The 106,773-nt window shown below is 71.8% G+C and carries 109 protein-coding genes and 1 rRNA gene (1 of these 110 running past the window's edge); 62 read left to right on the top strand and 48 right to left on the bottom strand.

Features of this window, described 5'->3' with window-relative positions:
• Positions 1-95, top strand: a 5S ribosomal RNA gene (gene rrf / locus ACIQWX_RS37305); the annotation flags it as partial.
• A gap of 382 nt (positions 96-477) precedes the next feature.
• Here rrf and ACIQWX_RS37300 read toward each other — a convergent pair.
• Together ACIQWX_RS37300 and ACIQWX_RS37295 are read right to left on the bottom strand one after the other, a co-directional pair.
• Positions 478-1,689, bottom strand: a complete 1,212-nt coding sequence (locus tag ACIQWX_RS37300) for an Ig-like domain-containing protein (RefSeq protein ID WP_400881411.1) — start codon at positions 1,687-1,689, stop codon at positions 478-480.
• Between the two features lie 104 nt (positions 1,690-1,793).
• On the bottom strand, positions 1,794-2,663 hold the full coding sequence (locus ACIQWX_RS37295) for a patatin-like phospholipase family protein (protein WP_400881409.1): 870 nt from the start codon (positions 2,661-2,663) through the stop codon (positions 1,794-1,796).
• Between the two features lie 70 nt (positions 2,664-2,733).
• Here ACIQWX_RS37295 and ACIQWX_RS37290 point away from each other — a divergent pair, with 70 nt between their 5' ends.
• From ACIQWX_RS37290 to ACIQWX_RS37280, 3 genes are all read left to right on the top strand, one after another.
• Positions 2,734-3,669, top strand: a complete 936-nt coding sequence (locus ACIQWX_RS37290; RefSeq protein ID WP_400881407.1) for a LysR substrate-binding domain-containing protein — start codon at positions 2,734-2,736, stop codon at positions 3,667-3,669.
• Positions 3,670-3,768: 99 nt separating this feature from the next.
• A complete protein-coding gene (locus tag ACIQWX_RS37285) occupies positions 3,769-4,332 on the top strand; it encodes a papain-like cysteine protease family protein (protein ID WP_400881406.1) in 564 nt (187 codons plus the stop codon).
• A gap of 1 nt (position 4,333) precedes the next feature.
• Positions 4,334-5,041 (top strand): hypothetical protein, encoded by a 708-nt coding sequence (locus tag ACIQWX_RS37280; protein WP_400881405.1) that lies wholly within the window; start codon positions 4,334-4,336, stop codon positions 5,039-5,041.
• A 225-nt stretch (positions 5,042-5,266) separates the two neighbouring features.
• Here ACIQWX_RS37280 and ACIQWX_RS37275 read toward each other — a convergent pair whose 3' ends face one another.
• The 4 genes from ACIQWX_RS37275 to ACIQWX_RS37260 are packed head-to-tail and all read right to left on the bottom strand — an operon-like array spanning position 5,267 to position 8,471.
• A complete protein-coding gene (locus ACIQWX_RS37275; protein WP_400881404.1) occupies positions 5,267-5,920 on the bottom strand; it encodes a DedA family protein in 654 nt (217 codons plus the stop codon).
• A gap of 45 nt (positions 5,921-5,965) precedes the next feature.
• The gene (gene lipA, locus ACIQWX_RS37270; protein ID WP_400881402.1) at positions 5,966-6,967 is read right to left on the bottom strand and encodes a lipoyl synthase; all 1,002 of its coding nucleotides are present in this window, start codon (positions 6,965-6,967) and stop codon (positions 5,966-5,968) included.
• A 25-nt stretch (positions 6,968-6,992) separates the two neighbouring features.
• Positions 6,993-7,931 (bottom strand): oxidoreductase, encoded by a 939-nt coding sequence (locus tag ACIQWX_RS37265; RefSeq protein WP_400881401.1) that lies wholly within the window; start codon positions 7,929-7,931, stop codon positions 6,993-6,995.
• 18 nt (positions 7,932-7,949) lie between these two features.
• Positions 7,950-8,471: a hypothetical protein gene (locus tag ACIQWX_RS37260; RefSeq protein WP_400881399.1), complete on the bottom strand. Its 522-nt coding sequence runs from the start codon at positions 8,469-8,471 to the stop codon at positions 7,950-7,952.
• A 131-nt stretch (positions 8,472-8,602) separates the two neighbouring features.
• On the opposite strand from ACIQWX_RS37260, the gene ACIQWX_RS37255 reads away from it, so the two are divergent.
• Entirely contained in the window at positions 8,603-9,214 is a 612-nt protein-coding gene (locus ACIQWX_RS37255) for a TetR/AcrR family transcriptional regulator (RefSeq protein WP_400881398.1), read from the top strand.
• Between the two features lie 5 nt (positions 9,215-9,219).
• Complete coding sequence (locus ACIQWX_RS37250) at positions 9,220-10,155, top strand: LLM class F420-dependent oxidoreductase (RefSeq protein ID WP_400881396.1); 936 nt, start codon at positions 9,220-9,222, stop codon at positions 10,153-10,155.
• Positions 10,156-10,251: 96 nt separating this feature from the next.
• Here ACIQWX_RS37250 and lipB read toward each other — a convergent pair whose 3' ends face one another.
• From lipB to lpdA, 5 genes are all read right to left on the bottom strand, one after another.
• The gene (gene lipB, locus ACIQWX_RS37245; RefSeq protein WP_400881394.1) at positions 10,252-10,995 is read right to left on the bottom strand and encodes a lipoyl(octanoyl) transferase LipB; all 744 of its coding nucleotides are present in this window, start codon (positions 10,993-10,995) and stop codon (positions 10,252-10,254) included.
• A complete protein-coding gene (locus ACIQWX_RS37240; RefSeq protein ID WP_400881392.1) occupies positions 10,992-11,615 on the bottom strand; it encodes a phosphatase PAP2 family protein in 624 nt (207 codons plus the stop codon). The genes lipB and ACIQWX_RS37240 overlap by 4 nt, the downstream gene beginning before the upstream one ends.
• A complete protein-coding gene (locus tag ACIQWX_RS37235) occupies positions 11,612-12,484 on the bottom strand; it encodes a TIGR01777 family oxidoreductase (protein ID WP_400881391.1) in 873 nt (290 codons plus the stop codon). The genes ACIQWX_RS37240 and ACIQWX_RS37235 overlap by 4 nt, the downstream gene beginning before the upstream one ends.
• A gap of 94 nt (positions 12,485-12,578) precedes the next feature.
• A complete protein-coding gene (gene sucB, locus ACIQWX_RS37230) occupies positions 12,579-14,357 on the bottom strand; it encodes a 2-oxoglutarate dehydrogenase, E2 component, dihydrolipoamide succinyltransferase (RefSeq protein WP_400881390.1) in 1,779 nt (592 codons plus the stop codon).
• Positions 14,358-14,412: 55 nt separating this feature from the next.
• On the bottom strand, positions 14,413-15,786 hold the full coding sequence (lpdA, locus tag ACIQWX_RS37225) for a dihydrolipoyl dehydrogenase (protein WP_400881389.1): 1,374 nt from the start codon (positions 15,784-15,786) through the stop codon (positions 14,413-14,415).
• 182 nt (positions 15,787-15,968) lie between these two features.
• Here lpdA and ACIQWX_RS37220 point away from each other — a divergent pair, with 182 nt between their 5' ends.
• Positions 15,969-16,313: an oxidoreductase gene (locus ACIQWX_RS37220; protein ID WP_400881387.1), complete on the top strand. Its 345-nt coding sequence runs from the start codon at positions 15,969-15,971 to the stop codon at positions 16,311-16,313.
• Here ACIQWX_RS37220 and ACIQWX_RS37215 read toward each other — a convergent pair.
• The 5 genes from ACIQWX_RS37215 to ACIQWX_RS37195 all read right to left on the bottom strand — a co-directional run bounded on the left by ACIQWX_RS37215 (position 16,310) and on the right by ACIQWX_RS37195 (position 22,385).
• Complete coding sequence (locus tag ACIQWX_RS37215) at positions 16,310-16,762, bottom strand: GNAT family N-acetyltransferase (RefSeq protein WP_400881385.1); 453 nt, start codon at positions 16,760-16,762, stop codon at positions 16,310-16,312. The genes ACIQWX_RS37220 and ACIQWX_RS37215 overlap by 4 nt on opposite strands.
• A 10-nt stretch (positions 16,763-16,772) precedes the next feature.
• Positions 16,773-17,819 carry an SMI1/KNR4 family protein gene (locus ACIQWX_RS37210; protein WP_400881383.1) on the bottom strand — a complete coding sequence of 349 codons (1,047 nt, stop codon included), beginning with the start codon at positions 17,817-17,819 and terminating at the stop codon, positions 16,773-16,775.
• 9 nt (positions 17,820-17,828) lie between these two features.
• The gene (locus ACIQWX_RS37205) at positions 17,829-18,800 is read right to left on the bottom strand and encodes a TAXI family TRAP transporter solute-binding subunit (protein WP_400881382.1); all 972 of its coding nucleotides are present in this window, start codon (positions 18,798-18,800) and stop codon (positions 17,829-17,831) included.
• On the bottom strand, positions 18,797-20,761 hold the full coding sequence (locus ACIQWX_RS37200) for a TRAP transporter permease (RefSeq protein WP_400881380.1): 1,965 nt from the start codon (positions 20,759-20,761) through the stop codon (positions 18,797-18,799). Before ACIQWX_RS37200 ends, ACIQWX_RS37205 begins: the two co-directional genes overlap by 4 nt.
• Positions 20,762-20,885: 124 nt before the next feature.
• Positions 20,886-22,385, bottom strand: coding sequence for a leucyl aminopeptidase (locus tag ACIQWX_RS37195; RefSeq protein WP_400881378.1), 1,500 nt, complete (start codon positions 22,383-22,385; stop codon positions 20,886-20,888).
• Between the two features lie 110 nt (positions 22,386-22,495).
• Here ACIQWX_RS37195 and ACIQWX_RS37190 point away from each other — a divergent pair, with 110 nt between their 5' ends.
• Positions 22,496-23,344: a hypothetical protein gene (locus tag ACIQWX_RS37190; RefSeq protein WP_400881376.1), complete on the top strand. Its 849-nt coding sequence runs from the start codon at positions 22,496-22,498 to the stop codon at positions 23,342-23,344.
• Positions 23,337-24,002 (top strand): DUF402 domain-containing protein, encoded by a 666-nt coding sequence (locus tag ACIQWX_RS37185; protein ID WP_400881374.1) that lies wholly within the window; start codon positions 23,337-23,339, stop codon positions 24,000-24,002. Before ACIQWX_RS37190 ends, ACIQWX_RS37185 begins: the two co-directional genes overlap by 8 nt.
• Here ACIQWX_RS37185 and ACIQWX_RS37180 read toward each other — a convergent pair.
• Positions 23,959-24,258: a hypothetical protein gene (locus ACIQWX_RS37180; protein ID WP_400881372.1), complete on the bottom strand. Its 300-nt coding sequence runs from the start codon at positions 24,256-24,258 to the stop codon at positions 23,959-23,961. The genes ACIQWX_RS37185 and ACIQWX_RS37180 overlap by 44 nt on opposite strands.
• Before the next feature lie 96 nt (positions 24,259-24,354).
• On the opposite strand from ACIQWX_RS37180, the gene ACIQWX_RS37175 reads away from it, so the two are divergent.
• Complete coding sequence (locus ACIQWX_RS37175; protein ID WP_400881370.1) at positions 24,355-25,458, top strand: branched-chain amino acid aminotransferase; 1,104 nt, start codon at positions 24,355-24,357, stop codon at positions 25,456-25,458.
• A 54-nt stretch (positions 25,459-25,512) separates the two neighbouring features.
• On the opposite strand, the gene cobT is transcribed toward ACIQWX_RS37175, so the two are convergent.
• Positions 25,513-26,589 (bottom strand): nicotinate-nucleotide--dimethylbenzimidazole phosphoribosyltransferase, encoded by a 1,077-nt coding sequence (gene cobT, locus ACIQWX_RS37170; RefSeq protein ID WP_400881474.1) that lies wholly within the window; start codon positions 26,587-26,589, stop codon positions 25,513-25,515.
• A 648-nt stretch (positions 26,590-27,237) separates the two neighbouring features.
• On the opposite strand from cobT, the gene ACIQWX_RS37165 reads away from it, so the two are divergent.
• Positions 27,238-27,915, top strand: coding sequence for a 2-C-methyl-D-erythritol 4-phosphate cytidylyltransferase (locus tag ACIQWX_RS37165; protein WP_400881368.1), 678 nt, complete (start codon positions 27,238-27,240; stop codon positions 27,913-27,915).
• On the opposite strand, the gene ACIQWX_RS37160 is transcribed toward ACIQWX_RS37165, so the two are convergent.
• The gene (locus ACIQWX_RS37160) at positions 27,912-28,367 is read right to left on the bottom strand and encodes a hypothetical protein (RefSeq protein WP_400881366.1); all 456 of its coding nucleotides are present in this window, start codon (positions 28,365-28,367) and stop codon (positions 27,912-27,914) included. The genes ACIQWX_RS37165 and ACIQWX_RS37160 overlap by 4 nt on opposite strands.
• 136 nt (positions 28,368-28,503) lie before the next feature.
• Between ACIQWX_RS37160 and ACIQWX_RS37155 the strand changes: the two genes are divergently transcribed.
• The 3 genes from ACIQWX_RS37155 to ACIQWX_RS37145 are packed head-to-tail and all read left to right on the top strand — an operon-like array spanning position 28,504 to position 30,297.
• Entirely contained in the window at positions 28,504-29,253 is a 750-nt protein-coding gene (locus ACIQWX_RS37155) for a GntR family transcriptional regulator (RefSeq protein ID WP_400881364.1), read from the top strand.
• On the top strand, positions 29,250-30,092 hold the full coding sequence (locus ACIQWX_RS37150; protein ID WP_400881362.1) for a phosphoribosylaminoimidazolesuccinocarboxamide synthase: 843 nt from the start codon (positions 29,250-29,252) through the stop codon (positions 30,090-30,092). The genes ACIQWX_RS37155 and ACIQWX_RS37150 overlap by 4 nt, the downstream gene beginning before the upstream one ends.
• Positions 30,085-30,297, top strand: coding sequence for a hypothetical protein (locus tag ACIQWX_RS37145; RefSeq protein ID WP_400881360.1), 213 nt, complete (start codon positions 30,085-30,087; stop codon positions 30,295-30,297). The genes ACIQWX_RS37150 and ACIQWX_RS37145 overlap by 8 nt, the downstream gene beginning before the upstream one ends.
• Here ACIQWX_RS37145 and ACIQWX_RS37140 read toward each other — a convergent pair.
• Positions 30,294-31,283, bottom strand: coding sequence for an aldo/keto reductase family protein (locus ACIQWX_RS37140; protein WP_400881358.1), 990 nt, complete (start codon positions 31,281-31,283; stop codon positions 30,294-30,296). The genes ACIQWX_RS37145 and ACIQWX_RS37140 overlap by 4 nt on opposite strands.
• Positions 31,284-31,492: 209 nt before the next feature.
• Entirely contained in the window at positions 31,493-32,140 is a 648-nt protein-coding gene (locus ACIQWX_RS37135) for a DUF3043 domain-containing protein (RefSeq protein ID WP_400881356.1), read from the bottom strand.
• 146 nt (positions 32,141-32,286) lie between these two features.
• Between ACIQWX_RS37135 and ACIQWX_RS37130 the strand changes: the two genes are divergently transcribed.
• Positions 32,287-32,664 carry an iron-sulfur cluster assembly accessory protein gene (locus tag ACIQWX_RS37130; RefSeq protein WP_086681079.1) on the top strand — a complete coding sequence of 126 codons (378 nt, stop codon included), beginning with the start codon at positions 32,287-32,289 and terminating at the stop codon, positions 32,662-32,664.
• 64 nt (positions 32,665-32,728) lie between these two features.
• Here the strand turns inward: ACIQWX_RS37130 and ACIQWX_RS37125 are convergent, their stop codons facing one another.
• Positions 32,729-32,899: a hypothetical protein gene (locus ACIQWX_RS37125; protein WP_167379980.1), complete on the bottom strand. Its 171-nt coding sequence runs from the start codon at positions 32,897-32,899 to the stop codon at positions 32,729-32,731.
• Positions 32,900-33,047: 148 nt separating this feature from the next.
• Between ACIQWX_RS37125 and ACIQWX_RS37120 the strand changes: the two genes are divergently transcribed.
• On the top strand, positions 33,048-34,040 hold the full coding sequence (locus ACIQWX_RS37120) for a carbohydrate kinase family protein (RefSeq protein WP_400881354.1): 993 nt from the start codon (positions 33,048-33,050) through the stop codon (positions 34,038-34,040).
• A 140-nt stretch (positions 34,041-34,180) separates the two neighbouring features.
• On the top strand, positions 34,181-34,750 hold the full coding sequence (locus tag ACIQWX_RS37115; protein ID WP_400881352.1) for an RICIN domain-containing protein: 570 nt from the start codon (positions 34,181-34,183) through the stop codon (positions 34,748-34,750).
• Between the two features lie 50 nt (positions 34,751-34,800).
• Here ACIQWX_RS37115 and asnB read toward each other — a convergent pair whose 3' ends face one another.
• Positions 34,801-36,735 carry an asparagine synthase (glutamine-hydrolyzing) gene (gene asnB / locus ACIQWX_RS37110; protein WP_400881350.1) on the bottom strand — a complete coding sequence of 645 codons (1,935 nt, stop codon included), beginning with the start codon at positions 36,733-36,735 and terminating at the stop codon, positions 34,801-34,803.
• A 186-nt stretch (positions 36,736-36,921) separates the two neighbouring features.
• On the opposite strand from asnB, the gene ACIQWX_RS37105 reads away from it, so the two are divergent.
• Positions 36,922-37,866 (top strand): cytochrome c oxidase subunit II, encoded by a 945-nt coding sequence (locus tag ACIQWX_RS37105; RefSeq protein WP_400881348.1) that lies wholly within the window; start codon positions 36,922-36,924, stop codon positions 37,864-37,866.
• Between the two features lie 32 nt (positions 37,867-37,898).
• Positions 37,899-38,318, top strand: a complete 420-nt coding sequence (locus ACIQWX_RS37100; RefSeq protein ID WP_400881346.1) for a cytochrome c oxidase subunit 4 — start codon at positions 37,899-37,901, stop codon at positions 38,316-38,318.
• Here the strand turns inward: ACIQWX_RS37100 and ACIQWX_RS37095 are convergent.
• Positions 38,266-39,195 carry a DMT family transporter gene (locus ACIQWX_RS37095; protein ID WP_400881344.1) on the bottom strand — a complete coding sequence of 310 codons (930 nt, stop codon included), beginning with the start codon at positions 39,193-39,195 and terminating at the stop codon, positions 38,266-38,268. The genes ACIQWX_RS37100 and ACIQWX_RS37095 overlap by 53 nt on opposite strands.
• Positions 39,196-39,278: 83 nt before the next feature.
• Here ACIQWX_RS37095 and ACIQWX_RS37090 point away from each other — a divergent pair, with 83 nt between their 5' ends.
• Complete coding sequence (locus ACIQWX_RS37090) at positions 39,279-40,232, top strand: GlxA family transcriptional regulator (protein WP_400881472.1); 954 nt, start codon at positions 39,279-39,281, stop codon at positions 40,230-40,232.
• A 277-nt stretch (positions 40,233-40,509) separates the two neighbouring features.
• On the opposite strand, the gene trpD is transcribed toward ACIQWX_RS37090, so the two are convergent.
• The 3 genes from trpD to ACIQWX_RS37075 form a co-directional block, all read right to left on the bottom strand.
• Positions 40,510-41,544 carry an anthranilate phosphoribosyltransferase gene (gene trpD, locus ACIQWX_RS37085; RefSeq protein ID WP_400881342.1) on the bottom strand — a complete coding sequence of 345 codons (1,035 nt, stop codon included), beginning with the start codon at positions 41,542-41,544 and terminating at the stop codon, positions 40,510-40,512.
• Between the two features lie 5 nt (positions 41,545-41,549).
• Complete coding sequence (locus ACIQWX_RS37080; protein WP_400881470.1) at positions 41,550-41,951, bottom strand: hypothetical protein; 402 nt, start codon at positions 41,949-41,951, stop codon at positions 41,550-41,552.
• Positions 41,952-42,012: 61 nt separating this feature from the next.
• Entirely contained in the window at positions 42,013-42,426 is a 414-nt protein-coding gene (locus tag ACIQWX_RS37075; RefSeq protein WP_400881340.1) for a hypothetical protein, read from the bottom strand.
• Between the two features lie 95 nt (positions 42,427-42,521).
• Here ACIQWX_RS37075 and ACIQWX_RS37070 point away from each other — a divergent pair, with 95 nt between their 5' ends.
• From ACIQWX_RS37070 to ACIQWX_RS37055, 4 genes are all read left to right on the top strand, one after another.
• Positions 42,522-43,145: a heme-copper oxidase subunit III gene (locus ACIQWX_RS37070; protein ID WP_086681061.1), complete on the top strand. Its 624-nt coding sequence runs from the start codon at positions 42,522-42,524 to the stop codon at positions 43,143-43,145.
• A 61-nt stretch (positions 43,146-43,206) separates the two neighbouring features.
• Entirely contained in the window at positions 43,207-44,025 is an 819-nt protein-coding gene (locus tag ACIQWX_RS37065) for a c-type cytochrome (protein ID WP_286003157.1), read from the top strand.
• The gene (locus ACIQWX_RS37060; RefSeq protein WP_400881338.1) at positions 44,022-45,176 is read left to right on the top strand and encodes a ubiquinol-cytochrome c reductase iron-sulfur subunit; all 1,155 of its coding nucleotides are present in this window, start codon (positions 44,022-44,024) and stop codon (positions 45,174-45,176) included. The genes ACIQWX_RS37065 and ACIQWX_RS37060 overlap by 4 nt, the downstream gene beginning before the upstream one ends.
• Positions 45,173-46,846, top strand: a complete 1,674-nt coding sequence (locus ACIQWX_RS37055; RefSeq protein WP_400881337.1) for a cytochrome bc complex cytochrome b subunit — start codon at positions 45,173-45,175, stop codon at positions 46,844-46,846. The genes ACIQWX_RS37060 and ACIQWX_RS37055 overlap by 4 nt, the downstream gene beginning before the upstream one ends.
• 130 nt (positions 46,847-46,976) lie before the next feature.
• Here ACIQWX_RS37055 and ACIQWX_RS37050 read toward each other — a convergent pair whose 3' ends face one another.
• Both ACIQWX_RS37050 and ACIQWX_RS37045 read right to left on the bottom strand, forming a co-directional pair.
• On the bottom strand, positions 46,977-47,258 hold the full coding sequence (locus ACIQWX_RS37050) for an Lrp/AsnC family transcriptional regulator (RefSeq protein WP_284750247.1): 282 nt from the start codon (positions 47,256-47,258) through the stop codon (positions 46,977-46,979).
• A 40-nt stretch (positions 47,259-47,298) separates the two neighbouring features.
• Positions 47,299-48,039, bottom strand: a complete 741-nt coding sequence (locus ACIQWX_RS37045; RefSeq protein ID WP_400881335.1) for a maleylpyruvate isomerase family mycothiol-dependent enzyme — start codon at positions 48,037-48,039, stop codon at positions 47,299-47,301.
• Positions 48,040-48,084: 45 nt separating this feature from the next.
• Between ACIQWX_RS37045 and ACIQWX_RS37040 the strand changes: the two genes are divergently transcribed.
• Positions 48,085-48,978, top strand: a complete 894-nt coding sequence (locus tag ACIQWX_RS37040) for a MerR family transcriptional regulator (protein ID WP_400881333.1) — start codon at positions 48,085-48,087, stop codon at positions 48,976-48,978.
• A 791-nt stretch (positions 48,979-49,769) separates the two neighbouring features.
• Here the strand turns inward: ACIQWX_RS37040 and ACIQWX_RS37035 are convergent.
• Complete coding sequence (locus ACIQWX_RS37035; protein WP_400881331.1) at positions 49,770-51,473, bottom strand: DEDD exonuclease domain-containing protein; 1,704 nt, start codon at positions 51,471-51,473, stop codon at positions 49,770-49,772.
• Between the two features lie 117 nt (positions 51,474-51,590).
• On the opposite strand from ACIQWX_RS37035, the gene ACIQWX_RS37030 reads away from it, so the two are divergent.
• The 4 genes from ACIQWX_RS37030 (at position 51,591) to ACIQWX_RS37015 (ending at position 56,037) form a co-directional block, all read left to right on the top strand.
• Positions 51,591-53,003 (top strand): NYN domain-containing protein, encoded by a 1,413-nt coding sequence (locus ACIQWX_RS37030; protein WP_400881329.1) that lies wholly within the window; start codon positions 51,591-51,593, stop codon positions 53,001-53,003.
• Between the two features lie 68 nt (positions 53,004-53,071).
• On the top strand, positions 53,072-53,323 hold the full coding sequence (locus ACIQWX_RS37025; protein ID WP_400881327.1) for a hypothetical protein: 252 nt from the start codon (positions 53,072-53,074) through the stop codon (positions 53,321-53,323).
• A 424-nt stretch (positions 53,324-53,747) separates the two neighbouring features.
• Positions 53,748-54,800 (top strand): C40 family peptidase, encoded by a 1,053-nt coding sequence (locus ACIQWX_RS37020; RefSeq protein WP_400881325.1) that lies wholly within the window; start codon positions 53,748-53,750, stop codon positions 54,798-54,800.
• Between the two features lie 79 nt (positions 54,801-54,879).
• Positions 54,880-56,037 (top strand): glycosyltransferase family 4 protein, encoded by a 1,158-nt coding sequence (locus ACIQWX_RS37015; protein WP_400881323.1) that lies wholly within the window; start codon positions 54,880-54,882, stop codon positions 56,035-56,037.
• On the opposite strand, the gene ACIQWX_RS37010 is transcribed toward ACIQWX_RS37015, so the two are convergent.
• A complete protein-coding gene (locus ACIQWX_RS37010; protein WP_400881321.1) occupies positions 56,034-56,657 on the bottom strand; it encodes a uridine kinase in 624 nt (207 codons plus the stop codon). The genes ACIQWX_RS37015 and ACIQWX_RS37010 overlap by 4 nt on opposite strands.
• Positions 56,658-56,721: 64 nt before the next feature.
• On the opposite strand from ACIQWX_RS37010, the gene ACIQWX_RS37005 reads away from it, so the two are divergent.
• The 11 genes from ACIQWX_RS37005 to ACIQWX_RS36955 all read left to right on the top strand — a co-directional run bounded on the left by ACIQWX_RS37005 (position 56,722) and on the right by ACIQWX_RS36955 (position 70,014).
• The gene (locus ACIQWX_RS37005) at positions 56,722-57,138 is read left to right on the top strand and encodes an SRPBCC domain-containing protein (protein WP_400881319.1); all 417 of its coding nucleotides are present in this window, start codon (positions 56,722-56,724) and stop codon (positions 57,136-57,138) included.
• 20 nt (positions 57,139-57,158) lie between these two features.
• Complete coding sequence (locus tag ACIQWX_RS37000; RefSeq protein WP_400881317.1) at positions 57,159-58,358, top strand: cytochrome P450; 1,200 nt, start codon at positions 57,159-57,161, stop codon at positions 58,356-58,358.
• 96 nt (positions 58,359-58,454) lie between these two features.
• The gene (locus ACIQWX_RS36995; protein ID WP_400881315.1) at positions 58,455-59,804 is read left to right on the top strand and encodes a carboxypeptidase regulatory-like domain-containing protein; all 1,350 of its coding nucleotides are present in this window, start codon (positions 58,455-58,457) and stop codon (positions 59,802-59,804) included.
• Between the two features lie 73 nt (positions 59,805-59,877).
• Positions 59,878-61,158 carry an adenosylmethionine--8-amino-7-oxononanoate transaminase gene (locus ACIQWX_RS36990; protein WP_400881313.1) on the top strand — a complete coding sequence of 427 codons (1,281 nt, stop codon included), beginning with the start codon at positions 59,878-59,880 and terminating at the stop codon, positions 61,156-61,158.
• A gap of 218 nt (positions 61,159-61,376) precedes the next feature.
• A complete protein-coding gene (locus ACIQWX_RS36985; RefSeq protein WP_400881311.1) occupies positions 61,377-63,608 on the top strand; it encodes a bifunctional SulP family inorganic anion transporter/carbonic anhydrase in 2,232 nt (743 codons plus the stop codon).
• A 268-nt stretch (positions 63,609-63,876) separates the two neighbouring features.
• Positions 63,877-66,054, top strand: a complete 2,178-nt coding sequence (locus tag ACIQWX_RS36980; RefSeq protein WP_400881309.1) for a SulP family inorganic anion transporter — start codon at positions 63,877-63,879, stop codon at positions 66,052-66,054.
• A gap of 184 nt (positions 66,055-66,238) precedes the next feature.
• Positions 66,239-66,964: a dethiobiotin synthase gene (gene bioD, locus ACIQWX_RS36975; RefSeq protein ID WP_400881307.1), complete on the top strand. Its 726-nt coding sequence runs from the start codon at positions 66,239-66,241 to the stop codon at positions 66,962-66,964.
• Between the two features lie 72 nt (positions 66,965-67,036).
• A complete protein-coding gene (bioB, locus tag ACIQWX_RS36970) occupies positions 67,037-68,050 on the top strand; it encodes a biotin synthase BioB (protein ID WP_400881305.1) in 1,014 nt (337 codons plus the stop codon).
• Entirely contained in the window at positions 68,037-68,240 is a 204-nt protein-coding gene (locus tag ACIQWX_RS36965; protein WP_400881303.1) for a hypothetical protein, read from the top strand. Before bioB ends, ACIQWX_RS36965 begins: the two co-directional genes overlap by 14 nt.
• 86 nt (positions 68,241-68,326) lie before the next feature.
• Positions 68,327-68,923 carry a DUF2567 domain-containing protein gene (locus ACIQWX_RS36960; RefSeq protein ID WP_400881302.1) on the top strand — a complete coding sequence of 199 codons (597 nt, stop codon included), beginning with the start codon at positions 68,327-68,329 and terminating at the stop codon, positions 68,921-68,923.
• A gap of 65 nt (positions 68,924-68,988) precedes the next feature.
• Entirely contained in the window at positions 68,989-70,014 is a 1,026-nt protein-coding gene (locus ACIQWX_RS36955; RefSeq protein WP_400881300.1) for a M48 family metallopeptidase, read from the top strand.
• A gap of 1 nt (position 70,015) precedes the next feature.
• On the opposite strand, the gene ACIQWX_RS36950 is transcribed toward ACIQWX_RS36955, so the two are convergent.
• Both ACIQWX_RS36950 and ACIQWX_RS36945 read right to left on the bottom strand, forming a co-directional pair.
• Positions 70,016-70,732: an LON peptidase substrate-binding domain-containing protein gene (locus ACIQWX_RS36950; RefSeq protein ID WP_400881298.1), complete on the bottom strand. Its 717-nt coding sequence runs from the start codon at positions 70,730-70,732 to the stop codon at positions 70,016-70,018.
• Between the two features lie 40 nt (positions 70,733-70,772).
• Positions 70,773-71,405, bottom strand: a complete 633-nt coding sequence (locus ACIQWX_RS36945) for an NUDIX domain-containing protein (protein WP_400881296.1) — start codon at positions 71,403-71,405, stop codon at positions 70,773-70,775.
• A gap of 112 nt (positions 71,406-71,517) precedes the next feature.
• Between ACIQWX_RS36945 and nadA the strand changes: the two genes are divergently transcribed.
• From nadA to ACIQWX_RS36925, 4 genes are all read left to right on the top strand, one after another.
• On the top strand, positions 71,518-72,528 hold the full coding sequence (gene nadA / locus ACIQWX_RS36940; protein ID WP_400881294.1) for a quinolinate synthase NadA: 1,011 nt from the start codon (positions 71,518-71,520) through the stop codon (positions 72,526-72,528).
• Complete coding sequence (locus ACIQWX_RS36935) at positions 72,525-74,168, top strand: L-aspartate oxidase (protein ID WP_400881292.1); 1,644 nt, start codon at positions 72,525-72,527, stop codon at positions 74,166-74,168. The genes nadA and ACIQWX_RS36935 overlap by 4 nt, the downstream gene beginning before the upstream one ends.
• Positions 74,165-75,058, top strand: coding sequence for a carboxylating nicotinate-nucleotide diphosphorylase (nadC, locus tag ACIQWX_RS36930; RefSeq protein ID WP_400881290.1), 894 nt, complete (start codon positions 74,165-74,167; stop codon positions 75,056-75,058). Before ACIQWX_RS36935 ends, nadC begins: the two co-directional genes overlap by 4 nt.
• Before the next feature lie 73 nt (positions 75,059-75,131).
• A complete protein-coding gene (locus ACIQWX_RS36925) occupies positions 75,132-76,292 on the top strand; it encodes a S8 family serine peptidase (protein ID WP_400881288.1) in 1,161 nt (386 codons plus the stop codon).
• 78 nt (positions 76,293-76,370) lie between these two features.
• On the opposite strand, the gene ACIQWX_RS36920 is transcribed toward ACIQWX_RS36925, so the two are convergent.
• From ACIQWX_RS36920 to ACIQWX_RS36895, 6 genes are all read right to left on the bottom strand, one after another.
• The gene (locus tag ACIQWX_RS36920) at positions 76,371-76,751 is read right to left on the bottom strand and encodes a hypothetical protein (protein ID WP_400881286.1); all 381 of its coding nucleotides are present in this window, start codon (positions 76,749-76,751) and stop codon (positions 76,371-76,373) included.
• Positions 76,748-78,088, bottom strand: coding sequence for an alpha/beta hydrolase (locus tag ACIQWX_RS36915; RefSeq protein WP_400881284.1), 1,341 nt, complete (start codon positions 78,086-78,088; stop codon positions 76,748-76,750). Before ACIQWX_RS36915 ends, ACIQWX_RS36920 begins: the two co-directional genes overlap by 4 nt.
• A gap of 26 nt (positions 78,089-78,114) precedes the next feature.
• Complete coding sequence (locus tag ACIQWX_RS36910) at positions 78,115-79,422, bottom strand: WXG100 family type VII secretion target (protein WP_400881282.1); 1,308 nt, start codon at positions 79,420-79,422, stop codon at positions 78,115-78,117.
• A complete protein-coding gene (locus ACIQWX_RS36905) occupies positions 79,419-79,805 on the bottom strand; it encodes a hypothetical protein (RefSeq protein ID WP_086678248.1) in 387 nt (128 codons plus the stop codon). Before ACIQWX_RS36905 ends, ACIQWX_RS36910 begins: the two co-directional genes overlap by 4 nt.
• Before the next feature lie 100 nt (positions 79,806-79,905).
• A complete protein-coding gene (locus ACIQWX_RS36900) occupies positions 79,906-80,208 on the bottom strand; it encodes a hypothetical protein (RefSeq protein WP_020644701.1) in 303 nt (100 codons plus the stop codon).
• 18 nt (positions 80,209-80,226) lie between these two features.
• The gene (locus tag ACIQWX_RS36895) at positions 80,227-80,571 is read right to left on the bottom strand and encodes a WXG100 family type VII secretion target (protein ID WP_086856673.1); all 345 of its coding nucleotides are present in this window, start codon (positions 80,569-80,571) and stop codon (positions 80,227-80,229) included.
• A 254-nt stretch (positions 80,572-80,825) separates the two neighbouring features.
• On the opposite strand from ACIQWX_RS36895, the gene ACIQWX_RS36890 reads away from it, so the two are divergent.
• Entirely contained in the window at positions 80,826-82,256 is a 1,431-nt protein-coding gene (locus ACIQWX_RS36890; protein WP_400881279.1) for an AMP-binding protein, read from the top strand.
• A gap of 18 nt (positions 82,257-82,274) precedes the next feature.
• Here ACIQWX_RS36890 and ACIQWX_RS36885 read toward each other — a convergent pair whose 3' ends face one another.
• The 4 genes from ACIQWX_RS36885 to ACIQWX_RS36870 form a co-directional block, all read right to left on the bottom strand.
• Positions 82,275-82,691 carry a hypothetical protein gene (locus ACIQWX_RS36885; RefSeq protein ID WP_400881277.1) on the bottom strand — a complete coding sequence of 139 codons (417 nt, stop codon included), beginning with the start codon at positions 82,689-82,691 and terminating at the stop codon, positions 82,275-82,277.
• A gap of 81 nt (positions 82,692-82,772) precedes the next feature.
• On the bottom strand, positions 82,773-83,258 hold the full coding sequence (locus tag ACIQWX_RS36880; RefSeq protein WP_400881275.1) for a nucleotidyltransferase domain-containing protein: 486 nt from the start codon (positions 83,256-83,258) through the stop codon (positions 82,773-82,775).
• Entirely contained in the window at positions 83,255-83,698 is a 444-nt protein-coding gene (locus ACIQWX_RS36875; RefSeq protein ID WP_400881273.1) for a YdeI/OmpD-associated family protein, read from the bottom strand. Before ACIQWX_RS36875 ends, ACIQWX_RS36880 begins: the two co-directional genes overlap by 4 nt.
• A gap of 56 nt (positions 83,699-83,754) precedes the next feature.
• Positions 83,755-84,459: a S1 family peptidase gene (locus ACIQWX_RS36870; RefSeq protein WP_400881271.1), complete on the bottom strand. Its 705-nt coding sequence runs from the start codon at positions 84,457-84,459 to the stop codon at positions 83,755-83,757.
• Between the two features lie 173 nt (positions 84,460-84,632).
• Between ACIQWX_RS36870 and ACIQWX_RS36865 the strand changes: the two genes are divergently transcribed.
• Together ACIQWX_RS36865 and ACIQWX_RS36860 are read left to right on the top strand one after the other, a co-directional pair.
• Positions 84,633-85,265 carry a hypothetical protein gene (locus tag ACIQWX_RS36865; protein ID WP_400881269.1) on the top strand — a complete coding sequence of 211 codons (633 nt, stop codon included), beginning with the start codon at positions 84,633-84,635 and terminating at the stop codon, positions 85,263-85,265.
• A 2-nt stretch (positions 85,266-85,267) separates the two neighbouring features.
• A complete protein-coding gene (locus ACIQWX_RS36860; protein ID WP_400881267.1) occupies positions 85,268-85,573 on the top strand; it encodes a hypothetical protein in 306 nt (101 codons plus the stop codon).
• Here the strand turns inward: ACIQWX_RS36860 and eccCa are convergent.
• Positions 85,570-89,496, bottom strand: a complete 3,927-nt coding sequence (eccCa, locus tag ACIQWX_RS36855) for a type VII secretion protein EccCa (RefSeq protein WP_400881265.1) — start codon at positions 89,494-89,496, stop codon at positions 85,570-85,572. The genes ACIQWX_RS36860 and eccCa overlap by 4 nt on opposite strands.
• A 143-nt stretch (positions 89,497-89,639) precedes the next feature.
• On the opposite strand from eccCa, the gene ACIQWX_RS36850 reads away from it, so the two are divergent.
• The 7 genes from ACIQWX_RS36850 to ACIQWX_RS36820 are packed head-to-tail and all read left to right on the top strand — an operon-like array spanning position 89,640 to position 95,646.
• A complete protein-coding gene (locus ACIQWX_RS36850) occupies positions 89,640-90,416 on the top strand; it encodes a WXG100 family type VII secretion target (RefSeq protein ID WP_400881263.1) in 777 nt (258 codons plus the stop codon).
• Between the two features lie 30 nt (positions 90,417-90,446).
• Positions 90,447-91,517, top strand: coding sequence for a hypothetical protein (locus ACIQWX_RS36845; protein WP_400881261.1), 1,071 nt, complete (start codon positions 90,447-90,449; stop codon positions 91,515-91,517).
• A gap of 2 nt (positions 91,518-91,519) precedes the next feature.
• Positions 91,520-92,881 (top strand): WXG100 family type VII secretion target, encoded by a 1,362-nt coding sequence (locus ACIQWX_RS36840; RefSeq protein WP_400881259.1) that lies wholly within the window; start codon positions 91,520-91,522, stop codon positions 92,879-92,881.
• Positions 92,881-93,351, top strand: a complete 471-nt coding sequence (locus ACIQWX_RS36835; RefSeq protein WP_400881257.1) for a hypothetical protein — start codon at positions 92,881-92,883, stop codon at positions 93,349-93,351. Before ACIQWX_RS36840 ends, ACIQWX_RS36835 begins: the two co-directional genes overlap by 1 nt.
• Complete coding sequence (locus tag ACIQWX_RS36830; RefSeq protein ID WP_257924777.1) at positions 93,348-93,668, top strand: YbaB/EbfC family nucleoid-associated protein; 321 nt, start codon at positions 93,348-93,350, stop codon at positions 93,666-93,668. Before ACIQWX_RS36835 ends, ACIQWX_RS36830 begins: the two co-directional genes overlap by 4 nt.
• Positions 93,668-95,041: a type VII secretion integral membrane protein EccD gene (gene eccD, locus ACIQWX_RS36825; protein WP_400881255.1), complete on the top strand. Its 1,374-nt coding sequence runs from the start codon at positions 93,668-93,670 to the stop codon at positions 95,039-95,041. Before ACIQWX_RS36830 ends, eccD begins: the two co-directional genes overlap by 1 nt.
• A gap of 14 nt (positions 95,042-95,055) precedes the next feature.
• The gene (locus ACIQWX_RS36820; protein WP_400881253.1) at positions 95,056-95,646 is read left to right on the top strand and encodes a DinB family protein; all 591 of its coding nucleotides are present in this window, start codon (positions 95,056-95,058) and stop codon (positions 95,644-95,646) included.
• 50 nt (positions 95,647-95,696) lie between these two features.
• Here ACIQWX_RS36820 and ACIQWX_RS36815 read toward each other — a convergent pair whose 3' ends face one another.
• Positions 95,697-96,224 (bottom strand): DUF1062 domain-containing protein, encoded by a 528-nt coding sequence (locus ACIQWX_RS36815; protein ID WP_400881251.1) that lies wholly within the window; start codon positions 96,222-96,224, stop codon positions 95,697-95,699.
• 192 nt (positions 96,225-96,416) lie between these two features.
• A complete protein-coding gene (locus ACIQWX_RS36810; RefSeq protein WP_400881249.1) occupies positions 96,417-97,466 on the bottom strand; it encodes a type VII secretion protein EccE in 1,050 nt (349 codons plus the stop codon).
• A gap of 141 nt (positions 97,467-97,607) precedes the next feature.
• On the opposite strand from ACIQWX_RS36810, the gene eccB reads away from it, so the two are divergent.
• From eccB to ACIQWX_RS36795, 3 genes are read left to right on the top strand one after another with little or no spacing between them, the layout of a single operon-like run.
• Positions 97,608-99,029: a type VII secretion protein EccB gene (gene eccB / locus ACIQWX_RS36805; protein WP_400881247.1), complete on the top strand. Its 1,422-nt coding sequence runs from the start codon at positions 97,608-97,610 to the stop codon at positions 99,027-99,029.
• Positions 99,030-99,040: 11 nt separating this feature from the next.
• Entirely contained in the window at positions 99,041-99,733 is a 693-nt protein-coding gene (locus ACIQWX_RS36800; RefSeq protein ID WP_400881245.1) for a response regulator, read from the top strand.
• Entirely contained in the window at positions 99,730-100,386 is a 657-nt protein-coding gene (locus tag ACIQWX_RS36795; RefSeq protein ID WP_086674675.1) for a response regulator transcription factor, read from the top strand. Before ACIQWX_RS36800 ends, ACIQWX_RS36795 begins: the two co-directional genes overlap by 4 nt.
• Positions 100,387-100,502: 116 nt before the next feature.
• Here the strand turns inward: ACIQWX_RS36795 and ACIQWX_RS36790 are convergent, their stop codons facing one another.
• Positions 100,503-101,297 (bottom strand): carbon-nitrogen hydrolase family protein, encoded by a 795-nt coding sequence (locus ACIQWX_RS36790; protein WP_400881242.1) that lies wholly within the window; start codon positions 101,295-101,297, stop codon positions 100,503-100,505.
• Between the two features lie 83 nt (positions 101,298-101,380).
• Between ACIQWX_RS36790 and hisD the strand changes: the two genes are divergently transcribed.
• From hisD to ACIQWX_RS36765, 5 genes are read left to right on the top strand one after another with little or no spacing between them, the layout of a single operon-like run.
• Positions 101,381-102,706, top strand: coding sequence for a histidinol dehydrogenase (gene hisD, locus ACIQWX_RS36785; protein WP_400881240.1), 1,326 nt, complete (start codon positions 101,381-101,383; stop codon positions 102,704-102,706).
• A complete protein-coding gene (locus tag ACIQWX_RS36780) occupies positions 102,703-103,803 on the top strand; it encodes a histidinol-phosphate transaminase (RefSeq protein WP_400881238.1) in 1,101 nt (366 codons plus the stop codon). Before hisD ends, ACIQWX_RS36780 begins: the two co-directional genes overlap by 4 nt.
• Complete coding sequence (hisB, locus tag ACIQWX_RS36775) at positions 103,800-104,399, top strand: imidazoleglycerol-phosphate dehydratase HisB (protein WP_372668841.1); 600 nt, start codon at positions 103,800-103,802, stop codon at positions 104,397-104,399. Before ACIQWX_RS36780 ends, hisB begins: the two co-directional genes overlap by 4 nt.
• Positions 104,396-104,554, top strand: coding sequence for a hypothetical protein (locus ACIQWX_RS36770; protein ID WP_372668839.1), 159 nt, complete (start codon positions 104,396-104,398; stop codon positions 104,552-104,554). Before hisB ends, ACIQWX_RS36770 begins: the two co-directional genes overlap by 4 nt.
• A gap of 55 nt (positions 104,555-104,609) precedes the next feature.
• Positions 104,610-105,032, top strand: coding sequence for a nitroreductase/quinone reductase family protein (locus tag ACIQWX_RS36765; RefSeq protein WP_400881235.1), 423 nt, complete (start codon positions 104,610-104,612; stop codon positions 105,030-105,032).
• Positions 105,033-105,484: 452 nt separating this feature from the next.
• On the opposite strand, the gene ACIQWX_RS36760 is transcribed toward ACIQWX_RS36765, so the two are convergent.
• Positions 105,485-106,773, bottom strand: partial view of an MMPL family transporter gene (locus ACIQWX_RS36760; RefSeq protein ID WP_400881233.1) — the 3' portion only. It continues 904 nt past the right edge of the window; only the last 1,289 of its 2,193 coding nucleotides appear in the window; its start codon lies beyond the right edge, outside the window; its stop codon occupies positions 105,485-105,487.

Below are 106,773 nucleotides of genomic sequence, written 5' to 3'. Positions count from 1 at the left end.
AAACGCCCGGTCCCATTCCGAACCCGGAAGCTAAGCCTGACAGCGCCGATGGTACTGCAACCGAAGGGTTGTGGGAGAGTAGGACACCGCCGAACTTAATTTGGAGAAGGGCCTGGGCCCGGTTGAGACGCGAGTCTCCCGGCCCGGGCCCTTTTTCATGCCCGCGAACGCCGCATGTCCGCATCCACTTGAGCCGGCCCGAACGGGTCCGCGCGCCCACGCGAGCAAGTGGGGCGAGGCCGCAGACCGCGAAGGCGACCACCGGTTGGCGCTCCCGGCTCAGCGAGGGGACCGTTCAGGCTCTGGCCGGCTCACGTGAGCGGACCGTGAGCCACCCTGCTCACCCCGCGCGAGCGGCCCACTCGCCCCCACACCCACGTGCCCAGGCACGAAAAAGGGCCGGAGCTCCACGGAGCCCCGGCCCTTCCCGCCGTCCAACGACCAATCAACCAACCAAAGAATCACCCAACCAGGCGGCTACTTCAGGGCCGATCCGGCCTGCCAGTCGGCCCAGGACTTCGACCAGTCGCCGTACAGGTCCCAAACCGGCAGCTGCGGCCCGCCCGAGTTGGTCACCTCGACGACGTCGCCCAGCCCCATGTTCTGGAAGAACCACTGGGCGTTGGCCCCGTTGAGGTTGATGCAGCCGTGCGACACGTTCGAGCTTCCCTGCTGTCCCACGCTGTTCGGGTTCTCGTGGACGAACTCGCCGTCGTTGGAAATGCGCTCCGACCACTTCTCGTTGGACCGGTACGCCTTCGGGTCCGGCGGGCAGACGCCGTACGTGCACGAGTCCATCGTGTAGTTGGCCTGCTTGTCCGAAATGACGTGCGCGCCCAGATGGGTGGGGGTGGCGTCCTTGCCCATCGAGATCGGCATCGACTTCACCATCGCGCCGTTGTGGAAGATCTGCATCTGCTCGGTGTTCCCGTCCGCCTTAGCGATCCAGGAATCGTGGACCTTGTACGTCTCCGTGCGGTCCTCCGCGCCGAACACCCCGCCGCCGAAGTCGACGCCGTAGATCTTCGCCGTCACCTTCAGCGTCGTGCCGGCCTTCCAGTACTCCTTCGGCCGGTAGTGGACGTTCGAGTCGTCGATCCAGTACCAGCTGCCCTCCTGCTTCGGCGTCGACTCCACCGTCAGGGCCTTCTCCACCGCCGCCTTGTTCTTGACGGCGATCTTGCCGAAGCTGAACACGATCGGCTGCCCGACGCCGACCCCCGTGCTCGCCACCGCGGACGGAGCCGGGATCAAGTTGGCGTTCGCCTGCTTCTTCGGCGAGAGCGTGGTGATCTGGTTGTCCTGCTCGACCGCCTTGCCGTCGGCGCCCTGGGCGTGCGCGACGATCTTGTACGTCGCCCCGTAGCCGAGCGGCTCGGTCGACGTCCAGCTGGCCCCGTCGTCGGCGAGCTTGCCGGCGACCTTGGTCCCCTTCGCGGTGTTGGTCACCGTGACGTCGAGGAGCTTCCCGTTGGCCGCCTTGACGACGACGGGCGTCGCCGGGCTCACCCCCGTCCCGCCCGCGGGCTCGAACGACACCGCGACCGGCGTCGCGGACGCCGACGCGGAACCGGACGCGGACGTCCCACCGGCGGTCGAACCGCCGTCGTCACCGGACGAACAGGCGGAAAGCAGCAGTGCTCCGGCGAGGATTCCGGCCACCGAAAGTAAAATCTTCTTGGGGAGCATATTGTCTCTTTTTGGGAATTGGGATCGGCGGGCATTCGTCATTCAAAACTACGCGATAGCGATGACGTTCTTCCCGGCGGATCGGTGCATCGGCGTGACGCGGATCACGTGACGACGAGACCCGGCGCCCCGTAGAGTCCCGGCCCGCTCACCGAGATCCCGTCGAGGAACTCCCGCGCGGCCGAATACGCCTCATCCGCCAGTGCTTCGGTGTGCCCGAAGTCGAGCGGGTTCACACGTACCGGCGCCGGCCCCGGCAGGTACACCACCGGCACGGAAGCCGCCGCCACCGGCGCTTCCAGCACCGCCTGGTTCCGCATGGAGATCATCGCGGTGAACATCATCACCTCGGCGAACGTCCGCGGCGCCTCCGGCAGCTTCCCCGGGAACGCGCAGTCCAGCACCACCAGCGACTTCGCGCCCATCGCCAATGCCTGGCGCATCGGCACGTTCGCGACGAGCCCGCCGTCGTACAGCAGCCGCCCGTCGTGCTCCACCGGCGGGAAGATGCCCGGGATCGCGCAGCTGGCCAGCAGCGGCTCGAGCAGCCGCCCGGACCGGATCAGCAGCGGCTCGGCCGTGTCGACCTGCGTCGTGACGACGCCGAGCGGCAGCGCCAGGTCCTCGAAGCGGGTTTCGGCGCCCAGGTGGTCGGCGATGATCCCGGTCAGGCCGCTGTTGGGGAACAGGTGCGTCTTGCTCTGCGTCAGCGTCCGCACGCGGCTCAGCACGCCGCCGGGGAACGCTTCGGCGCGCGTCATGTGCGCCCAGATGCCGTGCAGGCGCGGCAGCGGGTCGTCGCCGGGCAGGGCGAGCACCGCCGCGTTGAGCGAGCCGACCGACGTGCCCGTCACCAGATCGGGCGTCAGCCCGGCTTCGCCGAGCGCGCGCAGCATGCCGACCTGCATGGCGCCGAGGCTGCCGCCCCCGCCGAGGACGTACCCGACCGGCCGGGGGAGATCCGCGAGACTCATACCGCCGAATGTAGTAAGCCCGACTTTCGCAGGTCGTGCGGCCCGTGAAGACGGCGTTAGCCTGCTGGACGTGGCCGAGCTGGAGCTGCGCCATCTCAGGGCCGTCCGCGCCGTCGCGGACGGCGGCAGCGTGAGCCGCGCCGCGACCGTCCTCGGCGTCAGCCAGCCCGCGCTCACCGCGCAGCTCAAGCGGATCGAGCGCATCCTCGGCGGCGACCTGTTCGTCCGCGGGCCCAGCGGCGTCCGCCCGACCGAGCTCGGCCGGTTCGTGCTCGCCCGCGCCGACGCGCTGCTCTCCGATATGCAGAACCTCGTCGCGTCCGCGCGGCGCCACGGCGAAAGCGGGCCGGAGACGCTGCGGATCGGGTACGTGCCGCTGCTCATCATCGGCCGGTTCATCGAGGAGCTGCGGGAGCTCGACGTCCAGACCTACGCCGAACCGGCGTCGCTGACCCTGCTGAAGCTGCTCGCGACCGGCCGCGTCGACGTCGCGCTGCTCGAACGGTTCGACGGCACCGAAGCGCACCACTTCGCCGGCCTGACCGTCCGGACGCTCGCCACCGAGCCGATCTTCGTCGGGATCGCCGACGGCCACCCGGCGATCCGCGACGGCGTCGTCGACCTCGCCGACCTGGCCGGCTGCGACTGGATCCTCCCGCCACCGCACGAAAACTGCGTGCGCGTGCGGTTCCTGCAGGCGTGCGCGGCGGCCGGGTTCAGCCCGCGCGTGCGGCACTTCACGTCGGAGGCGGGCACCGCGGGGACGCTCATCGCCCAGGGCGCGGTCTGCCTCGCGCAGGCGGCTTCGGCGCCGCCGCCCGGCCTGGTCGCGCTGCCCCTGCGCGGCGACCCGCTGTGGACGACGCTGCTGTTCGCGACGCGCGAGGACGACGCCCGCACGCCGACCACCGACGAGGTGTTCCGGTGCGCGGAAACGGCGTACACCGCGTCACGGCGGCGGAATCCGCACTTCGCGCGCTGGTGCGGGCTCGCGCCCGCCCGATAGGCGGCATAACGCCGGTGTTATCCCGCTTGGGATTACTGCCCGGCGCGGCAACGGGAGAAGCTCACGAAGTCCCCACCTGTTGCCGACAAGGAGCAACGAATGCACTTCAGACGAGCAATGGCGCTCGGCGCGCTGTGCGCGGCCCTCACCGGCCTGCTCTCCCCGCCCGCGAGCGCGACGACCGAGGCGACGACGTTGTCGATCAGCCAGCTGGTCCAGGAACAGAACCAGTGGTGCTGGGCCGCGAGCGGCCTGACGATCGCGCGGTTCCTGGGCTACGGGACGAACGTCAGCCAGAACACCTTCTGCGACTACTCGCGCGGCTACCCGGCCGGCTCGCAGTGCCCCAACCAGCCGGGCGAACTGACGTACGTCCAGCGCGGCTACCAGGCGCTGGGCCTGCGGCCCGGCACGGTGACCGGTGCGCTGAGCCTGTCGTCGGTGCAGACCGAAATCGGTGCGCGGCGCCCGATCGAGACGGGCATCTACTGGACCGCCGGCGGCGGGCACGCCCAGGTGATCTACGGATACGACGCGAGCGGGCTCGTCTACTACGGCGACCCGTGGCCGAGCAGCCGGCGCTACAGCGCGATGGCGCACTCGAGCTACGTCCGCAACGGGCAGTTCCAGTGGGCGCAGTCCCTCTACCGGATCGGGGCGTGACATGAACCTCTTGCGTGGATTCGGTGTCCTGCTCGCGGGTGCTTCCTTGGTGCTCGGGTTCGGTGGTACGGCTTCGGCTTCGTCGTCGCCTGATGACGACGTCGTCGCGGCGGTCCGGGCGGCGCAGCCCCAGCTTTCGGCGTTCTACGGCCGGCTCGACCGGGCGGGCGTGACGCCCGAGGTGACGGGCGAGCCGGTGCGCGTGAACTCGCTCGACCCGGCGTTCGTCGCGGGGACACCGGGTGCGGCGCCGGCGACGTTCGCGTACTACGCGGTGCGGACCTCGGCGGCGACGGTGTGGGTGGAGCGCGCAGCGGACGGCTGGGTCGCGACGAACTTCACGACGGGGACGGAGGAGCTGACGTACCCGGCCCAGGCCGGCGGCGATCTGGTGTTCACGGAGCCCCAGGTGAACGCGTGGTACCGGCTCCGCGACGGCCGGGTGCTGGCGCTGAACGACCCGGCCCGGCAGCGGGTCGGGGACGGCGTGACGGTGGCGGAGTACCAGCGGCTGGTGCACCGGCTGTACGGCGACAAGCTGCCTGGGTCGGCTTACCGGGCGCAGGGGAAGCTGGGCGGGTACGACTTGGCCGCTGCTCCGGCGCCGGTTCCGGGCACGGGTTCTTGGCCGTTCGTCGCCGGTGGGGCGCTGCTGGCGCTCGGCTTGGTCGGCTGGGCGACCGCCAGGGTGGCGCGCGCCCGCCGCTGACGCTGGGAGGGTGCGGCTCGGGTTGGCTCGGGTCGCACCCTCGCGGCTGGTCGGGTTCCAAGCGCCCCAATGTGGCCTTCGGTGCGTGTGACGCAACCAAGGCCGCCTTCGGTGCGTGAGACGCACCCAAGGCCGCCTTGGGACAGCTCCCGCCAGGGGTCGCGAATGTCGCATTCGCGGCGTCGGAGGTCCCGAATGCGACTTTCGCGGCACTCGGGGCCCGGGTCAGGGGACTCGCTCGACCTCGGGTTCGGATTCAGGCGCGGCCAGGGCCTTCCGCTTCTTCATGCGCAGCAAGAAGAACACCGCCACCGCCGCGAGGGCGGCCACCACGATCAGCCCGCCCGTGTTCAGGGCTCCCTCGATCCGCTTCGCCGCTTCGCCCAACGCCGCGCCGATGCTGATGTGGACCAGTGACCAGCAGAACGCTCCCGCCGCGGCCGCCGGCAAGAACCGGCGGAACGGCAGCCCCGATGTTCCCGCCGCCGCGGGGGTCAGGGTGCGGATCACCGGCAGGAACCTTGCGAAGAACACCGCCCACGCGCCACGGCGTTCCAGCACCGATGTCGCCTTGTCCCAGCCCTCGAGGCCGTACTTGCGGATCAGTTTCGTCTCACGCAGCCGCGGTCCGAAGCGGCGGCCGATCAGGTAACCGAGCGCGTCGCCCGCTGTTGCGCACAGCGTGACCACCAGCCACAGCACTGCGAACCGGGACGGGGTGTTGGCCGTTGTCGCGGCGATGAGCAGGCCGGATTCGCCCGGGGCCAGGAAACCCAGCCCGATCGTGCACTCGGCGAACACCAGGCCGCCGGTGGCCGCGACGAGGCCCGGTTCCGGGAGTCCTTGCAACCAGCTGAGGAGGTCCGAAACCAGGGCCATGCCACCCACTTTACCGATCCTTTAAGGACCGTGGGGTGACGTGCGTCACCGCGCCAGCAGCGACGCCGCTTCCTGGGCGGCCGGCCCTTCGGCGGCCAGGTGGGCCAGGTTCTCCGGCAGGACCTCACCGCGGTGCGCCTTCGTCTGCGCGTAGAGCCGTCCCGCGCGGTACGACGACCGCACCAGCGGACCCGCCATCACACCCGCGAAACCCATCGCCTCCGCAGCTTGAGAGTGCTCGACGAACTCCTCGGGCTTCACCCAGCGGTCCACCGGGTGGTGCCGAGCAGAGGGGCGCAGGTATTGCGTGATCGTCAGGATCTCGCAGCCCGCGTCGACCAAATCCTGCATCGCCGGAGCCACCTCTTCAGGGGTCTCGCCCATACCGAGGATCAGGTTCGACTTCGTCACCAAACCGGCCTCACGCGCCGCCGTGATCACCTCAAGCGACCGCGCATACCGGAACCCGGGACGGATCCGCTTGAAGATCCGCGGCACCGTCTCCACGTTGTGGGCAAGGACCTCCGGACGCGACCCGAACACCTCGGCCAGTTGCGAGGGGGCGGCGTTGAAGTCCGGAATCAACAGCTCAACACCGGTACCCGGGTTCAACGCGTGGATCTGCCGCACGGTCTCGGCGTAAAGCCACGCACCGCCGTCCGGAAGGTCGTCACGAGCGACACCGGTGACCGTCGAGTACCGCAGACCCATCGCCTGCACGGACTCCGCGACCTTCCGCGGCTCAGTGCGATCGAGGGCCGCAGGCTTACCGGTGTCGATCTGGCAGAAGTCACAGCGACGGGTGCATTGATCCCCACCGATCAGGAACGTGGCCTCACGGTCTTCCCAGCATTCGTAGATGTTGGGACAGCCGGCCTCTTCACAGACAGTGTGCAGACCTTCGCGGCGCACGAGGCCCTTGAGTTCGGTGAACTCCGGCCCCATCCGCACCCGCGTCTTGATCCACGACGGCTTCTTCTCGATCGGCGTCTCACTGTTGCGAACCTCGAGACGCAGCAGCTTCCGGCCTTCAGGCGCAGCACTCACGCCCTCAACCGTACGCCCGTCCGGGCTACGCGGGGTCGGGGGTGACGCCGGTCAACCCGGCCGTCAGCTCCCACAGCGCCGACCCCAGCGACTCGCTGCGCGCGGCGGCCACCGGCGGGATGCGAGCCGGGTATCCGCGCAGGTTGCCGAGGCCTCGGGGGCCGAAGTACGTGCCGCCTTCGACGCCGTCCGCCGTCGCCGCGTACAGCTGGGGGAGGGCGCCGATGCGGGTGTTCTGGGCGAACAGCACCTCGCCGACGCGGTGGCCGCCCGCGATCAGCGAACGCACGACCGGGTTCGAGTACGAGCGCGCCATGCCGCTGCCGAGTCCCGTCGCGGTGTACCCCGGGTGCGCGGCGACGCTGAGCACTGCCGCGCCGGCCGCGCGCAGGCGCCGGTCCAGTTCGAGCGCGAACACCTGGTCGGCGAGCTTGGACTGCCCGTACGCGGCGGCCGCGTTGTAGCGGCGGTGGTCGCCGTTCGGGTCGTCGAGGTGGATGCGGGCGCCGACGGCCGCCAGGCTCGACAGCGTGACGACCCGGCCGCGCAACGCGGGCATCAGCAGCCACGTCAGCGCCGCGTGGCCGAGGTAGTTGGTGCCGAACTGCAGCTCGAAGCCGTCGGCGGTGCGGCCGCGGGCGGTCGCCATCACGCCGGCGTTGTTGACCAGGACGTCGAGTGCGTCATCGGTCAGCTTCCGGGCCGACGCGGCGGCCGCGCGCACCGAGGCGAGCTCGCTCAGGTCCAGTGGGATGAGCTCGGGCCCGGCGCCCGCGGCGGCCTTCCTGACGATGTCCAGTGCCTTCGCCCCGCGTTCGGCGGAGCGGCAGGCGAGGAGCACGCGAGCCCCCTTGCTCGCGAGCACCTCCGCGGTGCGCAGCCCGAGCCCCGAGTTCGCCCCGGTGACCAGCACGGTCCGGCCGGTCTGGTCGGGGATGTCGGCTTCGGTCCAGCGCTCCGTCATGCGCTTACTAAACCCTGTTCACGCACTGGGCGCGAGCAGGCGCCGCAGGTGTCCCATGACGGGACGACGGCGAGGTGTCTCCGAGCGGCCCGTGCGCAGCAGCGCCTCGAGCGCGTAACCCACCTTGACGATCTCTTCGGCCGGCTCGCGCGGGTCGGCCAGCCCGGCCGTGACGGCGAGCATCCGCAGCTCGCCCTCGTGCATCCGGCGCAGCGACGCGTGCCGCTCGTACGCCCCGTCGAGCACCGCGCGCAGCGTCTCGTGCTCGTCGACGGCGGCGCGCCACGCGCGGGTGACGGCGTCGACGTGGTCGCCCAGTCCGTCGGCGTCGTCCGGGTCGGTGACCTCGGCGCGCAGGCGGCCGCTCAGCGTCCGCGTCCACTGGTACTGCAGCGCCAGCAGGACGTTCTCCTCGGAACCGAAGTGCTCTTCGGCGCCGGGGACCTCCTCCAGCGGCAGCGGCGCGGCCGGGTTGCGGCCCGCCAGGCGGACGGTGGCTTCGAGGATTTCCTGACGTCGGTAGAAGTCGGTCCAGCTCATCGTGCGGCTCCCCTTCCGTGGTCCGGGTCATACCGCGGGTCTGCGGCATACTCCCGGTACGGACCTGACGACGCGAACATACCATGAGTACGGAGAGATCCTCCGGGCGTAAGGTTGTGAAGGTGGCGACAATGAGGTCCAGACGACTCGACTACTCCGAGTCGACGCGGTCGGCGCTGGTCGACAGCGCGGTCGAACTGTTCACCAAGCGCGGCTACGCGGGTACCTCGCTGGACGAGATCGCCAAACGCGCCCGGGTCACCAAAGGCGCGCTGTACCACCACTTCAGCGGCAAGCAGGCGCTCTTCGAAGCCGTGTTCGACCAGGTCGAAAGCCTCGTCTACGACCGGCTCGACAAGATCATGACCGGCGAGGGCTCCCCGTGGGAACGCGCGCTCGGCGGCCTCAACGCGTTCATCCGCGCCTGCCTCGACCCCGCCTACCAGCGGATCGCCATCCACGAGGCACCGGTCGTCATGGGCTGGGAGCGCTGGCGCGAGGCCGAGGAGCGGTGCAGCTTCGGGCTGGTCCGGTCCGGGCTGCAGTCGCTGATCGACGCGGGTGAGGTCGAGCCCGTGCCGGTCGAGGTGACCGCGCGGCTGCTGTTCGGCGCGCTCTCGAGCGCGGCGACCGAAATCGCCAGTTCGCCCGACCCGAAGAAGGTCGGCGCCGAGATCGAGGACGTCATCGTCCGCATGCTGGTACGGCTGCGGCGCACGGAGCCCGACGTCTCTATAGGCTGACTTTCGTGGACTTGAGGATCTTCACCGAGCCCCAGCAGGGGGCCAGCTACGACGACCTGCTGCGTGTCGCGAAGGCGACCGAAGCCGCCGGCTACGACGCCTTCTTCCGCAGCGACCACTACCTGAAGATGGGCTCGGCCGACGGCCTGCCCGGCCCGACCGACGCGTGGATCACCCTCGCCGGCCTGGCGCGGGAGACCAGCCGGATCCGGCTCGGCACGCTCGTCACCGCGGCGACGTTCCGGCACCCGGGCCCGCTGGCCATCTCCGTCGCGCAGGTCGACCGGATGTCCGGCGGCCGCGTCGAGTTCGGCCTCGGCTCCGGCTGGTACGACGCCGAGCACGAGGCGTACGGCCTGACGCTGCCGCCGCTCAAGGAGCGCTTCGACCGCTACGCCGAGCAGCTCGAGATCGTCACCGGCCTGTGGAAGACGCCGGCGGGGTCGACGTTCTCGTTCAAGGGCGAGTACTACACGCTCACCGACTCGCCGGGCCTGCCGAAGCCCGCGCAGTCGCCGGCGCCGCCGGTGATCGTCGGCGGCCAGGGCAAGAAGCGCACCCCGCAGCTGGCGGCCAAGTTCGCGGACGAGTTCAACCTGCCGTTCACCGGCGTCGAGGCGGCGGCCGCGCAGTTCGCCCGCGTCGACGCGGCAGCGGCCGAGATCGGCCGCGACCCCAAGGAGATCCTGCGCTCGGTGGCGCTGACCATCGCCGTCGGCCGCTCCGACGAGGAGGTTTCGCGGCGGGCGTCCGCCATCGGGCGGGACCTCGACGAACTGCGCGCGAACGGCCTGGCCGGGACGCCCGCCGAGGTCGTCGACCGGATCGGGCAGTGGCGCGAGAAGACCGGGATCACGCGGGTCTACCTGCAGCTGCTGGACCTGGCCGACCTGGACCAGCTCGAGCTGGTCGCGGCCGAGGTCGCACCGCAGCTGGACTGAGCAGCCCCCGTTTTCCACGCTAGCGGAACGGTCCGACAGTTCCGCCGGCGTCGAGCCGGGCCTGCCTCCTGTTGTCCACAGGAGGCAGGCCCGGTTTCAGTTCTGGAGGGCGAAGGTGACGCCGGGGGCCTCGGGAGCCGCCGGGCGGGGGAGCCAGCGGTCTTCGCTCACCGGGAGTTCGCCTTCCAGCGCCGCCAAGACCGCGTCGCGGGCCAGGGGCAGCACCGCTTCCACGCTCACGTCCCGCTGCAGCTCGTACGACAGCGACGTCACGCCCGCGTCGCGGATGCCGCACGGGACGATGGAGTCGAACGCCTTCAGGTCCGCGTTGCAGTTCAGCTCGAAGCCGTGCATCGTCACGCCGCGCTGGACGCGGATGCCGATCGCCGCGATCTTGCGCTCGATGCCGCGGTCGTCCGCCGGGATCCAGACGCCGCTGCGGCCCTCCACCCGGCCGCTGTGCACGCCGAGGGCGTCGCACACGTGGATCAGCGCCTCCTCCAGCCGCCGCACGTAGTGGACGACGTCGATCGGGTCGCCGAGCTTCACGATCGGGTAGCCGACCAGCTGGCCCGGGCCGTGCCAGGTGATCTTGCCGCCGCGGTCGACGTCGATCACCGGGGTGCCGTCGGCCGGGCGGTCGGCCGGCTCGGTGCGCTTGCCCGCGGTGTACACCGACGGGTGCTGCAGCAGGAACATCGTGTCCGGCGCGGTGCCGTCGGCACGCTCGGTGAGCCGGGTCCGCTGGAGCTCCCAGGCTTCGGTGTAGTCGATCGTGCCGAGCTCCCGGACGTCGACGGGCTCGGTGCTGGCGCGGCAGGAAGTGCGGGAAGAACTCACCCGTCGAGGCTACGCCCGTCACCCGGGGGAAGCAGCCGCAAGGCGCACGCTGAGAGCAGGCCGACACCGGTCACCGCGAGCACTGCTCCGATCGTGTCCGACACCCAGTGCACCCCCAGCAGGACGCGGCAGGTCGCGCAGAGCACCACCGCCACCGCCGAGGCCGCCGCGACCCGGCGGACCAGCCGCGGCCACAGCCACGCGCACAGCAGCACCAGCACGAACCCGGTGCTCGCCACCGACGTCACGTGCCCGCTCGGGTAGCTCAGGTCCGGGTAGTCGCGCGGGCGTTCCCGCAGGAAGAGCGGCTTGGCCACGACGCTGGTCAGCCGGCACAGCAGCAGCACGACGGCGAGCCGCACGCACAACCCGGTGTGCTGCCGGTGCCGCAGCGCCAGCGCGAGCAGCGCCACGCCGAGCACCCAGGGCAGCACCGGGCCGAGGACGTCGCTGCCGATCTCCGCCACCGTGCCGAGCGGCTGGGTGTAGACGCTGTGGAGGGCGCTCGCCACCTGGGAGTCGAGCGTCAGCGGGTGCCGCGCGACGCCGAGCCCGAGCGCGACGAACGCCGCCGCCAGCGCGAGGCCGACGACGAGCCAGCGCTTGAGCGGGACCGTCATGCCGCCGCGAGCGCGCGGTCCAGCGTCGGGTGCCGGAACGCGTAACCGGAGCGTTCCAGCACGACCGGGACGGCCCGCTGCCCGAACAACGCCATCTCCTCGCCGGCCTGGCCGAGGACGCCCTTGAGCGCGAAGCCGGGCACCCACCACGGCGCCGGGCGGTGCAGGGCGCGGCCGACCGCGCGGGTGAACTCGGCGTTGGTCACCGGCGCCGGGCCGGTCAGGTTCACCGGGCCCGAGACGTCGTTCGCGAGGACGTGGGCGATCGCGCCGACCTCGTCGTCGAGGGAGATCCACGGCATGTACTGGCGGCCGTCGCCGAGCCGCCCGCCCAGGCAGAGCTGGAAGAGCGGCCGCAGCGTGCCGTACAGGCCGCCCTTCGCCGACAGGACGAGGCCGGTCCGGATGTGCACTACCCGTACGTCGCCCGCCGGGGCCGTCGCGGCTTCCCAGGCTTCGCATAGTTCGGCGAGGAAGCCCTGCCCGCGCGGGGCCGATTCGTCCACAGTGGACTCGTGGGTGTGGCCGTAGTAGCCGACGGCGGAAGCGTTGACGAGCACGCCGACCCCGTGTTCGGCGACGGCTTCGGCGAGCACCTCGGTCGGCTCGACCCGGCTGTCGGTGAGCTGCTGCTTGCGCATCGCGCTCCAGCGGCCGGGGAACAACGGCTTGCCGCCCAGGTTCACGACTGCGTCCACACCCTCGAAGGCGCCCTCGGCGATGGTCCCGGACGGCGGGTCCCAGCGGAATTCCCCGCCGCCGCGCGCCTCCCGCCGCACCAGCCGGCGGACTTCGTGCCCTTCGCCCAGCAGGCGCTCGCCCAGCGCCGACCCGATCAAGCCGCTCGCTCCGGCGATCAGTACTCGCATGCCCCGATCGTTGCGCATCCGCTGCGCGACCGCACTCCCGGACACGGCGAAGGCCGCCACGGGAAGTCCGTGGCGGCCTTCGTCAGCGGTGACTTCAGAGGCCGAGTTCGCCCTCGAAGTTGCCCTCTTCCAGGCGCTGCTTGATCGTCGTCAGGAAGCGGCCCGCGTCGGCCCCGTCCACCAGGCGGTGGTCGTAGGTCAGCGGCAGGTACGCCATCGACCGGACGGCGATCGTGTCGTTGCCGTCGGCGTCCGCGACCACGATCGGGCGCTTGACGACCGCGCCGGTGCCGAGGATGCCCGACTGCGGCTGCACGATGATCGGCGTGTCGAACAGCGCGCCGACGCTGCCGATGTTCGTGATCGAGAACGTGCCGCCCGACAGCTCGTCCGGCTTGATCTGGCCCGACCGCGCGCGGCCCGCCAGGTCGGCGATCCGGTGCGCGAGCCCGGCCAGGCTCAGCTCGCCCGCGTCGTGGATCACGACCGAGAGCAGCCCGCGCTCGGTGTCCACCGCGATGCCCAGGTGCACGGCGCCGTGGTAGGTGATCTCCTTCGTGTCCTCGTTGTAGGACGCGTTGACGTTCGGGTGCTGCTTGAGCGCCTCGACCGTGGCCTTCGCGAAGAACGGCAGGAACGTCAGGTTGACGCCCTCGCGCTCCTTGAAGGCCGCCTTCGCGCGCGAGCGCAGCTTGGCGATCTTCGTGACGTCGACCTCCTGGACCTGCGTGAGCTGCGCGGCGATCTGCAGCGACTCGCGGGTCTTGGTGGCCGTGATCTGGCGGATCCGGCTGGCCTTCTGGACCGTGCCGCGCAGCGCGGCGAGCTCCGCCGACACCGGGGCCGCGGGACGCGCGGCGGGCGCCGACGGGGCGGCAGCGGCGGCCGGAGCGGCAGCGGCGGGAGCCGGAGCGGCCGCCTTCTGCTTCTCCTCGGCCGCGGCCAGGACGTCCTGCTTGCGGATCCGGCCGCCGACGCCGCTGCCGGTCAGCGACGCGAGGTCGATGCCGTGCTCCGACGCGAGCTTGCGGACCAGCGGCGTGACGTACGGGCCGTCCGCCGAACCGTCCTTCGCCGCGGCGGCCGGGGCCGCCTCGGTGGCCTTCGCCGCGGGCGCGGCCTGCGGTTCCGGCTTCGGTTCCGGCTTGGGCTCGGGCTTCGACTCCTGAACCGGCTCGGGCTTCGGCTCCGGCTTGGGTTCCGGCTTCGGCTCGGGCTCGGGCTCGGGCTCCGGCTTGGCCTCGGCCTTCGGTGCCGCGTTCGCGTCACCGATCACCGCCAGGACGCCGCCGACCTCGACGGTCTCGTCCTCGCCCGCACGGATCTCCAGCACCGTGCCGGCGACCGGCGACGGCACCTCGGTGTCGACCTTGTCGGTGGAGATCTCGAGCAGCGGCTCGTCGACCTCGACCGAGTCGCCGACCGCCTTCAGCCAGCGCGTGACGGTGCCCTCGGTGACGCTCTCGCCCAGCTCGGGCAGCTTCACCTCGGTGCCTTCACCGCCGGCGGCCGGCGCGGTGTCCGGCTTGCTCGGCGCGCTGTCCTGGGCCTGCGGCTCGGGCTGCGAGGGCTCCGGCTCCGGCTCGGACTTCTGCTCTTCCTGCGCGGGGGCGGAGGACTCGGGGACGCCGCCGGACCCGTCGTCGATGACGGCGAGCTCGCCGCCGACCTCGACGGTCTCGTCCTCCTGGGCGCTGATCTTCACGACCGTGCCCGCCACCGGGGAAGGGACCTCGGTGTCGACCTTGTCGGTCGAGATCTCGAGCAACGGCTCGTCGACCTCGACGGTGTCGCCCTCCTGCTTAAGCCACCGGGTGACGGTGCCTTCGGTGACGCTCTCCCCGAGCTCCGGCAATGTGACGGAGTAGGCCATCGTTCGCTGACTCCTCTTCCAAGTTCTGCGTGGTCTGGGTTCTGCTGGTGGGACGTCAGCTGTGCACGTGCAGCGGCTTCCCCGCGAGGGCGAGGAACGCTTCACCGAGGGCCTCGGTCTGGGTGGGGTGCGCGTGGATGAGCGGCGCGACGTCTTCGGGGAAGGCCTCCCAGCTGTAGATCAGCTGCGCTTCGCCGATCAGCTCGCCGACGCGGTCGCCGACCATGTGGACGCCCACGACCGGGCCGTCCGGGGCCTTGACCAGCTTCACCCCGCCGGAGGTCTTGAGGATCTGGCTCTTGCCGTTGCCGCCGAGGTCGTAGGTGAACGTCGTGACGTCGGCGCCGTACTTGTCCTTCGCCTGCGACTCGGTCAGCCCGACCGACGCGACCTCCGGGTGGGAGTAGGTGACCCGCGGGATGCCGCTCTCGTCGATCACGCGCGGGTTCTGCCCGGCGATCTCCTCGGCGACGAAGATGCCCTGCTGGAAGCCGCGGTGCGCGAGCTGCAGGCCCGGGACGATGTCGCCGACGGCGTAGACGTTCGGCAGGTTGGTGCGCAGCCGCTCGTCGGTGATGACGAAGCCGCGCTCGATCTTGACGCCGGCCTCCTCGTAGCCGTGGCCCGCCGAGTTCGGCCCGCGGCCGACGGCGACCAGCAGCAGGTCGGCCTCGATGGTCTCGCCGGACTCCAGCGAGACGCTCACGCCGTTGTCGTCCTGCTTCGCGCCGGTGAACTTCACGCCGGTCTTGAAGGCGATCTTGCGGCGGCGGAAGGCGCGCTCGAGCTGCTTGGACGCGAACTCGTCCTCGTTCGGGACCAGCCGCGGCAGCGCCTCGACGATGGTGACGTCCACGCCGAAGGAAGCCCAGACGCTGGCGAACTCGACGCCGATGACACCGCCGCCGAGCACCACGACCTTCTTGGGGACGTAGTCCAGGGCGAGGGCCTGCTCGCTGGCGATGACGCGGCCGCCGAGCTCCAGGCCGGGCAGCGTGCGCGAGTACGAGCCGGTGGCGAGGATGACGTTCTTGCCGGTGTAGCGGGTGCCGTCCACCTCGACGGTCGTGCCGCCGACGAACGTGCCGGCGCCCTCGACGAGGTTCACCTTGTGCGCCTTGGCCAGGCCCTGCAGGCCCTTGTACAGACGGGCGACGATGCCGTCCTTGTACTTGTTGACCCCGGCGATGTCGATGCCCTCGAAGGCGGCCTTGACGCCGACGGCTTCGGCGTCGCGGGTCTCGTCGGCGACCTCGGCGGCGTGGAGCAGGGCCTTGGTCGGGATGCAGCCCCGGTGGAGGCAGGTCCCGCCCAGCTTGTCCTTCTCGATCAGCGTGACGGAAAGGCCCAGCTCGGCCGCGCGGAAAGCCGCGGCGTAGCCGCCCGATCCGCCTCCCAGGATCACAAGGTCGGCGGAGGTGTCGGTCACTTCAATAACTCCTCGGCAAGCGGTGGGGTGGTGCTCTGTCGCCGCGCCCGCCCGGTATAACCGCGCGCGCGACATCCGCCATCTTGTCACTACGCCGGACGGGGCTGCGACCTAGCCGGGTGTGCGACGCCGACCACACGCGGACATCGGGATAATGAGTGGCGTAGGTCTCGGGAGGGAAGGTGGTCGTGGTGGGGCTCTTCGACTCGCTGCGCAGGCGCGCCAAGGGCGGGCAGAAGGCCGGTACGCTGCGGAAAGCCAGCTCCGAGGACACCCGGCACCTGGAGGAGTGGGTGGCCTCGAGGCGGGGTGTCGAGGCCTTCGTCGAGCCGAAGACGAACGTCACCGAGACCACTGTGGTGTTGATCGCCCACGACGGCGAGTGGACCCGGCGCCGGATCGGCAGCCTGGAGGCGGCCCAGCAGTTCGGCCACCGCCGCTCGATCCCGGTGTACGAGGTCGCGCGGGTCGGCTACCCCAAGCGGATGCGGGAGTACACCGAGCGCAAGAAGCGCGGCCAGGCCTAGAGCTCGATCCGGCCGACGACCTCGCCGTTGAACTCCTGGCCGGTCGGGCGGAAGCCCAGCTTGAGGTAGAAGTCCTCCGGGCCGCCGTCGGCGGGGATCCAGAGCACCGTCGCGGTGGTGTTGCCGCGTCTTCTCGCCTCGTCGAGGACGGTTTCCACGGCGAACCGGCCGTAGCCGCGGCCCTGGACGCCCGCGCCGACGTTGAGCCGCCAGATCCCGCAGCGGAAGAAGTCCAGCTCGGCGCCCGGGTCGAAGCCGCCCATGACGAACGCGACCGGTTCGCCGTCGTCCAGGATCAGCCGGGGCCAGGCCACCTCGGGCTGCGTGTAGGCCTCGGCCAGCGAAACCGCGACGGGCGCGACGAAGTCCTTCTGGTGCGGCTCGACGGCCAGCTGGCACGCGGCGGCGACGTTGGCCGGGGTGATCGTCTCCGCGCTGAGGGTGGTCACCGGGTCCAACCTAGCTGGCTTGGGCGAGCAGGGTGGCGTGCCGGACCAGCGCGGCGCGGAACGACGGGTGGACGGTCGTGCCCAGCACCGGGTCGACCTCGACGACGTGGCCGGCCGAGAGCAGCAGCACCGCCGGGTGGGAAAGGACGACGACGCCGTTCTCGGCCCGCAGGTCGGCGGTGCCGAGCAGGCGCGGGAAGACGATGTCCGGGGGTAGGCCGTCGCACGTTCGGAGGAATTCGCGGTGGTCGGGCGGCAGCTCGACGCCCAGGCGGAGTTCGGCGGAGCGGATCGCCGCTTCGGACGCCGGGGGCGGGAGGGTGCTCCGGCCGCGCAGGAGCGGCGCGGGCCGCAATTCCGCCGAGCCGAGGGAGGTGCCGCCGCGGACTGGCGGCTCCGCCGAGCCGTGACCGCGCAAGCGCATGATCTCCGCGACCAGCTCCGGCCAGCTCCCGAGTTCCGGCGGGTACCTCTCGTGCAGCGCCGCGACCAGCGCACCCGCGCACGCCGGCGCCCACTCGCGCAGGCCGAGCGGGTCCGCGCCCGCCACCAGCGCCGGTGCCGAAGCCCGCGTCGCCGCCAGCGTCGCCACGTCCGGCCGCGGCCCGGCCAGCGACGCCCACAACTCCAGATCTCCGTCCGAAAGGGCCGCTCGAACCCGGTCCGGCCGGGACGGCACCACCTGCTTGACCACCTCCGCGACCGGCCCCGGGGGCAGCACACCCTCCAGATCGGACACCGGCCGGCGCAGCGACACCGCGTGCGCGCGCTCCTCGGCGTCGAGGTCGAGCGGGGACAACCCCGAAGCCCACTCCGGACGTCCGCCGCGCGCCTCGAACAGCATCGCCCACGCGCGGGCCCGCAGCGGGTCGGGCGCCAGCGCCGTCACCGGGCGTTCCGTGCGGATCAGCCACTGCTCGACCAGCCGGTCGGCCTCCTCGGGCGCGCCGGCGACGGCGAGCAGCAGCGCCGCGTACCCGATCCGGTCGTCGACCACCGGGTCGGCCGCGGTCAGGACGTCGCGGACCGCGGCCTCGAGGTAGTCACCGGCGTCCACCCACCGACCCTAGCCCAGCGCTTGCTTCGCCCCCGGGTGCAGCGGGACCGGCTCGGTCTGCGTGGCCAGCTGCTTCGTGATCTCCTTCGCGGCCGGGTGCACCTTCGCGAGCTCCGCCTGCTTGTCGAAGATCAGCTTGGTGATCGCGCACGCGTTGCCCGCCGGGAAGTCCTCGCGCACCAGCAACAGGTTCGGCACCACGACCGTCGGCACGTCCGATGGCTGGGCGTAGGTGGCCGCCGGGATCACGCCCTGGGCGTAGACCTCGTTGACCTGCTTGAGCTTCGGCAGCAACGGCGTGATGTCGACGAACTTCACCTTGTCCTTCAACGAGGTCGTGATGTCGGTGATCTGCGCGGTCGGCAGCCCGCCGGACCAGACGAGCCCGTCGAGCGTGCCCGCCTTCATGCCGTCCGCGGTCTTGGCGAGGTCGAGCCGCTGCGCCTGGACGTCGGTGTCCTTCAGCCCGGCCGCCTGCAGCAGCCGGTTCGCGATCACCTCGGTGCCCGACTTCGGCGAGCCCGTCGAGATCCGCTTGCCGCGCATGTCCTCGACGCTGTTGATGCCCGAGTCCGTCCGCACCAGGACCTGCGTCGAGTTCGGGTAGATCCGGGACAGCGCCTGGACCTTCTGCGGCTTGCCGTCGAAGGATCCCTTGCCCCGCACGGCGTCCGCCGCGGTGTCGGCGAGGGAGAACGCGACGTCGTAGGTGCCCGCCACCAGCTGCTGGATGTTCTGCACCGACGCGCCGGTCTCGGCCGCCGTCGCGCGCAGCTTCGAGTTGTTGCTGATCAGCTGGGCCAGCCCGCCGCCCAGCACGTAGTAGACGCCGCCGCTGTTGCCGGTGGCGATGGTGATCCGGCCTTCGCTCGCTTCGCAGGACTGGGTCCCGCTCGCGGCCGGCTGGTCGGTCTGCTGCTTCCCGCCGCAGCCGGTGACGGCCAGTGCCAGCACCGCGGCCGCGGCCAATGCGCGTTTCATGCTGTCCTCCTCTTGACGACGGCGTGGGCGAGCAGGGCGGCGACGCCGAACGCGGCGCCGACCGCGATCGGCACCGGCTCCAGGTAGAGCAGGCACAGGGCGGCGGGCACGAACAGCAGCCGAACGGGCAGGCTGACCGGCCCGAACAGCCAGCCGCCGGTCACCACCGCGAGCGCGGCGACGGCGACCGCCGACACCGCCGCCACCCAGAGCACGGTGAGGACGTCGGACTGCAGCAGCAGCGCGGCGCCGTTGTCGGTCAGCACGAACGCGATCGGCACGAGGAACGCGGGCAGCGTGTACTTCCAGCACTGCCACATGGTGCCCAGCACCGACCCGCCGGTGATGGCCGCCGACGCGACGGCGGCGAGCGCGGTCGGCGGCGTGACCTCGGAAAGCACGGCGTAGTAGAAGATGAACATCGCGCGCTCGGCGTCGGCGACCCCGAGCGTCTCCAGCGCCGGGCCGATCACCACCCACGCGATGATGAAGCTGGCGGTGACCGGCACCGCGAGCCCGAGCACGCCGACCGCGACGGCCGAGAGCAGCACGGTCAGGATGAGGATCAGCGTGCCGTTGTCGGTGAGCGCGCCGGCCAGTTCCACCAGCGCGTCGGCGAGTTCGAGGCCGAGCCCGGTCTTGGTGATCGTCGAGGTGATCACCCCGGCCGCCGCGCACACCGCGATCACCGGCAGCGCCCCGCGCACGCCGGCCGAGAGCGCATCGACCATGTCCTTCGCCCAGCCCTTCACGTCCCGGCGCCGGGCGATCAACGCGAAGAGCGCGGCGACGCCGGTCGCGTAGACGACCGCGGCGAACGGCGGGATGTCCAGGGCGAGGAACACGACGATGATCGCCAGCGACAGGAAGTGGTAACCGCCGCGCAGCAACAGCTTCCACGGATCGCCGTGCGGGACGTCGACGGGCTCGGCCTTGAAGCGCCGCGCGTCGGCCTCCATCGCGAAGACGATCCCGAGGTAGTACAGCAGCGTCGGGACGGTCGCCCAGATCAGCACGGTCAGGTACGACGTCTGCAGGTACTCGGCGATGATGAACGCGGCGGCGCCCAGCGTCGGCGGCGAGAGGATCGCGCCGATCCCGGACGCGGCGAGCAGCCCGCCCGCGTTTTCCTTGGGGTAGCGGGCTTTCTTCAGGATCGGCCAGGTGATCGAGCCGAGGCTGACCGCCGTCGCGGTGCCCGAGCCCGAGACCGTGCCGAGCAGGAAGCCCGACAGGACGGTGGTCCGGCCGGGAGCCGTCCGGGACTTGCGGAAGGCCGCGAACGAGATGTCCACGAAGAACTGTCCGGCCCCGGAGGCGTTCAGCACGGCGCCGTAGAGGGTGAACAGCACGATGTAGCTGCCCGCGACGTCGAGCGGGGTGCCGTAGAAGCCGCTCGCGTCGTTGTAGAGCGCGTTGACGATCTGGCTGAAGTCGATCCCGGCGTGGGCGATGCCCCAGTTCTGCGGGAGGTAGCCGCCGTAGTAGGCGTAGGCGAGGAAGAGCAGGCAGACGATCGGCAGCACCAGCCCGGTCGTCCGGCGGGTGGCTTCGAGGATCAGCACGAGCAGCAGCGCGCCGGCGACGACGTCCAGCGGGGACAGGGTGCCCTGGCGGTTGAGGAAGTCGTCGTAGCCGACGAGCACGGGATAGAGGCCGACGGCGAGGGTCAGGACGGCCAGCGCCCAGTCGGTCCAGCCCGGGTCGTCACGGCCGCGCAGCCGCGGGCGGTAGCAGAGGAAGACCAGCGGCAGCGTCACGCCGAGGAAGAGCACGAGGTAGAACTGGTTGCCCTTGGCGAAGGGGAAGAACACCTGCTTGAGCACCAGCACGGCGACGGCCAGTGCCACGAAGTAGACGACGCGGTCGGGGACGCGGGAGAGGGTGCGCGCCGGGCGTTCTTCGTCGTGCTCGGCGGCGATTTCGGCGGGGGAGTCGCGTTCCACCGGCTCGGTCGTCACCCGGCCACGGTACGGTGTCGCGGATCACACCGAAAGCGGCAATTCGATCACCGCTCCCGAAGCGACGTGAATGACTCATTCATGTCGTCTGGCGACATGAATGAGTCATTCACGTCAGTGCACCTCAGCCGTTGGCGGCGATGTCCGCGAGCACCGCGGCGATCGTCCGCACCGGGACGCCCGTGCCGCCCTTGCCGGTGTAGCCCCACGGGGAACCGGTGTTGAACGACGGGCCCGCGATGTCGATGTGGACCCAGTCGAGGCCGTCGGCGACGAACTCGCGCAAGAAAATACCGGCGGCGAGCATGCCGCCCCACCGGTGGCCCGTCACGTTGGCCAGGTCGGCCAGCCGCGAGTCGAGGTCGGCGCGCAGCTCCTCCGGCAGCGGCATCGGCCAGCCGTTCTCGCCGGTGGCCTGCATGATCGCGGCGACGCGGTCGCGGAAGTCCTCCGACCCCATGACGCCGGCCGTGCGGTTGCCGAGCGCGACGACCTGGGCGCCGGTCAGCGTCGAGGTCTCGATCAGGTAGTCCGGGTTCTCCTCGGCGGCGCGGACCATCGCGTCGACCAGGACGAGCCGGCCTTCGGCGTCGGTGTTGAGCACCTCGACGGTCTTGCCGCCGTACATGGTCAGCACGTCACCCGGGCGGTACGACGTCCCGGACGGCAGGTTCTCCGCCAGCGGGATGTGCGCGACGACTTCCAGGGGGTACTTGAGCTTCGCGGCCAGCACGACCGACGCGAGCACGCCGGCGGCGCCGGACATGTCCGAGGTCATGTGGTCCATGTTCGCGGCGGGCTTGAGCGAGATGCCGCCCGAGTCGAACGTGATGCCCTTGCCGACGAGGGCGACCTTCTTGGCGGCCTTCGCCGGCTTGTAGCCGATGCGCACGAGCCGCGGCTGGCGCGCCGAGCCGCCGCCCACGCCGAGGATGCCGCCGAAGCCCTTGCGCTTCAACGCCTTCTCGTCGAGGACCTCGAACTCGAGGCCGTTGTCCTCGGCCAGCTTCTTCGCGCGGTCGGCGAAGGAGGCGGGGTAGAGGTCGTTCGGCGGGGTGTTGATCAGGTCGCGGGCGGTGAGCACGGCCTCGGCGATGGCGGTCGCGGCCTTCAGCGTCGCCTTGTGCTCGCGGGCGGTGCCGTCGGCCGGGCTCGCGAAGTCGACCTTCGCGACCGGCGCGTCGCCCTTCTCCGAGCGGTAGGCGGTGAAGACGTAGGAGCCGAGGACGGTCCCCTCGACGGCGGCCTGCAGGTCGAGCTCCGACAGCGTCACGAACGCGCGGTCGGTGCCGGCCAGCGCGCGGCCGGCGGCACCGGCGGCGCGGCGGACCTGCTCGGGGGTGACGCCGTCGCCGGCCTTGCCCAGGCCGACGGCCAGGACGACCCCGGCGGCGAGCTTGCCCAGCGTCGGGAGCTTGACGACCTCTTCGGCCTTGCCGCTGGCGCCGAGGGTGGCGAGCAGGCCGGCCAGGCGGCCGTCGAAGGCGGCGTCCACGGCGGCGGCGCCGTCGGCGAGAAGCGGGCCGTCCTCGCCGGCCAGGGTGCCGATGACGACCACGTCGGCGCGCGTCTTGGCCAGTGCCTCCCCGGTGTTGTCGGACAGGGCGAGCTTAGGCACGGTCACTTCTGGCTCCTCGCGCGTTCGCGGTGGTACCGGGCGCCGGCCCGGTCGGGATCGTGAGCCATGCTAATGACGGCGGAAGCAGCGGTGAACACAGGGCGAGGAGGGGCGGCGTGCGGCTGGGCGGTGGGCTGCTGGTGGCGCTGGCGGCCGGAGCGGCAGGCGCGGGCTGGTGGCTGCTCGCCGGGCTGGTGCTGGCGGCCGTCGCGGCGGGTGTGACGGCGGCGGTGCCGGAACCCGGGGAAGCCCTGGTCGACCGGGTCGTCGTGGCCGTCGCCCGGCTGGCCGAGGTGACGGTCTACGCGATCGCGTTCGGCGCCTACGCCTTCCCCGCGCACCGCGAACTCGCGGCCGCGGCCTTCGTCGTCGTGGTCGCCGGCGCGGGGTTCGCCGGGCTGAAGATCCCGACCTTCGTCGTACGGATCGCGGGCGGGCTGCTCCTCGCCGCCGGGCTCGTGCTGGTCGCGCTGTGCGTCGCGGTGACGCCGGTGGCGACCGCGGGCGGCGGTCTCCAGGTGCCGGACTTCGCGGGCGTGCTCGTCGCCGCCGTCGTGTTCCTGCCCTTCCTGCGCCCCGGCGGACGGGAGTTCGCCGGGTGGCGCGTGCTGCTGCTCGGCGCCGTCGCGGTGCTGGCCGCGTTCGCCGCGCTCTACCAGCTGGGCGCGGTGCGGCTCGGGCTGTCCCTGACGTCGATGCGCGACCTGCTGTCCGCCGCCGACGCGGATTCCCTGCAGCCGCTGCTCACGGTCGTCGCGGTGGTCGCGACCGTGGTGCCCGCGCTCGCCGCCGGCGTCGAGGTCCGGGAGCGCACCGGAATCCGGGGTTCGGCGGGGATCGCCGTCGCCGCGGTGGCCGCGTACTTCCTGCCGGCGCTGCCCGTGCTCGTCGCGGCCGGGCTGGCGACCGTGATCGAGCTGCTACTGGGCGTACGCGCGCGCCGGTACAGTGGGGCGCGTGAGTGATCGACGCTGGCGGCCGGGGGAGACCGTGGTCGAACGGTTCCACCGCCCCGACGGCTCGATCGGCCAGGTCCACCCGCTGCGCGTCCTCGACGACGACGGCCGCGTCCTGCGCGGCTGGATCCCGGCGGGCACCCCGATCGTCGGCAGCAGGCTCGCCGACGGCCGCCTGATGCGCGACGCCCCCCTGGAGCAGCGGTTCCGCATCCCGCGGGTGGCGGTCGCGGACTCCTGGCACGGCACGTCGACGCTGCGCCGGGTCCCCGAAGACGAGTGGTCGTCGGTCTGGTGGTTCTTCGACCTCGAAGGCCGGTTCAAGAACTGGTACGTCAACCTGGAGATCCCGCTGGGCCGCACGCCCGGCGCGGTCGACCGGATCGACGGCGTGCTCGACGTCGTCGTCGAGCACGACGGCACCTGGCGCTGGGACGACGAGGACGAAGCCGAGGCCGCCATCGACGTCGGCCGCCTCACGCTCGAGCAGTTCGACCGGCTGCGCGCGGAAGGCGAGCGGATCGGCGCGCTCGCCGAACGCGGCGCCTACCCGTTCGACGGGACCGACACCGACTTCCGCCCCGAGGAGGGCTGGCCGGTGCCGGAGCTGCCCGAGGGGCTGCTCAGCCCGCGGTCAGGAGAAGGATCAGCGCCAGCACCGCGTTGACGACCGCGAGGATGACGACCGACTTCGTCGGGACCACCTTCGGGAACACCGTCTTGCCGTGGATGCTGCGCCACCAGACGATGCCGAAGACCCCCGCGACGAGGCCGAGGAAGCCGCCGAAGCCGCTGGACAGCACGGCCCAGCCGACCATGCCGAGCAGGCCGACGCCGAAGGTCAGCAGCACCGCGGTGACGAACGTCTTGACGTCGGCCCCGCCCGTCTTGGGCCGGGGCACCGGCTGCGTGGAGTAGCTCACGCCGTCATCTTAGGGTGAGCGGGGCGCGGGCGCGGGAGACCCGCAACAGTGGGACTTCCGACTAACGCGCCTCCGACCAAAGGGTATCGTCGAGCCATGACGACCACGACGCAGTTCGCCTCTGTCCCGCACCCGAGTCCTGCGAGCGCGGACCGTGTCGCGGAGGTACTCGAGAAGCCCGGTTTCGGGTTGTACTTCACCGACCACATGGTGACCGTCAAGTGGTCGAAGACCGAAGGCTGGCACGACGCCCAGGTCGGTCCCTACGCCCCGTTCACCCTCGACCCGGCGACGTCGGTGCTGCACTACGGCCAGGCCATCTTCGAGGGCCTGAAGGCCTACCGCCAGCCGGACGGCACGATCGCGTCGTTCCGCCCGGACGCCAACGCCGCGCGGTTCCGGCAGTCGGCCGAGCGGCTCGCCATGCCGCAGCTGCCGGAAGAGGTCTTCGTCGAGTCGCTGCGCGAGCTCATCGCCGTCGACGGCCGGTGGGTGCCCACCCGCCAGGGTGATTCCCTCTACCTGCGGCCGTTCATGATCTCGACGTCCACCGGGCTCGGCGTCAACAGCCCGGCCGCCGACTACGTGTACACGGTCATCGCGTCCCCGGCGGGCTCGTACTTCTCCGGCGGCGTGAAGCCGGTGAGCGTGTGGCTGTCGACGGAGTACGTGCGCGCGGCGCCCGGCGGCACCGGCGCGGCGAAGTGCGCCGGCAACTACGCGGCGTCGTTCGTGGCGCAGGCGCAGGCCGTCGAGAAGGGCTGCGACCAGGTGGTCTGGCTCGACGCCGTCGAGCGGCGCTGGGTCGAGGAGATGGGCGGGATGAACCTGTTCTTCGTCTTCGGCTCCGGCGAGAACGCCCGGGTGGTCACGCCCGAGCTGACCGGCTCGCTGCTGCCCGGCGTGACGCGCAAGTCGCTGCTGCAGCTGGCTTCGCGGCTCGGGTACAAGGTCGAGGAGCGCCGGATCTCCACCGAGGAGTGGGAGAAGGCGGCGGCTTCGGGTGAGCTGACCGAGACGTTCGCGTGCGGCACGGCGGCGGTGATCACGCCGGTCGGGCACGTCAAGCACGCGGGCGGCGAGTTCACGATCGCCGACGGGCAGCCGGGTTCGCTGACGATGAAGCTGCGCGAGGAGCTGACCGGCATCCAGGAAGGCACCCACCCGGACGTCGACCACTGGATGGTCCCGCTGGGCTGAATTGCTTGACGAGGAACGGCCCCCGCGTCTTCCGCGGGGGCCGTTTTCGTCGGCTCAGGTGGCGGTGGCCGGGATGACCGGGCCGGAGACGCCGGCCTGCTCGTGCGTGGCGGTCTCGGCGAGGACGCGGGCCGCCATCATCAGCAGCGGCAACGCCGTCACCGCGCCGGTGCCTTCGCCGAGGCGGACGTCCAGTTCCAGCAGCGGGCCCAGATCCAGGTGCTCCAGGGCGAGCGCGTGCGCGGGTTCGGCGGTCCGCTGCCCGGCGACCCACCAGCGGCGCGCGCCCGGCGCGAGGTCCTCGGCGACGAGCGCCGCGGCACACGCGACGAGCCCGTCGAGCACCACCGGCGTCCGGCGGACGGCGGCCTGAGCCAGGAACCCGGCCATCGCCGCGATGTCCGCGCCGGCGGTGGTGCGCAGCAGGGCGATCGGGTCGGCGAGGACCGCGCGGGCCCGGCGCAGCGCGTCGCGCACCGCGGCGGCCTTGCGCATCCAGGCGTCGTCGTCGATGCCGGAGCCGCGGCCGACGACCGCGACCGGCTCGCTGCCGGTCAGCGCGGCCACCAGCACCGACGCCGGCGTGCTGTTGCCGATCCCGAGGTCGCCGGGGATGAGCAGGTCGGCCCCGCCGTCGACCTCCGCGTCGGCGATCGCGATCCCGGCGCGGACGGCCTGCTTCGCCTCGTCGGCGGTCAGGGCGTCCTCGACGTCGATGGAACCGGAGCCGCGGCGCACCTTGAACTCGCCGATCGAGCGCGTGGCGGGTGCTTCGGTGTCGACGGCCATGTCGACCACGCGGACGCTCGCCCCCGCGGCGGCGGCCAGCACGTTGATCGCGGCGCCGCCGGTCAGCATGGTGCCGAGCAGCTGCCCGGTGACCTCGGCGGGGTAGGCGGAAACGCGCTTGGCGGCAATGCCGTGGTCACCGGCGAAGACGATGACGCGCGGCCGGGTGAACGGCCGCGGCGGCGACTGGCCCTGGCACGCGGCGATCCAGACGCCCAGCTCTTCGAGCCTGCCGAGCGACCCGGCCGGCTTGACCAGCTTGTCGTGCAGCGCGATGGCATCGGACCGGGCGTGGTCGTCGGGCGGGGTGATCTCGGGGAACTCGATGCTGTCCGGCTCCACACCAGGCCCTTTCTCGTCCACGGCAACGCTGTGGCCAACCTACCGGCAGCACGCGGGCCCGCGGCGGCGGCCGGTCGCCTCGGAACGACGTGAATGACTCATTCATGTCGCCAGGCGACGTGAATGAGTCATTCAAGACATCCGGCGACGGTGCGGGGAGGGGGTGCGGCGGCGGGGAGGCGCGCGGCGGGGAGGCGCGCGGCGGGGAGGTGCACGGCGGGGAGGTGCACGGCGGCGAGAAGGCATGCGGCGGCGAGAAGGCGTGCGGCGGAAGTCAGGCGGCGAGAGGGTGCGGCGGGAGTCGCGCGGCGGCAGGTGCGTGGCGAGCGCGAGCGCGGCGACGAGTTGCGCGGCTGCCGATCCCCTCGAAAGGTCTTGAATGAGTCATTCAGGACGCCGGACGTCCTGAATGACTCATTCAAGACATCGGGCGCCGGTCTGGAGCGGTGGCGAGGGGCGTGGCGGCAGGAAGTGCGCGGGTGTGAGAGGGGTATGGCGGGAGTTAGGCGGCGGTGAGAGGGGCGCGGAGAGAGTGCGCGGCGGTGAGACGGGCGCGGCGAGAGTGCGCGGCGGCGAGTTGCGCGGCGGCGAAGCCCGCGGCGGCGGGGAAGCAAGGAAGCCGTCGCGCGGGCGGTAGTCTCGCGGCTCGTGGAGACGACGGCGGCCGCGGTGGTGCTGGCCAGCGGCGCGGGCACCCGCGTCGGCGCGAAGCTGAACAAGGTCTACCTGCCCGTGGCCGGGCGGCGCGTGGTCGCCTGGTCGCTCGACGCCTTCAAGCGCGTCCCCGGGATCGGCGTGCTCGTGCTCGTCATCCGGCCGCAGGACCGCCACCTGGCCGACGAAGTCGCCGGCGACGGCGTCGAGATCGTGCACGGCGGGGACACGCGCCAAGCCTCCGAGCTCAACGCCCTGCGTCACCTCGCCCCGAGAATTGCAGGCGGCCGGGTCGACGCCGTGCTGTTGCACGACGCGGCCCGGCCGCTGGTCCACTCCGAGCTGATCGGCGCGGTACTGACCCGGACACGCGAGGACGGGGGGGCTGTGCCGGGCCTGGCCGCCGACGACGTCGTCGGAGTGGATGCCGGGCACCTGGTCGCCCAGGTGCCCGGCGCGATCCGAGTCCAGACGCCTCAGGGCTTCCGGGCCGGACCGCTGCTCGAGGCCTACGAACAGGCCGAGCGCGAGGGCTTCGTGGGTACGGACACTTCGTCCTGCATGGAGCGGTTCTCCTCCCTGCCGATCCGCTGGGTCCCGGGGGCTCCCGAGAACCTCAAGATCACCTACCCCCACGACCTGGTGGTCGCGGAGCGCCTCCTGAAGCGTTAAGCGCAGGCGGGCGGGCCGCCGCCGTCGTCGCGTTCCGTCGTTTCCGTGGTGCCTGTCGGCCGGATCGTCACGTCGTGGCGCAGTTCCGGCGGGATGTGGCACTCCGGCTGTGGCCGCAGTGCCTGCAGCGGCGCGCCCGGGGTGCCGGGCTCCGCGAGGGTGAGCACCGCCCGCAGCGTCCAGACCGGGGTGGCGTGGTACTGCCACGTGACCACCTTCGGGCTGAACACGTCGGTGCCCGGGAACAAGGGCACGCGGAAGGCGCTCGCCCGGTGCTCGTCCCGCAGGACGATGACGTCCGCGCAGGTCGGCCACCGGTGGACGGCCGCGTAGACCTCGGGGGCTTCGCGGCCGCCGAACAGGTGCAGCACCCACTTGCGGCGCCGGAGTTCCTCGAGGAGTTCCTCGAGGCCCTGGCCGCTGGAGCCGGTGTGAGCTGTGGGCGGGGACACACTTTCGAGGGTAACTTGCGTACTAGAGCGCAGTCCAGCACGTGTACTAGTACACCTGGGTGGTTCTGAACAGGGCTTTGTGGGAGACACCCCGGCGTGCTAGAACACTTGAGCGTAATCCCTGTGAGGAGCCGCCTTGCCCACCCTCGACCGTCCTGAGCCGCCGTACCTGCAGATCGCGGGCCGCATCCGTGACGACATCCTGTCCGGCCGGCTGCAGGAGGGCGACGCGGTGCCGTCCGCCCGCGAGATCGCGCGCACGTGGGCCGTCGCCATGGCGACGGCCACCAAGGTGCTGGCCACGCTCCGCTCGCAGGGGCTCGTGCGGCCGGTGCGCGGCGTCGGCACGGTCGTCGACCGCGGCGGCCTGCACCGCACGGCCCGCGACCGCACCGCCGCTTCGACGCGTACGGGCCGCATCTACCCGCCCGGCCACTTCGCCGTGATCCGCTCGGCCGGCCTGGAGCCGGCGTCCGAGCGCGCCGCGGCCGCGCTGGGCCTGGACGAGGGCGCCCCGGCGATCCGGCGGCGCCGTACCACGTACGGGCCGGACTCGCGGCCGCTGTCGACGTCGACGTCGTGGTTCGACGGCGCGCTGTCGGCCAAGGCGCCGGCGCTGCTGGTGCCCGAGCGGATCGTCGAAGGCACGTCGGCCCACGCGGCCGCGCGCCTGGGCACGAAGATCGCGACGACGCAGGAACGGCACGCGGCGGGCCGCGCGGGCGAGGAGGAGGCGGCCGAGCTCGGGCTGCCCGCCGGGTCGCCGGTGCTGCTGGGCCGGAGCACCTTCCTGGCGGCCGACGGGACGGTCGTCGAGTACGGTGAGTCCGCCGCCTTGCCCGACCACTGGGTTTTCTACGAGTACACGACTGAGGACGGCGAATGAAGCACATCCACGCGGGCAAGGTCCGCGACCTGTACGAGCTCGACGGCGGGGACATCCTGCTGGTCGCGTCCGACCGGGTCTCGGTCTACGACGTGGCGCTGCCGACGCTGATCCCGGACAAGGGCAAGCTGCTCAACCAGCTTTCGGCCTGGTGGTTCGAGCGGATGGCCGACGTCGTCCCGAACCACGTGGTGTCCACGACGGACGTGCCCGAGGGGTTCGCCGGCCGCGCGACGCGCTGCAAGCCGCTGCAGATGGTCAAGGTCGAGTGCATCGCCCGCGGCTACCTGGCCGGCCTTGGGCTGCGCGAGTACCAGCGTGACAGCAGGATCTCCGGCGTCGCGTTGCCGCCGGGCCTGGTCGAGGGCGACAAGCTGCCGGAGCCGATCTTCACGCCGACGACGAAGGAGTCCGACACCGGCCACGACGAGTTCATGACCTTCGACGAGGTCCTGAACGAGATCGGCGAGGACACCGCGAAGCGCCTTCGCGAGCTGACGCTGGAGATCTACACCCGGGGCGCCGAACACGCGGCGAAGCAGGGCGTGATCATCGCGGACACGAAGCTGGAGTTCGGTTTCGACGCCGACGGCACGCTGACCCTCGGCGACGAGGTCCTGACGTCGGACTCGTCGCGGTTCTGGCCGGCCGACGAGTGGGAGCCGGGCCGCCCGCAGCACGCGTTCGACAAGCAGTTCGTCCGCGACTGGTCCCTGACCACCGGCTGGGACAAGACCGAGCCGGGCCCGGAGGTCCCGCCGGAGATCGTCGAGCAGACGCGGCAGCGCTACACGGAGGTCTACGAGCGGATCACCGGGAAGACCTGGGTCCGTGGGTGATTACGACCCGTACAAGCTGATCGACGAGGTCGAGACGCTGCTGGTTTCGCACGGCCTCGCGCCGGCGCGGGTGCCCGGGCGAGGAGGCGACCGGCTGGCGGGTGCCAGCCGCCTCCTGCGCGGGTTCGGGCTGCAGCCCCGGCTGGCCCCGGAAGACGCGTTCGAGTTCGACGTGCCGTTCCAGGGCCGGATCAACCAGGACTAGGGGCTCTTGGTCAGGCTCGCGTCGCGCTCGACGACGTCGCCGAGGACGTCGTCGATGGCCTTCAGCAGGTCGGCGTCGAGCTTCTTGCCGGCGGCCTTGACGTTCTCGTGCACCTGCTCCGGGCGCGAGGCCCCGATGATCGCCGAAGCGACGTTCGGGTTCTGCAGCACCCACGCGACGGCGAGCTGCGCGAGGGACAGGTCGGCCTGCTTGGCGAGGGGCTCCAGCTCGGCGACGCGCTTGAGGACGTTCTCGTCGAGGAAGCGGGCGACCATGTTGGCGCCGCCCTTCTCGTCGGTGGCCCGCGAGCCGGCGGGGAACTCGGCGCCGGGCTTGTACTTGCCGGTGAGCACGCCCTGCGCGATCGGCGACCAGACGATCTGGCTGAGGCCTTCGCGCTCGGAGGCGGGGATGACCTGGTCCTCGATGACGCGCCAGAGCATGTTGTACTGCGGCTGGTTGGAGACGAAGGGGACCTTCAGCTCGCGCGCGAGGGCGGCGCCGCGGGAGATCTGCTCGGCGGTCCACTCCGAGACGCCGACGTAGAGCACCTTGCCCTGGCGCACGAGGTCGGCGAAGGCGAGCATGGTCTCTTCGAGCGGGACGGTCCGGTCGAACCGGTGCGCCTGGTAGAGGTCGACGTAGTCGGTGCCGAGCCGCTGCAGGGACGCGTTGGCCGACTCCACGATGTGCTTGCGGGACAGGCCCTTGTCGTTGGGGCCCTTGGGACCGGTGGGCCAGAAGACCTTGGTGAAGATCTCGAGGCTTTCCCGCCGCTGGCCCTTCAGCCCGCGGCCGAGGACCGATTCGGCGGCGGTGTTGGCGTAGACATCGGCGGTGTCGAAGGTGGTGATGCCGGCGTCGAGCGCGGCTTTGATGCAGGCGTGCGCCTGGTCTTCCTCGACCTGGGAACCGTGGGTGAGCCAGTTCCCGTACGAGATCTCACTGACGTTGAGGCCGCTGCGGCCGAGACGACGAAACTCCATGGTGTGAGCTTAGGCGGTAATCGTTTGCTTTGCTAACGACCCTGGAGTGACTCCAGCCTCGCGGGCCCCTCCCGAAGTGACGTGAATGACTCATTCATGTCGCCAGGCGACATGAATGAGTCATTCACGTCGTTTGCCCGGCGCGGAGAGGCCGGCGGACAGCAAGAAGCCGGGTCGAGCGTCGCTCGACCCGGCTTCTCGAAACCAGCTCAGTTGGGGATGCGATCCCCGGGCTTCAGCCGCGGCTTGGGCACCCGCAGCCGCCGGATCTGGGACGCCCGTACGAACGCGTACCACCCGATCGACCGCCCGCTCACGGTCTCCTTCGGGAACTTCTCCCGCACCAGCTTCGCGATCTTGCGCCCGTTCACGAAGCCCTCGATGGCCATCACCAGCAGCAGCGCCGTGCACAGCAGCGTGATGTACGACTGGACCTGGGGCAGCGGCACCAGCAGCGCCAGGAACACCAGGATCGCCAGCGGCATGAACAGGCCCAGCAGGTTGCGGCGCGTGTCGACCAGGTCGCGGACGTACGCCTTGACCGGCCCGCGGTCGCGCGGGAGCAGGTACTTGTCGTCGCCCGCCATCATGCGGTCGCGGCGGAGCTTGGCCGCCGCGCGGCGGTCTTCCTTCGTCTGCGGGTTCGACTTGCGCAATTCCTTGTTGCGCTTCATCGCCTCGCGCATCGTGGTCGGCGGCGGCGCCACCGGGCCACGGCGCTTCGCCTCCGCGTCACGCCGCTTCGGCGTAGCCTTGCCCTTACCGGGCGTGAACGACTTGCCGCCGACGTCGACGGCGTCCGTCGTCTCCGGCTCTTCGGCGGCGGTGTCTGTGGTGCTTCGGCGCAGGAACCTCACCTCACCAGGGTATTGCAGGCGTCACGCCGCCGTTCACCAGGTCGATCCATGTGCGACCATGGTGGGGGAACAGATCGGACTCTCCGGGTGTTGAAGACGTCAGCACGAGGAGTATCCGCAGCGAGTTCGAACTTAGAGGGAGTGCCATGACGACCGCTGAGCACGCCGGCGCGACGCAGGCCGAGACCGCCGAGGAGACCCACGGCGTCACGTTGACCGACGCCGCGGCTTCCAAGGCGAAGGCCCTGCTCGAGCAGGAGGGCCGCGACGACATGCACCTGCGCATCGCCGTCCAGCCGGGTGGCTGCGCGGGCCTGCGCTACCAGCTGTTCTTCGACGAGCGTTCGCTCGACGGCGACCTGTTCCGCGACTTCGACGGCCTCAAGGTCGCCGTCGACCGGATGAGCGCGCCGTACGTGTCGGAAGCCGTCATCGACTTCGTGGACACGATCGAGAAGCAGGGCTTCACGATCGACAACCCGAACGCCACCGGCTCCTGCGCCTGCGGCGACTCGTTCCACTGAGCCGGACGTGAAAAGGCCCCGTCGTCCCGAACCGGGAGGGCGGGGCCTTCTTCGTGTCTGCGGACTACACGTAGGCGTCGAGCTCGGCCACCTGGGCGTGGCACGCGTCGTCGACCTCCCACGGCTCGGCCGTGACGCGGGGCAGCGGCAGGCTCTCGGCCTGCAGTGTCGCCGGGATGAGCGCGCAGTCGGCGATCAGCTCGGACAGGGTCTCGGGTTCGGTGACGGCGTTCACGATTCGTAACGCTATTGATCCTCTCTCGACTGGAGAAGGAGTACCAGCCGGTAGTGTCGGCTGGGCGTGCGCGAACTACCCGGTTGGGTCATGACCCGGGGGTAACTTCGCGCCTTTTGCCGTGAGGTCGAGCACAAAGGAGCAGCCGGTGGCAGACAGGGCCAGGATCGCGGTGTCCGGCAGTATCGCAACCGACCACCTCATGCATTTCCCGGGCAGGTTCGCGGAGCAGCTGGTAGCCGAGCAGCTGCACCGGGTCTCGCTGAGCTTCCTCGCCGACGACCTCGTGGTCCGGCGCGGCGGCATCGGCGCGAACATCGCCTTCGGCCTCGGGGTGCTCGGCGTGCGGCCGGTGCTCGTGGGCGCCGTCGGCGCCGACTTCGCGGACTACCGCTCCTGGCTGGAGCGCCACGGCGTCGACACGTCCGGCGTGCACGTGTCGGAGGTCGCGCACACCGCGCGGTTCGTCTGCACGACCGACGAGGACCTCTGCCAGATCGCGACGTTCTACGCCGGCGCGATGGCCGAGTCCCGCAACATCGAGCTGCAGCCGATCGCCGAGCGCGCCGGCGAGATCGGCCTGGTGCTGATCAGCCCGGACGACCCCGAGGGCATGGTCCGCCACGCCGAGGAGTGCCGCCAGCGCGGGTACGCGTTCGCCGTCGACCCGTCGCAGCAGCTCGCCCGGATGACCGGCGAGCAGGCGCGCGCGTTCGTCGCCGGCGCGAAGTACCTGTTCAGCAACGACTACGAGTGGGAGCTGCTGCTCCAGAAGACCGGCTGGACCGAGGCCGACGTCCTCGACCAGGTCGGCCTGCGGATCACGACGCTGGGCGAGAAGGGCGTCGAGATCGTCGGCAAGGACGGCGTGGCCCTGCAGATCGGCGCGGTCCCGGAGCGCGCGAAGGCCGACCCGACGGGCGTCGGCGACGGCTTCCGCGCGGGCTTCCTGGCCGGCCTCGACGGCGGCCTGAACGTCGAGCGCGCGGCCCAGCTGGGTTCGCTGATCGCGGTGCTGGTCCTGGAGACGGTCGGCACGCAGGAGTGGACGTTCGACCGCACCGACGCCCTGGCCCGCATCGGCGAGGCGTTCGGCCCGGACGCGGCCGAGGAGATCTCGGCGGTCCTGCCCGCCGCCTAGTTCCCGCAAGCCCGTGCAGGCCTCCTCGCCGGTCGAAAAAGCCGTTGAGGAGGCCTTCGCGGCTTTTCAACCGTCTTGTCCGGGTGCAGGATGGCGGGTGGAGGCCGCCAGGGGGGCGGTGCTCCGCCGAGGGGGAACACATGACCGTCAAAAGACGCCTGCTCGCGGCCGCCGCCATCGCGGCGAGCCTGCTCACGTTCGTCGTGGCGCCGCAGGCGAGCGCCGCGGAGTCGCCGATCCCGGGCATCGAGCTCACGCTGTACACCGGCCCGGCGGCCGATCCCGCGCACCCCGCCTACCACCTGGTGAGCGGCTGGACCGGGGGCTGCCTCAACCCGCGGGACGACATCTGGCACAACGGCGCCCCGATGTGGCTCGGGCCGTGCGGGAACACCGCCGTCGAGGCCTTCTACGTCACCCGCAACCCGGAGGGCTACTACCGGTTCCAGAACATCGTCACCAAGAGGTACCTGGAAGCGGCCACCGCGACCGGCGGGGCGAACGGCACGGCCGTGCAGCTGTGGGACTTCGTGGCCGGCGGGCAGAACCAGTGGTGGGCGGCGACCGTCAACCCGGAGGGGTACCTCCGGCTCCAGAACGCGAAGTACGGCCGCTACCTGGAGGCTTCGCGCGTGCCCACCGGCTCGTCGGGCAACCGGGGGCAGCTCTGGGACTTCGTCGCGGGCGGCACCAACCAGTGGTGGCACTGACCCGCTGAACGGAGAAGGGCCCCGCCGAAGCGGGGCCCTTCTCCGGAGACTCAGAGCTTGACCGGGTACACCGGCTCCGGCACCTCGGGCTTGATCCGGTGCTCGACGAAGATGCCGTGCCACAGCATGAACACGATCAGCGCCCACAGCTGGCGGCTGCGGTCCAGCTGGCCCGCCTTGTGCTCCTCCAGCAGCGCCAGGATCGCCTTCTTGTCCAGCAGCTCCTCGGTCTTCGAGTCGCTGATGATCCCCTTCGCCCAGTCGTACATCTCGTTGCGCAGCCACAGGCGGATCGGGACGGGGAAGCCGAGCTTGCGGCGGTTCAGCACGTGCGCCGGGATGATCTTGGCCAGGGCCTGGCGCAGCGCGTACTTCGTCGTGCCGTGGGCCAGCTTCTGGTCCAGCGGGATCGACGCCGCGACCTTGAACACCTCGGCGTCCAGGAACGGCACCCGCAGTTCCAGGGAGTTCGCCATGGTGACCTTGTCGGCCTTGACCAGGATGTCGCCGCGCAGCCACGTGTAGAGGTCGACGTGCTGCATGCGGGCCACCGGGTCCCAGCCGCGCGAGACGTCGTACCAAGGCGCCGTCACGTCCTTGAAGCCGACGCCTTCCTGGTACGTGCGGAGAACGTTCCGCAGCTGGTCGTCACGGAAGTTGCGCGCGTTGCCGTAGTAGCGGTCCTCCAGCGGCAGCGCGCCACGGCGGAGCAGGTCCTTGCCGCGGGTGCCCTCGGGGATCTTGGTGGAGACCTTGCCGATCAGCTTCCGCATGCCGCCGGGGATCTTCTCGAACGGCGCCAGCGAGATCGGCTCATTGTAGATCGTGTAGCCGCCGAACAGCTCGTCCGCGCCCTCGCCGGACAGCACCGCCTTGACGTGCTTGCGGGCCTCGCGGGCGATGAACCACAGCGGGACCAGCGCCGGGTCGGCCACCGGGTCGTCGAGGTACCAGACGATGAGCGGCAGCACCTCCATCATCTCGTCCGCCGACACCGTCCGGACCACGTGCTTCACGCCGATCGCGGCGGCCGACTCGGCGGCGACGTCGACCTCGGAGTAGCCCTCGCGCTCGAACCCGGTGGTGAACGCGATCAGGTTCGGGTTGTGCTCCTTGGCCAGCGTCGCGGTGGCCGTGGAGTCGATGCCGCCGGAGAGGAACGCGCCGACGGTGACGTCGGGGTCCGAGATCATGTGCTTGCCGACCGAGTCGCGCATCACATCGGCGATGCGCTGGTGCAGCTCCTCGGCCTCGGCCTGCGTGTTCACCGGCTTCGCGCTGAACTGCGGGTGGAAGTAGCGGGTGAACTTCACCTCACCGCCGGGCACCACCTCGAACGACGTCCCGGACTCGACGCGGCGGATCGCGGTGTGCAGCGACTCGGGCTCGGGCACGTACTGCAGGACCAGGTAGTGCTGCAGGGCCTTGCGGTCCAGCTCCTGCGCGACGCCCAGGGTGTCCGACAGCTCCAGCAGGCTCTTCTTCTCGCTGGAGAACGCCACCCCGCCGGGGCCGGCCGAGTAGAACAGCGGCTTGATCCCGAACGGGTCGCGCGCGCCGAACACCCGCTTCTCCTGCGAGTCCCAGATCATGAAGGCGAACATGCCGCGCAGGCGCTTCACCCAGTCGGCGCCGAGGTAGTGGAAGCCGGCGACGATGGCCTCGCCGTCACCCTCGGTCTCGAACTTCGCACCGTGCTTCTCGGCGAGCTCGGCGCGCAGCTCCAGGTAGTTGTAGATCTCGCCGTTGAAGTTCATCGTGTAGCGGCCCGGCGCCTCCGGCGGCCCCCAGACCAGCGGCTGGTGGGCGTGCTCGACGTCGATGAACGCGAGCCGGTTGAAGCCGTAGACGACCTCGGCGTCGGCCCACGTGTCCTGCTCGTCGGGGCCGCGGTGGCGCTGGCAGCGCATGGCCGCGCCGACGGCGTCACGCGCGTTCGCCGCGCCGGTTTCGGTCGCGCAGATCAGTCCAAGCAGGCCGCACACGGGTACTCACACACCTTCGGAGTTCTTCACCGGGCTGGGGGAAGTGCCCAGTATGCCGGGCGGGTGGTGGCGCGTAACACGCGCGTCGATGGTTACCCCTTGGTCAGCGGGACGGGCCAACTCGGCTAGGCTCCGCCTGTCACAAAGATCGGTCGTAGGAGGCTCTGGGTGAAAGGGCGAGGCGCAGTGGGACAACCCAAGCGCACCCTGGGGAAGCGGACCGCGCGCGTAGCGGCGCTGGCCGTGCTGGTCGCGCTGACCGCGACGGGCTGCTCCGGCGACGAGATCCTGCGGTTCGGCTGGCCGGTGGGCGTCACGCGGCAGGCGAACGAGATGCGCACGCTGTGGACCTGGACCGTGGTGGCCGCGCTGGTCGTCGGCGCCATCGTGTGGGCCCTGATCTTCTGGACCGCGGCGTTCCACCGCAAGAAGAAGACCGCGGACGGCGAGCCGGAGGAGCTGCCCCGCCAGTTCCAGTACAACATCCCGCTCGAGCTGTTCACGGTCGTCGTCCCGACGATCATGGTCTGCGTCCTGTTCTTCTTCACCGCGACGACGGAGTCGAAGGTCCTGGACAAGATCCCGAACCCGGACGTCAAGGTCCAGGTCGTGGCCTTCCAGTGGAACTGGGAGTTCAAGTACGAGGACGCCAACGCGGCGAAGCCCGACGGCAGCGGCCAGGTCAGCACGGTCGGCTCGTCCGGCGAGATCCCGCTGCTGGTGCTCCCGGTCGGCAAGGTCATCCAGTACGACCTGATCTCCACCGACGTCATCCACTCCTTCTGGGTCCCGGAGTTCCACTTCAAGCGGGACGTCATGCCGAACCCGGACAAGAACAACCAGGACAGCTCCTTCCAGAACACGATCGACCGCGAAGGTTCCTTCGTCGGCCGGTGCGCGGAGCTGTGCGGCACGTACCACTCGGTGATGAACTTCGAGGTCCGCGCGCTGTCGGCGGACAAGTACGACGCGTACATCGCGCTGCGCAAGCAGGTGAACCCGGCCACCGGCCAGACGTTCACCGCCTCCGAGGCGCTGGCGAAGATGAACTGCGGCGAGCTGTGCACCCCGCACGCGGTGACCACCCAGCCGTTCAACACCGACCGCACGGCGCGGACCGCGTCCAACTGACGGCCCAGCCACACAGGGAGTAGGAAAGACCCATGAAGGTCGAAGCCCGCATCTTCTTCATCGTGGCGATCTTCGCCGTGTTCATGGCGGTCGTGTACTGGGTCTGGACCGCCCTGGCCGCGACCCACGGGGCGGAGCCGGTCGGCATCGTCGCGCTGTTCCTCACCGGCGGCCTCGCGTTCCTCGCGGGCAGCTACATGCAGTTCGTCGCCCGCCGCATCGAACCGCGCCCGGAGGACCGCGAGGACGCCGAGATCAGCGACGGCGCCGGTGAGCTGGGCTTCTTCAGCCCGGGCAGCTACTGGCCGGTCGGCATGGCCGCCACCGCCGCCCTCGCCGCGCTGGGCCTGGCGTTCTTCCACATCTGGCTGGTCGTCATCGCGCTGGTCGCGCTGCTCATCACGATCGGCGGGCTGGTGTTCGAGTACCACACGGGTCCGTCGCACGACTGATCTTCGCTTTTGATGACTGGCCGCGGCGCTGAGGACTCAGGGCCGCGGCCAGTACTGCGAGCATGCCCAGTGCTTCCGGCCAGGTCGGACGGTGGCCGTAGAAGGCGACGTCCACCAGCACCGCCACCACCGGGTACAGGTAGGACAGCAGCGCCACCGTCGTGGTCGGCAGCTTGCCGATGCTCGCGTACATCAGCACGTACATCAGTGCCGTGTGGACGGTGCCCAGCAGCACCAGCCAGAGCAAGCCGTGCGTCGACGTCGGTAGCGGCGTGACGAGCAACACGGGCGCCAGGACGAGCGCGCCCACCGTCGTCTGGACGGCCGCGAGCAGGTGCGGGCGGATGTGCTTCAGCTGCTTCGCGACGAAGGACGCGCCGGTGTAGAGCAGGGCCGCGCCGAGCGCCAGCCCGATGCCGGCCAGCTGCACGGGTTTGCCGTCCTCGCCGTGCGCGGACAGGGAGATCAGGGCGACCCCGCCGAAGGCGATCGCGGCCCGGACCCAGTGGCTCTTCGCCACCTTCTCGCCGAGGAACGCCGCCGCCAGGCCGACCAGGATGAGCGGCTGCGTGTGGTAGACGACGGTGCTGACCGAGATCGACGACAGCGCGTAGGACGCGAACAGCAGCACCCAGTTGCCGACCAGGAACAGCCCGCCGAGGACGGCCAGCCCGAGGTCGCGTTTCGTGGGCCGCCAGGCCGGCAGCCAGCCGCGCGCGAAGCACCAGATCACCAGGAGCGCCCCGCCGACGAAGCAGCGGGCGAAGGCCACGGCGGGCGCGGCGGCGCCGCTCTCGAGGACGACCGCACCGATCGTGCCGGACATCGCCATCGCCGCGGACCACTGGAGCAGCGGGCGGGTTTCGGAGTTCGTCATGGCGTCCAGGTTCGTCCGGTCCGCGTCGATCAACCAGTGTCAGAGATGACAACGGCCGCAAAACTTGTGACATGCTGGCCGGCATGGACGTCAACCGGGTCGCAGTGGTGCTGGCCGACCACGTTTCGCCGTTCGAGCTGGGGGTCGCGTGCGAGGTGTTCGGCACCGACCGCAGCGCCGACGGCATCGAGGGCTGGGAGTTCGGGGTCTGCTCGCCTGCGGGTTCTCCGGTGTCGAGCTGGTCGGGCTTCGGCTTGTCGGGGCTCCGGGGCCTGGACTTCGCGGCGGCGGCGGACCTGCTGATCGTGCCGACGTGCGCCCCTCGGACGGCGCCGCCGCCCTCCGAGGTGCTGGACGTCCTGCGCGACGCGGCGGCGCGGGGCGCGTGGGTGGCGGGGTTCTGCGCGGGGGTGTTCACGCTGGGCTACGCGGGCCTGCTGGACGGCCGCCGCTGCACGGTCCACTGGGTGTACGAGACGGAGTTCCGTGCCCGGTTCCCGACGGCGGTGGTGGACACCCAGGCGCTGTACGCGGACGACGAGCGGGTGTTCACGAGCGCGGGCACGGTGGCGGCGGTGGACCTGTGCCTGCACCTGGTGCGCCGGCTGCGCGGCGTCACGGCGGCGACGACGCTGGCGCGCCGGATGGTGGCGGCACCGTTCCGGGCGGGCGGCCAGGCGCAGTTCGTCCAGGCACCGGTGCCGACGGTCCCGGACGACTCGGTGGTGGCGGAGGCCCTGGAGTGGGTGGAGCGGCGCCTGGACCGGCCGTTCACGGTGGCGGAGTTGGCCCGGCGGAGCGGGTTGGGGGAGAGGACGTTCCTGCGCCGTTTTTCGGCGGCGACGGGCACGACCCCGCACCGGTGGCTGACCGAGCGGCGCTTGGACCGCGCGCAGGCGTTGCTGGAGGAGGGCAGGCTGTCGGTGGAGGACATCGCGGTGGCGTGCGGCTACGCATCGGCGGCCGCGCTGCGGCACCAGTTCACCCGGTTGCGTGGGACGAGCCCGACCTCGTACCGGGCGGCCTTCCGCGGCTGAGTTGCCTGGCCGGACTCCTGAAACGACTTGGTGAGTCACCTTCGACGGCTGCAGCAGCAGCCACCACCCCGAAGCCGGATTGTGACTACGGCCGGCAGTACCGCGTCAAGGCGGGAAAGATGCCTTGACCCGGCACCGCCGGCCGTGTTCTGGCTTCGGATCGGGGTGGTGGGGGGGTCTGGGTGGGGTGCGGGTCCTGCTTCGGCGCGGCGGTCATCTGCCTGGGCCGCCCTGTGCCCGGGCTTGCCCCCGGTGGGCCCAACAGTCGTCCCGCAGGTCAGGCGAACGCGATCCAGCGGTCCAGCAGCGCCGCCGCGGCTCCGGAATCGATCGCCTCGGCAGCCCGCGCCAACCCACCGCGCAGATCGTCCTCCAACGACCCCGAGAAGCCACTGAACGCCGCCAAAGCCGCGGCCGCGTTGATCAGCACCGCGTCCCGCACCGGTCCCGGCTTGCCGCCCACCAGCTCCCGCACGACCTGCGCGTTCGAGGCCGCGTCGCCGCCGCGCAGGTCCACGGCGGAAGCGCGGGGAATCCCCAGCTCCAAAGGATCCAGCGACCGTGAAGTCACCGCCCCGCCCGACACCACCCACACCGACGAGGTCGTCGTCGTGGTGATCTCGTCGAGACCGTCGTCGCCGCGGACGATCAACGCCGTGGTGCCTCGGCGGGCGAACACCTCCGCCAGCACGTGCGTCTTGTCCTCGTACGCGCAGCCGATCAGCGCGCTGCCCGGCTGGGCCGGGTTGGTCAGCGGGCCCAGGAGGTTGAACGTCGTCGGGATGCCGAGCTCGCCGCGGACCGGGCCCGCGTGCCGCAGCGCCGGGTGGAACGCCGACGCCAGGAAGAACCCCACGCCGACCTCGGTCAAGCTCCGCTGGACGTCCTCCGGGGGCAGGGAGATCGTCACCCCGAGCGCCTCGAGGACGTCCGCCGCGCCCGACTTCGACGACGCGCTGCGGTTGCCGTGCTTGGCCACCGGGGCGCCCGCCGCCGCCGTGACGATCGTCGCCATCGTCGAGATGTTCACCGAGTTGGAGCCGTCGCCGCCGGTGCCGACGATGTCGACCGCCGGGCGGTCCAGCTCGACCCGCTTGGCGTGCGCCAGCATCGTGGCCGCCATCCCGGCGATCTCCGACGGCGTCTCGCCCTTCGCGCGCAACGCCACCGCGAACCCGGCGATCCGGGCCGGGCTCGCCGCGCCGCTCATGATCTGGTCCATCGCCCACGCCGTGTCCTCTTCGGACAGGTCGACGCGCGCGACGAGCTGCTTGAGCAGCGGCGGCCAGGTGCGGGGGACCGGGGTGGTCACCGGGCTCAGCCGTTCACGACGGGGACCCGTCGCAGCACGTCGGCGACGGTCTCCGCGGCGGTCAGCGGGTCCAGCGGGTGCACCAGCACGGCGTCCGCCTGCGACCACGTCGCCAGCCACCGGTCGTCCTTGCGCCGCACCGCGATCACGATCGGGGGGCATTCGGCGATCTCGCTCTTGAGCTGCCGGCAGAGGCCGATGCCGCCGGTGGGCTGCGCCTCGCCGTCGAGGATCGCCAGGTCCACGTTGCCCGCGTCCACCTCGGACAGCACGTCCGCGATGCCGGCCGCCTCGACGTAGTCCACGCGCGCCAGGTCCGCCGCCGGACGGCGCCCGACCGCGTTCACGATCGCCTCACGCACCTCCGCCTTGTGGCTGAACACCAGGACCCGCATCGACTCGCCCATCAGGCACGCCTCCGTCTCGCTAAGCACACGTCCACCCGGATCGTATCGGCCGAGACCGACATCACGCGGGCGCCTCCGGCTGGAGCGCGTCCCAGCCCAGCGCGTCACCCCCGAGCCGCTGCGCCAGACCGGCCATCCGGGACCGTTCCTGGGCGCAGTGGAGGGCGTCGAGCACCTGGACGCGCACCGCGAGCACCTGCGCCAAGTCGCCCGAAAAACCCTGTTCTCGCAGCTCATAGCCGTCCTGGGCGAGGATCGACGCCGCCTCGGCCACCCGGTCCGGCGGCAGGAGCAGGTGGTGCCGCAGGACGGCCGGTGCCGTGCTGACCCAAGCGGGTGAACCGGCGAGGACGGCCGAGTCCGCGACCACCGGGTCGAAGGCCTCCGCGACGATCTCCAACCCGGGCGCGTCAGGCGTCAGACCGGCGGTTTCGCGCTTCTTGACCAGGTCAAGCAGGCGGTCGAGTAAACCCATGAGTAGCTCTCACCTTCCCGGGCATCCGGTGTGATCGGTTACGCAGACGGCTCGCCGTGGACCCACCCGGCGGAGCGGCGGTGCGAGAGGACATAATGCGACGCGTGACAACGGCAGCTCCCACCATCAGTCAGCGGGTCCACTCGCTGAACCGGCCGAACATGGTCAGTGTCGGCACCATCGTGTGGCTTTCCAGCGAGCTGATGTTCTTCGCCGGACTGTTCGCGATGTTCTTCACCGTCAAGGCGCAGAACTCGTCCGGCCAGTGGCCGCCGCCGCTGCACGGCGAGGAGTTCCACCTCAACGTGGCGTACGCGATCCCGTTCACGGTGATCCTCGTGCTGTCCTCGCTGACCTGCCAGTTCGGCGTGTTCGCGGCCGAGCGCGGCGACGTCTACGGCCTGCGCCGCTGGTACATCATCACGTTGATCATGGGCGCCATCTTCGTCGGCGGCCAGGCCAACGAGTACCACAACCTGGTCGAAGAGGGGATGACGATCCCGTCCGGCCCGTTCGGCACGGTCTTCTACCTCGCCACCGGGTTCCACGGCCTGCACGTCATCGGCGGGCTCATCGCCTTCGTGTACCTGCTCATCCGCACGAAACTGAGCAAGTTCACGCCCGCCCAGGCCACGTCGGCGATCGTCGTGTCCTACTACTGGCACTTCGTCGACATCGTGTGGGTCGGCCTCTTCGGTGTGATCTACCTCCTTCCGTAGGTCCACTCAGCCGCCACCACCTTCACCATCGGCCTGAACTGACAGCAAGGGTTGCCGCAAGATGACCACCAGCACGAAATCCTCGGAGCGCCGCTACCGCGCGCGGTCGAAGCTGCGGAGGCGGTTCGCCGGCCTGCTCGCGCTCGGCATCGCGCTGGTGGGCGCCGGCGCCCTGTACGCCGTGTTCGCCCCGGAGCCGCAGACCGCGCAGGCCCAGGGCACGCCGGCGCAGCTGCGCCTCGGCGAGCAGGTCTACAACAACACCTGCATCGCGTGCCACGGCGCGAACCTCGAGGGCGTGCAGGACCGCGGGCCGAGCCTGATCGGCATCGGCGACGCCGCGGTGTACTTCCAGACTTCTTCGGGCCGCATGCCCGCCTCGCGCCAGGAGGCGCAGGTCGAGCGGAAGCCGCCGAAGCTGACCGAGGCCGAGATCGACGCGGTCGGCGCCTACATCCAGGCGCACGGCGGCGGCGTGCAGCGCCCCGCCGAGAAGGGCGAGGCCCTGCGCGGCTCCGACCCGGCCCGCGGTGGCGAGCTGTTCCGCCTCAACTGCGCGTCCTGCCACAACTTCACCGGCCGCGGCGGCGCGCTGTCCGCCGGCAAGTACGCGCCGAACCTGGACCCGGCCAGCGAAGAGCAGATCTACACGGCCATGCTCACCGGGCCGCAGAACATGCCGAAGTTCTCCGACCGGCAGCTGTCGCCGGAGGAGAAGAAGGACATCGTCGCCTACGTGAAGTCGGTGTCGGACGGCAACAACAACCCGGGTGGGAACGGCCTCGGCGGGGTCGGCCCCGCTTCGGAGGGCGTGATCGCCTTTATCGTCGGGATCGCCGCGCTGATCGGCGTGACGTTGTGGATTGGATCGAAGGCATGAGTGCCGAGGGGCCGAAGCCGCCGACGGAGGCGGAGCTGGCTGAGATGGACCGGGACCAGCTGGTCAAGCTGGGCGGGGCGCTCGACGGGGTCGAGATCGTCGAGTACCCGACCCCGTGGCCCGTGGAGGGCACCCGCGCGGAGAAGCGGGCCGAGCGCCTGGTCGCGTTCTGGTTCGGGCTGTCCGCCCTGGCCGGGATCGGGTTCGTCGTCTCGCTCATCTGGTGGCCGTGGCAGTACGAGGCGCCGGACAACGAGAGCGGCCACTTCTGGTACAGCCTCTACACCCCGATGCTGGGCATCACGCTCGGCCTGGCCATCCTCGGCCTCGGCATCGGCGTGATCCTGTACACGAAGAAGTTCGTGCCCGCCGAGGTCGCGGTGCAGCAGCGCAGCGACAACCAGGGCGCGGGGTCGGCCGAGGTCGACCGCGCGACGATCCTCGCGCACCTGGCCGACGCCGGGAACCGCAGCACGATCGCCCGCCGGTCGCTGATCAAGCGCTCGGCGATCGCCGGGGCCGGCACGCTGGGGCTCGCGGCCGCGGCGCTGCCGCTGGCGTCCTTCATCAAGAACCCGTGGAAGGACACCGAGAACCGGGCGTCGCTCTGGCACACCGGCTGGCAGCCGAACTTCCCGGGCGAGAAGGTCTACTTGCGCCGCAACACCGGCAAGCCGCTGGAGGAGGGCGAAGAGGTCAGCCTGGTCAAGGCCGAGGACCTCGACGCCGGCGCGATGGAGACGGTGTTCCCGTACCGCGACTCCGAGAAGGACAAGCCGGAGCTGCTGGCCGCCGCGCTGACCCGCATCGACAACCCGGTCATGCTGATCCGCCTGCGCCCGACCGACGCCGCCAAGGTGGTCAAGCGGGCCGGCCAGGAGGACTTCAACTTCGGTGACCTCTACGCGTACACGAAGATCTGCAGCCACGTCGGCTGCCCGACCTCCCTGTACGAGCAGCGGACCAACCGGATCCTGTGCCCGTGCCACCAGTCGCAGTTCGACGCCCTCCACTACGCGAAGCCGATTTTCGGCCCGGCGACCCGTCCGCTGGCCCAGCTACCGATCACGGTGGACGAAGAGGGATACTTGATCGCGCGAGGCGACTTCATCGAGGCCATCGGTCCGGCCTTTTGGGAGCGTAAGTCATGAGTTCACTCACCACGCCGACCAAGGGGTCGAGCCCGGTCGAGAAGGCGCTGGGCGACGCCGCGGACAACGCCGACCAGCGCTACACCCTGGCCAAGGGCCTGCGGCACCAGATGAACAAGGTGTTCCCGACCCACTGGTCCTTCCTGCTGGGCGAGATCGCGCTCTACAGCTTCATCATCCTGCTGCTCACCGGCGTCTACCTGACGTTGTTCTTCGACCCCTCGATGCAAGAGGTCGTCTACCACGGCAGCTTCAAGAACCTGCAGGGCCTGGAGATGTCGCAGGCCTTCCGCACCACCCTGGACCTCTCGTTCGACGTCCGCGGCGGGTTGTTCATGCGGCAGCTGCACCACTGGGCGGCGCTGATCTTCGTGGCGTCGATGGCCGTGCACATGCTGCGGATCTTCTTCACCGGCGCGTTCCGGCGCCCGCGTGAGGCGAACTGGGTGATCGGCGGCCTGCTGCTGATCCTGGGCTGCTTCGAAGGCTTCTTCGGCTACTCCCTGCCCGACGACCTGCTTTCGGGTACCGGGATCCGGGCGACGCTGTCGGGCATCGTGCTCTCGGTGCCGGTGATCGGCACCTGGATCCACTGGGCCCTGTTCGGCGGGGAGTTCCCCGGCGACCAGATCATCCCGCGGTTGTACACGCTGCACATCCTGCTGCTGCCGGGCATCATGCTCGCGCTGGTCGGGGTGCACCTGGCGCTGGTGTGGTACCAGAAGCACACCCAGTTCCCGGGGGTGCGGCGCAAGGAGACCAACGTCGTCGGCGTGCGGATCATGCCGTACTTCGCGCTCAAGGGCGGGGCGTTCTTCACCCTGGTCGTGGGCGTGCTGGCGCTGATGTCGGGGCTGTTCCAGATCAACCCGGTGTGGAACTTCGGCCCGTACAACCCGGCGCAGGTCTCGGCGGGCTCCCAGCCCGACTGGTACATGGCCTGGGCCGACGGCATGCTCCGGATCTGGCCCGCCTGGGAGGTCTACCTCGGGAACTACACGATCCCGGCGGTGTTCTTCCCCGGCGCGATCGGCATGCCGGTCCTGATCGGCCTGCTGCTGGCCTACCCGTTCCTCGAGCGGAAGCTGTCCAAGGACACCGCGCACCACAACCTGCTCCAGCGGCCGCGGGACGCACCGGTCCGCACGGCGCTGGGCGCGATGGCGCTGGGCTTCTTCATGGTGATCGAGCTGTCGGGCTTCAACGACATCCTCGCCGACCAGTTCGACATCTCGCTGAACGCGACGACGTGGGCGGGCCGCATCGGCGTGCTGCTCGTGCCGCCGGTGGCGTACTACCTGACCTACCGGCTCTGCCTGGGCCTGCAGCGGGCCGACCGCGAGGTGCTGGAGCACGGCGTCGAGACGGGCATCATCAAGCGGCTGCCGCACGGTGAGTTCATCGAGATCCACCAGCCGCTGGCCGGCGTCGACAGCCACGGCCACGCGATCCCGCTCGAGTACCAGGGCGCTTCGGTGCCGAAGAAGATGAACAAGCTGGGTTCGGCCGGCGAGGCCGTCCCGGGCACGTTCTGGTCGCCGGACCCGGCCGAGGAGACCGCCGCGCTGCAGCGGGCTCATGGCAACGGGCACGGCAACGGCCACTCGGTCACCCAGGGCGAGCCGGGCGAGTTCGAGAGCGTCGAAACTGCCAAGCGCTCGGAGCACTGAGTTCCGGACACGACGAAGGCCACCTCCCGCGGGAGGTGGCCTTCGGTCGTCTGAGGGGCTTTCTCGGCCGTCGGCGGGGGCTTTCCGGCCTCCACCTCCGGCACAGCGGGCGCGCGTCTGGAGGGCCTTCTCAGTCCTCGGCGCCGATGGCGAAGGCCTGCTCGGTGTCGGCGCGGGAGTACGACCGGAACGCGATGTGCGTGACGGTGTCCAGCACCCCCGGCACCTTCCCGATCCGGCCCGGGATCAGGTCGGCCAGCTCCTCGTGGGCGGACACCTTGACGGTGGCGATGAGATCGACGTCCCCGGCGCACGAGTAGACCTCGCCGACGCCGTCGATGTCGGCGATCGCCTGCGCCGCGTCCGGGATAGCGTCCGCCTCTACCTGGATCAACACGATCGCGGTGATCACCTGGGGTCCTCCAAGGCTCGTGGTCGGTTCGTCCGCGATCCTAGGCCGCGGTGCGCGCCAGCCAGTGTTCGGCCAGGGCGCGGTCACCGGTGAGCGTGACGTCGTCGAGCGGCGCGCGCCGGGTGAGGACGAGCAGCAGGTCCTGTGTTCGGCCGGCCAGCGTGACGTCCGTGGCGGCGGTGGCGGTGTCGCGGGTCCAGCTGACGCCGCCGGGTTCGCGGGTGACGAGCCAGCTGTGGTCGCCGTCGGTCAGCAGGAGGGTCTGGCCGGTGCCGCGCAGCTCGGCGAAGGCCGGCTTGAGGCTCGCCGTGACGGGGTTCGCCAGCATCTCCAGCCACTCGGTGATGACGTCTTCCGCGAGGTCGGGGGCCACTTCGAAGGAGGTTCCGGTGGCCAGCGCGGCATCGGCGTGGTGGACGGTCGTGTCGTTCAGCATCCGGCGGAGCCAGAACTTCGCGGGCTGTTCGCCGAAGAAGGTCCACACCGGCGTGTCACCTGCGTCTCGCGCGGTCTTGGCGAGGTCCTCGGCGCCCTGCCGGAGCCAGTCGGCCCAGTTCCCGGGGGAGCCCGGGTCGGCGTCGAGGGGGTCGGGAACCGGCGACGGGCCCGAGCGGACGATGCCGGCGGACCAGCGGTGGGCCTGGCCGATGTGGCCGACGAGCACCCGCAGCGGCCAGTCCGGGCAGGTGGGGACGCGGGTGGCGGGGTCGGCGCCGGTCACGGTGGCGGCGAAGGCGGCGGTGCGGTCGAGCAGCGCCTCGGCGAGTCTGGTGGTGTCCATGGGCCGTACCGTAGGAATTCCACCCGGCTGGAGGTTCGACCGAAGGTGACCGAAGACACACTCGGGATCGGCGACCTGGCCCGGCGCACCGGGGTGCCGGTCCGCACGATCCGCTTCTACTGCGACGAGGGGCTGCTGGAGCCCGCCCGCAGCGTCGGCGGTCACCGGCGGTTCGACACCGGGACGGTCGACCGGCTGACGATGGTCCGCCGCCTGCGCGCGCTGGGGCTGGGGCTGCGGTCGATCACGGAGGTGGTGACCGGGGCCCGGTCGCTGGCCGAGGCCGTGACGGCCGAGCGTGCGGCCCTGGACCGTGAGGTGGCGACGCTGGCCTGGCGGCGTTCGGTGCTGCGCGCGGTGGAAGAGGCGGCGCCGGCCGACCGAGCGGCCCGGCTGGAGCTGCTGACGGCGGTCCAGGACGGCTACGCGGCGCACGACGCGCTGGTCCGCCTGTGGCACCCGATGACGACGGGCCCGATCCCGCCGGACACGGCTCGGATGTTCCTGGACATCAGCGCGCCTCGGCCGCCGGAGCAGCCGTCGACGGGGCAGGTGGTGGCGTACGCGTCGCTGGTGGTGCTGGCGGCGGACCGGACGTTGGCGGCGCACGTCCGGGCGAGCACCTTGGCCGGGCACTCGCGGGTGGCCGATTTGGGGGAGCTGCACGCTGCGGTGGGTTCGGCTTGCGCGCTGGTTTCGCCGGGGATCCCGCCCGCTCCGGGAGAGGCGTTGGACCGGTTCGTGGCGGCGCATGCGGTGGCGTGGGGGACGGGGGACACCCCGGAGTTCCGGCGGGCGTTGAACTTGCGGACGGCGCCGGACCGGGATCCGCGGTTGCGGCGGTATTGGCGGTTGGCGGGGGATGTGACGGGGGAGGTGGCTTCGATGGGGGTTGCGCACACTTGGCTGTTGGACGCATTGGATCGCTCGGTCGCGTGAGTTCGCCGCCGCGGCTTGGGGTGCGGCCGGCGGGTGTCGCGAATGACTCATTCGGGACGTCAGGGGTCCCCAATGGGTCATTCGCGTCGCTGTCCGAGGTCGGTCAGCGGAGTTGTTCGAGGTTCTGGGCCGGTGGTGGGTGGGTCGCTGCCGTCGTCGGTGAGTGGGCTGGTGGGGCGCCGCCGCCGGCGGCGAGTGGGCCGGTGGGTTTCCGCCCCCCGATGCCCGATTGTGACTACGGCCGGCGGTACCGCGTCAAGGCGGGAAAGATGCCTTGACCCGGCACCGCCGGCCGTGTTCGGGCTTCGGATCGGGGTTGCGGGGAGGTCTGGTCTCGTGACCCTTCTTTTCGGCTTTCGGCTCCCGTTCTCGCCCCCAAGCTCCTGACCATTTGATGCCCGCCCAGCTCTCCGGCCCCCAGGCTGCTGGCCCCCAGGCTCCCGGCCCTCTCGCTCCCGGCCTTCCGGCTCCGGCCCTCTGGCTCCCGCCTTCCGGCTCCCGCCCCAGGCGCGGCCCTCCGGCCTTGCCCCAAGCTCCCGGCCATCCGGCTCTGGCCCTCTGGCTCCCGGCCCTCCGGCCTTGCCCCAGGCTTCTGGCCTTCCGGCTCTGGCCCTCTGGCTCCCGGCCCTCCGGCCTTGCTCCAGGCTTCTGGCCTTCCGGCTCTGGCCCTCTGGCTCCCGGCTCTCCGGCTCTCCGGCTCTCCGGCCCTCCGGCCCGGCCGCCCCGCCCCGGCCCGGCCGCCCCGCCCCGGCCCGGCCGGCCTCCGCCTCGGCCCGGCCGCCTCCGGCTTCTCACCCCACGTGCTCCAGCGAGTGCGCGCTCGACACCAGATCCAGCCAGCCCCGCCACCCGGCCACCGCGGTCGGCTCGGCCCACGGCCTCGTCGTGCGCACCAGCCTCACCCCCGGCCGGGCCAGCCACCTCAACAGCACCCCCACCTCCTCCGGTGGTGCGCCGTTCAACGGGCCCGGGTCCGGCAGCACCGTCTCCGCCGAGGCCACCAGCGCCTCCACCACCGGCATCGGCGGTACCCCGCGCCGCGCCACGCCTGCCGACGCCAAGCGGCCGTAGCGGATCACCGTCAGCTCCCAGCCGCCCGCGCCGTCCGGGGCCGCCGCGATCAGCTCTGCTATCGATGCCAGCGCCGACTGGCGGTGGGCCCTTCCCAACGCGCGGATCAGCCCCGCCAGCTCGTCGCGGTGGCGGGCCGCCTGCTCGTAGTGCTGCCCCTCCGCCAGGCGCTCGACCTGGGCCGCCGCCACGTGCAGCGCGCCGCCGTCCAGGCCCGCGATCAGGCCCGATGCCGACTCCACCGCCGGGACGTACGCCTCCACGCTCTGCCGTCCCGCGCACGGTGCCCCGCAGCGACCCAGCTCCGCCAGCACGCACGGCGTCCCGTTCGCCGTCCGCGGCGAGATCCGCTGGGTGCACGTCCGCAGCCCCGATGCCCCCGCCAGGGTGTCCGCCGTCGCGCGGGCGTCCGCCTGGTTGCGGAACGGCCCCAGCACCCCCGGCCGCGGCAGGCGGACCACCGACAGCCGCGGGAACGCCTCCTCCGTCAGGCCGACCCACCAGCCCTGGTGGCGGTTCTTCGACCGCCGGTTGTACGCGGGCTTGTGCGCCGCGATCAGCCGCAGCTCCCGCACCTCCGCCTCCAGCGCGTGCGCGCACACGACGTGGTCGACCCGCTCGGCCAGCCCGACCATCTCGCGGATCCGGCTGCGCCCCTCCGAGCCCGTGAAGTACGTCCGCACGCGCCGCCGGAGGTCCTTCGCCGTGCCGACGTACAGGACCTCGTCCTTCGGTCCCTTGAACAGGTAGACGCCCGGCGCCGACGGCAGGTCCGCCGCCAGGTGCCGCTTCGCCCGCTGCGCCACCGTGACCTCGGGCAGGTACCCCATCAGCTCCTCGAGCGAATGGACGCCCACGTTGCCGACGCGCTCCAGCAGCCCGTGCAGCACGTCGACCGTGGCCTTCGCGTCGTCGAGCGCCCGGTGCGTGGGCCGCGTCCGCGCGCCGAACAGCAACGCCAGCGCCGTCAGGTTGTAGCGGCCCACCTCGTCGCGCGGGACGACCCGGCGCGCCAGGCGGACCGTGCAGACGACCGTCAGCTTCGGCCAGGCGTAACCGTGTCCTTCGCACGCCGCCCGCATGTGGGACGTGTCGAACCCCGAGTTGTGCGCCACCAGCACCGAACCGCCGATGAACTCGAGGAACGCCGGCAGCACCTCTTCGATCGGCGGCGCGTCGTAGACCATCGCCTGGGTGATGCCCGTCAGCGAGACGATCTGCGGCGGGATGACCATCCCGGGGTTGACGAGCGTCGCGAACTCGCCCAGGATCTCGCCTCCGCGCACCTTCACCGCGCCGATCTCCGTGATGCCCGACGGGCCGGGCGCCGCCCCGGTCGTCTCGAGGTCGAACACCACGAAAGTCGTGTCCCGCAAGGGAGTTCCGAGCTCGTCGAACGCGAGCTGAGCCTGGGTCGAACGCATGTGCGGGAGACTAAAGGTCACCACCGACAGTTTTCGGCGGCCACCGACGGTTTCCGGTCGTGCCCGGTCCGTGTGCCGCGCGGGGCACGATGCGGGGGCGGGGCCTACCCTGGACCAATGCACCCGCAGCCGCTCGTGCCGGAGCCGCCCGAGGACCCCGCCGGTCCGTCGGGTGTCGCGTCGCGCCCGGAGCAGGCGCCGGAGCACCCTCCGGAACACCCCGAGGACGCAGCCGGGCGGCCCGACCCGGCCACCTGGCCCGCACTGCCGGAGCCGGTCCGCGACCGGATCGCCGAGCTCTCGGCCGCCGCCGTCGCCAAGCTGCCTGCCACCGACGTGCCCCGCCAGCTGCGGCCGGTCGCCAAGTTCGCCCCGGCCAAGCGGGCCAAGCTGGGCGGTGCCGCGCTGCTCACCGCGCTCGGCGAGTCGGCGCAGTTCCGCACCGCCGTCATCGAGTGGCTGCGCGAGCACCGCACCGACGCGCTCGACCCGAACGCGGCCGACTCGGTCGCCGCGGCGGCCGCCGCCGTGCTGCTCGGGGAGTCCGGTGCGGCCGGGCGGGTCAGGCTCGTCGCCAAGAACGCCGAGGAAAACGCCCTGCGCGCCGAACGCGACGCCGCGCTGGCCCGCAACCAGCGCCTCGAAGCCGAGCTCGCCCAGGTGCGGGTCGAGCTCGCCGAGGCCAGGAAAGCCGCCGAGAACGCGCGCGGCGAGCGCGAGGGCGAAGTCGAGAAGCTCCTGAAGCGCCTTCGCGAGCAAGGCGTCCAGCTCCGCCAGGCGAAGGACGCGGCCGAAGTGGCCTCGGCGGACCTCGCACGCGGGGCCGGCGCCCGCGCGGAAGAGATCGCCGCCCTCACCGCCCAGCTCGAGCGCGAACGCCAGCGCGTCGCCACCGAGCGGGCCCGTGCCGAGCGCGCGGCCGCGGACGCCGACATCGCCCGCCAGTCCGCTCGCGAAGCCCGCGAAGCCGACGAAGTGCGGCTCGCACTGCTCATCGACACGATCGACGGCGCGGTCACCGGCCTGCGCCGCGAGCTGGCCCTCGGGGCGCGCGGCGCCCGGCCCGCCGACATGGTCCGCGGCGCCAGCACCGGCACCGGCCAGGGCGGCAAGATCGCCGACGTGTCCACGTTGGACCGCTACCTGGCGCTGCCCAACGTGCACCTGATCGTCGACGGCTACAACGTCACGAAGACCGGCTACCCCGAGCTGGCGCTGGCCGACCAGCGCGACCGGCTGATCCACCAGCTGTCCGCGCTGGCGGCGCGCACGTCGGCCGAGGTGACGGTGGTGTTCGACGGCGCGGGCGTGCTGTCGGTCCCGGCTTCGGTGCCGCGCGGGGTCCGGGTCCTGTTCTCCGACCGCGGGGTGCTGGCCGACGACGTCATCCGCAACATCGTCGCGGCCGAGCCCGCGGGCCGTCCGATGGTGGTGGCGACGTCCGACCGGGCGGTCGCCGACTCCGTGCGCGGCGGCGGGGCCCATCCGACCCCGTCCGCGGTGCTGGTCAGCCGCCTGTCGAGGGTGTGACCCACCGAAATTGTCGGTGGTGGCGCCTACCGTCCTCTTCGAGTCGATTCCGACGTGAGGAGGACACCGTGCACGACACCCCCGAGCTGTCCGAAGTGGACGTCTCGCACATTTCGGTTTCGGACATCGAGAACGTCGTGGTGGACTGTGACCGCTGCGTCGTGCGCGGGATCTCCTGCCACGACTGCGTCGTGAGCGTGCTGCTCGGCGCGCCACCCGCGGTCGTCTGGGACGCCGACGAGCGGCGGGCCGTGGACGCGCTCGCCGACGCCGGCATGGTGCCGCGGCTGCGCCTGGTCGAGGTTCGGCGGACCGCTTGACGCGCCCGTTTCGTGTCGGCGCGCCGAGTGGTCGATCGGAACCGATGAACGGTCGGTGACCGAAAGGCCTCCGGAAAAACCCCAGCGTGTAACGCCCATCACATGTTTTCTCCGGCCCAGGTCCGATCGGGTTTAGCAGCGCTACGGAGAGTTTTTGCCGAAGAGGTGGTGGACGCGCAGGCGGTCTTTTCGTAACCTGTCCGAGATCTCGTGGCCCCTGGCCGTCGATAAGGGCGGCGACGCGAGATCGCCGCCGGACGCAGCTTTGTCGGGATGCTGGGAACCGGAACCACCACCGCGGTCGCAGCTGTTGCGGAAGAAGACGGCTCGCGCGCGGTGACGGGACAGCGGCGAAGAGGAACCCCCGACCTCTTCGCGCCCCGGTCCCCACGGCGGCCGAGACGCAAAGGAGACCCGCGCGACCGTGCAGTCGCATCCAGTTAGGCGCGTGGTTTCAGGTGCCCTCGCGGCGGCTTCGGTGATCACCCTCGTCACCATCGCCCAGCCGACGGCCACCGCCGCCCCAGTCCCCGTTCTCCAGGCCCCGCCGACCGGTTCGGACGCCCTGGCCCAGTACCGCGACCTCGCGGCCCAGGCCGAAAAGCTCAACGAAGACCTGCTCAAGGCCCAGGACGACCTGAAGGCCAAGCAGGGTGAGCTCGACAAGGCCACCGGCGACGTCACCGCGGCGAAGGACCAGGCCGCCGTCGCGGCCGAGAACCAGAAGAAGTACCAGACCGAGGTCGACAAGTTCGCCGGCGCGTCGTTCACCAGCGGCGTCCAGCTGAACAAGCTGTCCGCGCTGCTGGCCGGCACGTCCACTCAGGACTTCCTGGACCGCTCCTCCGCCCTCGAGGTCATCGCGACCGAGAAGAACGGCGCGATGGGCAACCTCACCGGTGCCGTCCAGCAGGCCACCGACGCCACGAACAAGGCTTCGGACGCCGCCAAGCGCGCGACCGACGCCCGTGACGCCGCGGCGAAGCTGACCGACGACATCAAGGCCAAGCAGAAGACGCTGAACGACCAGATCGAGCAGCTCAAGGCGGCCAACAAGAGCCTGAGCGCGCTCGACAAGGCCCAGCAGAAGGACACCGGCGGCTCGCCGACCGGGCTCAAGGCCCCCACCGCGGCCGCCCAGGCCGCGCTGGACGCGGCGCTGAGCAAGCTCGGCAAGCCCTACGGCTGGGGCGACACCGGCCCGAACTCGTTCGACTGCTCGGGCCTGATGCTGTGGGCCTACAAGCAGGCCGGCCTCACCCTGCCGCGGTCGAGCCGCGAGCAGTCCACCTTCGGCGCCGCGGTGCCGCGGGACCAGCTGCAGCCGGGCGACCTCGTGTTCTTCTACTCGCCCGTTTCGCACGTCGGCATGTACATCGGCGACGGCAAGATGGTCCACGCGCCGGACACCGGCGACGTGGTGAAGATCTCGCCGCTGCAGAGCCAGTACTCGGGCGCCCGGCGCCCGACGTCCTGACCCAGGCACCACGAAGGGGCGGTACCGCACACGCGGTGCCGCCCTTTCGCCGTGTACGGCCCCCGCTAGCCTTTGCAGCGTGCTCAAGACCCTCCTCGTGACCAACGACTTCCCGCCGCGGCCCGGGGGGATCCAGAACTACCTGAACTCCCTCGCCACCCGGCTGCCGGCGGACGACCTGGTCGTCTACGCGCCGTCGTGGGAGTCGCGGACGGGATCGCACGAGGAGTTCGACGCCGAGGCGCCGTTCGAGGTCGTCCGGCACCCCACGTCGCTGATGCTGCCGACGCCGGACGTCCTTCGCCGCGCGAAGCAGATCATGCGCGCGAGGGACTGCGAAGCGGTCTGGTTCGGCGCGGCCGCGCCGCTCGCGCTGCTGGGGCACTCCCTGCGCCAGGCCGGGGCACGGCGGATCGTGGCGTCCACGCACGGGCACGAGGTCGGCTGGTCCATGCTCCCCGGGAGCAGGCAGGCGTTGCGCCGCATCGGCGACACCGTGGACGTCGTCACCTACGTCAGCCGCTACACCCGCGGCCGGTTCGCCGCCGCGTTCGGCGCGATGGCCGGGCTGGAGCTGCTGCCGTCCGGAGTGGACACCGAGCTGTACAAACCGGACCCGGCCGGGCGCGCCGAAATCCGGGCGCGGCACGGCCTTTCCGACCGCCCGACCGTCGTCTGCGTGTCCCGGCTCGTCCCGCGCAAGGGCCAGGACCAGCTGATCCGCGCGCTGCCGAAGATCCGCGAGCGCGTGCCGGACGCGGCTTTGCTGATCGTCGGCGGCGGCCCGTACCGCAAGGCGCTCACCAGGCTGGTCACCGAGCTGGGCCTGGAGCGCGACGTCGTGCTCACCGGGTCTGTGCCGTGGGCCGAGCTGCCGGCGCACTACGCCGCGGGCGACGTCTTCGCCATGCCGGCCCGCACGCGAGGCAAGGGCCTCGACGTCGAAGGGCTCGGCATCGTCTACCTGGAGGCGTCCGCGACCGGCCTGCCGGTGGTGGCGGGCAACTCCGGCGGCGCGCCCGAAGCGGTGCTCGACGAGGTCACCGGGCACGTCGTCGAAGGCCGGGACGTCGACCAGCTCGCCGAAACCGTGGCCAGCCTGCTGGGCGACCCGGTGCGCGCGCGGCGGATGGGCGCGGCCGGGCGGGCCTGGGTGACGGAGAACTGGCGCTGGGACACCATGGCCGGGCGGCTGGCCGGCCTGCTGGACGGCGATCCGGTGGCCGTCGACCGCTAAGGCGTGTAGAGCGCCGGGTGCCGCGGATCGTCGACGCGCACGACGACGTCGGCGAACGAGCTCGGGTCGACCTCCTCTTCGTACCGCTCGTACGCCGGGACGGCCCAGGCGTCCGGCACGCGGCGGCGCAGGGCCGCGGGGGAGAGCCACAGGTGCACGGCCAGGTCGAACGCCAGGCCGGCGCCCAGCAGCAGTTCGCCGTCGACCAGCACGACCCCGCCTTCGGGCACCGGCACGCGCTCGGCGCGGGTCGCGCGGTCGCGTTCGGCGTCCCACAGCGACGGCAGGACCTCACCCGACCCGTTTTCGCCGAGCGGGTCGAGGACTTCGCGGCGCAGGGCGCCCACGTCGAGCCAGTCGGTGTAGCGGGCGTCGGGGTCGGTGCGGCCGTGTTCGAAGCGCAGGGACGCCGGCCGCAGGAAGTCGCGCGCGGACACGCGCAGGGCCGCGCGGCCGCGCAACCGCAGCGGGTCGACCAGTGCGTCGGCGAGCTCGGTGGTTTCCGTCGCCCCCTCGGCGCCGTCGACGGCGACCGCGATCCGGCGCCGCCCGGTGAGCGCGTCGACGCGGTCGGTCAGTTCTTCGGCCAGGACGGCGGGGGAGATGGGGCGGTAGCGCACGGGTACCGATCCTGCACCCGGGCCGGGAACCGGTTTTGTCGTACCCCGGTGGGAGGATGGCGCCATGACTTCTTCAGTGGGGAAGACGGCCGATGTGGGGTGGAACATCGGCGTTTCGCGCGTCCTGCCGTACCCGGCCGAGACGATCTGGGACTTCCTGGTCAGCCAGGACGGCGTCGCGATCTGGCTCGGCCCGGGGGTGGAGCTGCCGCGGGAAAAGGGCGCGGAGTACGAAACGGCGAACGGAACGATCGGCGAGATCCGCAGCTACGTCGAGAACGACCGCGTGCGGCTCACGTGGCGGCCGAGCGACTGGGACCACGACTCCACGGTCCAGGTGCGGCTGAGCGGCGCGACGGGCACCAAGACCACGCTGCGGTTCCACCAGGAATGGCTTTCGGGCGCGGAGGAACGCGAAGAACAGCGGGCATACTGGCAGGACGTGACCGAGCGCGTGGTGGCGGCACTCGCCGAGCGCTGAGGCGGACTCTTGGGGGCGGGATGACGACCGTGGAAGTGGCCGAGGACTTCGCGCAGGACGCGCACCTGTTCGCGCACTTGCTCCGCGCGGGCGGCCCGGTGCGCCGGGCGCGGATGCCGCGCGGCCTGGACTGCTACATCGTCACGGACTTCGCGCAGGCGCGGGCCCTGCTGGCGGATCCGCGGCTGCACAAGGACAACCGGCGCGCGTACGAGCTGTTCGAGGCGAAGCTCCCGGCCGGGGCGACCAGCCAGGGCGGCTTCGGCGAGGCGCTCGGGCGGCACATGCTCAACACCGACCCGCCGGACCACTCGCGGCTGCGCAAGCTGGTGAACAAGGCGTTCACCGGGCGGACGGTGGCCCGGCTGCGGCCGCGGGTCGAGGAGATCACCACCGAGCTGCTCGACGCGCTGGCCGGGCAGGAGCGGGTCGACCTGCTGCCGTCGTTCGCCGCGCCGCTGCCGATCACGGTGATCTGCGAGCTGCTGGGCGTCGCCCCGGAGGACCGCACCGAGTTCTCCGCGTGGTCGAAGACACTGCTGAGCCCGTCGGCGCCGGAAGAAGCGCAGCACGCGGCGCAGAGCATGCTCACCTACCTCACCGGCCTGGTCGAGCAGAAGCGCGCGAAGCCGGCCGAGGACCTGCTGTCGGATCTGGTGCACGCGAGCGACGAAGGCGACTCGCTGTCCGGTGACGAGCTCATCGCGATGGCGTTCCTGCTGCTGGTCGCCGGCCACGAGACCACGGTCAACCTGATCGCCAACAGCGTCCTGGCGCTGCTGCGCGAGCCGGAGCAGCTGGCGCTGCTGCGCGCCGACCCGTCCCTGATGCCGGGCGCGGTCGAGGAGTTCCTCCGCTTCGACGGCCCGATCCACCTGGCCACGCTGCGGTTCACCGCGGAGCCGGTCGAAGCGGGCGACACGATCATCCCGGAGGGCGAGTTCGTGCTGATCTCGCTGCTGGGCGCGAACCGCGACGGCGAGCGGTTCCCGGAGCCGGACCGCCTCGACGTCACGCGGGCCGCGGGCGGCCACCTGGCGTTCGGCCACGGCATCCACTACTGCGTCGGCGCGCCGCTGGCCCGGCTCGAGGCCGAGATCGCGCTGGCCGGCCTGCTGGCGCGGTTCCCGGACCTCGCGCTGGACGCGGAGCCGGGCGACCTGGTCTACCGGTACAGCTCGCTGGTGCACGGGTTGGAGGCGCTGCCCGTTCGCCTGTGAGGTGCGTCACGTGATGACGGCCAAGGGGCCTCCTTCGCGCGTGAAAGCGCCGAAGCCCGCGCGGGAGGTGCGGGCCGGAGGTGAGGGGGAGTCACCTTGGGGATCCGACGCGTACTGGTGACACTGGCCGCGGTGCTCGTGGCGATCGTGGGGTTCGCCGTCCCGGCGAGTGCGGAGGACTACGACCTGCGGGGCACCGCCGTGGTCGAAGGCGGTCCGTACCTGGCGGGGGAGCCGGTCACCGTGAAGTACACCGTGACCAACGCCGGCACCCGCGGCGTCTACTACTCGCACGGCATCGCCGACCACCTGGGCGGCACGCACTTCTGGGTGGATTCGGGCTGGGGCGACCTCGCGCCGGGCGGGTTCGGCGCGAGCTTCGAGCCCGGCGAAACCCGGGAGTACCTGCTGACCGGGACCCTCACGGGTGCACTCGACGGGGACTCCCGGTTCCGGCTGTCGGTGTCGCTGCTGGACGGCGTCACCCCGCCGCTCGCGCCGGCCGAGGTGGTCGTGCGGGCGGCGGCGGGAACGACCACGATCGGCGGCCAGGCGTTCGCCGACGCGGACGAGGACGGCGTCGCCGACCCGGGCGAGGCGCTCGCCGGGGCGGAGGTCCGGCTCTACGGCCCTGACCTTTCCGCTACGCGAACCACCGGCGCCGACGGCCGGTACTCCTTCGCGGACCTGCCGCCCGGGCGCTACGACGTCTACCCGGAGAGCGCACCCGGCGGCTGGATCCTGGGCGGCGGCACGAGCGTGCGAGCCGACGGCTCGGCGCCGGTCGTCGAGGTGCCGCTGCGGGCGTTGCGCCCGCTTTCCGAGTCGCTGCACGCGAAAGTCGCGCTGGACAGAGACGTCTACCGCGTGGGCGATCCGGCGGTGCTGACGGTGACGCTGGCCAACACGGGCAGCCGCGTCCTCTCGGGCGTCTACGGCGCCTGCGACCGCGGTGACATCGGCCGCTCCCTCGACATCACCCCGGCCGGCTGGGGCGAGCTGGACTACTTCGGCCCGGGCGCGACGATCCGGCCGGGGGAGACCCGGACGTTCGAGGTGCCCGGAACCGTCACCGAACGCGCCGGCCGGTGGGGCGTGCTCGAGCAGATCTGCGACTTCACCCACGACGAGGCCTACCACGCCGGCGTCCCCGATGCCCGAGACACGGCGAAGATCCTCGGCCTCGACGGCACCAGCACGGGCCGGATCGTCACCGAGACCGGGGACGGCCTGGCCGGACAGTCGGTGACGGCCACCGACATCGACACCGGCCAGGCGCTCACCACGACGACCGACGCCGACGGGAACCTCACCGTCGCCGGGCCCACCGGCCGCTACCGGCTGTCGGTGGCCGGTCCGTGGGTGCTCGACGGTCCAGCCCCGGTGTACGTCGTGTCGGAGACGATGAACCAGAACGGCTGGGTGTTCACGAGGCACCCGGCCTGACCGCGTTAGCTCCACCTTCCTCCCCGCCGCCACCCTCAACGGAGGCGCTTCGCGCCCCTGTTTTAATGCTGGGATGGACTCCGCCGACCTGCTCGCCCTCGACGCCCAGCACGTGTGGCACCCCTACGCGCCGATGCCGGCGAAGGTGCCCTCGCTGCTGGTCGCCGAGGCGAGCGGGGTGCGGCTGAAGCTCGCCGACGGCCGGGAGCTCGTCGACGGGATGTCGTCGTGGTGGTCGGCCATCCACGGCTACCGGCACCCGGTGCTCGACGCCGCGCTCGCCGACCAGGCCGGGCGGATGAGCCACGTCATGTTCGGCGGCCTGACGCACGAGCCCGCGATCACCCTCGCGAAGACGCTGGTCGACCTCACGCCCGACGGGCTCGAGCACGTTTTCCTCAGCGACTCCGGCTCGGTGTCGGTCGAGGTCGCCGCGAAGATGTGCCTGCAGTACCAGCGTTCGCGCGGGCTGCCGGAAAAGCGGAAGCTGCTGACCTGGCGCGGCGGCTACCACGGCGACACCTTCACGCCGATGAGCGTCTGCGACCCCGACGGCGGCATGCACTCGCTGTGGCGCGGCGTCCTGCCCGAGCAGGTCTTCGTGCCCGCGCCGCCGTCCGGGTTCGACGCGCCGCCGGAGGAGTCCTATGTGGACACTCTGGCGGACGCGATCGGCGCGCACGCCGGGGAACTGGCCGCGGTGATCGTCGAACCGGTCGTGCAGGGCGCGGGCGGGATGCGGTTCCACAGCCCGGCTTATCTGCGTGCGCTGCGGGAGCTGACCGAGGCGCACGACGTCCTGCTGATCTTCGACGAGATCGCGACCGGCTTCGGCCGCACCGGCGCGCTGTTCGCCGCGGAGCACGCCGGCGTGACGCCGGACGTGCTCTGCGTCGGCAAGGCGCTGACCGGCGGCTACCTGAGCATGGCGGCGACGCTGTGCACGCCGGAGGTCGCGGCGGGCATTTCCCGCGGCGCGCTGCCGGTTCTCGCGCACGGGCCGACGTTCATGGGCAACCCCCTGGCCTCGGCGGTCGCGAACGCCTCGCTCGGCCTGCTCGCCGGCGGCGCGTGGCGCGACGACGTCACCCGGCTCGAAAAGGGCCTGCTCGACGGCCTGGCGCCGGCGCGCGACCTCGGGGCGGTGGTGGACGTCCGGGTGCTCGGCGGGATCGGCGTGCTGCAGCTCGACCACCCCGTCGACATGGCCGTGGCCACCGAAGTCGTCACCGGGCACGGTGCCTGGCTGCGGCCGTTCCGCGACCTCGTCTACGCGATGCCGCCGTACGTTTCGACTGACGACGACCTCGCCGTGATCACCCGCGCGATGCTCGCGGTCGCGGAAAAGGCGTGAATTCAGCACATCGGGTGTGACCACCGGCACAGCCAGACCCGAAGGTCCCTCACCGTCGCGCTCCGTGCCGGAGCCGGATCCACACCACGCGATCGGCGGAGGTTGCCGCGGGGGTTTTCGCCTGAAAGGTCCGGGGCACCGAACCGATCCGTACCGGCGCAAACGCGAGAAATGCTTGCGTAGCGGACTTTTCGCGTGGATTGGGCAATCCTGCCCCCATGATCGAGATCGTTCGCGGAGAACACGACACCGGCCCCCCGAAGACCCCCCGGTTCCTGGAGAACCTCAACCACGATTTCCTCGCTTCGATAGTCGTCTTCCTCGTCGCCGTCCCCCTGTCCCTCGGCGTGGCGTTCGCCGCCGGGGCGCCGTTGCTCTCGGGCCTGATCTCCGCCGTCGTCGGCGGGCTGGTCGCGAGTCTCTTCGGCGGATCGCCGCTGCAGGTCAGCGGCCCGTCCGCCGCCCTCACCGTGGTGCTGGCCGACACGATCGCCACCCACGGCTGGCCCGTCACCTGCGCGATCACCGTCGCCGCGGGCCTGCTCCAGATCCTCTTCGGCCTGACGCGCCTGGCCCGCGCCGCGCTCGCCGTCTCGCCTGCCATCGTGCACGGGCTGCTCGCCGGCATCGGCGTCACGCTCGTGCTCGGGCAGCTGCACGTCGTGCTCGGCGGCACGGCGCAAGGCTCGGCGCTGGCCAACGTCCTCGCGCTGCCGGGGCGGATCGCCGCGCACCACGACCAGGCCGTGCTGATCGGCGTGGTCACCCTCGCGGTGCTGCTGGCCTGGCCGCGGCTGCCGAAGGCCGTCCGCCGCGTGCCCGCGCCGCTGGCGGCGGTCGCGCTGGCCACCGGGCTGTCCGTGCTGACCGGCATGAGCCTGCCGCGCGTCGACCTCCCGGCCGGGCTGCCCGCGCTGCACATCGTGCCGCGGCTGCCGGACGGCGGCTGGGGCGGCTTCGCGGTCGCCGCCGTCACCATCGCGCTGATCGCCGGCCTGGAGAGCCTGCTGTCCGCGGTGTCGGTGGACAAGCTGCGCGGCGGCCCGCGCACCGACCTCGACCGCGAGCTCGTCGGACAGGGCGCGGCGAACGTCGCCGCCGGCGCGCTCGGCGGGTTCCCGGTCACCGGCGTCATCGTGCGCAGCATGACCAACTACGAAGCCGGGGCGCGCACCCGGGCGTCGGCGATCCTGCACTGCTGCTGGATCCTCGCCGCCTGCCTGCTGCTGACCGGCGTGCTGCGGCTGATCCCGCTGGCCGCGCTCGCCGCGCTGCTGGTGTACGTCGGGGCGAAACTGGTGAACCTCCACGGGCTCAAGGAAGTCCGCCGCCACGGCGACCTGCCGGTGTACGCCGTCACGCTGGCCGGCGCGGTCGCCGTCAACCTGCTCACCGGTGTCGCGGCGGGGATCCTGCTGGCGCTCGCGATGATGCTGCGGCGGATGATCTTCTCCGGTATCCACGTCGAGAAGGACGGCGACCGCCACCGCGTCGTCATCGAAGGCGCGCTGACGTTCCTGTCCGTGCCGCGGCTGACGCGGGTGCTCGCCGACGTGCCGCCGCACGCCGAAGTCACCCTGGAGCTGCTCGTCGACTACCTCGACCACGCCGCGTTCGACTGCCTGCGCGGCTGGCAGCAGGCGCACGCCGGGCCGGTGACGGTCGACGAGATCGGGCACCCGTGGTTCGAACGCGGCACCTCGGGCGCGCCGACCGTGCGCCGCAGCGTCGCCGCGCGGGTCGTCCCGCGGTGGCTCGCGCCGTGGTCGCAGTGGCAGGCCGAGCACGTCGTGCTGCCCGCGCAGCGGACGGCCAGTTCGCTGCTGTGCCGCGGTGCTTCGGAGTTCCAGCGCCGGACCGCGCCGCTGCTGCGCGAGACGTGGGACGGGCTGGCGCACGGCCAGCAGCCGCACACGCTGTTCATCACCTGCGGCGACGCGCGGATCGTGCCGAACCTCATCACGACCAGCGGCCCGGGCGACCTGTTCACCGTGCGGAACATCGGCAACCTCGTGCCGCCGGCCGACGGCGACGACTCGTCGGTCGGCGCGGCGATCGAGTACGCCGTGGGGGTGCTGGGCGTCGCGGAGATCGTGGTGTGCGGGCATTCCGGGTGCGGGGCGATGAAGGCGTTGCTCGGACAGGCGCCGGACGGCCTGGTGCAGCTCGGCAGCTGGCTGCGCCACGGCGAGGCGACGCTGCGGCGGCGTTCGCGCGAAGCCCCGCTGCTGCTGGGCGGAGACCGGCCGGCGGCGGAGGCCGACCAGCTGGCGCTGCAGAACGTGGTGCAGCAGCTGGAAACCCTGCGCGGCTACCCGGTGGTCGCCGCGGCGCTGGCGCGCGGCGGGCTCCGGTTGACGGGCATGTACTTCGACGTCGGCGCCGCACAAGTGTCCCTTTTGGACGACGCGGCCCGCGGGTTCGTCCCGGCGGGTGCCCTGGAGCACTGACCCCCAGCGCCCCAATGTGGCCTTCGGTGCGTCAGACGCACCGAAGGCCACATTGGGTGCGTCAGACGCAACCAAGGCCACATTGGGGCGCTGGGGCCGGTGAGCGGAAACCCTTATGTAGTACGGGATTCAACTGTCGTCTGACAGAAATGATCTTGTGAACGGCGGGTTAATGATCTGTCCGGTTTGTGACGTTCGGGCTAAATATGGCGAGTTGTTCACCCGATCGAGTGGTGCATAGCGGACATTTCACACGATTTCCGGTTGCATGGTGATCATGAGACCCCTCGCCGTGCTCCGCCACGACCTGCCGGCCTCACTGGTCGTCTTCCTCGTAGCAGTACCCCTGTCCCTCGGCATCGCCCTCGCTTCGGGCGCGCCGGTCGCCGCCGGGCTGGTGGCCGCCGTCGTCGGCGGCATCGTCGCCGGCGCGCTCGGCGGCTCCGCGCTCCAGGTGAGCGGGCCGGCCGCCGGCCTGACCGTCGTCATGGCCGAAACCATCCAGACGTTCGGCTGGGTCGTCACCTGCGCGATCACCGTCGCCGCCGGGGCGCTCCAGATCCTGCTGGGGCTGAGCCGCATCGCCCGCGCCGCGCTGGCCATCTCGCCGGCCATCGTGCACGGCATGCTGGCCGGCATCGGCGTCACGATCGTGCTCGGCCAGCTGCACGTCATCCTCGGCGGCAAGGCCCAGAGCTCCGCGCTCGAAAACATCGCGGAGCTGCCCGGCCAGATCGTCGCCCACCACGACTCGGCCGCGCTGATCGGCCTGCTCACCATCGCGATCCTGCTCGTCTGGCCGCGGCTGCCGAAGGCCGTGCAACGTGTTCCCGGCCCCCTGGCCGCGATCGCCGTGGCCACCGTCCTGTCCGTCGTCACCGGGATGACGCTGCCCCGCGTCGAACTACCCGGTGACCTGCTGGACATCCACCTCGTCCCGCAACTGCCCGACGGCGGCTGGGGCGGGTTCGCGCTCGCCGTCGTCACCATCGCGCTGATCGCCAGCGTCGAAAGCCTGCTTTCGGCCGTGGCGGTGGACAAGATGCACACCGGGCGGCGCGCCAACCTCGACCGCGAACTGGTCGGCCAGGGCGCGGCCAACATGGTGTCCGGCGCGCTGGGCGGCCTGCCGGTCACCGGCGTGATCGTCCGCAGCTCCACCAACGTGGCGGCCGGCGCGAAGACCCGGGCGTCGGCGGTGCTGCACGGCGTCTGGGTGCTGCTGTTCGTCGTCCTGCTCGCCGGGCTCATCCAGAGCATCCCCCTGGCCGCGCTGGCCGGGCTGCTGGTGCACGTCGGCGCGAAGCTGGTCAACCCCGGGCACATGAAGACCGTCCTGGCGCACGGCGACCTGCCGGTCTACCTGCTCACGCTCGGCGGCGTCGTCGTGTTCGACCTGCTCACCGGCGTGCTCGCCGGCATCGGGCTGGCGCTGGTGCTGATGCTGCGCCGGACGTTGTGGTCGGGAATCCACGTCGAACATGAGGGTGACGCCTGGCGCGTGGTCGTCGAGGGTGTCCTGACGTTCCTGTCGGTGCCGCGGCTGTCGAAGATCTTGGGCGGCATCCCGGCCGGGGTGCCGGTGCGGCTGGAGCTGGTCGTCGACTACCTCGACCACGCCGCGTTCGAGAGCCTGCACACCTGGCAGCAGGCCCACGAGCGCGCGGGCGGCACGGTCGACGTCGACGAGGTCGGCCACCCGTGGTTCGGCGAAGGCAAGGCGGGCCGTCCGACGCGGTCCCGGCTGGCCGCGAGCCGGGCGGTGCCGCGCTGGCTCGCGCCGTGGTCGGCGTGGCAGGCGGTGGAAGGGATCCCGGCCCAGCAGACCCGCCGCGGCGCGACGGAGTTCCACCGCCGAGCGGCCCCGCTGCTGCGCGACACGCTGTCGGGCCTGGCGGACGGCCAGCGCCCCCGCACGCTGTTCATCACCTGCGGCGACTCCCGGATCGTGCCGAACCTGATCACGACCAGCGGCCCGGGCGACCTGTTCACGATCCGCAACATCGGCAACCTGGTGCCGCCGGGCCAGGCGGACCCGTCGATGAACGCGTCGATCGAGTACGCGGTCGGAGTGCTGGGGGTCGAGGAGATCGTGGTGTGCGGCCATTCCGGCTGCGGCGCGATGGCGGCGCTGGCCGAGGGACCACCGCCGGGGCCGCTGTCGGTGTGGTTGCGGCACGCGGAGCCGAGCGCGCACCGGACGGGTTCGGCCACTTTGGACGGTGGGGTCCCGGACCGTGAAGGCGATCGGCTGGCGTTGCACAACGTGCTGCAACAGCTGGAGCACCTGCGCGAGTACCCGTCGGTGGCCGCCGCGGAGGCGGCGGGGAAGGTGCAGCTGACCGGGATGTACTTCGCGGTCGGGACCGCGCAGGTGTACTTGTTCGACGGCGCGGAGCGGACGTTCCGCCCGGCCGGGGCGCCGGTGGTGGTGCCAGGCGCCTGATCCCGGCCGGCCCGGCTTGAGAGGTCGCGAATGACCCATTCGGGACGTGGGAGGTCCCGAATGGGTCATTCGCGGCACCCGCGGCCCGGAAACCGGCGCTGACCTGGGTGTCTTTCGGTGTCGCCGCTTCGGTTCCGGTGCCCGCGGTGCGCACCCCGCTCCCGACTCACTAAGTTGATGGTCCGTGACCATGCTGGTGATGACGGGGACCGGGACCGGGGTCGGCAAGACGATCACCACGGCGGCCATCGCCGCCCTGGCGGTGGCCGGCGGGCAGCGCGTCGCCGTCCTGAAACCCGCCCAGACCGGGGTCGGGCCCGACGAGCCCGGTGATCTCGCCGATGTGCGGCGCCTCGCCGGCCGGGACGTCACCACCCGCGAGCTGCGGCGCTACCCCGACCCCCTCTCACCCGAAGCCGCCGCGCGGCGCAGTGGCCTGCCCACCCTCGATCCCGGGGAGATCGCGCGGGCCGCGTCCGACCTCGACACCGGGCACGACCTCACGCTCATCGAGGGCGCCGGCGGCCTGCTCGTGCGCTTCGACAAGGCCGGCTCCAGCCTCGCCGACGTCGCCTGGTCGCTCGGGTCGCTCGTGATCATCGTCGCCGAGGCGGGGCTCGGGACGCTCAACGCCACCGCGCTCACCGCCGAGGTCGCCACCAAGCGGGGCCTGACCGTCGCCGGCGTCATCATCGGCTCCTGGCCCGCCGAACCGGACCTCGCCGCGCTGTCGAACCTCGAAGACCTGCCCGTCGCCGCCGGGGCGCCGCTGCTCGGCGCGCTGCCCGCCGGGCTCGGGGACGCCTCGCCCGAGGAGTTCCTGTCCGCCGCCCGGGCCGGGCTCTCGCCGTGGTTCGGCGGCGAGTTCGACCCCGAGCTGTTCGCCGGGTGCGCTTCCGCCGGGAAGTGACCTGCGTCGCTGTCGTCCCGGCGTGCCTTCGTGCACGATGAGGGACGCTTCCACCACGACCAAGGAGACGCCGTGACCGCAGTCCCGGACACCGATGTGCTCGCCTACGCGCGCGAGCACGTCCTCGAAAACGGCGTCGGCCTGGGCGAAGCCGAAGTCCTCGAGGTGCTGCGGCTGCCCGACGACCGGCTGCCCGACCTGCTCGCGCTCGCCCACGACGTCCGGATGCGCTGGTGCGGGCCCGAGGTCGAGGTCGAGGGCATCATCAGCCTCAAGACCGGCGGCTGCCCGGAGGACTGCCACTTCTGCTCCCAGTCCGGCCGCTTCCCGACGCCGGTGCGCTCGGCGTGGCTCGACATCCCGAACCTGGTCAAGGCCGCCCGGCAGACCGCCGAGACCGGCGCGACGGAGTTCTGCATCGTCGCCGCCGTCCGCGGCCCGGACCAGCGCCTGCTCTCGCAGGTCCGCGAGGGCGTGAAGGCCATCCGCGCGGACGGCAACGACATCCAGATCGCCTGCTCCCTCGGCATGCTCACGCAGGAGCAGGTCGACGAGCTCGTCGAGATGGGCGTGCACCGCTACAACCACAACCTCGAGACGGCGCGCTCGCACTTCCCGTCGGTGGTCACGACGCACACCTGGGAAGAGCGCTGGGACACGCTGCGGATGGTCGCCGACGCGGGCATGGAGGTCTGCTGCGGCGGCATCATCGGCATGGGGGAGACGGTCGAGCAGCGCGCGGAGTTCGCGGTGCAGCTGGCCGAGCTGAGCCCGCACGAGGTGCCGATGAACTTCCTCATCCCGCAGCCGGGGACGCCGTACGAGCACTACGAAATCGTCGAGGGCAAGGACGCCCTGCGGACGGTCGCGGCGTTCCGGCTCGCGATGCCGAAGACGATGCTGCGCTTCGCGGGCGGCCGCGAGCTGACGCTCGGCGACCTCGGCGCGGAGCAGGGCATGCTCGGCGGCGTCAACGCGATCATCGTCGGCAACTACCTGACCAACCTCGGCCGCCCGGCCAGTGCGGACCTGGAGATGCTGGACGAGCTCAAGATGCCCATCAAGGCGCTCAGTGACAGCCTCTGACGCTGCCTTTTGCGTCCACTGTGGACAGCAGTCGCCGGGTGGGTCGGACCACCCGGCGTGCCACAACCCCCGGACGGCGCTCGAGCCGCCGCGCTACTGCACGTTCTGCGCCCGGCGGCTGGTGGTCCAGGTGAGCCCGCTCGGCTGGACGGCCCGCTGCAGCCGGCACGGCGAGACCGCGAGCGGCTGACTCGCGACGTCCGACACGACCGGCGGCTCACCGCGGTCACGCACCGACCGGTTACCCTCAGTCGCACGCAGCAGGAGGGAGTCCGGGTGAGTGAGTCGTCGGGGCCCGCGCACCGGCCGTCGGCCGTGGCCGGTCCGTGGTCGGTGCCCGTGCTGGTCCGGGAACGGCGGCCGCGCGTCGTCGTCAAGGCCGACCTGCTGCCCGCCGTCAGCGTGCTCGGCACCCTCAGCCTGCTGAGCTTCCCGCTCGCCTTCGCCTGGTCCCGCCTCGCGCCGCCCGAACGCGTCCGCATCGTCGCCGCCGACGGCACCCAGGGACCGCTCGAGCTCGAAAGCTGGCACCGCTTCGACGACCTCGCCGTGTTCGGGCTGATGACGCTCGGGCTGGGGATCGTCGTCGGCATCGTCGTCTGGCTGCTGCGCGAACGCCGCGGGCCGGTCGTGCTGGTCGCGGCCGTGCTCGGGGTCGCCCTCGCGAGCGCGCTGGCCGTGCTGCTCGGCGTCGGCTGGGCGAACAGCCACTACGCCATCTCCAGCGCTCCCGCGCTCGGGTCGGTGATCGAACTGGCGCCGCGGCTGGAGTCGTGGTGGGTGCTGCTCACCGGCCCGCTCGGGGTGACCATCTCCTACAGCCTGCTCGTCACCTGGAACGGCCGTGACGACCTGGGCCGCCGGCTCGGCTAGCCGCCCCCATCGGGTGAACGCCGTCCCCTAAGCTGTGCCCCCTCGACCACAGGGGGATTCCAGCAGTGACCGAAGACATCGAAGTTTCGCGCCACCACGCCGTCCGCTTCCCGGGCATCAGCCCGCGCGCCTACGAGCACCCCGTGGACCGCGGCGCGCTCGCCACCCTGCGGGCCGTTCCCGGGTTCGCGCAGGTTGTCAAGGCCATCTCGGGCTTCTACAACGAGCGCGGCGAGCGGCTGATGGCGCTGGCCTCGTCGATCCGCGTCGGGCCGAAGCAGTACCCGGAGCTCGACCGCCTGCGCCACGAGTGCGCCGAGACGCTCGACCTGCCGGTGCCCAACCTGTTCGTCTACCAGGACCCGCGGATCAGCGCCGAGGCCGTCGGCATGGACGAGCCGTTCATCCGGGTCAGCACCGGGCTCGTCGAGCTGATGAGCCACGAGTCGCTGCGGTTCGTGCTCGGGCACGAGATGGGGCACGTGCTGTCCGGGCACGCGGTCTACCGCACGATGATGGTGCGCCTGATCTCGCTGCAGCTGGCGATGTCGTGGACGCCGGTGAGCGCGCTCGGCATCCGGGCGATCGTCGCGGCGCTGCGCGAGTGGTTCCGCAAGGCCGAGCTGTCGTGCGACCGCGCCGGGCTGCTCTGCGGCCAGGACCCGACGGCCGCGCTGCGCGCCCAGATCCAGGTGGCCGGCGGCATCGACCCGGCCCGCATCGACATCCCGTCGTTCCTGAAGCAGGCGGCCGAGTACGAGTCGGTCGAGGACATCCGCGACAGCTTCCTCAAGCTCAAGTTCGTCGAGACGGAGTCGCACCCGTTCGCGGTGGTCCGCGCGGCCCAGCTGCAGAAGTGGGCGGCGTCGGAGGAGTACCGCGCGATCCTGGCGGGCGACTACCCGCGCCGCGACGACGACACCCCGACGTCCGACTGGAAGGACGACCTCAAGTCGGCCGCCAAGTCGTACAAGGAGTCGTGGAACTCCTCGGCCGACCCGCTGACGAAGGTGTTCAGCGACGTCGGCGAAGCGGTTTCCAGCACCGCGGGCAAGGTGTGGACCAAGTTCGGCAACGGGTCCGCGGGCTGAATCAGTTCATGCTGGCCGGGCGGCTGAGATCGGTGAGCTCGCCCGGCGGCAGCGGCACCGCGCCGAGGGTGTCCAGGAATCCCGCCTCCCGCGTCAGCAGCCGGCACGCGATCCGCAGCCGGCGCAGGGGGTGGCGTTCCTCCAGCAGCCGCTGCCGGTCTTCCAGCGGCAGCAGGCAGTCCGCCGCCAGCTGGTAGGCCAGGTCGGCCAGGTCGGTGGTCGCTTCCGGGCTCTGCCAGTCGTCGCTGCGCCACGCCGTTTCGCAGTAGCGCCGGTGCGCCGTCCGGGCGACCACCGCCAGGCGTTCGGCCATGTCGCCGGACGGCGACATCGGGTCGTCGTCGACCCACTCCACCGAGGCGATCAGGTACGGCGCCGACACGCAGTCGAGGTCCGTCAGGCGGAAGCGGCGCCGGGCCTGCGACACGACGTCGAACCGGCCGTCCGGCAGGCGCTTCGCCTCGCGCAGCACCGTGCTGCAGCCGATCTCGTACAGCTGGTCCAGACCACGCACCTCGCGGGTCAGCGACGACCGCAGCGCCACCACGCCGAACTCGCGCCCGGGCACCGTGCCGCCGACCAGGTCCGCCATCAGCTGGCGGTACCGCGGCTCGAAGATGTGCAGCGGCAGCTTGGCTCCCGGGAGCAGAACGGTCTGCAACGGGAACAACGGCAGCAAGGTCGTCGTCTCGTCGCTTTCCGGTTCCGGCTCGGTCACGCGTCCACGGTAAGGGGAGAACGCCCGTGGCGCAGGATGGTCACCGGTTCGGCGGCTTGAACACCGCGAACGGATCCGTGATCTGCATACCTTTGCCCGCGAAGGAGAACAGCGCCGCCGGACGCCCGCCCGCGCGGCCCGGCGGGGCCGTCTGACCAGTGGGAACCAGCAGCCCGCGCCGGGAGAGCACGCGCTGCAGGTTGGTCGCCGAGACGCGGTAGCCCAGCGCCGCCGAATACAGGCCGCGCAACGCCGAAATCGTGAACTGGTCGGGCGCCAGCGCGAACCCGAGGTTGGTGTAGGAGAGCTTCGAGCGCAGCCGGTCGCGGGCGCGCAGCACGATCGCCTCGTGGTCGAACGCCGTGCGGGGCAGTTTCGCGACGTCGTGCCACTCGGTGTCCTCCGGCACCTCCGGGTCGACGTCCGACGGGACCAGCGCCAGGAACGCCGTCGCCACCACGCGCGGGCCAGGCACCCGGTGCGGGTCGCTGAACACCGCGAGCTGCTCGACGTGCTTCAGCTGCCGGACGTCGACCTTCTCCTTGAGCTGGCGCCGGACCGACGTCTCGACGTCCTCGTCGGGCCGCAGCCGCCCGCCCGGCAGCGACCAGCGGCCGAGGTGCGGGTCGAGCGCGCGGCGCCACAGCAGCACCCGGAGTGTGTCCGAGCGCACTTGAAGGACCGCTCCCAAAACCTCGTGGGCGAGGGGGGCCTGGGTGTTAAGATGACTTCGCACGGTTTTCGATTATAAGGCGAAAACCGGAGACGGGTCCAGGAGGGCCAGCATGACTTCGACGCTCGAACAAGACCTCACCCCCTACGGCGGCGTGGAGGCGAACGCGGCCTGGGCCGAGGAGGTGCGGCGCCTGGCGAAGCAGCGCGACGCGGTGCTCCTCGCGCACAACTACCAGGTCCCGGAGATCCAGGACATCGCCGACCACACCGGCGACTCCCTCGCGCTCAGCCGCATCGCGGCGAGCAGCGACGCGTCCACCATCGTCTTCTGCGGCGTGCACTTCATGGCCGAGACGGCGAAGATCCTCGCCCCGGAGAAGACCGTCCTGATCCCGGACGCGCGGGCCGGCTGCTCGCTCGCCGACTCCATCACCGGCGCCGAGCTGCGTGCCTGGAAGGCCGAGCACCCGGGCGCGGTGGTCGTGTCCTACGTCAACACCACGGCGGAGGTGAAGGCCGAGACCGACATCTGCTGCACGTCCTCGAACGCGGTCGACGTCGTCGCGTCCATCCCTGCCGACCAGGAGGTTCTCTTCCTGCCGGACCAGTTCCTCGGCGCGCACGTCAAGCGCGTGACCGGCCGGGAGAACATGCACATCTGGGCGGGGGAGTGCCACGTCCACGCCGGCATCAACGGTGCCGAGCTGGCCGAGCGCGCGGCCGAGAACCCGGACGCCGACCTGTTCATCCACCCCGAGTGCGGCTGTGCGACGTCGGCGCTCTACCTGGCGGGCGAGGGTGCCGTGGCGCCGGAGCGGGTCAAGATCCTCTCGACCGGCGACATGGTCCACGAGGCCCGCGACACCCGCGCGAAGTCGGTGCTGGTGGCCACCGAGATCGGCATGATCCACCAGCTCCGCAAGGCCGCGCCGGGCATCGACTTCCGCGCGGTGAACGACCGCGCGTCCTGCCGGTACATGAAGATGATCACCCCGGCGGCCCTGCTCCGCTGCCTGCGCGACGGCCTCGACGAGGTCCACGTCGACCTCGAGACGGCTGCCCGCGCCAAGGCTTCGGTGCAGCGGATGATCGAGATCGGGCAGCCTGGCGGCGGAGAATGACCCCGCCGGTTAATGACCCTCAGGCGAAAACTCCGGTTTGGGAGGCTCGCGCGGACCTCGTCGTGGTCGGCAGCGGCGTCGCGGGGCTGACCGCGGCGCTGCGCGCCCAGGCGCTCGGGCTGCACGTCCTGGTGATCACCAAGGCGGCGGTCGAAGACGGCAACACGCGCTGGGCGCAGGGCGGCGTCGCCGTGGTGCTGGAAGACCAGCACGACCTCGACGACTCGGTCGCGAAGCACGCGGAGGACACGTTCACCGCGGGCGCCGGCCTGGTCGACGAGGCGGCGGCCCGGTCGATCCTCGACGGCGGCCCGGCTGCGGTCGCCCGGCTGCGGGCGGACGGCGCGAAGTTCGACTCCGCCGGCGACGGCCTGCTGGCCCGGGCCCGCGAGGGCGGGCACAGCGCGTTCCGCGTCATCCACGCGGGCGGCGACGCCACCGGCGCCGAGGTCGAACGCGCGCTGGTCGCGCAGGCCGGGCAGGCGCGGGTGCCGGTGCTGGAGCACCACATCGCCGTCGACGCGCTGCGCACGCCGGGTGGCCGGGTCGCGGGCGTCACCGTGCTCGACCGCAACGGCGTCCCCGGTGTCGTCCGCGCTTCGGCCGTGCTGCTGGCCAGCGGCGGGATCGGGCAGCTCTACCAGGCGACGTCGAACCCGGAGATGGCCACCGGCGACGGGATCGCGCTCGCGCTGCGGGCCGGGGCGGCCGTGGCGGACATCGAGTTCGTGCAGTTCCACCCGACCGTGCTGTACACCCCGGGCGCGCGGGGCCGCTGCCCGCTGGTCACCGAAGCCGTGCGCGGCGAAGGCGCGACGCTGGTCGACGGCGCCGGCCTGCCGGTGATGCGCGGGGTGCACCCGCTCGGCGACCTCGCGCCCCGCGACGTCGTCTCGGCGGCGATCACGCGCCGGATGGCGCTGGCGCCCGGCGGCGTCGACGACCACGTCTTCCTCGACGCGACCGGGATCGCCGGGTTCGCGGCGCGGTTCCCGACGGTGTCCGCGGCGTGCGCGAAGCTGGGCCTGGACCCGGCTTCGGACCCGATCCCGGTGGTGCCGGCGGCGCACTTCTCGTGCGGCGGCGTGGTGACCACTGTGGACGGACGCTCGTCGGTGCCCGGGCTCTACGCCGCCGGCGAGGTCGCCAGGACCGGGCTGCACGGCGCGAACCGGTTGGCGTCCAACAGCTTGCTCGAAGGTTTGGTCGTCGGGCAGCGCGTCGCGGAGGCCGTCGCGGCGGACCTCGCGGCCGGATTGCTGGCCGATCCTTCGCGGGGCCGGCTGCCGTCGTGGACGGCCGCGCCGGCCGCGTCGCGTGATTCCCTGCAGCGCGTGATGAGCCGGTACGCGGCGATCGGCCGGGACGCCGACGGGCTCGCGGCCGCCGGTTCGGTCCTCGACTTGTCGACCCGGGACAGTCCGTTGTGGACGCACGCGGCCGTGGAGGACGCGGCGTTGACCGTGGTGGCGCAGGCGTTGCTCGCCGCGGCCGTCCGGCGCACCGAGTCGCGCGGCTGCCACGTGCGGTCCGACTTCCCGTCGCTCGACGAGAACTGGCGACGCAGCCAGCTCATCCGGCTCAGCCCGTCCGGCCAGCCCGTGCTGGCCGACCCGATCCCCTTGGAGGGCGTGGCATGACGTTCCCGATCTCCGAACCGGTCCTGCGCCTGATCGCCGCATCGGGCCTCGACGTCGAAGACGTGCGGCGGGTCGTCACCACCGCGCTCGGCGAAGACCTGCGGTACGGCCCCGACGCGACGACCGCTTCGACCGTGCCCGAGACCGCCGTCGCGGTGGCCGAACTGACCCCGCGCGTCGACGGCGTCGTCGCCGGGCTGCCGGTCGCGCTGGCCGTGTTCGACATGGTGCTGGGCGACGGCTACGAGGTCCTGGCCGGCCGCGAGGACGGCGAGCGCCTGGTCGCGGGCGAGCCCGCGCTGGTGCTGCGCGGCCCGGTGCGCGGCCTGCTGACCGCCGAGCGCACGGCGTTGAACCTGCTGTGCCACCTCTCCGGCGTCGCCACCGCGACCGCCGCCTGGGTGTCCGAAGTGGACGGTACCGGCTGCGCGATCCGGGACTCCCGCAAGACGTTGCCGGGCCTGCGGCTGCTGCAGAAGTACGCCGTCCGGTGCGGCGGCGGCGTGAACCACCGGCTCGGGCTGGGCGACGCGGTGCTGATCAAGGACAACCACGTCGTCGCCGCGGGTTCGGTGACCGCGGCACTCGAAGCTGCTCGTGCGCACGCGCCGGAACTGGCGTGCGAGGTGGAGGTCGACACCCTTGCCCAGCTGGAAGAGGCGTTGGCCGCCGGGGCGGACGAGGTGCTGCTGGACAATTTCACGCCGGACGAGTGCCGCCGGGCGGTGGCGCGCCGCGACGAGGTTTCCCCGAAGACGCGGCTGGAATCCTCTGGTGGGCTCACCCTCGACCGTGGTAAAGCCTACGCCGAGTCCGGTGTGGACTACCTGTCGGTGGGCGGGCTGACCCACTCTTCACCCGCGTTGGATCTGGGCATGGACCTTCGCTGAGGGGCCTTTCCCGGGTAGACTGGCGGTGGCGGAAGTCCTTTTCCGCCACCGTCTTTCGTTGCGGGGGGATCGGGTGCGGATACCGGCGGTGCTCGGGGTCGCGGGCCTTCTGACGCTCGGATCGCCGGTGCTCGCCGACGCGGCGCCCGAAGCGCAGTGCGCGAACCCGTCCGGCACCTACACCGGCGACGTCCCGTGGGGCCAGCGGCTGGTCGACCCGGCGCGGCTCTGGCCGTTGACGCGGGGCGAGGGGCAGCTGGTGGCCGTCATCGGCACCGGCGTCGACGGGCAGAACACGCAGTTCGCGCCCGGACAGCTCGAAGGCGGCAACGGCACCGAACGCACGGACTGCGACGGCCGCGGCACGATCGCGGCCGGGATCGTCGGCGCGCAACCGGATTCGTCGACGACGTTCGCCGGCGTCGCGCCCGGCGCGCACCTGCTGCCGATCCGGTACACGGACGGTACTTCGCGCGACGGCGGCGACCCGGGCGCGCTGGCCGGCGCGATCGACACGGCGCTGGACCGGCACGCGGGCGTCATCCTGGTGGCGGTGCCCGCGGCGTTCGACAGCCCGGCGTTGACCGGTGTGGTGGCGCGGGCGCGCTCGGAAGGTGCGGTGGTCGTCTCGGCGGCGGCCGCGTCCCAGCAGGGCGCGAGCTCGTACCCGACGGCGACGTCCGGTGTGCTGTCGGTCGGCTCGGTGAACCCCGCGGGCGAGCCGGTCCAGACGGAGGCGGGCGACTACGTCGGGGTGGCCGCGCCGGGAGCGGAGCTGGTCAGCACCTCGGCGGGAGCGGGCGGCGCGGTGGCGCACCGCTGGCCGCTGACGGACCCGGGCTTGGCGGCGGCGTACGTCGCCGGCGTCGCGGCGCTGGTCCGGGCGTACCACCCGGACCTGACCGGCGACCAGGTCGTGACGCGGCTGGAGCTGACGGCCCACCGCCCGGGTTCGGGCGGGCACGACTCGCGGCTGGGCTGGGGAGTGCTGGACGCGTACGCGGCGGTGTCCTCGACGTTGCCGGCGGACATCGCGGGCCCCGGCTCGGTGGTCCCGGCGGCCGCGGAGCCGGCGGTGGTTCCGGCGGCGGCGCCGGCCGAGCACCGGGCGGACGTGCCGGCGGGGACGATCGCGTTGGCGGGAGTGGCTTTGGCGGCGGCGGCCGGGGTGGCGGTCGCGGCGGTGCGGCGGGGGCGGAAGCGGAACTGGCGGGCTTCGCGCTTCACGCCGTAGCTGCGCTGAAGGTGCCCTTCACCTCACGGGATGCGCTGAAGGTGCCCTTCACCTCACGAGATGCGAGGAAGGTGCCCTTCAGCCCGCGGCGGCGGCCGGGACCGGGCGGGTCGAGCCGATGATCGCGACCGCGTGACTGGCCCTGGCCACGTGCACCGTGAAGTCCGCGCCCTCGCGGCTGAACCGGGCGATCAGCTCCCGCGGCGTGCTCCGGTCGTGGGCCTGCCACCCGCGTTCCGTCAGCGTCGGCAGCACCACTTCCGCCAGCCGGCGCTCCGGTTCGCCCGCGTTCTCCATCCGCACGCCGTACTGCCAGCACAACAGGTTCCCCGGCTGGGTCGGATCGCAGTCCAGCTCGCCGTTCACCGTGCGCTCGGCCTCGGCGCCGAACGCCTCCGCGACGCTGTCGATCACGTCCGTCAGCTCGCTCGCCAGCGAATCCAGCTCCGAAGGGCTCATCGCAGCACACCTCCGTCGTTCAGGAACTCGACGCCGTGCTCGAGGATGCCATCCGGCTGGAACGTGCCGTTCAAGGTGGTCGGCCCGGCCGTCATCACGCGGTACATGTTCGTCCACGACTCCGAACCCGGCTTCAGCACGTCACTGTGCGACGACAGGCCCCACAGCTGATCGCCCGAGGCCGAACGCCCGGTCTCCAGCTCCGTGACACCCGGGAACGTGTCCGGGTCCGCGCCGTGGCCGATGCCCGTCCACTCCAGGCCCCACGCGTTGCCCTGGGCGACCTCGATCGGGTCGAGCGGTGCCGTCATCGAATACCGCTGGACGCCCGCCTGGCTGGCCGGCAGGTCCGACGGCGACCACACGCCGTGGCCCATGCCCGCCGACTCGACGTGCAGCACGCGGTCGACGTCCAGGCCGTGGGTCTCCGCCAGCCCGACCGTCGCGCCTCCGTAGCTGTGGCCGATCGCCGTCAGCGTGACGTCGGAGCCCGCGTGGCTCGCGATCTCGCCGCGCAGGTCGTCGGTGAAGGTCTTGAGGTCCGGCGCCATCGTCTGCGCGTAGCTCGCGTCCGGTCCCTGGACCACCGGGTTCTGCGGGAACACGCCGTCGGCCCAGACGACCATCGCGGTGCGGCCCGTCGGGTCCGCGGCCACCAGGCTGCGCCCGAGACCGGCGTAGGAGTCGAAGTTGGACATCTGCGTGTTGACGCCGGGGACGAACAACCCGACGTTCCGCGTGCCCGGCTCGATGTGCCCGACCAGCTCGGCGATCCGGCCGTTGCCGGAGGGGTCGAACTTCAGGATCTGCCGGTTGTTCGCGAGAATGTCTTCGTAAAGCGAAATCCGCGCCTGCGACCGCTTGATCTCGTCGGCGTCGGTCAGCCCGGCCAGCTTGAGGCGCTCGGCGGTCAGCGCGTCGGAGACCTTCGTGCGGTTCTGCTCGATCGCCCGTGCCCACGCGCCGGTATCGGCGGAACCGCCGATGCCGGCCGGGTTCCCGGCTTTCGGGAGGGGATCTTCGGGCAGCAGCGCCCGGTACATCGCGGCGATCTGCGCGTCGGTGCGGCGGTAACCGGCCGCCGACGCGGTCAGTCCACTTTGGATGGTCCGGAGCCGGGAGACGCTCGACTCGAGCTTGTCGCCCAGCTCCTTCATGGTCTTCTCGAACGTCTTCGCCGCGGCCTTGGCCGCCTCGACCTGGCCGAAGGCCGTGGCCGGGACCTTCTCGCCCGAGACCGCGGCCTGCGCGGTGTGCAGCGCGTCGGCCCGCGAGCCGGATTCCCCGGCCACCTGGTCGAGGCGGGCCGGGGCGACGCGGTATCCAGCAGCCGTCACGGCCCGCCTCCGTCTTCAGAAGGGATTCAGTACGCTTCGGGCTCTTCGCCGATGACCGGGGGCGCGACCGGGGCCGACTGACCCCAGACGTTCTCCGTCTCGACCAGCCACGCCGGGATCCGGCGCCCGGAGCCCATGTCGCCGCCGCCGCCCATGCCCATCGGCATCATGGGCATCATCGGCATCGCGCCCTTGGCCGCCGACGCCGCCGCGGCGCCGGCCGCGCCGCCCGCGAGGCCGGACAGGGCGTTGCCCGCGCCGCCGTCGCCTGCCAGGCCGGAGTGCGCCGCGGGGGCGTCGGCACCGCCGCCGATGCCCGCGCCACCGGGGATGCCGCCGGCACCGCCCAGCGAAGGCGCGTCACCGCCGCCGATCGGGATGCCGCCCCCGGCACCGCCTTCGACGCCGGCGCCACCGCCGCCGAGCTTCGTGCCGGGCGCTTCTTCCTTGCTGTCCTTGGGGTCCTTGCCCGACGCCCACGACGGCACCTTCGGCATGATCGAGCCGAACCGGCCGAACGCGGCGGCCGAAGCCGCGGCGAGCCCGGCGGTGAACATGTCGCCGAACAGCGGGTTCGACGTCGGCACGGACGTCCCCGGCTGCGGCGTTCCGGTCGAGGGCAGCGGGTGCCCGTCGGTCGGGGTGACGACGACGCCGGGGTCGGTGACGCCGTTGCCGACGAGCCCGGGCGAGCCGGCGCCGCCCGCGCCACCGCCGGCGGGCGGGGTCGCCGGGACCGGCACGGCGTTCGGCGACGCGGGGATCGACTCCTCGGCCACGGTGTACTCCCCGGCCAGCTCGGTCATCACGGCGATCGCCCTGCCGTGCGCGTTGCCGGCGGCGTTGGCGGCGGACTGCTGTGCTTCGACGTTCGCGATGGCCTGCTGGCGCTGCTGCGCCGCGGCCTGGACGACGGCGGGGGAGGAGTCCGGCGGCAGCAGCGGCGGGTTGACCGCGAGCGCGACGTCGGCGGGGGAGACGTCCGGCACCGAAACCGGCGGCGGCATCTCCTTCTTGGCCTTCACCAGCGCGTCGGCGGCGTCGTCGAGCATCACGTTCATCGCCTCGGCGGTCTGCGCCACCTTGGAGATGCCGTTCGCGAGGTCGACGATCATGTGCTGGTACTGCTCGGCCGCGCCGCCGGTCCACTGGTCTTTGAACTCGGTCAGCTCGCCGTTGAGGTTGTGGGCCTGCTCGTGCAGGTGCAGCGCGGCGGACTTCCACTTGTCGGCGGCGTGCCGCGCGCTGTTCGGGTCGCCGGCCTGGAGCATCGCGTAGAGCTGCTGGTGGCTGTACGCGGCGAAGTTCGTGTGCGCGGTGTTGTGCTTCGTCATCCCTTGCGGCTCCCGTCCGAGTCGCCGAGGCCCAGCAGGCCCAGCACGGGGTCGAGCAGGTTCGTGACCGCGCCCGAGTGGTGGAGGTCCCCGGCCACCGCCTGGTCGGCGTTCTGGTAGCCGTCGGCGACCGTGGTGGTGACGTCCTGGGCGAACCCGATCGCGCTGCGGACCTGGTCGAGCAGGCCCTGCATCTCCGAAACGGCCGCGCGGTGGGCGTCGGCCAGCGACCCGGCCTCGCCGAACTCGCCGAACAGCAGCGGCTCCTGGCCGAGGGTGAGCAGGAAGTCGTTCGGTTTCGACATCGCGTGGATCTGGGTTTCCAGCTCCCGCACGAAGTCCTTCAGCGATTCCAGGTGGACGTAGTACGACTGGTCTGGCATCGGTCCCGGCTCTCTGGGCGCGCGGCGGACATGGGGAAAGCCGGTCGACCGGTGCGAGCGGGGGGTTTCCCGCACCGGCCGACCGACGTCTGGGCGCGGATCAGCCCGCGAACAGTCCCTGGTTGCGGTTCTCCAGCGACTGCTGGAGGTCGTGGGCCTCGCCGACCTTGCCGCCGAACTGGGCGATGATGGCGACGATGTCCGCGGTGGCCTGGCGCAGCCGGGTCTCCGACTGGCGGGCCGCGTCACCGGCGGAGCTGCCGGAGGCGTACCAGGTCGCGGTGATGGGCTGCAGGTTCTGGTGCAGCTGCTCCAGCTGCGACGTGAGCGCCTTGGCCTTGGCGGCCAGGGAAGCCGAGCTGTGCTGCAGCGCGGCGAAGTTGATTTCGACGACGTCGGCCATGGTGGGCGTCCTCTCGGGTCAGGGGTTGAGGCGGGGGATCACGCCCGAGCCCTCGAGGGAGTTGCCGACCCCCTGGAAGCTCTGGTGGACGTCGGCGTCGCCGCGGCCGTAGTTCTGGTGGCTGGTGTGGACGAGCTGCGACATGGTGTCGAGCTCCTTCACCGCCACGGTCATCTTCTCCTGGAGCCGGCGCTGGAGGTCCCAGAACGCCACGGCCTGGTCACCCTTGTAGTTGCGCAGGGCCTCGGTCAGCTCGGACTCCAAGCTGGCCATCGTGGACTTGGCGTTCGTCGCGGTTTCCTCGAAACCCTGGACGGCGCGCGTCATGGCAGCGGAATCTGCCTGGAATCCCGGACTGGACATCGACGGGCCACCTCCTTCCTGAAGCGAATTCCCCTGGCGCGGTGGTCCGCGCGGTGTGAAAGTCACGCTAGAAAAGAGGCCTGTGTGGTCAAACGGCACAACTGCCGGTCGTAGTGACGGCACTATTACCCACAGGGGGTGCCCGATCCGCGTGTCTGCCGTCGCAGACGCGAGAAAGCGCTGGTCAGCGCGATTCTGCCGAAATTCTGAGATCCGCCCGGTAGACCGGGTCCCCCGGGCGAAAGGCGGTCGAGATGGTCCACCCGCAGGCACTGCTGGACGAGCTGGGGCGCGCCCCCGACGTTCCCGCGTTCGAACACGGCTCGCGCGTCACGTCGCGTGGTGAGCTGCGGGAGCTGGTCGGCCGGTTCGCCGCGGGCCTGCGGGCGGCCGGGCTGGGGCCGGGGGACGGGGTCGGCATCGCCACCGCCGTCACGCCGGAGGGGTTCGCCGCCATCGTCGCCGCGCACGTGCTCGGGTGCCGGGTCGTCGGGGTGCGGCCCGGCCTGCCCGTGCCGCAGCTGCGCCACGTCCTCGGCGACGTCGACGCGCTGGTCGTCGACGCCGCGTCCGAGTCGCCGGAGCTGCTCGGCACCGTGGCCGGCGCGCCGATCCTGCGCGTCGGGCCCGAACTGCTCGCCACGTACGAAGAACCCGTGCCGCGGGGGCGGCCGGAGGACATCGCGACCGTCGTGTTCACCAGCGGCAGCACCGGCGTCCCCAAGGGCGTCGCCTACGACTACCGCGCGCTGACCGAAGGCCGGGTGTGGCAGCCGCCCGTGCCCGGCTCGGCCCACGAACGGCTCGGTGCCGGGTTCGGCCGGTACCTGCTGTTCGGCACGCTCACCAGCGCCGTCATGCTCGAACAACTCGGGGTCTGCCTGCTCTCCGGCGGGACCGCCGTCGTCCCCGAAGAGCTGCCGGACTTCCCGTGGGTGCTGCCGCGGCTGCGGATCACCGCGGCGCTGATGACCGTCCCGCGCCTGCACCAGGTGCTCGAGGTGCTGCGCGAAGAGGACGTCGACCTCAGCTCGCTGCGGGTCCTGATCGTGGCGGGGTCGCCGGTGCCGCCGCACCAGCTCGCCGAAGCGGCCGAGCGGATCGGGCCCGCGATGCACCACGCCTACGGCCAGACCGAGACCGGGATGCTGACGATCTGCCCGGCGGGCGAGGGGCTCGGCTCGGTCGGGAAACCCTGCGACACGGTGGAGGTCGAGAGCCGCGACGGCGAGGTCTGGGTGCGCACGCCCTCGGCGTTCGCGGGTTACTGGCGCGACGAAGCGACCACCGCGGAGGTGCTGCGCGACGGCTGGGTGCGCACCCAGGACCTCGGGTTCCTCGACGAGGCCGGGTACCTGCACCTGTCCGGGCGCGCCCGGGACGTCGTGATCGTCAACGCCGTCATCCACTACACCGGGCCGATCGAGCGGGCGATCGCCGCGCACCCGGACGTCGACCAGGCCTACGTCGTGGCGGTGCCGGACCCGGTGACGGGCGAGGCGGCGCACGCGTTCGTGGTGCCGGTCGCGGGCCGCGAGCCGGACCTCGGGGCGGTGCGCAAGGCGGTGGCGGCGGAGCTGGGGGAGGCGGCGGTGCCGGCGCGCTTCAGCTTCGTGGGTGCGGTTCCCGTTGCCCCGTCGGGGAAACCGGACAAGGCCGCACTGCGGAGGTCCATTGTGGACTAGGGTGTGCCCGGCAACGGGTCAGCTCCGCTTGCGGCTCGCGATCTCGTCGGAGAGCCGCTGGACGGAGGCGGGGTCCGCGTCCCGGGCGAGGGCGACGCAGTGGTCCATGACGGCCGGCCGGTAGCGCACGGGCAGCGTCTGCCCCGGGGCGAGCCGGGTGAGCTCGGTGATCGTGAGGTCTTCGTCCGCGATACCGCGGAACGAGAGGCCGTCGGCGGTCTCCACGTCGAGCATCAGGACCACGCGCGGATTGCTGTTGACCTCCCGCCAGTCGACGAGAACGCCGAGCGCGAGCGCCCCCGTGCGCAGTTCCGCGTTCCGCTTCCGCGCGTCACCGCTCAGGAGCGGGTTCGGGGCGACGCCCGGGAAGCCGGGCCCGACGCCGAGCGACTCCCGGCTCAGGTCGGGCCTGAGCTGCGCCATCAGATCGTTCACATCGTTCAGCTTCTTCTTCCGACCGAACACCCTGCCCCCTGACGCTTCGCTCTCACCGCGATCATATGTCGCGGCCGTTCCCTAGAAGTGGGTTTCCACCTTGAAGGCCTCGCGGAGGTGGCGCATGTCCGCGAGGTCGTGCGGCTGCGGCTCGTAGCCCTGGTGGAAGAAGACCTGCTGGGCCACCGAAAGGCACGGTACCGGGACGCCGAGGATCCGTCCGGTGACGAAGCTGTCCGCGGGGTAGGGGAAAGTCCCGCCGTGGTCGTCGGCGGCCTGGACGGCGGACCCGTCTTCGGCGAAGACCAGCGGGTGGAGGTCGAGGTCGCCGTCGCCGTCGGAGAGGACGAACCGGACCGGGCGCAGATCCAAGGTCTCGCGGTAGCCGAGGGCGGAAAGTGCTTCGAGCACGGCGTCTTCCTGGTCCCGGCGGTGGAGCAGGTCGAGGTCGCGGTGCTCGCGGGTCCGGTGGCCCAGGAGGGCGTCGATGCCCCAGCCGCCCGCCAGCCACACGTCCGCCGGGCGCACGGCGTCGAGGACGCGCAGGACCGTGGCGGCGTCCGTCACTTGCCGCTGCGCAGGTCGGTGATCACCTTGGCGACGCGCCGCTGCCGCGTCTCGGCCGTCTTCGCCTGGCCGATCGGCAGCACGAACCGCTGCTTCGCGCTGTAGGACAGGCTTTCGAACCGGGCGCGGGCGGTCTCGTCGGCGGCAAGCGCTTCCGCGAGGTCCGCGGGGATCTCCAGTTCGCGCGGAGCGGTGTCCAGCGCGATCTCGACGTCGACCTCGTCCCCGGCCGCAACCCCGGCTTTCTCGCGGTTCTCGGCGCTCAGCGGCACCAGGAACTGCCCGCCGCGGCTCGCGACCGTCGTCCGGTAGGTGTGCCCGCCGAGCGTCACGGTGACCGCGGGCTTCTTGCCCGCCCCGAGCGCTTCGACGACGGCGTCGGGCACCGGCAGCCCGGTCGCCGTCTTGCCGCCGAGCAGGACCTGCGTGCGGAACTCCATGCCCGCGAGTATGCCGCGTGCCGGCCTCCCGGGCGGAGAGGCCGGCACGGGGTGTGTCAGACGCCGGCCGTGGTGCGGATCCAGGCGCGGCTCGACGCGATGCTCGCGTAGTTCTGCGTGCCCTGGGTGTTCGAACCGGAGTTGTTCCCGGTCGAGCAGACGCCGACCTGGACGCCGTTGGAGAGCTGCGGGCCGCCCGAGTCGCCGTGCCACGCCGAGCCGTTGACGCCCTGGCTGGCGATGGCGGTGCCGCCGAACGCGTCCGAGCTGAGGCCCGTCACGCGGACGTTGGCGGTCTTGAGGGTGCTCGACGGCGGGCTGGTGCCCTGCGTGCGGCCCCAGCCGTAGATCTGGTTGGTCGAGCCGGTGGGCGGGTTCCCGGTGCCGAGCTTCATGAAGGTCGTGTTCACCGCGGTGGTCAGGTGCAGCAGCGCTATGTCGCCGTTGGGCGAGGCCTTCTGCTGGTCGACGTTCGCGTTCGTGCCCTGCTGGAGCGCGACGTTGCCGACCTTGACGTGCATGCCCGGCGAGTTCAGGCAGTGCCGCGCGGTGAGCACCCACTGCGGGGCGATGATCGTGCCCGAGCACTCGAAGCCGCCGTAGGTGGTGACGTCGTTCCAGTAGATCTGGGCGCCCCACGGCGCGGAGGAGACGGTGCTCCCGCCGATGATGTCCTCCTGGGCGTCCGCGACGCCCGCGGAGACCAGGCCCAACGCCGCGGCGGCGGCACCCACCGCGGCAACAACCCTCGACATACGCATGGAAATGCCCTTCGCCAAGGTGATCCGGATGTCGGCCCCGAAACCGGGTGACGAGCACAAAAGTAGGTTCCGTGGGAGGTTCTCAGGTACCTACCGAAGTCGGTAACTTGCCGACCGTGACTGGTGGTCTGGTCCGGGGGACCGGCCGTTAGAGTTCCGCGCGAGGGGGACACATGACTGCGCCGGAACACGATCCTGAACTCTTCGACGAGCTGATGCGGACGGAACTCCGCAACCAGCCGGTCAGCCGCTACGCCATCGCGACGCTCGTGTCGGGCCTGCTCGGCGGGTTGCTCGCGCCGGTGTTCGCCGCCGTCGCGATCTTCCGGATCCGGAAGCAGCACCACCGCGGGGTGGTCCTGGTGATCTGCGGCCTGGTCGCGTTCGCCGGGTGGATGGGGTACCTCGGGTACCAGATCGCCACCGGGACGACGTGGTGGCAGCAGCGGGCCCAGGAGGCCGCCGGGCAGCGGCTGCCCGAGGGCGTGGCGCACGGGCTCGACCTCGCCGCGGGCGACTGCTTCTGGTCGCCGCCGGCTTCGGGCAACACCGACGTCGTGCAGCGCTCGTGCACCGAGCCGCACACCGGCGAGGCGTTCGAAGTCGTCTCGCTGGAGCAAGGCCCGATGCCCGACATCGTCGACGTCTACCACCGGACCCTGGCCCGGTGCGAGGCCGACTCGAAGAAGCTGCCGGGCGCCCGCGTCCAGGTCGTGACGCCGACGTCGGACACCTGGGCCGAGGGCAAGCACCGCGCGGTCTGCTACTACCGCTTCGACGCCGACATGACGACGCCCGCGCGCTGACGATGTCGGGAACCCTCGTGCTGCCGGACGGCCGGTCGTGGACCGCCTCCAGCGGCGTCTACTACTGGGTCCTCGACCACCTCGCGGGCGCGGTCACCGATCCGGCGGCCGCGGAGCGGTTCCGGCTGGCCTCGGAACACGGCTTCCGCACCACCGACCTCGGCGACCTCCCACCGTCCGCGCGTGACGAAGTGCTGGCGCTGCTGCGAGGCTCGCTCCTGCCGGCCGCGGAGACGCGGTTCCCGGGCCCGGACGGCGAGGCCGTCCGCAAGGCCGTCGCCGAACTCGAGGAAACCGCCCGGTCCTAGCTCTCCGCCGGCTTGGTCCACGCCACCTGCACGAGCCCCGTGCCGTGCCGGCGCGACACCAGCGTCCCCCGGCCCGGCGGCTGCGGCGACGGCTTGACGTCCGCCAGCAACGCCCCTTCGTCCTTCGTGCCCGACATGATCAACCCCGGCGAGCCCAGCTCCCGCAGGCGCTGCAGGACCGGCTCGAACAACGCCCGCCCGGCGCCGCCCGACCCGCGCACGATGATCACGTGCAGGCCGATGTCCCGCGCCTGCGGCAGGAACTCCAGCAGCGGCTGCAACGGGTTGCGCCCGACCGTCGCCACCAGCTCGTAGTCGTCCACCAGAACGAACAGCTCCGGTCCGCGCCACCACGAGCGGTTGCGCAGCTGCTCCGGCGTCACCGACGGACCCGGCAAGCGATTGCGCATCGCCGTGGCGCACTCGGTGATCAGCTCCGTCAGCTTGCCCTCGGCTCCCGCGTAGCCCAGCAGGTGCGGCTCGGACACTGCCCCGAGCAGGCCACGCCGGTAGTCCGCGACGATGATCGCCGCCTCGTCCGGGCTGTACTTCGACGTGATCCCCTGGGCGATGGCCCGCAGCAGCGACGACTTCCCCGACTCCACGTCGCCGAACGCCACGAAGTGCGGGTCCGCCGCGAAGTCCAGGTACACCGGCCGCAACGTCGATTCCGCGATCCCCAACGTGACTTGACGCGAAGGGCCCGCGGGCAACCCGTCGAGGGGCACCTCCGGCGGCAGCAGCCGGACCTGCGGCGCGCGCGGGCCCTTCCACGCGTCGGAAATCCGGCGGACGAGGTCGACGCCGCCCGCGCCGATCGTCTCCGGGCGCTGGTCGCCGTCGATGCGGGGCAGGGCCGCCAGGAAGTGCAGCTTCTCCGCCGTGATGCCGCGGCCGGGCCGGTCGGCCGGCACGTTCACCGCGACCTTGCGGTCGATCGAGGAGTCCATCGGGTCACCCAGGCGCAGCTCGAACCGCGTGCCGATCGCGTCGCGCAGCTGCGCGCGGACGCCGATCCACTGGTTGAGCGAGACGATCACGTGGATGCCGAACCCGAGCCCGCGCGCGGCCAGCCCGGTGATCTGCTCCTCCAGCTGCTCGTACTCCTGCCGGATCGTGGTCCAGTTGTCCACGAACAGGAACACGTCGCCGAACTCGCGGCCGTCGGTGCTCTCGGTGAACTCCGCGCGCCGCTGGCGGAACGTCGTGATCGACTCGATGCCGTGCGCGGAGAAGTACTCCTCGCGCTGCTCCAGCAACGTCGTCAGCTCGGCGACGACCCGGCGGCAGCGCTGCGCGTCACGGCGGGTCGCGTAGCCGGACGTGTGCGGCAGCCCGGCGATCGGGGCCAGCGCGCCACCGCCCATGTCGAGGACGAACAGCTGCACCTCGGCCGGGGTGTGGGTCAGCGCGAGCATGCCCGCGATGTCCTTCATCAGCGTCGACTTGCCGCTCTGCGGGGCGCCGACGATCAGCGCGTGCCCGCCGGCGCCGGAGAAGTCGGCCCACAGCATGTCCCGGCGCTGCTCGAACGGCTTGTCCACCAACGCGACCGGGATGGTCAGCTTGCCGTTGCCGCCCCAGCCGAGCGGGCACAGGCCGCGCGCGGCGTCCTCGCCCAGCGGCGGCAGCAGCTGCTCCAGCGTCGGCGGCTCGTTCAGCGGCGGCAGCCAGATCTGGTGCGCGGCCGGCCCGCGGCCCTCCAGCCGCGAGAGCATCGCGCCGATGATCGTTTCGCCGGTGCCGTCCGTCTTCGGCGCGTCTTCGATCTCGGTCGTCACCGGGATCTCCACGGGCGCCAGGGAGAACGGCAGGACGCCGAGCTCCTGCCCGTCCTCGCGCACGACCGTGCTGCGCGGCGGCAGCTCCCCGGAGACGTACGCGGCCTTGAGCCGGATCAGCGTTTCGGTGTCGGACTTCAGGTACGCCGACCCCGGCACCGGCGGCAGGTGGTAGGCGTCGGCGACGCCGAGCACGGTCCGGCTTTCCGCCGCCGAGAACGTCCGCAGGCCGATCCGGTACGACAGGTGCGAGTCGAGCCCGCGCAGCCGGCCCTCTTCGAGCCGCTGCGACGCCAGCAGGAGGTGGATGCCCAGGGACCGCCCGAGCCGGCCGATCGCGACGAACAGGTCGATGAACTCGGGCCGCGCGGACAGCAGCTCGGAGAACTCGTCGATGATGACCAGCAGCGACGGCAGCGGCTCGAGGGACGCGCCGTCCGCGCGGGCCTTCTCGTAGTCGCGCACCGACGCGTAGTTCCCGGCCGCGTGCAGGAGTTCCTGGCGCCGCAGCAGTTCGCCGTTGAGCGCGTCGGCCATGCGGTCGACCAGCGCGAGGTCGTCGGACAGGTTCGTGATGACCGCGCACGTGTGCGGCAGGCCGGTCATCCCGGCGAAGGTCGCGCCGCCCTTGAAGTCGATCAGCGCCAGGTTCAGCGTCTCCGACGAGTGCATCACCGCCAGCGCCGTCACCAGCGTCCGCAGCAGCTCGCTCTTGCCGGACCCGGTCGCGCCGATGACCAGGCCGTGCGGGCCCATCCCGCCTTCGGCCGACTCCTTGAGGTCCAGCTCGACCGGCCGGCCCTCCGGGTTGACGCCCAGCGGGATCCGCAGCCGGTCGCGGGCCGCGCGCGGGGCCCACGTCACGGTGGTGTCGGTGTCGCGCGGGTCGCCGATGCCGAGCAGCCCGGCCAGCCCGAACGTCGCCGACATCGGCTTCTCGCCGACGACCGCGGCCGGGGTGTGCAACGGCGTCAGCATGCGGGCCAGGGCTTCGGCCGCGCCGCGGTCGAGGACGTCCGGGCGGCCGAGGAACCCGAGCCGCTGCTCGGTGGCGTCGCCGACGACCATGCCGAGGGAATCGGGTGCGGTGTGCAGGCTCAGCAGCCGCTCGGTCGAGTACGTGCGCGGGTGCTCCTGCCCGATCTCGAGGACCGTGACGCCGAGCCTGCCGTCCTCGCCGATCAGCCGGGTCTCGCCGTGGGCGTTGCCGCCGTCGACGACGACGATCAGGTGCGGGAGGTCCAGCTCGGCCGCCGCGCGGCGGCTGAACGCGGGGCGTTCGCCGAGGTCGGCGCCGAGCAGCTCGGCCAGCCCGGCCGCCGAGTCGGCCGCCAGGCGCCGGGACCCGACGGCGTCGGTCGCGCCGGCCGCCGTCGCGTGCGGCAGCCACTTCGCCCATTCCCAGTCGTGCTGGCGGTCCGCCGGCACGCACAGCGCGACCCGCAGGTCGGAGGGGGAGTGGAAGGTGACGAGCTGGCACAGCAGCGCCCGCGTCAGGCCGAGCACGTCCGGCCGCCGCCCGGCGACGGTGACCGCGGCGAACGAGCGCAGCGACAGCGCGACCGGCAGCCCGTCGACCGTCGAGTAGGTGCGGATGAAGTGCTTGAGGCTGGTGGAGGACACCGGGTCCAGGTCCTCCAGCGGCACGGTCTGCGGCGCCTTCAACGGCGTCGCGAGCCGCTGCGGGCCGGTGCCCGCGCGGACCTGCGCGAACTGGCCGTCGGTGCGCCGCCGGTCCCACAGCTGCCCGGTCTCGACGTAGGCCCAGAGGTCGGCCGGGTCGGGCTGGAGCGCGATCATGGCCGCGCGCTGGCCGTCGGCGATGTCGCGGACCTGGGCCCGCAGGCCGGACAGGTACCGCTGGTAGTCGCGGCGCTCGTCGTTGATCTGCGCCTTCTTCGCCATGCCGCCGCGGCCCAGCGACATCACGACCATGCCGCCCATCGCGCAGATGAACAGCGCGCCGAAGATGTAGGTCATCACCCCGCCGTCGCGTCCGATGTAGACGAACGACATCGCGCCCATGCCGAGCATCATCGGCAGGAACATCATCAGCTGCACCATCCCGCCGGACGAGCTCTTCGGGAGCATCGGCGGCGACTGCAGCACGATCTCGGAAGGTCGCTCGGGCGTGAGGCTCATGCGTCAAGGCTCCAGCAGATCGGAAGGGCGCTGACCGGTATTTTGGCCACTCGCCGACCCGTCGCGGTGGGTACTTTTGCCGTCCGCCCGCTTCCGGGGCCGAACTTACGCTCTGCCGAGCAGCCACCCGCGGAAGGAGAGCCATGGCCGGCGAGTACCGGGCTGAGCCCGAGGCGATGCGCTCTTCCGTCGGCAACGTCGGAGGCATCATCGCCCACGGCATCAACGCGGTGTCCGACCTCGAGCGCCTGGTCGTGCAGCCGGTGTCGTTCGCGGGCTTCGGCAGCGCCGTCGCCGCCGCGAACGCCGCCCTGCACTCCGGCCAGGTCACCGCCGTCCGCACGCTCCTGCAGCTGCTGCAGCAGATCAACGGCCTGGTCAAGGCCAGCGCCGACGCCTACCAGGCGGCCGACGAGGCCGCCGCGGCCGGCTACGGCGGTGGTCACGACGGCTCCTCGGCGCCCACGTCGTCGATCTGGGGGAGCCCGCACGCCTCGGAGCTCGCCACCCTGGCGATCAACGACAGCGCGGGCGCCCACGGCGAGCCGTCGTCGGTCGGGAACGTGCTGCGCTACCTGGGGGACGCGCGGCTCGGGCGGCTCGGCGACCACCCGATCACCGACACCCGCTTCCACGGGGTCGCCGACTTCAACGACTGGCTGGCCGGCGACGCCGACAACCAGGCGCGCGTCGGGCTGATCGAGGTCTACGCCGGCACCGCGCGCACCTTCTCCGACGTCCCCGGCGGCGTCCACAGCGGCGACGTCGTCGTCGTGGAGCCGCTGCTGTTCTCCGACCGCCAGCCGGTCATCGGCGTCGCCGGCGACGGCGGCCGCCTCTACAACCACGGGCTCCTCGACGCCCGCATCAGCGGGCTGGCCAAGGTCAGCGTGTACCGGCCCGCGTCCGTCGTCGCCTGATCGTCCGTCCTTGAAATCCTGTGAGGTCCGATGCTGACTTTCCCGAACTCCAGCGCGATGGACGCGACCGCGTCCTCGGGCGGGCCGATCACCATCCTGCCGCAGATCGTCACCGGCCAGCCGGAGCAGATCGCGAAGCACGTGGTGGACCTGATCCGCAAGGCCGAGCAGTTCCTCAGCATGTACAACGAGCTGACGAAGGCCGCCGACCAGCTCGGCAAGATCTGGTCCGGCGCGGCGAGCGAGTCGGCGCTGAAGAAGATCGGCGACTCCCTCAAGCAGCTCGAGACGATCATCAACGTCGTGCAGAAGGGCGCCGAGCTGCTCGGCATCTCCGGCACGCTGATCAAGACCGCGCAGCAGGCCTACCGCTCGGTGGTCGCCGCGGTGAACCCGACGGTCGCCTCGCTGATGTCCAACCCGTGGACCTACGGCGCGGCGGTCGCTTTGTCGACCGCGACGAGCGCGTCGCTGCGGGCGTTCATCACCTCGATCGGCGCGCTGCTCAAGGCGCTCGGCGCGGGTGACCTCGCCCAGCAGGTCACCCAGCTCGCGCAGGTCATCGGCGCGATCGAGAAGCTCTTCCACCACGACTCCGGCACCTCGGGCGCGACGACGCCGTCGATCGGGAGCACCCCGGTCACGGCGCCCCAGGCCCCGTCGCCGGTGGCGAGCCCGTCGGGGCAGCAGGCGGTGGCGGGCGGGAGCGGCGGGGGGATCCCGCAGCAGCCTTCGTTCACCGACTACACCCCGCCCGCGCTCGCCACCGGCGGCGGTTCCAGCACCGGCACCGGGACGGCGGTGTCCGGCAACGGCACCCCGCTCAACCCGGCGAACAGCTGGATCGCCGTCGACCCGGCGCAGAACGGCGCGACCGTGCCGACGCAGCCGGCGCCGGTCACCCAGCCCGCCCCGGTCACCCAGCCGTCCGCGCCGGCGCCGGTGCACAGCGCCGACGAGGTCGTCATCCACACCAACCTCACCACCGGTGAGTCCACTGTGGAGGCTCCGGGCGGCCAGGACTTCGACCTCGACATCGACCTGGACTACAACGGCAAGCACTTCAGCCAGCACGTCGGCTACGACGCCGCCGGGAACTAGCCGTGTGGTCCTCGGGGGTCGTCGACGCGTCGGGCGTGGTCAGCTCCGTGCTGTCCGGGTACCGGCGCGTCCTGGTGGAGTGCCAGAGACGCGTGACCGGTGACCCGGGCGCGCTGAGTGCCGCGTCGCAACGGGTCGCCACGCAGGCGTCGACGGTTTCGGGCAAGGCGCGCGAGATCGACGACTCGGCGAAGAACCTGCACGCGGACTGGGACGGTGACGCCTACACCGCGTTCGCCACCGCGGCCGGCGAGCTGGGCAAGGACCTCACCGAGGCCGCGGCGAAGCTCGACGACCAGGCGAAACGGCTCTCGATGGCCTCGCAGCTGGTCCAGTCCGCGAAGGCCGCCGTCGACTCGATCATCGCGCAGTTCGACCAGTACGCCCAGCAGCTGACCGCGCAGGCCCGCGCGGTGAACTCCGGCTCGGTCGGCGCGTTCATCCAGGCCGCGCGGCAGCTCGGCGAGCAGAGCGTCGAAGCCGCGCGCCAGGTCGTCGACGAGTTCTCCGAGGCCCTCGCCGAGCTGTTCCCGCCGGAGGGCACCCAACGGCTGGAGTACAAGCTGGGCAAGAAGACCTGGGGCCCGCTGGGCTGGCTCAACGGCAGCACGCTCGACGGGCGCAAGCGGCCCCGGTCGGCGCCGTCGTGGTTCAAGAACTCGGGCTGGAAGAAGCTCACCTGGGACGGCCTCGAAGGCACCCGCGCGCCGAAGAAGGCGGACACGCCGTTCGGGCAGCCGAAGCCGGAGACCGTCAAGGACAAGCTCGGCCGCAACACCGAGATCACCTACTACAAGTTCAAGCACGAGCAGGACGGGTTCACCCCGGAGTACGACGGCAAGATCACGTCGAAGGGCTGGGACGTCGGCGCGTCCGGGCACACCGAGCTGGCCGCGGTGAAGGAAGAGGCCGAGCTCAAGGGCGACTGGGGCCCGGCCGCGGCGCACGCCAAGGGCACGGTCTTCGCCGGCGGCGAGGCGAGCGCGTCCGGCACGATCGGCGCGCACGGTGTCGGCGCGCACGCGAACGTCTTCGTGGGCGGAAAGGTCGAGGGTGAGGTCGCCGCGGACGTGGCGGGCATCGGCGTCGGCGCGAACGGCACCCTGCAGTACGGCATCGGCGCGCAGCTCGACGCCCAGGCCACCTACGACGCCGGGCACCTCAAGGTCAACTTCAAGGCGGGCGCGGCGCTGGGCCTCGGTGCGGGCGTCGGCGCGAAGATCGACATCGACCTGCCGAAGCTCGGCCACACCATCGGCGAGTACGGCGGCGCCGCCGTCGACTACGTCGGCCACGCCGCTTCGGACGCGGCCGACGCCGTCGGCTCCGCTTGGGACGACGCCGTTTCGTACGTGGGGCTGTGATGACGCTTCCCCTCGACTTCGTCATCCCGGACGGCTGGACGGCCGTCGACCCGGGCGACTCCGGTGCGGTGTTCGTCGCCGTGCACGACGCCGCGCCGGGCGAGTTCGTCCCGAACATCACCGTGAGCGTCCAGCAGCGGCCCGACGACGCGTCGATCGACGCCATCGCCGCCGAAGCCGTCGAACGGCTTTCGCTGACCCTGGCCGGGCTCGAGGTGCTGAGCCGCCGCGACGTCGGCGCCCCGGCCGCGCCCGGCGTCATGCAGCTGCTCCGCCTGCGCACCGGCGAAGGCGACGAGCTGGTCCAGACCCAGGTGCACCTGACCGTCCCCGGCGCCACGCCGGAGGAGCGGCTGGTGCTCGAGCTCGCCTGCACGGCCGCGCCCGCGACCGCCCGGCGGCTCTCACCCGGTTTCCAGCGGTTCGTGGGCAGCGTCCACGTCCGCCAGCACGAAGGGAAAGCACAGTGACCGATCCGTACGCGGTGCCGGACATGGACGAGCTGCTCGCACAGGTGCGCAAGCAGACCGAAGAGGTCCAGCGGATCCAGCGCACGGTCGAGGCGATGGAGGTCAAGGCGCACTCGCGGCAGAACGAGGTCACCGTCACCCTCCGCGGCGACGGCCGGTTCACCTCGATCGACATCGACCCCCGCGCGATCCGCGAGTACGACGCCCGCAACCTCTCGGAGATCGTGCTCGAGGCGGTGAACGCCGGGCTGTCGAAGCTCGCCGAGGCGTCGAACGCGAAGTTCGCCCCGGTCATCGCGGCCGCCAAGAACGTCTGATGACTGCCGCCGCTCTCACCGGGACGACCCGGCGGGTCACGGTGGTGACCCCGCGCGCCCGCGTCGACGTCGCCCTGCCGCAGCAGTCGACGTTCGCCGAGCTGGTGCCGCAGCTCGTGCGGCTGGCCGGGGCCGCCGGGCAGGCGTCGGCCGAGCACCCGGGCTGGGTGCTGTCCCGGCTCGGCGGCGCGCCACTGGCGTTGGGCCTGAGCGTCGCCGCCGCCCAGATCCGGGACGGCGAAGTGCTCCACCTGACCCCGCGGGAGCGCCCGCGGGGTCCGCTGCTGTTCGACGACGTCATCGACTCGATCGCCAGCGTCGCGGACTCGTCCGGCGGCTGGAGCCCGGCGGTCGCGCGGCGGTCCGGTCTGGTGGCGGCGGTCGTGCTGCTGCTGGCCGGCGGACTTCTGGTGCAGGCGGCGGCGTCCGGCAGCGTGCTGGCCCCGATCGGGACCGGGCTGCTGGCGCTGGTGCTGCTCCTCGGCGGCGGCGCGCTGAGCCGGGCTTACGGAGACGCGGAGGCGGGCGCGGCCGGCGCCGCTGCCGGGGTCGGCGTCGCGCTGCTGGCCGGGATGTCCGTGCTGCCACCGCACCCGTTGTTCTCGCTGTCGGCGGGCCCGCTGGCGGCGGGACTGGCGGCGGTGACGGTGTACGGCGTCCTGGCGGCGGTCTCGGTGGCCGACCGGTTGCCGTGGTTCGTGGCGATCACTTCGGCGGCAGGTTTCGGCGCGGTGACGACCGGTGTGGTGCTGCTGGCCGGCGTCCGCCCGGTGTCGGCGGCGGCCGTGGTCGCGGTGCTGTGCACGGCGTTGGCGGCGGTGGCCCCGATGCTGTCGTTGCGCTTGGCCCGGCTGCCGCTCCCGCGGGTCCCGGACGACATGGAGGCGTTCCGCGCGGACGAGCAGCCGTCGGTGGGCACGGAGATGATCGGCCGGACGTCCCGCGCGCAGGCGGTGCTGACGGGGTTGCTGGTCGGGCTCGGTCTGGTGGTGCTGGCGTCGTCGGTGGTGCTGGCCGCGGGCGGCCCGTGGGACGCGGGTTTGGCGGGTTTGCTGGGCGTGGCGTGGATCCTGCGGTCCCGGTCGTACGCGGGGCGGGTCCAGCGGCTGGTGCTGGTGGGCTTCGGCATCCTCGCGCTGGTGTGCGCGGGCGTGTGGCTGGTGGTGTCGGGCGACCGCACGGTGGTGTTCGCGGCCGGCGGCACGGTGATCCTGGCGGCGGTGATCTGCCTGGTGTACGCGACGCGGGTGGCGCGTGGGCTGCGTTCGCCTTACTGGTCGCGGCTTCTGGACGTGTCCGAGTTCTTGGTGTTGCTGTCGCTGGTGCCGTTCGTGGGCATGATCGCGGGGGTGTACGAGGCCGTCCGCGGCTGAGATAGCTTCCTCGCATGACCGATTCCGATCCCAAGGACGATCTGCGGCGATACCTGCAGACGGCGCGCGAAGCGCTGGTGTGGAAGCTCGACGGCCTTTCCGAGTACGACATGCGCCGCCCGATGACGCCCACCGGCACCAACCTGCTCGGCCTCGTCAAGCACATGGCCGGTGTCGAACTCGGCTACTTCGGCGACACGTTCGGCCGGAAGTTCCCGGAGCCGCCCCCGTGGTACGAGGCCATGGACGACGACCCCGGCATCGACTTCTGGGCGTCCGAGGACGAGTCGCGCGACGACATCGTCGGGCTCTACCGGCGCGTCTGGGCGTTCGCGGACGAGACCATCGAGTCGAACCCGCTGGACGCGGCCGGCGAGATCCCGTGGTGGCCGCCGGAGCGCCGCGAGGTGACGTTGCACCGGGTGCTGGTGCACGTGATCGCCGAGCTCAACCGGCACGCCGGCCACGCCGACATCGTCCGCGAGCTCGTCGACGGCGGCGCCGGCCTGCGGGCCGACGCGTCGAACCTGCCGGATCGGGACGCGGACACGTGGGCGGAGTACCGCGAGAAGCTGGAGCGGGTCGCCCGCGCGGCCGGGTCGTAGCGAGACGCACTGGGCCTGTCCGGCGCGAATCCGCCGGACAGGCCCCGCGCTCAGCGTTTGAGCGTGAAGGTGAAGTCGCTCGAAAGCCGGGTGTCCAACCGGACCGCCGACACGACTTTCCCTTCCGCCAGAAGCCGTTCGACCTCGGCGCGCGACAACGCGCACCCGTCGGCGATCAGCCGCACGGGCCGGACCGGGATCGGCGCCTCGAACCGCACCGACACATCGATCACCTCACGATCGAGGTGATCCGACCCGCCGGTGTCGAGACGCCAAGCCCCGTCCCAATCGAGGGCGACGCGGTTGCGGCGCACCAGCCCCGGATCTCGCAGCAACTCGGCGGCGAGCGCAGGATCGTTGTGGTGCAACCGGTCCAGCAGTTCGGGACGAACGGAACGCACGTTCGTCCGCTCGAAAACCGTCAGCTTGACCGTGTCCCCGCACGACGTGCAGAGCGCGAGGAGCCAAGCGTCGATCAGCTTGTGGTGGGCGTTGACCCGGAACTTGCCGGTCGTCCGGAAGGCGTCCGCCCCGCACGCGTGGCAACGGCGGCGGACGAGCGGCAGGCGAGTGGGCATGACAAACCAGGAGAGCACAGGAGTACACCGGTTCCAGTGAGAAATCCGCAGCAAAAGGCGGCGTGGCGCACAGCGTCACGCGACGGGTTCAGCGCTCGGGGTTTCTCACGCGATGTACAACGGCACGTCCCGGACTAGACGACTCGGTCAGCCGCAAGATAACGGCGCGGAGCCGCGCCGGGAAACCGGTTTTCAGGAATCCAAGGCGAGTGGCAACGTCTGGCGGACCGCGGCACCGTGCCGCCCGTGCAGCGGCACCACCGGGATCCCCGGCGACGGCACCGGCGCACCCGGCCGCGCCCCCACACGGATCGTCACTTCGGCCTTCTCGCGCCCACCCGGTGTCCGGGTCAGCGTGTACGACGTCGCCGTGAAAGCGGCTCCCGGCACCGCGAAATCGAAGATCCGGGACGACCGCGGCCGGAAGCACATCTGCGCCGCGCCGCCCCACGTCCACGACCGCCACCGGTCGGGCTCGCCACCCGGTGCCCCCTGGACGCTCAGCGCCACGCGAAGCTCCTTCGCCAGCTCACCGGCCTCCAGCACGGTGCTCTGGTACCCCGCCTCGGCCAGCGTGCCCATCAGGCTCAGCGCCGCCGACGCCGTGCTTCGCAACGCCCCCAGGTCGCCACCGCCGCGGGCCAGCGCCGCGATCGGGGCAAGGTCCGGGCGGTAGCGGACCGCCAGCCAGCGGACCCGCAGCACCTGGTCGCCGCGGGGGATGGCCCACGTCAGCAGCTGGGCCGACGCCAGCGGGACGTCCGTGCGCTGGTACGCGGAGCGCAACGCCTCCACCAGCGGTCCCGGCGCGCCCGGTCCCTGCGTCAGCCGGACCAGGGCGCTCCAGCCGCCGTCGACCTCGGCGACGCCGAAGCGGTTGCCCGCGCGGTCGACGTGCTGGCGGACCTTCACCGGCCCGGCGACGTGCAGCAGCGGGTCGGGGCTCTCGCGGCGCGTGTCGTGGCGCCGCAGCCGGTACGCCGTCCAGGTCAGCGCCCAGCCCGCCGGGTGCCGTCCGGCGAACCGCACCGACGTCAGCAGCACCAGCAGCCCGGCGGCCGCGGTGACGCCGATCTGCACCGGCTGCCCGACCCCGTCGACCAGCCACGCGAGCAGCACGGCGATGCCGGCGATCTCCCACAGCGCGGCCTGCAGCGGCCGGATCGGCAGCAGCCAGGGCAACGGCGTGGACGCGGGCCGCGGCGGTGCCGGGCGGACGGCGCCGGCGGTTTCGACGGACACGGGCTCCCCTTTCCCCGGGTCTCCGACGCTACTGCCTCTCCGGATGCCGCGTGGGCGTAAAAATTACCCTCCCCTCGGTCCGTCCGGGTGTCTAGCGTCGAGCACTTGGGAGGACGACGCACAGCGCGGGGGCCAGTCAGCGTGTGGACGCAGCGGGACCAGATCCAGGCGTACCAGTTCCTCCGGCGCAGGCTCGTTTCCGCACTCGTCGCGGCCGACGCCAACCACCCCGTCTCGCCCAGCCGCCGGCTCGTCCTCGGCACCGTGCTGGGGCTCGTGGCCGCCCTGCTCGTCACCGCCGTCTTCGGCATCATCGGCCTGCTCAACCCCTCCGGCGGCAAGGACTGGCTGGCCGGCGGCAAGGTGATCGTCGAGGAGGGCACCGGCGCGCGGTTCGTGCTCGGCGCCGACGGCGTGCTGCACCCCGTGCTCAACTACGCGTCCGCGCGGCTGCTGGCCGGTGGGGCCGGCGACGCGACCGTGTCCGTCTCGTCGGAGAACCTCGGCAAGGCCGGCCGCGGCACCCAGATCGGCATCCCGGGCGCGCCGGACTCGCTGCCCGCGTCGGGCGCGCTCGTCACGACGCCGTGGACGAGCTGCAGCCGCACGACTCAGGACGCGCCCGCGTCGGCCGAGCCGCGCACCGCCGTCCTGCTCGCCGCGCCCGCGTCCGGTGTGGAACTGCCGCGGGACCAGGGCGTGATCGTCCGGCTGCCGTGGGGCGACCGGTTCCTGCTCGCCGGCGGCCGCCGCTACAAGCTTTCCGACGAGGCCGCGACCGCGCTGCAGTTCGACAGCTACCCGACGATCGCGGTGTCCGCCCGGTGGATCGACACCGTGCCGGCCGGCCGGGACCTGACCGCGCTGCCCGTCGACGGCGCCGGCGACCGCGGCCCCGCGGTGGGTGGCCGCGACTCCCGCGTCGGCGAGGTCCTCGCCGTCGTGGACGCGATGGCCGCGCCCGGCTCGGCGACGTCGTACTACCTGGTGCGCCGGGACGGGCTCGAACCGGTCGGGCAGACCGAGGCGAGCCTGCTGGTCACCACCGAAGCCAACGCGGCCGCCTACGAAGGGACGCCGAAGCCGGTCGAGGTCCGCGCGGCCGACGTCGCCGCCGTGCCGAAGGTCGCCGCGCCGCGTGCCGGGGGCGCCGACCCCGCGGCCTTCCCCGACCGCATCCCCGGCAAGGCGCCGATCACCGGCGGGTCGGTCGCGCTGTGCGTTCAGGGCAACCGGTTGCTCGTTTCGGCCGAATTCCCGCTTTCCCCTGGTGCCAAGGCAATCCAGGTCGCCACGAGGACCGAAGCACGGGTGGCGGACGAGGTGTTCGTACCTCCGTCGGGGGGAGCCGTCGTCGTCGAATCCGGCTCGGCCACCACGTACCTGGTGACCGACACGGGCCGGAAGTACCCGGTGGTGAACGCGCAGGCTTTGGCCTCGCTCGGCTACGGAAGCGTGGCGAAGTCACCGGTCGCAGGTAGTTTGCTGGCATTGGTGCCGACGGGCCCCGCGCTGGACCCGGCCACGGCCGGGCGGCCGGCTCCGTCGGGTGGAACGGGGTGAAAGTCGTGCAAATGACAGAAGAGCGTTCGACCGGCGAAGCCGACCTTGGGCGGGTCCGCGTCGCGGTGATCGAGGACCACCCGTTGTACCGCGTCTCGGTGGAACGGGTGCTGGCCGAAGCCGAGTTCGTCGAACTCGGCGCGGTGGTCGACTCGGTGGCGCGGTTCCACGTCCACCGGCAGCCTCCGGGCAGCGTCGTCCTGCTGGACCTGGGCCTGCCCGGCGTCGCGGGGGCGGCGGCGGTGCTGGAGGTCTGCGAGCTCGGGCACCACGTGCTCGTGGTCTCCGCGCAGGCCGAACCCGAAGTCGTGCTGGGGGCGATCGCCGCGGGGGCGCGGGGGTTCCTCTCCAAGGACGTCGACGCGGACGAGCTGCTGATCGCGATCAAGACGGTGGCCGACGGCGGCGCGTACGTCTCCGCGGTGGTCGCCGGGATGATCATGAAGGACAACGCGGACCGGCCCGCCGTCTCGGCCGACGTCGAGCTGTCGCCGCGCGAGGAACAGGTGCTGCGGCTGGTCGCGGCGGGGGAGCGCGACGTCGACATCGCGCTGATCCTCGGCATCGGCGTCCGGACCGTGCGGGGCTACCTGGACCGCATCCGCGACAAGACCGGCGAACGGCGGCGGCCGGGGCTGGTCAAGGAGGCCATCCGGCGCGGCCTGATCGGCGGCTCCGGGCCTCGTCGCGGCGGCCGCAAATGAGCGAACCCGCCGACGACGCCCCGGCTCCCCGCCGGATCCACGTCGGGGTCATCGAGGACCACCCGCTCTACCGGTACGCGTTGACGCGCGTGCTCACCGAAGCGCCGGACATCGAGCTCGGCGCGGTCGCCGACTCGGTGGCCCGGTTCGCGGTGCAGGACCAGCCGGCGGGCAGCGTCGTGGTCCTCGACCTCAAGCTCCGGGGTGTCCAGGACGCGGCCGCGGTCCTGGAAGTGGGGCAGATGGGGCACAAGGTGCTGGTGGTGTCCGCGCACGCGGAACAGCCGGAGGTGCTGGGGGCGATGCAGGCGGGCGCGAAGGGGTTCCTGTCGAAGGACGTCGACGGCGACGAGCTCCTGCGCGCGATCCGCACGATCGCCGACGACAACGCGTACGTGTCGCCGACGCTCGCGGGGATGATCATCCAGGACAGCGAAGAGCGGCACGCGGGGCCCAAGATCGTGCTGTCCGAGCGCGAGAAGCAGGTCCTCCGGCTGGTGGCGGCCGGGGAGCGCGACGTCGACGTGGCCGAGATCCTCAACATCAGCGTCCGGACGGTCCGCTCCTACCTGGACCGCATCCGCGACAAGACGGGCGAACGCCGGCGCGCGGGGTTCGTCCGGGTCGCGATCCGCGAAGGCCTGCTCCGCTAGCCCCAAAGCGGCATTTTCACGTGAAAGTGACCCGGAGTGCGCACTCCGGATCACTTTCCTAGGGAAAGATGCGTCCGAGGGGCCCCGAAACGCATCTTTCCTAGGGAAAGTGCGTCTCAAAGGCGGCGGTTGGCCAGGGCTCCCGTCGCGGTGCGGGCCTTGGCCGACACGGCCGGGTCGACGTCCACCACGAGCGTCTCCGGCCCCGCGCCCGCGGCGGCGTGCACCCGGCCGAACCCGTCCGCGACCAGCGAGTACCCGATCCCGGTCGGCGCCTTCGGGTTCACCGCGAGCCCCGTCGCCGCCGGGTCGGCCTGGCCGCACGCCAGCACCCAGCAGCCCGAATCCAGGGCCCGCGCCCGCACCAGCACCTCCCACTGCTCGCGCTTGCCCTCGCCGGCGCCCCAGGACGCCGGCAGCAGCACGACGTCGGCGCCGTCGTCGGCCAGCGCGCGGAACAGCTCCGGGAAGCGCACGTCGTAGCAGGTCGCGACGCCGTAGACGACGCCGTCCAGCTCGAACGTCGTCACCGAGGTACCGGGCGCGACCGTGTCCGACTCCGCGAAGCCGAACGCGTCGTAGAGGTGGATCTTGTCGTAGCCGCGGTGCTGTCCGCGGCCGGTGACCAGCAGCGTGTTGCGCACGCGGCCCTCGTCCGCCGGGGTGAACATGCCCGCGACGACCACGACGTCGTGCTCGGCCGCCACCGCGGCCACCGCCGTCGCCCACGGCCCGTCGAGATCTTCGGCGACCGGTTCCAGGGGACGCCCGAACCGCGCCATCGTCGCTTCGGGGAACACGACGATCCGGGCGCCGTCCGCCACCGCGGCCTCCACACCGGAGCGAACCAGCTTCAGGTTCGCCTCCGGATCGTCACCCGAGTTGACCTGGCACAACGCGATTCGCGCCACCGCTGCCTCCTGCATGCTGGGATCGGCCGTCACCGGGGAGTATCGCTGAAAAGCGGCTGGGCGTGACCTCGTACCCTGGAGGCATGTTGAACCGCACCGACCTGCGCGGGCAGGTCCCGACCGCCGCCGAACTGCGCGCCACGCTCCCACGCGCCGAATACGACGTGGACGCGGCGCTGCACCACGTGCGCCCGGTGGTCGAGGCGGTCCGTGACCGCGGTGTCGAAGCCGTCCTCGAATACACCGAGAAGTTCGACAAGGTGCGCCCCGCGTCCGTGCGGGTGCCGCGTCCTGAGCTGACCCGCGCTCTGGAAGAGCTGGACCCGGCCGTGCGTGCCGCGCTGGAGGAGTCGATCACCCGCGCCCGCAAGGTGCACGCCGAGCAGCGCCGCACCGACGTCACGACCACGGTCGTCGACGGCGGCACGGTCACCGAGAAGTGGGTGCCGGTCGAGCGCGTCGGGCTGTACGCGCCGGGCGGCCTGGCCGTGTACCCGTCGACCGTGGTGATGAACGTCGTCCCGGCGCAGATCGCCGGCGTCGCCTCCCTGGTCGTCTGCTCGCCGCCGCAGGCCGCGTTCGGTGGCCTCCCGCACCCGACCATCCTCGCCGCGGCCGAGCTGCTCGGCGTCGACGAGGTGTGGGCGGTCGGCGGCGCGCAGGCCGTCGCGCTGCTGGCGTACGGCGGCACGGACACCGACGGCGCCGAACTGGCCCCGGTCGACGTCGTGACCGGCCCGGGCAACATCTACCTCACCGCGGCCAAGCGGCTCCTGCGCGGCCTGATCGGCATCGACGCCGAGGCCGGCCCGACCGAGATCGCGATCCTCGCCGACGAGACGGCCGACCCGGTGCACGTCACCGCCGACCTGATCAGCCAGGCCGAGCACGACCCCCTCGCGGCGAGCGTCCTGGTCACGACGTCGGTCGAGCTGGCGGACGCCGTCGACAAGGAACTGGTGAACCGCGTCGCGGCGACGAAGCACAGTTCGCGGGTGGCCGAAGCGTTGGGCGGCAAGCAGTCCGGCGTCATCCTGGTGTCCACAGTGGACGACGGCCTGCGCGTCGTCGACGCCTACGCCGCCGAGCACCTGGAGATCCAGACGGCGGACGCGCGTGCGGTCGCCGCCCGGGTCCGCAACGCGGGCGCGATCTTCGTCGGCGCGTACGCCCCGGTGTCGCTGGGCGACTACTGCGCGGGGTCCAACCACGTCCTGCCCACCGGCGGGTTCGCCCGCCACTCCTCGGGCCTGTCGGTGCAGAGCTTCCTCAAGGGCATCCACGTCGTGGACTACACCGAGGACGCCCTGCGCGAGGTTGCCGGCCGCGTCGTCGCGCTGGCCGACGCCGAGGACCTGCCCGCGCACGGCGAGGCCGTCACGGCGCGGTTCGGAGGTTCGGTCCGATGACGATCGGCGAAGAGGTCACGCTGGCCCAGCTGCCGCTGCGCGAGGACCTGCGCGGCAAGACGCCGTACGGGGCACCGCAGCTGGACGTCCCGGTCCGGCTGAACACCAACGAGAACCCGTACCCGCCGCCGCCCGAGCTGGTCGCGGACGTCGCGGAGGCGGTCCGCGCCGAGGCGGCCGAGCTGCACCGCTACCCGGACCGCGACGCCGTGGCGCTGCGCCAGGACCTGGCCGACTACCTGAGCGTGTCGACGCGGGTGGTGCTGTCGGAGGCGAACGTCTGGGCCGCCAACGGGTCCAACGAGGTGCTGCAGCAGATCCTGCAGGCGTTCGGCGGGCCGGGGCGCAGCGCGCTGGGGTTCGAGCCGTCGTACTCGATGCACCCGATCATCGCGTCCGGCACGCGCACCGAATGGGTCCCGGCGCCGCGCCGCGACGACTTTTCGTTGGACACGGCCGCGGCGGCCGCGGTCATCTCGGACCGGCGTCCGGACATCGTGTTCGTCACGAGCCCGAACAACCCGACCGGCGGGTCGATCCCGCTCGACGAGCTGCGGTCCGTTTTGGACGCGGCCACCGGGATCGTCGTCGTCGACGAGGCGTACGCGGAGTTTTCGTCGCAGCGCAGCGCGGTGCACCTGCTGGCCGACTACCCGGCTTCGTTGATCGTCTCGCGCACGATGAGCAAGGCGTTCGCGTTCGCGGGCGGCCGGCTCGGCTACCTGGCGGCGGCACCGGCGGTGGTCGACGCGCTGCAGCTGGTCCGGCTGCCGTACCACCTGTCACGGTTGACGCAGGCGGCGGCGCGAGCGGCTTTGCGGCACGCGGACGCCACTTTGGACAGTGTGCACAAGCTGGCGGCCGAGCGCGACCGCGTCGTGGAGGCGTTGGCGGGGCTGGGTTACGACCCGGTGCCGAGCGACTCGAACTTCGTCCTCTTCGGACGGTTTGCCTCACCGTCGGCTGCCTGGCAGTCCTATTTGGACAAGGGGGTGCTGATCCGCGACCCGGGCATTCCCGGCCACTTGCGCGTGAGCATCGGCACCCCGGAGGAGAACGACGCCTTCCTCGAGGCGAGTAAGGAAGTCTCGCGATGACCCGCATCGGCAAGGTCGAACGGACCACCAAGGAGTCCTCGATCTCCGTCCAGCTCGACCTCGACGGCACGGGCGAGGTGGAGATCTCGACGGGCGTGCCGTTCTACGACCACATGCTGACGGCGTTCGGCGTCCACGGCTCGCTGGACCTCAAGGTGGAGGCCACGGGCGACATCCACATCGACGCGCACCACACGGTCGAGGACACGGCGATCGTGCTGGGCCAGGCGATCCGCCAGGCCCTGGGCGACAAGAGCGGCATCCGCCGCTTCGGAGACGCGTGGATCCCGATGGACGAAACCCTGGCCCACGCGGCAATCGACGTGTCGGGGCGCCCGTACTGCGTGCACGTGGGCGAGCCCGAGCAGTTCAACACCTTCACGATCGGCGGCAACTACCCGTTCGTGCTGACGCGCCACGTGTTCGACTCGCTGTCGTTCCACGCGCAGATCGCGCTGCACGTGAGGGTGATCCACGGCCGCGACCCGCACCACATCGCGGAGGCGGAGTACAAGGCGGTGGCGAGGGCGTTGCGTGCGGCGACGGAGCCGGACCCGAGGGCGGGCGGAATCCCGTCGACGAAGGGTGTTCTGTGAGCAACAGCGTGGTCGGAGTCCTCCTGCTGGCCCTGGGAGGCTTCCTGGTGGGCGGCGTCTATTCGACGTGGAAGACGGCGAAGTTCATGGCGGTGGTGTTGGGAGTCGCGGCGCTGCTCGCCATCGGCGGCGCGATCTTCTGGCTGATGAGCTGACCGATTCCTTTCCCGGGCGCGGGCGGTCCACCTTCCAGACGAGCCGAGGAGGACCATGCCCACCGACGAGGAGTTCCGGACCTACAACGAAGGCGTCATCAGCGAGTTCCGCGCCAACCGGGGGAGAGTGAGCGAACCACCGTTCCCGATCCTGCTGCTGACCACAACGGGAGCCCGCACCGGCCGGCGGTCGACGGTCCCGCTCGGCTTCGCGGTCGACGACCGGGGCCGCGTCTTCGTGGTCGGCTCCAAGGCGGGTGCCCCCAGACACCCGGCTTGGTTCCACAACCTGCGAGCGAACCCGGCGGTGACGGTCGAACTCGGCTCCGGTACCCACGAGGCCCAGGCCGTCGTGACGACCGGCGAAGAACGCGACCGCCTCTACGGCCTGGTTTCCGACGGCACGTCGGCCTACGAGCGGAACACCGACCGGGTGTTCCCGGTGATCGTCCTCGACGGCGTTCCCGCACCTGGCTGACCGGGTACCGCGGCCGGCCCCACCCTTCCCGGCGAGGTCGTGCCTGCTGTCTGCGGCTCTCCGATCCCTGCCGTCGGCCAACGTGGCTCGGTGCGGCGGGCCGGACGGCATGAACGACTCTTTCAGCGCGTCGGACGGCATGAAAGAGTCGTTCATAACGTTCGGCCGAGGCGTCGCCGTGCTCCCTAGCGGCTTATCAGCCGGTAGCCGCTCGGTTGTCCACAACGCCGCCGTGATGTGGACAAGCGGGCCGCCGAGAGGGCCGTTCACCCGGTTTCGTCGGTCGGCGCCGGTAAACTGGACCGGGGTCAGCCCCCAGGGATGGGTGGGGCTTGCTCGGTGGGGTGGGCAGCGGAATTTCGGCGAAGCCGCGGCGCTGGGCGGTGGTCCCGGAGTGCCGGCGCCGGCCGAAGGCTGGTTGTCCACAACTCGCGGTTGTGGACAACCAGGAATCACCGGCTCGCGCCGACCAGCTCCCGCGGCTCGTCACCCGGCGCGTCCAAGTGCTTCGTCAACTTCTCGCCCTCGACATCAACATCCGGCAGAATCCGGTCCAGCCACTTCGGCAGCCACCACGCCCCGCGGCCCAGCAGCGACATCACCGCCGGCACCAGCGTCATCCGGACCACGAACGCGTCCACCAGCACGCCGAACGCCAGCGCGAACCCGATCGACTGGATCAGCGTCGACTCCGCCAGGATGAAGCCGGCGAATACGCTGATCATGATCAGCGCCGCCGCGACGACCACCCGTGCGCCGTGGCGGAAGCCCGTCACCATCGCTTCCTGCGGCTCCGCGCCGTGCACGTGCTCCTCGCGCATCCGCGTCACCAGGAACACCTGGTAGTCCATCGCGAGTCCGAAAAGGACACCGATGAGCAGGATCGGCAGCATGCTCATGATCGGCCCGGTCGACTCGACGCCGAGCAGGTCCGTCAGCCAGCCCCACTGGAACACCGCGACCACCGCGCCGAACGTCGCCGCGACCGAGCCGAGGAACCCGATCGTCGCCTTCAGCGGCACGACCACCGAGCGGAACACCAGCATCAGCAGCACGAACGCGAGCCCGACGATCAGCGCGAGGTATGGCAGCATCGCGTCGGACAGCTTCTCCGAGACGTCGATGTTCGCCGCGGTCTGCCCGGTGACGGACAGCTTGGCGCCCGTCGCGTTCTCCAGGACACCGGATTCGGTGCGGATCGCGGCCACCAGGTCCTCGGTCTGGGTGCTGCTCGGCCCGCTCTTCGGGATCACCGTGAGCAACGCCGTGTCACCGGTCTGGTTGACGCGCGGCGGGGTGACAGCGGCGACGTCGGGGAGCTTCTGGATGTCGGCCGCGGCCTGGCCGAGCGCGGCCTCCCGGTTGGTGCTCGCGCCGGTGTCGACGACGACCAGCAGCGGCCCGTTCGAGCCCTCGCCGAAGCTGCGGCTCGCGATGTCGTACGCCTTCTTCTGCGTCGACTCGGGCGCGGCGGTGCTGTCGTTGGGCAGGCCGAGCTGCATGCCGAGCGCGGGCAGCGCGACGACGGCCATCCCGGCCACCGCGACGAGCAGCACCGGCCACCGGTGGCGGGCGACGAACCGCGCCCAACGCTCGCCGTGCGTCGTTTCGACCGGCTTGCGACGCAGCCGGATGCGCTCGCCGGCGACCCGGGTGCCGGCGAAGCCGAGGATCGCGGGCAGCAGCGTCAGCGCGATGATCACGGCGACCGCGACGGTGACCGCGGCGGCCACGCCCATCT

It is taken from the genome of Amycolatopsis sp. NPDC098790 (assembly GCF_044759945.1).
Lineage (GTDB): Bacteria > Actinomycetota > Actinomycetes > Mycobacteriales > Pseudonocardiaceae > Amycolatopsis.
Note: the sequence above shows the minus strand (reverse complement) of the source record. Positions and strands in the feature narration are given on the sequence as shown.

What these genes read in the sequence shown, in the direction of transcription:
- ACIQWX_RS37175 (WP_400881370.1), top strand. Translation starts at nt 24,355, where the DNA reads ATGACGACCACGACGCAGTTCGCCTCTGTCCCGCACCCGAGTCCTGCG.
- ACIQWX_RS37090 (WP_400881472.1), top strand. Translation starts at nt 39,279, where the DNA reads ATGGACGTCAACCGGGTCGCAGTGGTGCTGGCCGACCACGTTTCGCCG.
- ACIQWX_RS37205 (WP_400881382.1), bottom strand. Translation starts at nt 18,800, where the DNA reads ATGAAACGCGCATTGGCCGCGGCCGCGGTGCTGGCACTGGCCGTCACC.
- ACIQWX_RS36935 (WP_400881292.1), top strand. Translation starts at nt 72,525, where the DNA reads ATGACCCCGCCGGTTAATGACCCTCAGGCGAAAACTCCGGTTTGGGAG.
- ACIQWX_RS36895 (WP_086856673.1), bottom strand. Translation starts at nt 80,571, where the DNA reads ATGTCCAGTCCGGGATTCCAGGCAGATTCCGCTGCCATGACGCGCGCC.
- ACIQWX_RS36870 (WP_400881271.1), bottom strand. Translation starts at nt 84,459, where the DNA reads ATGCGTATGTCGAGGGTTGTTGCCGCGGTGGGTGCCGCCGCCGCGGCG.
- hisD (WP_400881240.1), top strand. Translation starts at nt 101,381, where the DNA reads ATGTTGAACCGCACCGACCTGCGCGGGCAGGTCCCGACCGCCGCCGAA.
- ACIQWX_RS37035 (WP_400881331.1), bottom strand. Translation starts at nt 51,473, where the DNA reads ATGCGTTCGACCCAGGCTCAGCTCGCGTTCGACGAGCTCGGAACTCCC.
- ACIQWX_RS37255 (WP_400881398.1), top strand. Translation starts at nt 8,603, where the DNA reads ATGAGGTCCAGACGACTCGACTACTCCGAGTCGACGCGGTCGGCGCTG.
- ACIQWX_RS37100 (WP_400881346.1), top strand. Translation starts at nt 37,899, where the DNA reads ATGAAGGTCGAAGCCCGCATCTTCTTCATCGTGGCGATCTTCGCCGTG.
- nadA (WP_400881294.1), top strand. Translation starts at nt 71,518, where the DNA reads ATGACTTCGACGCTCGAACAAGACCTCACCCCCTACGGCGGCGTGGAG.
- ACIQWX_RS36985 (WP_400881311.1), top strand. Translation starts at nt 61,377, where the DNA reads ATGATCGAGATCGTTCGCGGAGAACACGACACCGGCCCCCCGAAGACC.
- ACIQWX_RS36890 (WP_400881279.1), top strand. Translation starts at nt 80,826, where the DNA reads ATGGTCCACCCGCAGGCACTGCTGGACGAGCTGGGGCGCGCCCCCGAC.
- ACIQWX_RS37045 (WP_400881335.1), bottom strand. Translation starts at nt 48,039, where the DNA reads ATGGACACCACCAGACTCGCCGAGGCGCTGCTCGACCGCACCGCCGCC.
- ACIQWX_RS37265 (WP_400881401.1), bottom strand. Translation starts at nt 7,931, where the DNA reads ATGACGGAGCGCTGGACCGAAGCCGACATCCCCGACCAGACCGGCCGG.
- ACIQWX_RS37240 (WP_400881392.1), bottom strand. Translation starts at nt 11,615, where the DNA reads ATGACGGTCCCGCTCAAGCGCTGGCTCGTCGTCGGCCTCGCGCTGGCG.
- ACIQWX_RS37080 (WP_400881470.1), bottom strand. Translation starts at nt 41,951, where the DNA reads ATGGGCGAGTCGATGCGGGTCCTGGTGTTCAGCCACAAGGCGGAGGTG.
- ACIQWX_RS37070 (WP_086681061.1), top strand. Translation starts at nt 42,522, where the DNA reads ATGCGACGCGTGACAACGGCAGCTCCCACCATCAGTCAGCGGGTCCAC.
- ACIQWX_RS37095 (WP_400881344.1), bottom strand. Translation starts at nt 39,195, where the DNA reads ATGACGAACTCCGAAACCCGCCCGCTGCTCCAGTGGTCCGCGGCGATG.
- ACIQWX_RS36990 (WP_400881313.1), top strand. Translation starts at nt 59,878, where the DNA reads ATGGACTCCGCCGACCTGCTCGCCCTCGACGCCCAGCACGTGTGGCAC.
- ACIQWX_RS37150 (WP_400881362.1), top strand. Translation starts at nt 29,250, where the DNA reads ATGAAGCACATCCACGCGGGCAAGGTCCGCGACCTGTACGAGCTCGAC.
- ACIQWX_RS37075 (WP_400881340.1), bottom strand. Translation starts at nt 42,426, where the DNA reads ATGGGTTTACTCGACCGCCTGCTTGACCTGGTCAAGAAGCGCGAAACC.
- ACIQWX_RS37280 (WP_400881405.1), top strand. Translation starts at nt 4,334, where the DNA reads ATGAACCTCTTGCGTGGATTCGGTGTCCTGCTCGCGGGTGCTTCCTTG.
- ACIQWX_RS37235 (WP_400881391.1), bottom strand. Translation starts at nt 12,484, where the DNA reads ATGCGAGTACTGATCGCCGGAGCGAGCGGCTTGATCGGGTCGGCGCTG.
- ACIQWX_RS36850 (WP_400881263.1), top strand. Translation starts at nt 89,640, where the DNA reads ATGGCCGGCGAGTACCGGGCTGAGCCCGAGGCGATGCGCTCTTCCGTC.
- ACIQWX_RS37115 (WP_400881352.1), top strand. Translation starts at nt 34,181, where the DNA reads ATGACCGTCAAAAGACGCCTGCTCGCGGCCGCCGCCATCGCGGCGAGC.
- ACIQWX_RS37275 (WP_400881404.1), bottom strand. Translation starts at nt 5,920, where the DNA reads ATGGCCCTGGTTTCGGACCTCCTCAGCTGGTTGCAAGGACTCCCGGAA.
- hisB (WP_372668841.1), top strand. Translation starts at nt 103,800, where the DNA reads ATGACCCGCATCGGCAAGGTCGAACGGACCACCAAGGAGTCCTCGATC.
- eccD (WP_400881255.1), top strand. Translation starts at nt 93,668, where the DNA reads ATGACTGCCGCCGCTCTCACCGGGACGACCCGGCGGGTCACGGTGGTG.
- ACIQWX_RS36905 (WP_086678248.1), bottom strand. Translation starts at nt 79,805, where the DNA reads ATGCCAGACCAGTCGTACTACGTCCACCTGGAATCGCTGAAGGACTTC.
- ACIQWX_RS37065 (WP_286003157.1), top strand. Translation starts at nt 43,207, where the DNA reads ATGACCACCAGCACGAAATCCTCGGAGCGCCGCTACCGCGCGCGGTCG.
- ACIQWX_RS37000 (WP_400881317.1), top strand. Translation starts at nt 57,159, where the DNA reads ATGACGACCGTGGAAGTGGCCGAGGACTTCGCGCAGGACGCGCACCTG.
- ACIQWX_RS36865 (WP_400881269.1), top strand. Translation starts at nt 84,633, where the DNA reads ATGACTGCGCCGGAACACGATCCTGAACTCTTCGACGAGCTGATGCGG.
- ACIQWX_RS37130 (WP_086681079.1), top strand. Translation starts at nt 32,287, where the DNA reads ATGACGACCGCTGAGCACGCCGGCGCGACGCAGGCCGAGACCGCCGAG.
- ACIQWX_RS36845 (WP_400881261.1), top strand. Translation starts at nt 90,447, where the DNA reads ATGCTGACTTTCCCGAACTCCAGCGCGATGGACGCGACCGCGTCCTCG.
- ACIQWX_RS36980 (WP_400881309.1), top strand. Translation starts at nt 63,877, where the DNA reads ATGGTGATCATGAGACCCCTCGCCGTGCTCCGCCACGACCTGCCGGCC.
- ACIQWX_RS37295 (WP_400881409.1), bottom strand. Translation starts at nt 2,663, where the DNA reads ATGAGTCTCGCGGATCTCCCCCGGCCGGTCGGGTACGTCCTCGGCGGG.
- ACIQWX_RS37030 (WP_400881329.1), top strand. Translation starts at nt 51,591, where the DNA reads ATGCACCCGCAGCCGCTCGTGCCGGAGCCGCCCGAGGACCCCGCCGGT.
- ACIQWX_RS36900 (WP_020644701.1), bottom strand. Translation starts at nt 80,208, where the DNA reads ATGGCCGACGTCGTCGAAATCAACTTCGCCGCGCTGCAGCACAGCTCG.
- ACIQWX_RS37260 (WP_400881399.1), bottom strand. Translation starts at nt 8,471, where the DNA reads ATGAGCTGGACCGACTTCTACCGACGTCAGGAAATCCTCGAAGCCACC.
- ACIQWX_RS37140 (WP_400881358.1), bottom strand. Translation starts at nt 31,283, where the DNA reads ATGGAGTTTCGTCGTCTCGGCCGCAGCGGCCTCAACGTCAGTGAGATC.
- sucB (WP_400881390.1), bottom strand. Translation starts at nt 14,357, where the DNA reads ATGGCCTACTCCGTCACATTGCCGGAGCTCGGGGAGAGCGTCACCGAA.
- ACIQWX_RS36795 (WP_086674675.1), top strand. Translation starts at nt 99,730, where the DNA reads ATGAGCGAACCCGCCGACGACGCCCCGGCTCCCCGCCGGATCCACGTC.
- nadC (WP_400881290.1), top strand. Translation starts at nt 74,165, where the DNA reads ATGACGTTCCCGATCTCCGAACCGGTCCTGCGCCTGATCGCCGCATCG.
- ACIQWX_RS37060 (WP_400881338.1), top strand. Translation starts at nt 44,022, where the DNA reads ATGAGTGCCGAGGGGCCGAAGCCGCCGACGGAGGCGGAGCTGGCTGAG.
- eccCa (WP_400881265.1), bottom strand. Translation starts at nt 89,496, where the DNA reads ATGAGCCTCACGCCCGAGCGACCTTCCGAGATCGTGCTGCAGTCGCCG.
- ACIQWX_RS37055 (WP_400881337.1), top strand. Translation starts at nt 45,173, where the DNA reads ATGAGTTCACTCACCACGCCGACCAAGGGGTCGAGCCCGGTCGAGAAG.
- ACIQWX_RS36835 (WP_400881257.1), top strand. Translation starts at nt 92,881, where the DNA reads ATGACGCTTCCCCTCGACTTCGTCATCCCGGACGGCTGGACGGCCGTC.
- ACIQWX_RS37005 (WP_400881319.1), top strand. Translation starts at nt 56,722, where the DNA reads ATGACTTCTTCAGTGGGGAAGACGGCCGATGTGGGGTGGAACATCGGC.
- ACIQWX_RS36910 (WP_400881282.1), bottom strand. Translation starts at nt 79,422, where the DNA reads ATGACGAAGCACAACACCGCGCACACGAACTTCGCCGCGTACAGCCAC.
- ACIQWX_RS36820 (WP_400881253.1), top strand. Translation starts at nt 95,056, where the DNA reads ATGACCGATTCCGATCCCAAGGACGATCTGCGGCGATACCTGCAGACG.
- ACIQWX_RS37300 (WP_400881411.1), bottom strand. Translation starts at nt 1,689, where the DNA reads ATGCTCCCCAAGAAGATTTTACTTTCGGTGGCCGGAATCCTCGCCGGA.
- ACIQWX_RS36875 (WP_400881273.1), bottom strand. Translation starts at nt 83,698, where the DNA reads ATGGAGTTCCGCACGCAGGTCCTGCTCGGCGGCAAGACGGCGACCGGG.
- ACIQWX_RS36920 (WP_400881286.1), bottom strand. Translation starts at nt 76,751, where the DNA reads ATGAGCCCTTCGGAGCTGGATTCGCTGGCGAGCGAGCTGACGGACGTG.
- ACIQWX_RS36815 (WP_400881251.1), bottom strand. Translation starts at nt 96,224, where the DNA reads ATGCCCACTCGCCTGCCGCTCGTCCGCCGCCGTTGCCACGCGTGCGGG.
- ACIQWX_RS37285 (WP_400881406.1), top strand. Translation starts at nt 3,769, where the DNA reads ATGCACTTCAGACGAGCAATGGCGCTCGGCGCGCTGTGCGCGGCCCTC.
- ACIQWX_RS36800 (WP_400881245.1), top strand. Translation starts at nt 99,041, where the DNA reads ATGACAGAAGAGCGTTCGACCGGCGAAGCCGACCTTGGGCGGGTCCGC.
- ACIQWX_RS36860 (WP_400881267.1), top strand. Translation starts at nt 85,268, where the DNA reads ATGTCGGGAACCCTCGTGCTGCCGGACGGCCGGTCGTGGACCGCCTCC.
- ACIQWX_RS36780 (WP_400881238.1), top strand. Translation starts at nt 102,703, where the DNA reads ATGACGATCGGCGAAGAGGTCACGCTGGCCCAGCTGCCGCTGCGCGAG.
- ACIQWX_RS36765 (WP_400881235.1), top strand. Translation starts at nt 104,610, where the DNA reads ATGCCCACCGACGAGGAGTTCCGGACCTACAACGAAGGCGTCATCAGC.